This window comes from Novosphingobium decolorationis, assembly GCF_018417475.1.
In the GTDB taxonomy this organism is placed as follows: domain Bacteria; phylum Pseudomonadota; class Alphaproteobacteria; order Sphingomonadales; family Sphingomonadaceae; genus Novosphingobium; species Novosphingobium decolorationis.
This window is the reverse complement of the sequence record NZ_CP054856.1, coordinates 4351237-4466579: the sequence shown is the minus strand read 5'-3', so window position 1 is coordinate 4466579 and position 115343 is coordinate 4351237. Positions and strand designations below refer to the sequence as shown.

Here is a 115343-nt window from a genome sequence, read left to right as displayed (position 1 = left end):
GCCTCGCCCGGCAACTGCGAGCGGATACGGACCGTCACCGCAGCGAAGGCCCGGCCACAAAGCATTTTCCTACACCCCTTGCCCCAGGGTAGGACGGTAAGCATGCCCCTGCGCGTCCCGCACGGGACGGGAATGGCGGTCTCGGGGCATGGCCGGACGTGTGGCGCATGGGGGGCAGGTATGGAAGAATGCCTTCGGCAAGAGGGTCTGGCAGTGGCCCTCGCGGGGCGCGGGTTCCGCCTCCTTACGGCGAGGCCCTGGCCCACCCCCGCAGCCATGACCGTGCGATGCGCAAAAAGTACTGGGCGAATTGGCAAGACTTGATACTTTGATGATCTTCCATGACCATTCGACGATGCGGGGCATTTCATGTTGAGACGGCGGCTGGTGCCAATTCCGGCAATCGTGATGGCCGCGTTTTTCGTGAGCGCTGCGTCCGATGACGACCCGATCGTCGTCGAAAGATCTCGTGAAACGAATGTCGTTGCTGCCGGGGAGTGGGAAGTGCGGATCTCGCGTTCCTATCGCTTCGGCAAGAGCCTGGACGGAAGGAACGATACGCGAGCGCTCGGCCAGGAGCGCACGTTCAAGTTCTGTCTGCACGACACGCAGATTGAGCTGTTTGTTCGGCAACTGGTGGGCGATGGGCAGTCGGACGCCGCCTCGAGCACCACGTGCCGTCCCATGCGCATGGACATAAAGGACGGGCACGTTCATGCGTCCCAGGTCTGCAACGGGGGAAGCGTCAGCGTTGAAGACCCGGAGACCAATCGGACCTCGACGCAACCCTCCAGATTGCACCTGAATGTCGATGGGGCATTCGATGTCGCTTCGCTCAAGATCGATTTCGAGAGCCGGCGAGAGCTTTTGGCGCATGATGGTCTTGCTGCCCACCACCCCGATCTGATGCGCTGGTCCATCGCTGGCCGGAAAATGGGCGGGTGCTGAAACTCGCCTGGCATCGACGGCTTCATGCGCAAGGCCCAGCCGCACAGCAGTAAGGCGCAGACGGATAGGGGGACAGATGACACCTCTCCCCCTGGACCGTGTCAACTGTGTCAACCTGCGTGTCACCCGACGTGTCACATATGCCCCTGCGAATCTGCGAAGGCGACTTGCATTTGGCCCGCAATCGGCTAAAGGCGCCGCTTCCCACGCGTTCGCACACGGATTCGCGGGAAACATGAAGAAAGCCGGAGGGGCCCCGCAATGGTGCGGCAAGCCAGCGATCGGTTAGACAGATAAAGGAAGCTGCAGTGCCGCTTTACGAGCACGTGTTCCTGGCGCGCCAGGATCTGAGCCAGTCGCAGGTTGATGCGCTGGCCGCCGCCGCCACCGAGATCGTCGAGAGCCACGAGGGCAAGGTCACCAAGACCGAGACCTGGGGCCTCAAGAACCTCGCCTACAAGATCAAGCGTAACCGCAAGGCTCACTTCGTGATGCTGAACATCGAGTGCCCCGGCGACACCATCGCCGAGCTCGAGCGCCAGACGCAGATCAACGAAGACGTCATCCGCTACATGACCATCAAGGTCGAAGAGCACGAAGGTGGCCCTTCGGTCCAGATGCGCAAGAACGACCGCGACAACCGTCGCCGTCGCGACCGGGAGAACTGATCCATGGCACGTGCATTCTTCCGCCGCCGCAAGTCCTGCCCGTTCTCGGGCAAGAACGCGCCCAAGATCGACTACAAGGACGTGCGTCTCCTCCAGGGCTTCATGTCCGAGCGTGGCAAGATCGTTCCCAGCCGCATCACCGCGGTGTCCGCCAAGAAGCAGCGTGAGCTGAGCCAGGCCATCAAGCGCGCCCGGCACATCGGCCTGCTGCCCTTCATCGTCAAGTAAGGGAGGAATTACCTCATGGATATCATCCTCCTCGAACGCGTCGAGAAGCTCGGCAACATCGGCGACGTCGTCACCGTCAAGGACGGTTTCGCGCGCAACTTCCTGCTGCCGAACAAGAAGGCCCTTCGCGCCAACGAAGCCAACAAGAAGGTCTTCGAAGCGAACCGCGCCAAGATCGAAGCCGACAACGCTGAGAAGCGTTCGGCTGCCGAGAGCCACTCGAGCAACGTCGAAGGCAAGCAGGTCGTCCTGATCCGCGCCTCGTCGAACTCGGGCCAGCTCTACGGTTCGGTCACCGTGCGTGACATCGCAGAAGCCCTGAACGCCGAAGGCGCGCAGGTCACCAAGCAGATGATCGTGCTCGAGCACCCGATCAAGACCCTCGGCGTCTTCGACGTGCGCGTCTCGCTGCACCCCGAAGTCGCGGTCAACGTCCAGGTCAACGTCGCACGTTCGACCGACGAAGCCGAACTGCAGGCCCAGGGCGTCAACGTCATGGAAGCCATGTTCGAAGAAGACACCAGCGGCTTCACCGAAGCTTACGATCCCAACGCCGAGCCCGGCGAGATCGCAGTCGAGGAAGACGCTCCTGCCGAGGACGGCGAAGAGCAGGCCTGAGCCTCCTCTTCCTGACCTTCAGGACACGAAAGACCCCCGCGCCGGACCGGCTGCGGGGGTTTTTTCGTGGCGCCTCCACCTGTTGCACCCGCGCAACGCTTACCCCCCAGGCCGAACGCGATGCCTACGCCTGCCCTTGCACTGCAACATGAATTGCGTAACTACAGGCGATGCAAAACAGAATAGATCAGATCCACGCGGAATTGGTCCGCGTCTATGAAACCGCCGTCGCCACCCTCAAGGCCGACATCGCCGCCTTCGTCGAGCACGGCACCCTTCCCCCTCCCGAACGCCGCAGCCAGCGGGAGTGGACCTACCCCGAACTCACCGTGCGCTATGCCGGAAACGAGCGCGAAGCCGTCTACGGCCGCGCCTTCGGCCGCCTCGTCGAGACGGGCACGTACGCGACCACGATCACAAGGCCGCACCTTTTTGCCGATTACCTGAAGGAGCAGCTCACCCTCCTCGATGCCGAATACGAGATCGAGATCGAGGTCGGACGCTCGGACCAGGAAATCCCCTTCCCCTACGTTCTGGACGGCATTGGCGTGGGCACCGCCACCCCGCAGCAGCTTGCCGCCCACTTCCCGAGCACCGACCTTGCCATGATCGGCGATGAAATCGCCGATGGCCTGATGATCTTTGACGAGAACGATCCCAAGCCCCTGGCGCTCTTCGATGGGCTGCGCACCGACTTCAGCCTGGCCCGCCTCGCGCACTACACCGGCACCAGCCCCGACCACTGCCAGAAGTTCATCCTCTTCACGAACTACCACCGCTACGTCGACGAGTTCGTGGACTGGGCGGGCACGCAGATCGGCCAGGACGGCTTCACCGCGCTGGCCGGTGCGGGCGGGCTCTATCTCGACGAGCCGACCGACAACGCCCGCGCGCGCCTGTCCGACACCGCCTGGCGCCGCCACCAGATGCCCGCCTACCACCTCGTGCGCGAGGACAAGTCGGGCATCACGCTCGTCAACATCGGCGTTGGCCCCTCCAACGCCAAGACGATCACCGATCACCTCGCAGTCCTGCGCCCCGAAGCCTGGCTGATGATCGGCCACTGCGGGGGCCTGCGCGAAACGCAGCGCATCGGCGACTTCGTGCTCGCCCACGCGTACCTGCGCGACGACAAGGTCCTCGATCCCGTTCTGCCGCCCGAGATCCCCCTGCCCGCCATCGCCGAGGTCCAGCAGGCGCTTGCCGAGGCGGCCGAGATCGTCAGCGGCGATAGCGGTGCCAACCTCAAGAAGCGCATGCGCACCGGCACCGTCGTCACCACCGACGACCGCAACTGGGAGCTGCGCTACACCGCCTCGGCCCACCGCTTCAGCCTCTCACGCGCCATTGCCATCGAGATGGAGAGCGCGACCATCAGCGCCCAAGGGTACCGCTTCCGCGTCCCCTACGGCACCCTGCTGTGCGTCTCGGACAAGCCGCTCCACGGCGAACTGAAGCTGCCAGGCCAGGCCAACCGCTTCTACGAGGAAGCCATTGCCGGACACCTCAAGATCGGCCTCCACGCCTGCGCCCTGCTGCGCGCCGAGGGTGACAGCCTGCACAGCCGCAAGCTGCGCGCCTTCGACGAACCTCCGTTCCGGTAAGCCTCGCAGAAACAGCAACGAAAAAGGCCGGGACGCGTTGTTCGCGTCCCGGCCTTTTTTATGTCTGAAGTAAAGGCTTACCAGCCCGTCTTCTGCCCCTTGTTCTGCTTGTCGAGCCAGTCCTTGAGCGGCGCGAAGTAGTCGAGCATCGGCTTGGCGCTCATCTTCGAGGAGCCGGTGAACGCCTTGAGCGCTTCGGGCCAGGGTTTGGACATGCCCATGCTCAGCATCGCCTCGAGGTTCTTGCCCACTTCCTTGTTGCCGTAGAAGCTGCAACGGTGCAGCGGCCCGGTCCATCCGGCCTGCTTGCACGCGGCCTGGTAGAACTGGAACTGCAGGATCCGGGCAAGGAAATAGCGCGTGTAAGGCGTATTGCCGGGAATGTGGAACTTGGCGCCCGCATCGAAGCCGTCCGCAGGACGCTCCACCGGCGGCACGATACCCTGGTACTCCAGACGCATCTTGGTCCACGCCGAGTTGTACTGCGCAGGCGTGATCGAACCATCGAAGATACCCCAGCGGTAGCGGTCGATCATCAGGCCAAACGGCAGGAAGGCCACCTTGTCCATCGCCTGGCGCAGGAGCAGGCCGATATCCTTGTCCGCACTCGGCACCTTGGCGGCATCGAGCAGGCCGATCTGGACGAGATAACGCGGCGTGATCGAGAGCGCCACGAAGTCACCGATCGCCTCGTGGAAGCCATCGTTGGCCCCGTTGAGGTACAAGTAGGGCTGCGCGTTGTAGGCGCGCTGGTAGTAGTTGTGGCCCAGTTCATGGTGGATCGTAACGAAGTCCGTCGAATTCACCTTGGTGCACATCTTGATGCGGATGTCGTCCTTGTTGTCGACATCCCAGGCCGAAGCATGGCAGATCACCTCACGGTCGGCGGGCTTGGTGATCATCGAGCGCGTCCAGAATGTACCGGGAAGCGGATCAAAGCCGAGCGAGGAATAGAAGCCCTCGCCGGTCTTCACCATGTCGACAGGTGTCTGGCCCTTCGCCTTGAGCAGATCGCCGATATCATAGCCCAGATCGCCCGCACCTTCGGGCGCGACGAGCGGGTAGATGCTCCCCCATTCCTGCGCCCACATGTTGCCAAGCAGATCGGCACGGATCGGCCCGGTCTGCGGCTGCACGTCCGCACCGTACTTCGCGTTGAGCTTGTTGCGGACATAGGTATGCAGTGCGAGGTAGAGCGGCTTGACCTCCTGCCACAAGCGCTCGGTCTCGGCGGCGAAGGCTTCGGGCTCCATGTCGTAGCCCGAGCGCCACATCGCGCCGACGTCGGCGTAGCCAAGTTCACGAGCACCGGTGTTGCCGATCTCGACCATGCGCACATAGTCGTCCTTCATCGGCGCACCGACATTGTCGTGCCAGCTCGCCCACATCTCGGCAAATTCGGCCGGCGTGTGATCGAGGTTGCCCATCTCCTCCTCGATGTCCGAGCCGTTGATCTCCGCACCATTGAGCGTGCCGCGGCCCTTGCCATAGGTCGCGCTGAGATCAGTCATGATCGTGCCCAGCTCGTCCGCCGCGCCAGGGGTCGTCGGCGCGGGCATGACGATACCCTGGCTCAGGATCCCGAGCTTGCGCACAACGTCCGGATCAAGCCCCGGGATGTCCTTGTAGCGCGCGGCTTCGACCGCGTAGGACACCTGCTTCTCCGTCAGCTCAGCGTTCGAGCTGGACGCGAGCGCGTTGGTGTCATCGGTGATGTAGGTGCTGTTCACCCAGTTGACGCGCGCATTGTCGAGCGAGAAGTCGGACAGGTCCTGTTCGGCCGCAGCTACGAAATCCGCAGCCCCTTGCGCGGTGTGCGGATAGCTCGCCGCGGGTTCCTGGGCCCAGGCGGCGGGAGCTGCGGTAAAGGACAAGCCCGCCGCCAGCGCGGCAACAGCTATGGTCGCTCGTTTCATGGAAAGAAAATCACCCTGTTATGTGTCTGTCGGACCGGAAGACTAGCCAATGGTCCGACAAGATCAACATAAGAGACAGGGCAAACCGCAAGGGCGCGGGCCAGAATCAGTCGAGAAGGAACTCGGCCATCGCACGCCCCATCTCCTTGAACGTCACCGAGGACATGTGATTTCCCGGCGTTTCGGCGTAGTGACCATCGGGCAAGGCATCGGCCAGCTCCTGCGCTTTGCCGTTGTCCTCATCGTCCGCGCCACACACGCACAGTGTCGGCATGGTGATGCGCGCCAGCTCCGAAGGCGCGGTATCGTCGACAGACCCCAGCAGCAGCCGCGCGGCTTCGCGGTCAATCTTCATCGTCTTCATGAATGCCTGGGCTACGAACGCCGGATCCCCGCGCTCGATGGAACCGAAACGGTCGATGGCGTCGACGAAATGGGCCGAACGGCGCGCCCAGCCTGAAAGCCCGGACAGACCCATTCCCGCCAGGATCAGACGGCGCGGTGCCAGGCCTGCCAGTACACCGCGCGCAGAGGTGCGCGAGCCCAGCGAGAAACCGCCTAGGTCATAATCCTTCAGTTCGAGCTCGGCGATGATGCTCTTGAGGTCCTCGACCAGGACATCCTCGGGGTAGGCGCGCGGATCGTGCGGCGCCTCGCTTTCACCATGCGCGCGAAGATCGGGCATGTAGATCCGGAAGCCCGCATCAACGAGGATTTGCGCATTGCCGTACTTGATCCAGTTCACGTGCGCGCTGGAGAACAGGCCATGGAGCAGGACCAGCGGACGTCCGCTTGCCTCTCCCATGCAATGCACCACCAGCTTGGTATCGGCGAAACCCTCAACGATCCGGCTTTCGATCTCACTCACGCGCGCGCCCTTTCTCATAGCACAAGAGGCAGGCACCGGCCCTGTGGGACCGGCGTCCTACCTCTCACCGGCGGTCTTTGCGCGGCTCGGCGCGATCTTGCAACCTTAGCCGGAGGCTTTCTCGTCCCACTGGTCGAAGGCTTCAAGGGCCTGTGCGGCATACATCGCGGAAGGACCCGCCCCCATGTAGACCGCAAGCCCCATGGCCTCGGCGATTTCCTCACGCGTCGCGCCCGCCCTCTGCGCACCCGAGGAATGGTAGGTGATGCAGGGCGCGCAGCGCACCGCCACGCCGATAGCCAGCGCGATCAACTCCTTGGTCCTGGTGTCGAGGGCGCCGGGCGCGAGGGCTGCCTTACCCATCTCCGAAAAGGCCTGCATCGGCCCCGGCGAGCTCTTCTTGAGTTCGCCAATGGCCGGGTTCAGGTCCTTCGCCATCTGCGGCCAGTCGTGAAAGTTGCTCTTCGACATACCCTCTACCTCCTTGATGGGAGCACTGTGCGCCCCGCGATCCGCGTGTCGCCTTGCGCCAGATCAAGAGCCACCAAACGCAGGCCCACCTTCCATGGCAGCGCCACCCTTGCCGCACTATCGGGGTATGTCCCGAGGCTTGCTTGCTACATGGAGTGCGAAGCGAGAGGTTCACACAAAGAAGAACCCCCGCCAGGTCACCTGACGGGGGTTCTTCGAAATCCGTTTCGCGAAGGTGCGGAAATCAGCCCTTCTTGAGGTGGCGACGGCCGAGCAGTTCGGCGATCTGCACCGCGTTGAGCGCGGCACCCTTACGCAGGTTGTCCGAGACACACCACAGCGCGAGGCCGTTCTCGACCGTAGGGTCTTCGCGCACGCGGCTGATGTAGGTGGCGCTGTCGCCCACGCACTCGACGGGGGTGACGTAACCGCCGTCCTCACGCTTGTCGACGAGCATCACGCCCGGAGCTTCGCGCAGGATGTTCTGCGCTTCCTCGGCCGAGACTTCCTTCTCGAACTCGATGTTGAGCGATTCGGAGTGGCCCACGAAGACCGGCACGCGCACGCAGGTTGCGTGGAGCTTGATCTTGGGATCCATGATCTTCTTGGTCTCGACGACCATCTTCCACTCTTCCTTGGTGGAACCATCGTCGAGGAAGACGTCGATGTGCGGGATCACGTTGAAGGCGATCTGCTTGGTGAACTTCTTGGGCTCAACCTGGTCACCCACGAAGATCGCGCGGCTCTGTTCGAACAGCTCGTCCATGCCCTGCTTGCCCGCGCCGGAAACCGACTGATAGGTCGAGACGACGACGCGCTTGATGCCGAAAGCATCGTGGAGCGGCTTGAGCGCGACAACCATCTGCGCGGTCGAGCAGTTGGGGTTGGCGATGATGTTGCGCTGCGTGTAGCCATCAATCGCGTCCGGGTTCACTTCCGGCACGATGAGCGGCACGTCGGGCTCCATGCGGTAGAGCGACGAGTTGTCGATCACGACGCAGCCCTGCGCAGCCGCCTTGGGCGCGTAGATCTTCGTCGGGCCCGAGCCGGCCGCGAAAAGTGCGATGTCCCAGCCCGTGAAATCGAAGTGCTCGATGTTCTTGACCTTGAGTTTCTTGCCGGTCTCGCCGAAATCAATCTCCGTGCCGGTGGAACGCGATGAAGCAACCGCTGCGATCTCGTCGCAGGGGAACTCGCGCTCGGCAAGGATGCTCAGCATTTCGCGGCCGACATTTCCGGTCGCGCCGACGACGGCTACCCGGTAACCCATTTCAAGATCCTTCTTGGCTTAACACGCAAGGGCCCATGCCCGAGCGTGAAGGCGGGCCGTTACAGGGTCCTGCCCCCAATGACAAGCGCCCTTTGCCATTGATTGCGCAAAATGCGTCCGATTGAGGTAAAAGATTACGCAAACAACGGCAAGTACACGCAAAATCAGTCGACCATCAGGTCGTTCCGCCCCCGATACGACTGTGACAAAAGGAAAAGGGCGCCAACCGAAGCGACGCCCTTTTCCCTGTTCTCAATCCGATGATCGGCACGCTCAGTGCGCGGTCGCCCCGCTCACACCGCCGTGGGCCGGAGGCGCGGCCGCAAGTTCGTCCGCCTCGGTCCACTCGATGGGCTCGAGCGTTTCGGTCAGCGCGCGGGCCAGCACCTCGTCAACATGGCTGACGGGAATGATGTCGAGGCCCTGCTTCGCGTTCTCGGGGATCTCGGCGAGATCCTTGCGGTTCTCTTCGGGGATCAGCACCGTGGTGATGCCGCCGCGCAGCGCCGCCAGAAGCTTTTCCTTGAGACCACCGATGGGGAGCACGCGCCCACGCAGCGTCACTTCACCGGTCATCGCGACGTCCTTGCGCACCGGCACACCGCTGAGCGTCGAGACGATGGAAGTCACCATGCCGATACCCGCCGAGGGACCGTCCTTGGGCACGGCGCCTTCGGGAAGGTGAATGTGGATGTCGCGCTTGTTGAAGATGCTCGGCTTCACACCGTAGGCGGGCGAACGGGCCTTCACGAAGCTCCAGGCGGTCTGGATCGATTCGTTCATGACTTCGCCCAGCTTGCCGGTCGCCTTGATCTGGCCCTTGCCCGGAACGGTCACGCTTTCGATGGTCAGCAGTTCGCCGCCCACTTCGGTCCAGGCGAGGCCCGTCACCGCGCCAACCTGGTTCTCCTCTTCCGAGTTGCCGTGGCGGAACTTCTGCACACCCGCGTAGTCGGCAAGGTTCTCGGGCGTGATGGTCACGCTCTTGGTCTTGCCTTCGAGGATCTGGCGCAGCGACTTGCGCGCGAGGCGCGCGATCTCACGCTCCAGCGTACGCACGCCCGCCTCGCGGGTGTAGTACCGGATAAGGTCGCGAAGGCCCGCTTCGGTCAGCGTGAACTCGCCGTCCTTGAGGCCATGCGCCTCGACCTGCTTGGCCACGAGGTGGCGCTCGGCAATCTCGACCTTCTCGTCCTCGGTGTAGCCTTCGAGACGGATGATCTCCATGCGATCAAGCAGCGCCTGCGGCAGGTTGAGGCTGTTCGCGGTGCACACGAACATCACGTCGGACAGATCGATGTCGAGTTCGAGGTAATGGTCCTGGAACTTGGCGTTCTGTTCAGGATCGAGCACCTCGAGCAGCGCCGACGCCGGATCGCCACGGAAGTCCTGACCCAGCTTGTCGATCTCGTCGAGCAGGAAGAGCGGGTTCGACTTGCCCGCCTTGCGCAGGTTCGAAACGATCTTGCCGGGCAGCGAGCCGATGTAGGTGCGGCGGTGGCCACGAATCTCGGCCTCGTCACGCACGCCGCCCAGCGACTGGCGAATGAACTCACGGCCCGTCGCCTTGGCAATCGACTTGCCCAGCGAGGTCTTGCCCACGCCCGGAGGCCCGACGAGGCACAGGATGGGTCCCTTGAGCTTGTTGGTGCGCGCCTGCACCGCGAGATACTCGATGATGCGGTCCTTGACCTTGTCGAGCGCGTAATGGTCAGCGTCGAGCACGTCCTGCGCGGTCGAGATGTCGCGCTTGAGCTTGCTCTTCTTGCCCCACGGCAGGCCCAGGAGAATGTCGAGATAGTTGCGTACGACGGTCGCTTCCGCGCTCATCGGCTGCATCGACTTCAGCTTCTTGAGCTCCGCGTTCGCCTTTTCGCGCGCTTCCTTCGACAGCTTGGTCTTCTCGATCTTGACCTGCAGCTCCTGCAGTTCGTTGGCTTCCTCGCCTTCGCCGCCGCCGAGCTCGGACTGGATCGCCTTGAGCTGTTCGTTGAGGTAATATTCGCGCTGGGTCTTTTCCATCTGGCGCTTCACGCGCCCCCGGATCTTGCGCTCGACCTGCAGGACGCCGAGTTCGCCTTCCATGAAGGAATAGACCATTTCCAGACGCTTGAGCGGATCATCCTCGGAGAGGACAGCCTGCTTGTCGGAAACCTTGGCGGAAAGCTGTGCAGCAACCGTATCCGCGAGCTTGGCCGCGTCCTCGATATCGTCGAGCTGGTCGCCCGCGTCCTGGCTCAGCTTCTTGTTGAGCTTGGCGTATTCGTTAAACTGGTCGATGACCGAACGCATCATCGCCGAGACTTCGGTGCCTTCGGCTTCGACGCCCTCGAGCTTCTCCACTTCGGCCAGCAGCATCTCGCCATCGTCGGTCTGCTCGGCGCGCAGGCGCTCCAGCTTCGCACGCTCCTGTCCTTCGACGAGAACACGCACGGTGCCGTCAGGAAGCTTCAGCAGCTGGAGAACGCTGGCGATCACGCCGGTGTCGTAGAGATCATCGCGGTCGGGATCGTCGCAGCCCGGATCGAGCTGCGCGAGAAGGAAGATGTCCTTGTCGCCTGCCATCGCGGCTTCGAGGGCCGCTACCGATTTTTCACGGCCGACAAACAACGGCACGACCATGCCGGGAAAGACGACGATGTCACGGAGCGGAAGCAGGGGCAGCAGGTTCAAGGGCATTTCCATCTGGTCTTGTTCGTGGAGGGCCGTAACGGCCACCCACCTTAGAGTGTTCCACGATATGGGGGCGAATTATCAATCCGCAATGGAGTTAGCGCGCAAAGCCTTGTGGAAGTGCTTCACAGGCCCTGCGGCAGTTCCCCTTGGCCTGTTCAATCGCGGTACCGCCGGGTCGCCCAAGTGGCGGACAACCCGGCACAAATTCATCAGAACGGCATCTTGAAGCCCGGCGGCAGACCCATGCCCTGCTGCGCCTTGCCCATCTCTTCGTTGGCAACCGAATCGGCCTTGACGCGCGCGTCGTTGTAGGCCGCCGCGATCAGGTCCTCGAGCATACCCTTCTCGCTCGGCTGCATCAGGCTGTCGTCGATGGAAACACCGATGACACGGCCCTTGGCCGAGCAGCGAATCTTCACAAGGCCGCCACCCGAGAGTCCTTCGACTTCCATCGAGTCGAGCTTGCTCTGGGTTTCGGTCATCTGCTTCTGAATCGTCTCGGCGGCCTGCTGCGCCGCCTGGATCATTTCTTCCATGGACTTCATTGTATTATCTCCAGTTGCGGCCACCACCGCCGATGGCGGCGGGCCGTTCATCCTCGATCAGTTCGGCGTCCGGGAAGGCCGCCAGAGTCGCCTCGACAAGCGGGGCCCTGCGCAGGGCCTGCGAGGCTGCCGCCTGGTCGGCCTCGGCCCGCTCGACAATCGTCGGCATCCCGCCACTCTCGACGCGCATGACTTCCCAGCGCTGGCCCGTGGCCTTGGCAAGACCATCGCGCAGGTAGCCGCTGATATCCTCGCGAAAGCTGGGTGCAAGCTCGTATTTCAACGTGCCCGGTGCAAGATGCGCCACCCGCACCTGCATGCGCATGATGTTCGCGACCGTCGGACCGCCCGCGTGTTCGACTTCGTCGACCAGGCTGTCCCAGCGCGCGGCCAGGAACTCCGGTGCAATCGCCTCAGGCGTAGAAGCCGGTGGAGCTGCCGGGGCCGGAGCGGCGGCCTGCTCGGGCGCAGCGGCACCAGAAGCAGAACCGGCTGGCTCGGCGAGAGTTGGCGCCTCACCCGACGGGGCCGCGGATGCAGGTGGCGATGCAGGTGCAGGTGTAGGTACCTGGGTGGGAGCCGGTCCGCGCGCGACGAGATCCTCCAGCTTCTTCACCAGCGATCCCGGATCGGGCATGTCGCTGGCGTGCATGATCCGCAGCAGCGCCATCTGCGCGGCCACCAACGGATCAGGCGCGGACTTCACTTCCTCGAAGCCCTTGAGAAGGAGTTGCCACAGACGGTGCACCTGCCCGGCCGCCAGGGCCGTCGCCCAGCCTCCGATGGCTTCGCGTTCCTCGGCCGAATGCGCTTCCGGCTCGGAGCCGGAGACCTGCGCCAGGGCGATACGGTGCGCCAGATCCATCTGCCCGCGCATGAGCGCGATCGGCTCCACCCCGAGCGCGAACTGGCGCGCCACGACCTCGAGAACGCCCGCACCATTGCCTTCCAGCAGGTACGCGAAAAGCTGGCGCTGCACCGTCTTGTCGGACAGGCCCAGCATATCGCGCACCTTGTCCGCGCGGACCTGCCCTTCCCCGTCGAGATCGGCATGGGCAATCGCCTGGTCGAGAATCGAAAGGCCATCGCGCACCGAACCTTCGGCAGCCGAGGCGACCATCGCCAGCGCTTCCGGCTCGGCCTCGACACCTTCAAGACCACAGACCTTGGCGAAATGCTCGGCCAGCATCGGCGTGGGAATACGGCGCAGGTCGAAGCGCTGGCACCGCGAGAGGACGGTAACGGGCAACTTGTCGACTTCGGTCGTCGCGAAGAGGAACTTCACGTGCGCCGGGGGTTCCTCAAGCGTCTTGAGCAACGCGTTGAACGCGTTGCGCGACAGCATGTGGACCTCGTCGATGATGTAGATCTTGTAGCGCGCCGAAACGGCCGCATAGCGCACCGCCTCGATGATCTCGCGCACATCGTCGACGCCGGTGTGGCTCGCCGCGTCCATCTCGATCACGTCGATATGGCGCCCCTCGGCAATCGCGCGGCACGGCTCGCACTGGCCGCACGGATGGATCGTGGGGCCGCCCTCGCCATCGGGACCGATGCAGTTGAGCGCCTTGGCGATCAGGCGCGCGGTCGAGGTCTTGCCGACCCCGCGCACGCCGGTCATCAGGAAGGCGTGGGCCAGGCGGTCGCGCTTGATCGCGTTGGCCAGCGTGCGCACCATCGCCTCCTGCCCGATCAGCTCGTCGAAGGTCTGGGGACGATACTTGCGGGCGAGCACCCGGTAAGGCTGCTGCGCTTCGTCGGACGCGACAGCCGGGGCCGTCTTTGCCTGCGACGAAGGCGCGCCATCGGTGGCGGGCGCGGCCGGAGCCGGAAATGGTGCCAGTTCGATGTCTGGAGCGGCCTCCTCGGCAGGCGCCGCAGGCTCGCCACCGAACATGGAGGCTTGTCCCGCCGCTTCCAGTTCGGCCGCACTCAGCCCGTCGGCGGCCGTGTTCGCGTCATCCCCGCGGTCCTGCGCCGGCGCGTCCCCGAACATCGAGGCCTGTCCGGCATCCTCGAGCTCCTGCGAGGTGGGGCGCGGATCGTCCTGCCCGGCATCATCCCAGGGCGGGCGGTTCTCAGGGTTTTCGCGTGAATCGTCCATCGTGCCAGCAAGACTAGGCGCTTGCGCACGGAATGTCAGGTGCGTTGCGCGTTGCTCCACAGACTCGCGCGCCTGCGACCTCGTGCCGTCCACCGCACGCACCTTGCCAAGGACCGTGCCAACGCACATCACCAAGGCACCCCCATCAAGCAATTGGATTTGGTATGATTTCTGAAGTTCTTGCGCTGCTTGCGGCCTCCGCAGCTGCGCCCGCTACCGCTGCGACACCCCTGCCCGAGCTGCCCGTGTTCGCCACAGCGGACTGCGCCAGCGCCGACTCGCGCGCCCAGGTCCTGAGCAGCCCCTTCGCCGACGGAAGCTACGAGGAGCGCCTGGAGAATTATGTGAACGCGCGCGCGCAAGGCACGCTGGGGCGGCTCGACCATACGGACATTTCCGCGGAACAACGCCGCGCAATTCTGGATGCGACGCTCATGAGCCCCGAATTTGCATCGACAACCGACGAAAACGCCCGGCGTGACGCCGCGCTCGAACCGGATTTCAAGACGCTGGAAAGCAACCCCAGCGACGCGGAGGCCTGCCGCGCCATCGTCCACATCTCGGGCGAGATCCACGCAATGCTGCTTTCGGTCGCCGCCCAGTGGGACAGGCTTGCCCTCACGATCGACCGGGAAATCGCCAGGACCGAAGAGAACCATTGAGGCCCAAACAAAAACAGCGCCCAGTGGGCGCTGTTTTCAAAGGAGCCGAATGACCCGTCGCAATCCGTTGTGGCTGCTTCCTTCCGGACCTGACCAAGTTGGCGAACGCAAACGTCCATCCGACTCCCGGCGCGCCCTATGGCAATGCTTTGGCAGGAATGCAACCCGGGAATTGCCTGGAGCTCCTGAAGCCGGGCAATTCCTTTCAAATGCTTATCCCCTGAGGGAAAAGCTTAGCGAAAGTTGTCGGCGTAAGCCTGGATCTTGAGACGGCGCGGCGGAGTCGCGTGGATTTCGGCGTCGATGCCGTACCGCGTCGCGTAGGCCTTGGCTTCGTCGGCGCTGTTGAAGCGCAGCTGGAGCTGCTGCTTCATGTCGCCCGAACCGGCCCACCCCATGAGGGGATCGGGCTTCTTGGCCTCGGCGGGTTGGAATTCGAGGACCCACTGGTCCAGGAGGGCCTTGCCCGACTGCATGGCATTCTTCGGGCGCTGATAGATGCGTGCACTCATGGGGATGTGCATTGCCCCCAAATCGCGCCGGAAATCAAGTTCAAATCACGCCTTTCCGGAGCGTTCGAACGCGTTTTTGGTCTTCAGACTGGGGTTCTCGTTCCAGGGTTCATCCGGCCAGCGGTGCCGGGGATAGCGCCCTTTCATCTCGCGCTGAACGTCCTTCCAGCTCCCCCGCCAGAACCCGGGGAGATCGCGGGTGGTCTGGATCGGACGGCCAGCGGGCGAAGTCAGCTTCAAAAGCAACGGATTTTCGGGCTTCCCATAGCCCGGGTGCCGGTCGAGCCCGAACAGTGCCTGCACGCGCACCTCCACGCTCGGCCCGCCTTCATCTTCGTAATCGATGGCATGACTTGTGCCAGCCGGACTGCGAAATTCCGCAGGTGCCAGATGATCGATTCGCTGCTGGTCTTCCCAGGTTAGGCGGCCACGCAGCGCGCCATGCAGCGCCCCCTGGTCGATAGCGTCGAGTCGCCGCCCCAGGACTGGACCCAGCCAGTCTTCCAGGTCCTCGAGCAGCGCCGCCTCGCCCAGCGCCTCTACCCCGGCATGGCGCGCACGTCGCAAGAGCGCGAGCGAGGCCCTGCCCATCGGCACGATGTCGAGCCCACTGGCGCGCACCCGCTCCAGAAGAAAGGCGCGAATCGAATCCGGATCGGGCGCAGGATCGGGCCCGCTCGCCAACACGATCGCGCCAATCCGCCGCTCGAGGCGGGCCTCCACGCGCGCCTCGGCCTCGTTCCAGCGCAGGATCGAGCGACGCTCCATTCGATCACCGAGCCAGCCCTCGACCTCCGCCGCTTCGAGCGGGATGCCCGAGAGAATGCGCGCCCCACGCGCCTGTCCCTGCGCATCGCCGATCACCATCCACTCGCGCGCGGCGAGAGGTGAGGTCGGATCGAGAACATACCCACGCCCCCCCGCCGACAACCAATGCTCCCCACTCGGATCACGCCGCCGGGCCAGCATGGCGGGCTGCCCCATGGCAAGGAGGATCGCGGGCGGTACGTCCTGCGCCTCCTCGACAACTCCTTTCATCAGCGCCTGTGCCTTGCGCGCCCAGCCTGCCGCCAGTTTGCGCGCCGCCTCGGCGCGTGCGGAGCGATCCGCACCCCACCGCGCCAGGCGCTGCGCAAGATCGTCACCGCGCCCGCCAAGCCCTCTTTCCTGCAAGAGCAGCGCAAGCCGGGCAGCCGTGCGCGCGCAGCCATACGTGCAGGCCTGAAGGATCATGGTCGCGTGGCTCGGGCTCATCGGCAGGCGTGCGACCTTGTCTCCGAAAGGCGTAATCCGCCCCTCCTCGTCAAGCGCGCCCAGCCCGAGAAGCTGCGTCCTGGCCGCCGCCAGCGCAGCTTCGGGCGGCGGGTCGATCCAGGCCATCTGCGCCGGATCGCCCGTCCCCCACTGTGCGAGTGAGAGCGTGAGCGGTGCCAGATCGCTAACCTTGATCTCGGGAGCCTCGAAGGCGGGCCGCCCGGCGTGCGCCGCCTCTTCCCACAATCGATAGGCGACACCCGGCCCCTGACGGCCCGCGCGTCCGGCCCGCTGCGCCGCCGAGGCCTGACTGGCCGCGTGCGTAACGAGGCGGGTGACGCCCGCGGCCTTGTCGAACTCGGCGCGCCGCGCGAGCCCGGCATCGACCACGACGCGCACGCCATCAAGAGTAAGAGATGTCTCGGCGATCGCGGTTGCCAGAACGATCCGGCGGCGCCCTTCCGGATCGCGCCGGATTGCCGCACGCTGGGCCGCGGGATCGCATTGGCCGTGCAACGCATGGATCTGCGCAGATGGCAGGTGCTCACGAATACGTTCCGAGACGCGCTCGATCTCGCGCACGCCAGGCAGGAAGGCGAGGATATCCCCGTCCTCCTCGCGCCAGGCCTGCAGGACGGCCGAAGCCACCGATTCCTCGACACGCTTCTCCGCCGCGCGTCCGAGCCAACGTATTTCCAGTGGCCAGGCGCGTCCTTCACTCTCGATGACCTGCGTTCCGGGACCCAGCAGGCTGGCAAAGCGGGCGCCGTCGAGCGTCGCGGACATGACCAGGATGCGCAGGTCCTCGCGCAGCACGTCCTGGCATTCGCGTGCCAGGGCCAGGCCCAGATCGCTGTCGAGGTGGCGCTCGTGCGCTTCATCAAACAGCACGGCACTGACCCCGTCGAGCTCGGGATCGGCCAGGATCGTCGAGACGAAAATCGCCTCGGTCATCACCAGGATCCGCGTGCGTGCCGAGGTCCGGCTATCAAGCCGCGTGAGATAGCCAACCGTATCGCCCGCCTTTTCACCAAGCTGTTCGGCCATGCGCTCCGCCGCTGCACGGGCCGCGACACGGCGCGGCGAAAGCAGGATGATCTTGCCTGTACACCAGCGCTGGGTGAGCAGCGTTGGCGCCACTGCGGTGGTCTTGCCGGCCCCTGGAGGCGCGATGAGGACCGCCCCTGCATGAACATCCAGGGCCCTGCAAAGCTGGTGGAGAACCTCTTCTACGGGCAAGCGTGTCATCCCCGACCTCCCGACAGATGATCGCCTCGTTCACACGATCTGCGCAACAATTCGCAAGTCATATGGTTAAATGCATAAAACATCGTAGAAGGAAGGACCTGTCTCATTTTCCGGCACGTGTACATTTCGTCAATCATTGTCCGTTAGCCATGCCTGCGGAGACTTCGGATTTGCAGCAAGAGAATAGCCCTCGCCTGAACACCGCGAAAGCCGGTCAGCATCCGTTGGTTGTCGCGCAGTATCTAAGGCTGCGCCAGCAGATCCCGGCTCTCTACGGGCTTCTGTCCGCCAACACCACGATCCTGGCCTATACCCATCGTCACGTGGCTCCCGCGATCCTCGCGTACGCGATTCCGGCCGTGCTGATAGGTGTTTCGCTCATGCGCATGGTGATCTGGATCCGGCCGGTCAAGGCGGAATCCTTCGTCCCCAGCCTCGTTGCGGCCAAGCTCCGTGCGACGACGCGCCTGTCCTTCGTGTTCTCGCTCGCCTTCGTGTTCTGGGCCTTCACGCTCGATCTCTATGGCGGGCCCTACGAACACGGCCATGTCGCGATCTTCGTGGCCGTGACCCTGCTCGGCTGCGTCTACTGTCTCAGCTTCCTGCCCCAGGCCGCCGAGGCCGTCTGCGTGACCGGCACGTTCTCCTTCCTCGTCCACGCGCTCTACATCGGAACCGAAGTCTACATCGCAATCGCCATCAACCTCGCGCTGGTGGCCGTCGTGATCCTGAAGCTGACCCGCAATTCCTACAACGCCTTCGTGGAGCTCGAAGTCTCGCAGCGCGCGCTCAACAGCGAACGGCGCCAGGCCCAGTCGCTGGGCGAAGAGAACGCCTACCTTGCCCAGACCGATGCTCTCACCGGCCTTCCCAATCGCCGCTACTTCTTCACCGCCCTCGAAAAGCTCCTTGCCGGTTCGCCACGTGATCGCCCGTTTTGCGTCGGTCTGCTCGACCTCGACCGCTTCAAGCCGGTCAACGACACCTATGGCCATGCCAACGGCGATCGCCTGCTCTCCATTCTGGGCCAGAGAATGGTCGAGGCCGCGCCCGCCGACACCATCCTTGCGCGGCTCGGCGGTGACGAATTCGGGCTGATCGTCATGGGCGACCTCCAGCAAGCCGAAGCCGTCGCCCAGCGCCTCGCCGAGGAAATCGGCAAGCCCGGTCAACTGGGCGATGTGGTCGTGTCGGTCGGCTGCTCTGTCGGCCTTGCCTCCTATCCCGAAGCGGCAACGACGGCCAACCTGCTGTTCGACCGTGCCGACTTCGCGCTCTACCACGCCAAGAACCACAAGCGCGGGCAATGCGTGCGTTTTACCGAGGAACTTGAGGCCCTGATCCGCTCGGAGCAAACCCTCGATACCGCGCTCCAGGCCGCTGATCTGGATGCCGAACTCTCGCTCGCCTTCCAACCGATCGTCGATACGACGAACCTGCGCTTCATCGGCGTCGAGTGCCTGGCCCGCTGGACATCCCCCCTGATCGGCGAGGTCTCGCCCGAACAGCTCATCTCCACAGGGGAGCGCCTGGGACGCGCGCGCGACGTCACCCTGATCCTGTTCGACAAGGCGTTGCAGGCGATGGAAGCCTTGCCCGAAAACCTGCGCATGTCCTTCAACCTGTCCGGCCACGACCTGTCGGACCCGAGCACGATTGCCGGGCTCCTCGACCGGATCGCGGGAATGACCTGCTCACCCAAGCGCCTTCTCTTCGAGATCACCGAGACTTCGCTCATCACCGAACTCGAACGCGCCCGCAGCGCGCTTGGCCGTCTTCACGCGACCGGGGCGAAGATCGCGCTCGACGATTTCGGCACGGGCTATTCCAGCTTGTCCTCGCTCCACCAGTTGCCGCTCGATGTGCTCAAGATCGACCGCAGCTTTGCCTCACAGCTCGACGAAGCGGCCGGGCGACGGCTGATCACGGCGATCCGCAACCTTGCCCGCTCTCTCGACCTGGAATGCGTTATCGAAGGTATCGAGACCGACAATCAGCTCATCAGCGCGCGCCTGGCCGGTTTTCCGCTTGCGCAAGGCTATCTGATCGCACGGCCCATGCCGCTTGCGGCCCTGTTGCACCGGATGGACGTGGGCAACAGCGTGCACACGCAGCTCGCCCAATAGCGATATCTCTCAGGCCTAGAGCTTGCGGATACCGTAGTCGATGCGGATCCGCACCCAGGTGCCAAGTTGGGCTTTCCCGTTGATCTGAGGCGGTTTCACGCGGAACTGCCAGGCTGCGTTGAGGACCGCGAGCCCGAAGCCCGAGCCCCGCGGCGATTCGCCCAGAATCTGGCAGTTCTCGACCCTGTAGTCGGCGATGGTCTGGCATGCGATGAGACCGTATCCCTCATCGGGGCGCTGCGCAGGCAGATAGCTGGCCAGCTCGGCATTGGTCGGCCGTCGGTACCAATCGGCATTGTAAAGGACAGCGCCGCCCGGCCCCTCGCCGGGTCCGTAGGTCTTGCCCCCTCCCGCTTCGTTTCCGGTCGTCGGGGCTGGCGCGCGCATCTTGCCGATATCGGCCGCGGCCATATCCGTGCTCGACATCTTGAGCCAGGAATAGGCAGGCTTGGGCTGCGGTGCTGTCGGCGCCTTCTCCGGCGGCACCTCGACCGGCTCGACGAAGCGCTCGGGCACTTCGCGTTCGGCGGGCTTTTCCTCTTCTTGCACCTCTTCCTGCTTTTCCTCGGCGGCCTTGTCGCCCTTGTCCTGCTGCTCTCCCTCGACGTCGAAGCTCGTCACCGTGGGAGCGGCATCGTCAAGACGCGGCGCGATCTGGGTCTGGTAGATCGCCGCGAGCAGAACGAGCACGACGATACCCGCCGACAGCGAAGCCGAGAGGGCGCGCTGGCGCGCGGAACCGGAGCGGTAACCGGTATGGGAAAGTGCCGAGACGTCTCGCATCACGGCCTGCCTTAGCCGTCTGCCAAGAGCGCTGCAATTGCTGTGGCCGCGCAAATGGTGCGTTACGCCGCCCTTATCGGGGGCGTAACGCTATACATCTGATATCAGACGACGATCCGGCCCTCAGTAGCGGCGAGCGACCGCGAACTGGACAGCTTCGGCCATGGCGTCGCGCGCCGCGCCGGACGGGAAGATCGACAGCGCATCGATGGCGCGCTGCGCATACATGCGCGCCCGCTCGCGCGTCGCTTCGACACAGCCATGCTTGTTGATGAGCGTGATCGCGTGGGCGAGGTCCTCATCATCGCAGCGGAAGCCCGCGATGGCGTCTTCCCAGAACTTGCGCTCCTCGGCGTTGCCGCGCGCGTAGGCCAGGATCACCGGCAGGGTCATCTTGCCCTCGCGGAAATCGTCGCCCTTGTCCTTGCCCGATTCGGCGGCCTCGGAATCGTAATCGATGGCATCGTCCACCAGCTGGAACGCGATCCCGAGGTTGCGACCATAGGAATCGAGGGCCAGTTCCTCGGCCTCGCCCTTCTCGGCGATCACCGCCGAAATGCGCGTGGCCGCCGCGAACAGCGCCGCCGTCTTGGAGCCGATGATATCGAGGTAATGATCCTCGCTCGTCTCGATCCGGCGCTGGGCGGTCAGCTGGTCGACTTCGCCAGCAGCGATGATCGAACTCGCCGTCGAGAGGATCTTGAGAACCTTGAGACTGCCATCCTCGACCATCAGTTCGAACGAGCGGGTGAACAGGAAGTCACCCACCAGCACCGTCGCGGGATTGCCGAACACGATGTTGGCCGCCGCCTTGCCACGGCGCGTTTCCGACCCGTCGACGACGTCGTCGTGCAGGAGGGTGGCGGTGTGGATGAATTCCACGGCGGCCGCCAGCTTGTGGTGGCGCGTGCCCTGGTAACCGCACAGTTCGGCACCTGCGACCGTCAGCATCGGGCGCATGCGCTTGCCTCCCCCGGCAATCAGATGCCCGGCGAGCGCCGGAATCAGGGGGATCTCGCTCTGCATCCGGTCAAGGATGACAGCGTTGACGCTGTTCATGCCCGGCGCCGTCAGCGCCAGCATGGGAGCGAGGGAAGGCTGCGACCCGCGTTCCCGCAAGGATATGACTTCTGCACTCATCGGGGGCGCAATGGGGGCTCGCGCGCTCTGACGCAAGTGCAAAAAGGACGCCTTCGGCTCCATTGCGCGACTGGCCGAGGGGGAAAAGCCATGCTAGCGCGCCCAGACGATGACACAGGATACGCCCGCCTCCGATCCGGTTCTTGCCGGCTTTCGTTCCAGCATCGACAATATCGATGCCGCCCTCATTCACATGCTGGCCGAGCGTTTTCGGATCACGCAGGCGGTCGGCGCCTACAAGGCCGAGCACGACCTGCCCGCCTCCGACCCCGGCCGCGAGCAGATCCAGATCGACCGCCTGCGCAAGCTGGCCGAGGAGGCGAACCTGGACCCCGACTTCGGCGAGAAGTTCCTGCGCTTCATCATCCAGGAAGTGATCCGCCATCACGAGCGTGCCAAGAACGCCTGATCCCGCGCACACCCTGCCCGCATACGAAAAAAGCCGTCGCACTACGCGACGGCTTTTTTCGTATGCGAACGGCGCCGCGTCCCGCGGCGACCGAACAGCGCCGAAAGGCTTACTCCGGAACGTATTCCTGAAGCTTGGCCATGAGGGTCTGAATGCGAAGGGCCGCATCGTTGAAGGTCTTCACTTCCGAGCGATTGCCGGTCGATTCGGCTTCCTTGGAAGATTCGAGGTAACCTTCCAGGTCCACTTCCAGGGCGTCGACCAGCATGGCGACTTCGTCCGTGGTCAGCGTCAGGGTGATGTCTTCGTTCATGTCGGCTCCTCGCCTTGTCGCATGAGAAATGGGAATGTCGGTATGGGGGCCGACATAGACCTTCGCGCCCACGCTGCAACCGTTGCCGGGCCACCTTTCCCCCAAAGCGCATGGCCCCGCGAAAGGTTGCCATGCACACCGAGGCTTACACCGCCGCGCGCGGCAGCCGTAGCTTGACCAGCAGGCCGCCCAGGTCCTCGCTTTCGGCGAGTTCGACCGAGCCACCGTAGATTTCCACGACATCGCGCACGATGGCAAGGCCAAGGCCCGTGCCCGGCTTGCCGGTATCGAGACGTGCGCCGCGATCGAAGATGCGAGGACGCTCGGCCTCGGGGATGCCCATGCCATCGTCCTCGATCCAGATTTCGCACAGCCCCGGACGGGGATCGGCCCCGGGCGGATCGACCGTCACGAAGACACTGCCGCCCCCATACTTCGCCGCATTCTCGATGAGGTTACCGAGAAGTTCCTCCAGGTCCTGCTTTTCCAGCGCGACCGTGGCGCCCTTGTCGCCATCAAGGTCGAAGCGAGTCGTGTCGTAGAGCCGCTCGACCGCGCGGAACACCGCTTCTAGGCTGGGCCAGACCTCGGCGCGCGACATGCCCGCCGCGCGACGTCCGACCGCGCGGGCGCGGGCAAGATGGTGGTCGACATGGCGGCGCATGTTGGCGACCTCGCGGATCACCGTCTTGTCGAGATCGGGATCCTGCGCCGAGGCCGCGTTGGTGACCACCGTCAGCGGCGTCTTGAGGGCATGGGCGAGGTTCCCCGCATGGGTGCGCGCCTCCTCGGCCTGATTCTCGGTATGGGCGAGCAGCGCGTTGAGCTCTTCGACCAGCGGGGCGACTTCCTTGGGCAGCGGATCGTTCACCCGCGCCACGCCGGTCGTGCGCAGCTTCTGGATGGCCCGGCGCACATGACGCAAGGGGAACAGGCCGTACCACGTCTGAAGGCCCGCCATGAGCAGGAGGCCGACCCCCAGCACCGCGAAACTGTAGATGAGGATCGAGCGGAACGTCTTGATCTGCTCGTCCAGTTCCTCACGGCTCGCCGCCACGGTGAACATCCACTCGGCATCGCTGCCAGGCAGGATGATCGAGCGCTCCATCACCCGCAGCGGTTCGCCCTGGAACTGGTCGGAATTGTAGACGTGGGGCTGCGCGTCGTAGTGATCGGCCGGAACATCCAGCGTCAGATCCCACAAGGAGCGCGAGGAAAAGTCCTCATGTCCCTTGGCGCGAATCTGCCAGTACAGGCCCGAATTGGGTTCAAGAAAGCGCTGGTCGCCCAGCGGCCGGTTGAAATAGACCTCGCCATCGGGCGCGATCTCGGCCGAGCCGATCATGCCCAGCAGCATGTAGCTGAGCTGCTCGTCGAAATTGCGCGTGACGAGGCCCGCCAGCGCACTGTCGAGTGCGAAACCACCCAGCAGCAGCAGGATCGAGATCCAGCCTGCCGCGATCAGCATCATGCGCCGCGCGAGCGAGCCGGTATTGGCCGGCATGTCCTGTGCAGGCACCGGCCCGCGCGCGCTGGTCACCCTCGCCTCTCCCGACGACTCAGGCCCGGGTCGGCTCTGCGGGATCGTCGAGGCTGTAGCCAAGGCCACGGATCGTGGTGATGACGTCGGACCCGAGCTTCTTGCGGATGCGCGTCACGAAAACCTCGATCGTGTTCGAATCGCGGTCGAAATCCTGATCGTAGATGTGCTCGATCAGTTCGGTGCGGCTGACCACCTTGCCCTTGTGGTGCATCAGGTAGGACAGCAGCTTGTACTCCTGCGCGGTGAGCTTGACCGGCTCTCCGGCCAGCGTCACACGGCCCGAGCGCGTGTCGAGACGCACATCGCCTGCGGTCAGTTCGCTGGAGGTATTGCCCGAAGCACGGCGGATCAGCGCCCTCAGGCGCGCGATCAGCTCCTCGGTCTGGAACGGCTTGGCGAGATAGTCGTCCGCGCCCGCGTCGAGCCCGGCGACCTTGTCCGACCACGAATCGCGTGCCGTCAGCACCAGCACCGGGAAGTTGCGCCCTTCCTTGCGCCACATGCCCAGCACCGTCAGGCCATCGATCTCGGGCAAGCCGAGGTCGAGGATGACCGCGTCGTAGTCCTCGGTCGAGCCGAGGAAATGGCCATCTTCACCGTCGACCGAAAGATCGACGGCATAGCCGTTCTGCTCCAGCGTGGACTTGAGCTGGTTGCCGAGTGTGGGTTCATCCTCGACGATCAGGATGCGCAATTCTGGTCCTCCCTCTAGGGTCCCATGCGAGATGGGTGCAAAGCTGTGCAGCGTCAAGCGACGGGAACGCGGGAGGTTCCCGCGACGCGCGCCCAAAGGGCCGCGATCGCGACGCTGCCAGGCTCAGTTCGACTGGCCGATGATCCGCCCTGTACGCGCGTCCACATCGACATAGTAGACCTTGCCGTTCTCGATGAATTTCAGGCGGTAGGCCATGGCGGCAGGATCATACTCCGGCCCGATGTACTGCATCCCGCTCATGCGCGGCAGGACAATCTTCTCGATCTGCCGACTGGACAGGATGTTGCCCGCCCGGCGCTCCTTGCGCACCTGGCCCTGCTCACCGTTCTGGGCCTCGGCCCGAGCCGGAAGCGCAGCCGCGCCGCCGACCGAGAGAGCCAGAACCATCGCGGCGACCGCTGTGGAAGAAAAGCTACGATATTTCATTATGGTCTGGTTGCCTAAGGCAGAGGGATTGAACAAGCCCTGAATGCCCGATGCGCCATGCAACGGGGCAAGTGTTGTCCATTCGCGACAGGTCTTACTGCGGTGACCGGGCCTCCGCCGCCAAGGACGCTTGCCAGCCCCTGCCCTGCCCCTGTAGGGCGCTGGCATTATGGCAACTGCACCTATTCTCAGCTGGGAAGGCCTCGGCCTGATCCAGGGCACCGGCTGGCTCTTCCAGGATCTCGACATCAACATCGCCCAGCGCGACCGCCTCGCCCTGATCGGCCGCAACGGCGCAGGCAAGACGACGCTGCTCAAGCTGATCGCAGGGATCGTCGAGGCGGACGCGGGCAAGCGCTCGATCCAGCCCGGCACGCGCGTCGTCACGCTGGAGCAGGACCCCTTCTTCACCGGCTATGCCACGCTGCTCGACTTCGCCATCCACGGCGAGGACGGCCCGCAGCCCCACGAGGTGGAAGCGATTGCCGACCAGCTCGGCATCGACCTCTCCCGCGAGGCGAAGAGCGCATCGGGCGGTGAGCGCCGCCGCGCAGCGCTATGCCGCGCGCTCGCCTCCGAGCCCGACCTCCTGCTGCTCGACGAGCCGACCAACCACCTGGACCTCGCCGCCATCGAATGGCTCGAAGGCTGGCTCCAGCGCTATAAGGGCGCTTTCGTCGTCATCAGCCACGACCGCACGTTCCTCACCCGTCTGACCAAGGCGACGCTGTGGCTCGACCGCGGCTCGATCCGCCGCAAGGAAGTCGGCTTCGGCGGCTTCGAGGCGTGGGAAGAGGAAGTCCAGAAGGAAGAGACCCGCGCCGCCGAAAAGCTCGACGCGAAACTCAAGATCGAGGCGCACTGGCTGGAACGCGGCGTCACCGCACGGCGCAAGCGCAACCAGGGCCGCCTGGCCAAGCTGTGGGAAATGCGCGCCCAGCGGGCCGCGATGATGGGCCCGCAGGGCACCGCCAAGCTCGGTGTCTCGGGCGATGGCTCCAAGACCAAGTCGGTCATCGTCGCCGAACACGTCACCAAGCGCTTTGGCGAAGGCGAGAGTGAACGCACCGTCATCAAGGACTTTTCCCTGCGCATCCAGCGCGGCGACCGCATCGGCATCGTCGGCTCGAACGGGTCGGGCAAGTCAACCCTGCTCAAGATCCTGACTGGCGAACTTGCCCCCGATGAGGGCACAGTCACGCAGGCCCAGACGATGACCTCCATCGTCCTCGACCAGCAGCGCTCGTTCCTCAAACCCGAGATGCAGCTGCGCGACGTGATCGCCGAGGGCAGCGACTGGGTCGACGTGCGCGGCGTGCGCAAGCACGTGCAGGGCTACCTCAAGGACTTCCTGTTCGATCCCTCGCTGATCGACGCCAAGGTCGGCACCCTTTCGGGCGGCGAGCAATCGCGCCTCCTCATGGCGCGTGAGTTCGCCCGCCCCTCGAACCTCCTCGTGCTCGACGAGCCGACCAACGACCTCGACCTCGAGACCCTCGATCTCCTTCAGGAAGTGATCTCGGACTACGAGGGTACCGTGCTCATCGTCAGCCACGATCGTGACTTCCTCGACCGCACCGTCAACCTGACGCTGGGGCTCGACGGCAGCGGCCACATCGACGTGATCGCCGGCGGCTATGCCGACTGGGAAGCCAAGCGGCGCGAGAGGACCTCGGCCGGCAAGGCAAAGAGCGCCAGCGCCGAGACCGCGCCCCCTCCTCCGCCCAAGCCCAAGAGCACCAAGCTCTCCTACAAGGACCAGCGCGACTACGACCTGCTGCCGGGACGGATAGAGGAACTGGAAGCGGCAATCGAACGCGACGAGACGGCGCTTGCCGACCCGGACCTTTATACGAAGAACCCGGACAAGTTCGCGGCGCTGACCAAGGCCATCGAAAAGGCCCAGGCCGAAAAGGAAGCCGCCGAAGAGCGCTGGCTGGAACTCGCCGAACAGGTCGAAGGCTGACAGAACTTGCCAAATCGGTAATTTACGAGGAAGGTGGCAAGCCAATCCGGTTATCCGCAGGCCCCGCTTTCCATGCTTGATCGAATCCGCGCCATCCGCCAGCAGAAGGGCATGACCCTGGCGGATGTCGCTGCGGCCTGTTCGCCGCCCACCACTGCCCAGACCATCGGACGGCTCGAAACCGGCGCGCGCACGCTTTCGCTCGACTGGATGAACCGCATCGCCGCAGCCCTCGGAGTTGAGGCGGGAAGCCTCCTGCGCGCCGAAGCGGCAAGCCCCGCCCGCATGATCGCAAGCCATGGCCCAACCGGCCTGCGCCCACTGAGCGCCCCCCATGACGTCCTTCCCCACAGCGAGATCGACCCGCTTGCCCGCTGGGTGGTTCTGGGCATCGAAGTCGCCGCCAGTGACTACCGCGCGGGCGACCAGGTGTGGATGCGCCACCTCGATGCGGGCGCGCTGGCGGCCGCCACGTCGCATCTCATCAATCGTGAGGCCCTGGTCCCCTTGCCGGGGGGACGCGTTTCCTTCGGACGAATCGTAAGTATTTCAACGGATGAGGAACGAAGCCTCGTCACACTGCTTCCTTCCCTTGTCCGGCGCCCGCCTCTCCGCATCGAGGATCCGGAATGGATCGCGTTGGCCGAAACACTCGTGCGCGCCCTCTGAGCGAGCGCGCACCGCAAACGAGGCACTGACATGCGCGTTCTCTCGATAGCCACGCTGTTCCCCAATGCAGTGAAGCCCGGCTTCGGTATCTTTGTGGCCAACCAGATGCGCGCGGTCGCCGCGCGCGGCGATGTCGACCTCGTCATGGTCAGCCCCCTGGGCATCCCACCCTGGCCTCTATCCACGCGCGCACCCTACAGCGCCCTGAAGGACCTCCCCGAAGAGAGCGACGATGCGGGCATCCCGACCTACTACCCACGCTTCACCACCATCCCCAAGCTGGGCGGAGACAGCAATCCCGGCCGAATCGCCAAGGCCATCCTCCCCCTCGTCCGCCGCCTGCACGCAGAAGTCCCCTTCGACCTCGTCGATGCCCAGTTCTTCTTCCCCGACGGCCCGGCTGCGGCCCTTGTCGCGCGCGAACTGGGAATCCCGCTCACGATCAAGTCACGCGGCGCGGACATCCACTACTGGGGACGGCGCGATTCGCCGCGCGCGCAGATGCAGCAGGCGGCCGAGCAGGCCGCCGGGCTCCTTGCCGTCAGCCAGGCGCTGCGCGAGGACATGATTGCGCTTGGCATGCCCGAGGAGCGGATCGGGGTGCACTACACAGGGCTCGACCGCGAGCGCTTCCACCCCATCGAACGCAGCGCCGCGCGGACCCTGGTCTCGGCCATGCCCGGCCTTGAGATCTGGAACATCGGCCCTCTGATCGTAACCCCGGGGGCGCTCATCGCCCGCAAGGGCCAGCGGCTTGTCCTGGAAGCACTCATTCACTTCCCCGAAGCACGCCTCGCATTTGCCGGCACGGGCGAGGACGAGGCACGCCTGAAGGCCGAGGCGAAGATCCTGGGCGTCGCTGATCGCGTCCACTTCCTCGGCATGGTCAGCCACGACGTGCTTCCCCAGCTCCTTTGCGCGGCCGATGTGATGGTGCTGCCCTCGGCAAGCGAGGGGCTGGCCAACGTCTGGATCGAGGCGCTGGCCTCGGGCACACCCATTGTCATTCCCGACATTGGCGGCGCGCGCGAAGTCATGAAGGACCCCAGCGCAGGCCGCATTGCCGAGCGTACCCCCGATGCAATCGCCGAGGCCATCCGCGACATCCTCGCCGATCCGCCGTCGCAGGACGAAGTCGCCGCGAACGTCCATCGCTTCAGTTGGGGCAAGAACGCCGAGAACCTCGTCCAGTTCTGGAGCGATGTCCTGGAAGGACGGCCGGTGCACACAGGACGCTAGGCCCAGGCCCAGGCCCAGGCCCAGGCCCCGATCCGGCCCCCGCCCTCAGGACTGTCACGGCGTGTCCGGGGCCGCCTTCTTCACCCGGGCTTCGAGCGAGCCGAGCCGGCTCTGGTAGGCAATGGCCTGCATCATCGTCATCTCGGCGGGCGTGACCCTTTCCGGGTCCGCCAGACCAAGGGCTCCTGACCAGGGATTGGGCGCTCCGGGAAAGAAGACCACGACCTGTCCATCTTCCTGCCTTTTGGTCTCGAAGGCCAACTGCAAGAAATCGTCGAGCCGGACCCAGACCGGGATCAGGGTGGGATCAGCCTCGTGAGAAGGCCCGCCGCCAGCAAGCGATTTGAAGAACAGGTAGAGCGGGATCTTGTTGAGGAGCCCTTCCTCCAGCCACTGCACCAGGCGGACCGCGGCGCGCGTCCTGGCGACCAGCCCAGCAAGGTAGCACACCAGAACCAGCACGATGACGGAGAGAATATCGAGGAACAGGACGTCGTTGACCGAATCGATCTCGAAAAAACCGGAAAAGAGCATCGCGAGCTTGCGCATGAAGCCCAGAGCCTTTCCGATAATCACGGCGATCACCACGAGTGGAACGAGGAAGAATGCTCCTCCAATCACAGTAGACTTGAAGAACCTCATGCCAAGATACATGCAAATACCCCCAACTCGAGGCCCGCACGATGGTCGGTTCAACTGGCACTGTCAAAACAAACTGGGGGACAACACCAAATCGCGGCCATGAAACCGACGGATGCCAACTTCCTCCCCCCGGAACACACCTCGCATCCAGATACATAATCGAGTAGGGGGGCGCCTCACGGCGCCCCCCTCTCACACCACCGGACGTACGTACTGCGTATCACGGCGGTTTCCGGTACGGTTTAAGGCGGCATGTTGGAGAGCGAGGCTTGAGAGACCTGCCTGATCGAACCATGCGTTGGGCATGCCGTGGGCGGCCTGAGGGCTGCCCGACAGGCGCCACCAGCCCTTTCCCGAGAGCGCGAAGATCCAAGCCTGCCATTCTGGGACGCCGTTTTCCCTTAAGAAAGTGGCGATCGTCATGGTGCGCTTGCACTGTTTGAGCCGGACGCAGCGAAGCTTGCGCCGGAGCCAGCTGTCGATCTCGCGCAAAACCGTCTGAGCCCGGGCGTGTCGGTAGTAGGTGACCCACCCTGTAGTGAAGGCATTGGTCTGTGCGATCATCGCCGCGAGGCTGATGCCTCGGTTGCGGCGCGTAATCGCCCTGAGCCGCTCCTTCAGCCGCGTGAGACTTTTGTTCGCTATGCTCAAAAAGCCTCCCGCTGTCAGACGGTGGCCGAGGAAGGTACGTTCCCGGACGTGTGCAACCGCGCTCTTGGCCTGATTGACGCGGAGTCGGAGCTTGCCTTCCAGCAAGGCGGTAACCGAAGCCATGACGCGCTCCCCCGCTGCCTGTGACCGTACATAGATGTTACAGTCGTCGGCGTAGCGGCAGAACCGGTGGCCCCGGCGTTCGAGCTCCTTGTCGAGGTCATCCAGAATGAGGTTAGCGATCAGCGGCGAGAGGGCCGCCTTGCGGGGTCCCCTCCTGCCGTTCGACGTGCACACCACCCGACAGCATCCCGGCCTGTAGAAACCGGCGGATGATGACGAGCAGGCGTGGGTCGGCGATGTGCCGGGCCAGACGGGCCATGACGATGTCGTGGTTCACCCGATCAAAGAATTTCTCCAGGTCGAGGTCTACGACGATCGCATAGCCGTCCCGCACATAGTCTCGGGCCTGACGCAGCGCATCGTGTGCGCCGCGTCCGGGGCGGAACCCAAAACTCGATGCCGAGAATGTCGGATCAAGGACGGGATCCAGGACTTGCAGTATCGCCTGTTGTACCAGCCGGTCGACAGCCGTCGGAATGCCCAGCTGGCGCACTCCTTTCCCGCCGGGTTTGGGAATTTCAACTCCGCGCACCAGGCTTGGACGGTAAGTACCGTCGAGTAACGAGGCGATCAGCCTCTCACGGTTTCCTGCAATCCAGTCACGCAGGTCGGGGACGGTCATCCCGTCCACGCCCGGCGCCCCCTTGTTCGCTTTCACCCGCTTGTAGGCTTGGTTCAGGTTGGCCGAGCTGGCCACCTCCTCCATCACGTAACGCGTCAAGGCGAGGGGCTCGGCCCATGCCGTGGGTGATTGCCGCTCCTCGATCGTCCCAGCGCCAGTTCCGCCTTTGCCGGTGACGTCGTGGCCAAGCGATGCCTTCAGGGCTTCATCGAAGAAGTCCTGCTGCTTCCCGCTACCTTGCTGCCGCTCCACACCCATCGAATGTGCCCAGTCTTGCTCCTTGGGTACCGAATTTGGTCCTTCGCCGGCTTGCGCCCGCTACTATGACCGCTGCTGACTTCTCCGGGCCCATCCAGCAACATCACTGCCGCTGTTCTCCGGATCGTCCGGAGAGGCCAGGAGATCTCCCGGGGTAAGACGTTGATCCTTCACTCGGTCGCTGCCGGATTTACCAATGCGCGCGTCTGTCTGGCTATCGGACATCCCCATCCATTGCTGGGTTATCCCGCCGCACCGGCCTTCTATCCGATTCCTGTTCGTCAGCTCCGAGCTTTGCCTCCGGCTTCCTCCCCACCCCGCCTCGCGGCGACGCAGTTGCCTTCAGCTAGCAGTTCCCACCAGCAGGCCTGCAAAGGACTTACACCTCCTGCATCAACGCCGTGCCCGGCACACAAAAAAGGGGCGCCCGAAGACGCCCCTTCTTCGTATCTGTCGTGACCGCAGCCTTTACGGCTTGGCCGCACGCTCGCGCGCGAGGCGCTCCTGGCGGTCGATGTCCGATTCGTTGGGAATGAAGCTTTCGCCCGAGACACCCAGCCAGATCAGGATCGGCGCGGCCATGTAGATCGAGCTGTAGGTGCCCACGAAGATACCCACCGTGATCGCCGCAACGAGACCGAACAGGCTCTCCGGACCAAAGATCAGGAGCGGGATCAGAGCAACCAACAGCGTGGCCGAGGTCATCACCGTACGCGCCAGCGTCTCGTTGACCGACATGTCGAGCAGTTCGGGCAGCGGCATCTTGCGGTACTTCTTCAGGTCCTCGCGGATGCGGTCATAAACGACGATGGTATCGTTCAGCGAATAGCCGATGATCGCCAGGATCGCCGCGATGATCTGGAGCGAAAACTCCATCTGGAACAGCGCGAACATGCCCAGCGTCAGCGAGACGTCGTGGAACAGCGCAAAGAGCCCCCCCACGCCGAACTGCCACTCGAAACGCACCCAGATATAGAGCGAGATCGCCAGCATTGCCGCGCCCAGCGCCCAGATCGCCATTTCGCGGAACTCGCCCGAGACCTTGCCCGAAACGGTGCTCACACCATCGATGCGCACATCGGGATAGGCCGTCGAAATGGCGCTGGTGATCTGCTTGGAGATCTGCGCCGCCGCGCCCGGATTGCCTTCGGCTTCCTCGGGCAGCTTGGAGCGGATCGAGACTTCGTTCGCTTCGCCGAAGCGCTGGATCACGGGCTCGCCATAGCCAAGCCCGCCGATCAGCTCGCGAAGGCTCGCGATCGGGGCCTCCTCCTGCTTGGTGAAGGTGGCCTGGATTTCCTGACCGCCCGCAAAGTCGACGCCGTAGTTCAGGCCCTTGGTAAAGACCAACCCCCAGCTCGCCGCAATCAGCAGGCAGGAGATGATGTAGAACGGCACCCGCCAGCGCAGGAAGTGAATGTTCGTGTTGTCGGGGACAAGTTTGATGAGGCGCATGAGATCAGCCTTCAGATGGTCAGGTCTGCGGGACGCTTCGCGCGCAGCCAACCGGCCACCCACATGCGCGTCATGGCAACGCCGGTGAAGACGCTGGTGAACAGGCCGATGATGAGAACGACCGCGAAGCCGCGCACCGGACCCGAGCCGAACGCAAAGAGCAGAACACCGGCGATGAAGTTGGTGATGTTCGCGTCATAGATCGCGCGGCTGGCTTCCTTGTAGCCGTTCTCCACCGAGGTGAAGACACGCCGCCCACGCTTGCGCTCCTCGCGGATACGCTCGTAGATCAGAACGTTGGCATCGACCGCGGCGCCGATGGTGAGCACGAAACCGGCAATACCCGGCAAGGTCAGCGTGGTACCGATCTGCGCCATGATGCCCAGGATCATCAGTACGTTGATGATGAGCGCGAAGGTCGCGTAGATGCCGAAACGGCCATAGGAACCGACCATCAGCGCGATCACGAGCAGCGAGCCCACGCCCATGGCGATGAGGCCCTTCTTGATCGAGTCGGCACCAAGGTCGGGACCCACGGTGCGCTCCTCGACCACGGTGAGGTCGACCGGAAGCGCGCCCGAGCGCAGGGCGATGGCGAGCTGAGTCGCCGATTCGACGCTGAAGCTGCCCGCAATCTGCGCGCTGCCGCCCAGGATCGGCTCATTGATGCTGGGGGCCGACAGGACCTTGCCGTCCAGGATGATGGCGAAGCGCTTGCCCACGTTCTGCTGGGTCAGTTCGGCGAACTTCGCCCCGCCCTGCTGGTTGAACGTGATCGAGACGACCGGACGGTTGGTCTGCTGCTCGAAGGACTGCTGCGCGTTGGTCAGCTGGTCACCCTTGATGCCGCCCAGGCGCTTGACCGCGATGGCCGAGACGCCGCCCACTTCGCTGCCTTCGGCATAGGGCACGATCTCGTCGCCCGGAGGCGCGATGCCGTTCGCCACGTCGTTGGGGGCCGCATTCTCGTCGACCATCTTGAATTCGAGCTTGGCGGTCTGACCGATCAGCTGCTTGAGCGCATCGGGGTCATCGAGCCCGGGGACCTGCACGACGATGCGCGCATCACCCTGTCGAATGATCGTGGGCTCACGGGTACCGAGCGCGTCGATACGCTTGCGCACGACCTCGATGGCCGAATCCATGGCGTCCGAAGTCGCCTGGTCGAGCCCTTCCTGGGTCGGCGTGAGGATGAAGCGGTTGCCGTCCTCGACGCGGATATCCCAGTCACGCTGGCCGGTGAGCCCTGCACCCGTGGTGAGATTGACCAGTTCATCGCGCGCAGCGTCAACCTGGCTTGCATCCTTGAGCATGAACGAGAGGCGGCCATTGGTGCGCGAGATGTCGCCGATGGCGATACCCGGGCTGGCGGCGCGGAAGCGGGCGCGCACGCTCTCTTCCATGTTTTCGATGCGCTGCTGGGCGACCTGGCCCTTCTCGGCCTCGAGGAGGATGTGGCTGCCACCGGCAAGGTCGAGGCCCAGATTCACCTGCGCATTGGGAAGCGCAGAGGGCCACGGCGCGTTCGCCAGGGAAAACAGCGAAGGCAGGGCAAGGGCCGCGCAGATCAGCGCGACTCCCCAGAACCAGACCTTCTTCCATACGGGAAAATCGAGCATTGCCTTGTGCTTTACTCCAGGAGGACGAGGCTAGACAGACGTGGCCGGCCCTACGCAGGACCGGCTCATGCCTGAACAAATCAGTCGTTCGCGGGCGTCTTGCCGGCGGGCGGGATGACGTCGCTGATGGTGGACTTCACCGCCTTGACGACCATGCCCTTGGCGAGCTCGACCTCGACGTAGTTGTCATCGACCTTGACCACCTTGCCCACGAAGCCCCCGCCGGTGAGAACTTCGTCGCCGCGCTTGATCGATTCCAGCTTGGAGCGGTGCTCCTTCTGCTGCTTCATCTGCGGGCGCAGGATCAGGAACCAGAAGATGAGCGCCATCGCCACAAAGGGCAGGTACTGCAGCCAGGCGGGGGCGGCCCCACCCGATGCGGCGGCAAGCTGGTTGAGAATCGAGCTGTTCATGGAACCTAAGAAACCTTCTATGTCGTCGCCCCGATCGCCCGCGCGCTTCGCAAGCCGGTCTTGCAGGACCGACCCGGCGCACCGGGCATCGAGGCACTGCCCTTAAAGGGCTGTACCGGATGCGGGCGGTTAGCAACAAAGCGCCAAGCTGGCAACGAACCTGCCGACTCTCACCCCAACCCGCCGCGAAAGGTAGGCAGCCGACCACGCAGTTCCAAGGCCGTTTGAAGAGTTTGCGAAGAAACCTTGCCGATCATGTCGATAGAGGGTTGCGCTCCTGAAAAAGCCCGCCTATAGGGCGCCCTCCGGTCGGGACGTAGCGCAGCCTGGTAGCGCATCACACTGGGGGTGTGGGGGTCGGAGGTTCGAATCCTCTCGTCCCGACCAATTCTACAAGTCATCACAGGATGACACGAAACGGGTCGCGAAAGCGGCCCGTTTTCGTATGTGCGCGGCCCGTAAGTTGCCACCAGGGTTTCCGCCGCTTTCCGCCCGTTCCCGGGCCGCGACGACGGGCTCCAAGGGGCAGTCATGCGGCCACAGGCCCGGGCGCGAGGCCCTGCCTGGTGTTCGCGGACCGGCGTTCGGCGGTCCCAGCGGACGGTTGCAGATCGAATCACATTGACGACGCGGACGGGTTGCAGGCCGAATCCTCCCCATGGCTCGGGGCCCCCAGACCGGCGAGGTGCCTGATGACACCCGGAACAGCGATTCGCCCCTTCCCGCAGGCACCTGACCCAAGACCTGCCCCCTGCCCGGGACGAGAGGCCCAGCGCGCAATTGCGCGATGCCGACCTTGCCGCCTATGAGAGAGACCACGCGCCAACGCTGTCCACGGGCAAACGGTGCAAGTTCAAGGAAGTGCAGCCCACATGATCCCCAAGCTCATCTATGTCCTCAACGGCCCCAACCTCAACCGACTGGGCAAGCGCGAACCCGGGATCTACGGTTCGCAGACGCTGGAGGATATCGGCGCCAGCCTGCTGGAACGCGCCGAAGCGCTGGGCTGCACCATCGAGATGCGCCAGTCGAATCACGAGGGCCAGCTCGTCGACTGGCTGCACGAGGCCGAAGACAAAGGGGCGCACGCGGTCCTGCTGAACGCGGGTGCCTACACCCACACCTCGATTGCCCTTCTCGACGGCATCCGGGCTATTTCCGCGCCCGTCATCGAGGTGCACCTGTCCAATCCTCACACGCGCGAGGAATTCCGCCATGTCAGCAGGGTGGGACAGGCCGCGAAGGGAACCATCGCGGGATTTGGCGCGAACAGTTACCTGCTGGCGCTGGAAGCCGCCGCCGCGCTCTGAGGGCGTGGCACGCACGCCACGCGCGCACCATCGTCGGCGCGTACCGCCACGATATGGTGCACCGGAACGGCAGCCTCATCGCCCGTCAGGCTCTGATCGCCATCCTGCACGACCGCCACATTGCAGATCCCCGCACGAGCGAGCGCCAGCAACGTGCGCCGCATGTCATCGGGAGAGGCATTGGCCGCCATGGCTATGGCAAGAAAACGATCCGCATCGCCCGAGGTCGTGGATGATGGTGCAAGTGGTCGAATGCGTCCTGCGAGGTCGGACAGAGGCCCCCCACCCACGCGCCAGAGCGCGCCATCCAAGTCGTATCGAGGAAGGTCCTCGTCGTCGCGCAATGTGATGCGGGCCTGCCCCAGCGGAACACCCAGCTCGAAGTCCGCAACCGGCGCGGAATCCCCGCGGGTGAACCACCAGACATTCGCGCCGATCAAAAGCAGCGCCACACCGACCAGCGCGGCGCGGCGAACCTTGCGGGAATTGGGCATGCGAAAGGCTCAGACCTCGAGCGGAACGCCCGGAATGCTCTTCGATGTACGGATCGTGAGCGAGGTCTTGACGCTGTCCACGTTGGGCGCGGGCGTCAGCTTGCTGGTCAGGAATTCCTGGAAGCTCTGGAGGTCGCGGCTGACGATCTTCAGTATGAAGTCGATTTCACCGTTGAGCATGTGGCACTCACGCACTTCGGCAAGGCCCTTCATGTGGTCCTCGAACGCACGCAGCGCTTCCTCGGCCTGGCTCTTGAGGCTGACGAGCGCGAAGACCGTGATCGTGAAGCCGAGTTTCGAAGGGTCCAGATCGGCGTGGTAGCCCTGGATGATCCCGGCCTCCTCGAGGCTGCGCACGCGGCGCAGACACGGCGGCGCGGTCAGGCCGACGCGCTGGGCCAACTCGACGTTGGTGATCCGCCCCTCATCCTGCAACTCGGCCAGAAGCCGACGATCGATTTCATCCAGATTGATCATGTCCGAATCCCGAAATTCACCCCAGGCCTTCGCTTCAGGCCACATTGTCGACGAAAACGCACGCAAAACGACGCTTTCCTGAAATAATATTATCCCTTAGCGTAATCGTCCCGCTTTGCAACGCTTTCCCTTGGTCACTTTTGCGAAACGGTTGGTTTGCTAGGGGAAAACGATCCCGCAAATCGCCTTGCGACGTGCTACGGGATCCGCACTGGCCCGTAACGAGACCCGCTCCCGCCGGCTCTCCCTTGGATTTGAATGCACTTCGACGATCGCCTTTCCACGGTTTTGCGCCATTCCGCGACCAGCGGAACGCTTGCGCGCATCCAGTACAGACAGCTGATCGACATCCTGGCGCAGGCCCCTTCCGGTCTCGTCACGGACCTGACCGAGGCGGGTTACGCCCGCCTTGATTCGCTGGGGGCAACGATTCGCGACACCGATCAGGCCGAACTGATTCGCCAGTCCCTGGTGCGCCTTACCAATCCCCGCCTCCTTGCCCTGCTCGCCGAAGCTGGCCCCCAGGTCGCCAGCGCCGCACTTGCCAAGACGCGACTGAGCGAAGCGGCTTGGCTTGACCTGATCCCGGCCCTTCCCGTCCATGCCCGCGGCATCCTGCGCCACCGCCGCGACCTGCCCCCGCGCGTGAACGACATGCTGGAACGGCTGGGCATCGGCGACCGGGCGCTTCCTCCCATCGCGGCCGCATCAGCCGCGACCGAGACGCTCGCCCCCAGTGCAGAGCGATCTGCGGGCGAAGCCCTCGAACCGCCAGCCCCTCAGCAGACAGAGGAACGGCCTGGGCATATGGCAAACGCCGAAGTTCAGGCCCGGACACTCGGCGCTGGTCGAGTTCCCTCGAACGAAGCGGAAGTCGAGGAACTCGTGCTCACGCAATTACTGGGCGACGAACCACCCGCTGCCCCTCCATTCCCTGCACACCGCCCGGAAGCGGACCAAGGCCCGCCCGTGAGCACCTTTGCGCCGCCGCATGATCCCGCGCCTTGCGGGAGCACGCGCGCCGCGACACAGGCGCCCTCCACCATCCCCACATCGCTGCGGGAATGGGCGCGTCTGCGCGCGTCGGGCCCCCTCACCCCGCCGCCACCGCCGCCACTCGCACCGGACGGCCCCGGGGATCCGGGAATCGGCGCGATCGTACGCCGCATCGAGGAATTCCGTCGAAGCCGCCAGAAGCCCCAGCCCACGGAACCCCAGGGCGATTCGCCCCGGCTGCCTCTGGGCGATGCCATCAGTGAAGCCACGCAGGGCCCCACGACCCTCGATTTCGCCACCGATGCCCTTGGCCGGATTACCTGGGCCGACGGCCCCTTCGCCAGCGCGGTCACCGGCTTCCTTCTCCCTCTTCACGAGAGCGAACAGGAAACGATAGCGACCGCTGTTCGGCACGGGCAGCCGATCCGGGGAGCACGTATCCAGCTGTCGGGCCCGGCCGCGATCAGTGGCATATGGCAAGTCGATGCCGCCGCCTGCTTCGACCAAGGCACGGGACGCTTCACCGGCCATAGCGGCCGCTTGCGCCGCCCCCACCCTTCGGTGCGGGATACGGCGAACGCCAGCGCCAGCGCCGAGGCGGACCGGATGCGCCAGGTTCTTCATGAACTGCGCACTCCGGCAAACGCCATCCAGGTTGCTGCCGAGATCATCCAGCAGCAACTCTACGGCCCTGCCCCTCACGAGTACCGGGCGCTTGCGGCCTCCATCGCGGGCGATTGCGCGCATATCCTGGCCGGTTTCGAGGAACTCGACCGACTGGTCAAACTCGAAACAGGCGCCCTGTCACTCGACCCGGGGCTCTGCAACTTCGCGCTTGTCACCCATCGCACGATCCAGCGCCTGGGCAGTTGGACGGGCCCGCGCAACAGCGGTTTTCGGCCCTCCCCGGACCTCGCCGACGCGCAGCTGCCCATCGCCCTCGAACACGACGAAGCCGAACGCCTCGTCTGGCGCCTGCTTGCCGCGCTCGCCGGCGCGTCGGCCAGCGAGGAGCGTCTGGCGCTCCACTGGGCCGAAAATGGCAGCGACCTTCGCATCTGCCTGCAACTGCCCAAGACTCTCGCCGAGCGCGAAGGCGACGCGCTGTTTGCGATCGGCGACATCGGTCGCGGACAGGCCCTGACAGCAGGCGTGTTCGGGGTCGGCTTCACCTTGCGCCTTGCCTCAGCCGAAGCCCGCAGCGCCGGGGGCGGCCTGCAGCGCATTGCCAATGAACTCGTGCTTACGTTACCCTTGGCCCGGGTGAAAGACGCACGCCCTGACATGGCGAACCTCGCTTCCTGAAGGAGGCAGACAACCTGGCCGCGCGGCGCCGGAGACAAGGATAGAGGCGGTCGTGGCCGAACCCAACATGCTGCAGCGTCCAAGGCCAGAAAGCCGGGCCCGTTTCCACGACGACTTCGGGCAACGCTTTCTCGTGACGGTCGATACCGAGGAGGAGTTCGACTGGTCCCGCCCTCTGGACCGCGAAGGTCACACTCTCCTCAGCGTCCCAGCCTTGCGCAAATTTCAGGAATTCTGCGAGGGATACGGCGTAACTCCGGTCTACCTCGTCGACTTCCCGATCGTGAACACGCCCCTTGCCGTTCAGGCCATCGGAGAGGCCGTCCGCGAAGGACGCGCCGAGATCGGCGTCCAGTTGCACCCCTGGGTCAACCCTCCGTTCGAGGAAGCGATAACCGCCCACAACAGCTTCGCCGGCAACCTCCCGCGGGAACTCGAAGAGGCCAAGCTGCAGCGGCTGAAAGCGAAGATCGAGGAGGTTTTTGGCGCCACCCCCTTGATCTACCGCGCCGGTCGCTATGGCCTGGGCGCGGATACGGCCTCGATCCTGCGCGCCAACGGGATCGCCATCGACAGTTCGGTACGGGCCCGCTTCGACTACAGCGGCGAAGGTGGTCCCAACTATCGCCATCATCCCTGCCACCCCTACTGGGTCGGCACCGATGATCCGCGTATTCTCGAACTTCCGCTGACAAGCCTCTACTGGGGCCCACTGCGCCAGCTTGGTGACTGGATCTATCCCCGGCTCTGGCGCGCACCGCGCCTGCGCGGCATGCTGGCACGGCTGGGGCTTCTTGAACGCATCGCCCTCACCCCCGAAGGGATCACCGCGCACGAGGCCATGCGCGGCGTCGACATAGCCCTCGACGACGGTGTGCCCGTCCTTGTCTTTTCCTTCCACAGCCCCTCGCTCGCACCGGGCTATACCCCTTACGTGCGCGATGATGCCGAACTCGACGCCTTCTATGCCTGGTGGCGAACCCTCTTCGACTACCTTGCGACCCGCGGCATTTCCTCCACCAGCGTCAAGGACATCATGCGCTGCGTAGAGCTGCCCTGAGCACTTGCGGACAAAGCACGATTTTAAGCGCGCCAACGCTTGCCTAGCTGCGACAGCCAAGCTAACGCGTCTCTCGCCCGGCCACGCCGATAGCGCCGGGCGGCACGGTTGGGGCCTGTAGCTCAGCGGTTAGAGCTGGCCGCTCATAACGGCTAGGTCGCGGGTTCGAATCCTGCCGGGCCCACCACCCTCGCCTTCACGGGCGACAGCACGTGGCCCAACATCGGCACCCGATAGGTCGGGGAGTGGCGCAGTCCGGTAGCGCGCCTGCTTTGGGAGCAGGATGTCGCAGGTTCGAATCCTGTCTCCCCGACCAATCTCTCAAGCGCTCAGCAATGCCCTTTCCAAGCCGGTTTCCAACCGGCTTGCACAATCTCACTTTGCTCCACGGCCGCTTCGCTCGGCATTGTTGCGCAAATCGGCCACAGAGTAGCCATTGTCCCTTGAAGGCAACAATCGCGCAGTGCGCAGATCAGGGCCGCGGGCACAAGTCAACCGGTCAAAGCAGCTACATCTCGTCACACAAATTGGCCAGCAAGAGACGGACTTCCGCCATTTGCGCCATGTTCACGCTCTTTCCTGAAAGAGCGCTGACAAACAACACTTCGAACTTCTCTTGAACGTTCGTCAGTTTTGTTTTTAGTTCCGCGAGGTCGCCACCTTCTCCCGTCACCTGAATCTTCTCGGGCGAAAGCTTGATCTGCGCTTCGAGTTCGCGCCTAAGCAGGACCTGCTGTTTGAGTTCGTCCTCGAGATCCGCAATTTCCATGGAACGGCGGACCACGCGTTCATCAAGCACCGCATTCGTGCGCATCAGGTTGTGGGCGTTGCTGCGCTTGGACACGTGCGTTGCAATGCGGGCCTGCAGGACCTGGAAATCGATCGGCTTCGTGACGTAATCGTCCGCGCCCGCTTCCAGTGCTTCTATGGTAGCCTCACTTTCCGCACGTGCCGTCACCATGATGATAGGGAGCTCCCGTGTCGTCTGGTCCTGTCGCAGGATCCGCAAGACTTCGATGCCGTTCATGTGCGGCATCATGTAGTCCAGCAACACGATGTCGGGCAGACGTTCGGCAATCGCCTTCAGCGCCGCAGCACCGCTTTCAACGCATCGTATCCGGTAGCCATAGGGCTCCAGCCGTCGGCGAATGACGGCCTGGTTGGCCTCCATGTCATCGACAACCAGAATATCGCTTATGTTCGTGGTACCAGGCATAAACTACCATCCATCATGCGGCATTGCCGTGAGCTTCCAGATTTTGCACGTTCCGGCCCAACTTGCGCGGAGACAGGCCATTCTTCGGAATGAGCCTGACCACTTTGCCGGTCAGTGCCTTCCCGTCTTCCTCATTCAGGACCTTGCCGGTGACGACCATGATCTTCGGGCGCTGCTCTTCGGGCATTTCGGCGACCCTGTCGATCAGGGAAAAGCCATCACCGTCCGGCATTCGCAGATCGGTAATAATCAGGGCGAACGTGCCTTGCTGCAGAAGCCTCATGGCCTCGCCGCCACCCGACGCGACCTGGGTCGTATAGCCCATCTGGTTCAGCCCGCGGGCGTAAAGGTTGGCTGTGCCGGGATCGTCTTCGACAATCAGGATCGCACCATCGTGCTTCTGCGAATACTGAACGAAAATATCGTTCAGTTCGCCATGATCAATGGGCTTGACCAGGTGGTCTGCTGCGCCAGCTTCGATCGTCCGACTGCGATCATCGTCGACCGTGACAACCACGGTTGGAATGGATCGCAGTTCCGGATCCGCCTGAAGAGCTTCAAGCACTTGCCAGCCATTCACGCGCGGCAGGGTCAGATCCAGCAGGATCATGTCGGGCCGATGCTGGTAGGCCAACTGCAAGCCGGTTTCCCCCTCCTCGGCGCAGATCGTTTCAAAATTCGCGCGCTGTGCCAACCGGGTCATCAGTTGCAGGGCACTGGGCTGATCCTCAATGATCAGGGCAAGTGGCTTGGCCGTGGAGCGCAAGCGATTATCCAGGACAGCCTCGGTCTGGACGGCATTGGGGATATCGTCCTCGCCCGCGCCATATTCGCGAAGATTCGCCCTTATGCGAAGCGTGAACGTCGTACCGGCTCCCTCGACGCTGTCGACCTCGACAGTGCCGCCCAGCATATGCGCAAACCGCCAGGTGATGGTGAGGCCGAGGCCTGTCCCGCCATAGCGGCGTGTCGTACTCGCGTCCGCCTGTACGAAAGGCTGGAAGAGCCGGTTCATCTGGCTGGCGGTCATACCGATGCCTGTGTCCGACACAGAAAAGACAAGGTCTTCCCCGTCGGCCCGTGCCAGGATGAAGATCTGCCCGTTTTCGGTGAACTTGCAGGCATTTGCCCCGAGGTTCAGAAGGCATTGCCTGAGCTTCGTCGCGTCCGAGTAGGCCTCGCCGATGTCAGGATCCGTGACGATCTGAAGGGTGTTGTTGCGCTGCGCCGCGATGGGCGCCAGCATTCCTTCGATTTCCTGCATGACGCTCAAGGGGGAGAATTCATGCAGGTCGATCCCCATCCGACCGGCTTCGATCTTCGAGAGGTCGAGGATCGAGTTTATGAGCCCGAGCAGCTGGTGTGCCGAGGTGTGTATCCACTCGACATCCTCGAGCGAGCGCTTGAGTTCGAGGATGTCGAGTTCCTCGCGAAGAACTTCTGCATAGCCGATAATGGCATTGAGCGGCGTCCGCAGTTCGTGGCTCATGTTGGCAAGGAACTGGGACTTGGCGACATTGGCTTCCTCAGCCGCGTCGCGTGCCTCGCGAAGAGCCTGCGCGCTTTGCGAAAGAGCCACGTTGCCCTGCTCCAGCCGTTCGAGCATCGCGTTGAAACTGGTGATGATGGCAGCCAGGTCCGGATCGGGGCTCTACTCGAGCCGGACGCTTGAGTCTCCCGATGCGCTGATCTTCCTCATTGCCCGCATGAGCGTATCGATCGGCTTGTGGGCGATCCTGTCCATCCAGTGGCTGAGCAGGACCGCGATCGCGAAAGCGACCATGGTGATCAGCGCCGCGGCGCCCAGGTTGTCGAACAGGATGTCGGACAAAGACCGGTAGTGAACCCCCACGCGCAATGTGGCGATCTGACGTCCATCGACGCGGATGGGGCGCTCCACCACGGCTTCCCAGGCCAGCTGGTCCGCCCGCGCACCGGGCGCGGCATCATAGCTTGCAAAGACCTGGCCGCCGGGCAGCACGGCCTCGACCCAGCCAATGCCGTCGAGGCCCTGGATCGATTCCAGGTTCTCGCCCGCCACTGCCGGATCCTCGAACAGGATGGCCGGCGCAATGTTCGACGAGATGATCGAGGCCGCCTGGACGAAGCGCTGCTCCGCCTGCTCCCTGTCGGTCTTCCACTGCAGGCCGATCAGCCCCATGGCCGATACCGTCAGCGCCGAAGCGACAGCGAGGCCCGTCAGCAATTTCAGTTTCTTGCGAAAGGCGATGATCATGCGCGCAACTCGCATGGTCCTGACGTCAGAGCTGGCGTCATTGCTGCACCCGCGCGGCCAGGCGCAGGATCTTCGAACTGATCGTCACCCCGGCCTCGCGGGCCGCCTTGAGGTTGATCTCGAAACGGACCTGGTTCCCGGTACGCAACAGACCGATCGTAGCCCCTGTGTCCAGGATGCCCGCCCCTTCGCCGATGATGACCCTACCCTTCTGGCGATAGCGTTGGACCTCGCTGCGTCCGACCTCGCCGAGCATGACCACATCGCAGCCGGTCGCAGCTCCATCATCGATGGACCTGTAGGCGATGGTTCTCTTTTCCAGGCGCCGACCGTTCAATCTGGCCATCTGGGAAGCGGCGGAAAGATCACGCCGGACACAGAGCCTGATCGTGCCGTCGCCGCGCTCGTCCGGGATCTCGATGTAGCGGATCAGATTGAGCGTGATCGCCGCTTTCAGCGCGTTCGGATCCACCGGCGCCGCGCGCACCGGTCCGGCAGCTAGCAGAACCGAGCCCAGAACGTGCAGGAGAAGCAGTTTGCGCATGGCTACCCCTGTCAAAACCGGAAGCGCAGCTGCGCGGAAATCGTCCGCGCAACGTACATCATCGGCGCGGGATAGAACGGCTGCGTGAACTCGACGTGCCGCGCCTGCAGCAGGTCGTTGCCGATCAGCGAGAGCTCCGCCCCGTTGGGCAGGCGATAGGTCGCTTTCAAGTCAAGCGCGGTATAGGCTGGCACCGGCCCCTGCGCCAGGCGCGAGACATGGCGCAGCTGGCTGTCGACCGAGAAGAAGCTGCCGATGTCGACGCTGTTGGACAGCGAAACCTGATGGCGCGGTGAGCCCTCGAGCGGGAAAATCATCAGGTATGGGCTGCCGCTCTGCGGGTCCGTCGGCACGTGAAAGTCGAAGTGGGAATAGTTCAGGCGAACCTTCCACCATGGCATGATGCGCCCGGAAAGCGACGCCTCGCCTCCCCATGTCTTCGCACGGCCGATACCCTTGACGTCGAGCGCGAGGCCCAGCCCGAGGGGATAGGGTACAGGGTCCTGGAACAGGGGAAACGCCTCTCCCGGGACGGTAACGGTGATCTTGCGATAATCGTTGTAGTAGCCGGCAAGATCGAGCGACCAGCTCCCGCCGAGATCGAACCGCGCACCGGCCTCGTAGGCGAGGAGATGTTCGGATCCGCGGTCGGCATCACCGAGCAGCACCGGATAGACCGGCAAGGGAAAGGGATTGGTGGCGGAATTGGGCAGCTCGACGGTGAAGTTGAACTGCGCCGCGCGTTCCATGCGGGACGGTGTGCGAACCGCGCGCGTGACAGAGCTCCACAGCGAGACCTCGGGCACCGGCTTGTAGAAGATCCTTGCCGTGGGCTGGACTTCGACACCTGTGAAGTTGTTGTACTCCAGCTTGGTGCCCAGTGTCAGCCGCAGGGTATCGGGTATCAGCGAGATATCGTCCTGGATATAACCGCTCAGCCAGTAGTCGGTATCCGCCGAATCGGTGAACCTGACATTGTACGGTCCCTCGAGTTCATCGAGCAGGACACGCGCGCCGAGGCCAAAATTGACGTCATGGACATCGTTGGCCCGCCAGTGGAACCCGAGGTCAAGATCGGCAAGCTGCCAGTCGAAGCAGGCATTGCCCAGTTCGCAGCGATTGATGTCGTTGTACTGGGCCTGCAGGGACCAGTCGAAGTTCTCGCTCGTGCGCTGCGTCCAGCGTCCCAGAACGCTGAAGGACTCGAATTCGTCGCGCGAGCGAATAGTCGAATAGCCGGGATTGGTCAGGTCCGCGTTCACCTGGAGCAGCGGATTGTCGTAACTCCCCCTGGCATAGTCCAGTTGAACGGTGGCGGCGTTCTGCGAGTCGGGCTGCCAGTCGAGACGCGTTCCGGCAGCCCCGCCCTGCCATCGCCGCCCGACATCATCGCCGTTGACATCGACCAGACCGTTGTCGTGGCGCACCGTGCCATAGACACGATAGTTCAGTGCATCGGACATCCTCCCGCCATAGGACAGGCTGCCCTGCTGGAAGCGTGAGCCGGCGCGAGCATCGAACGACACGCCCCCGGTATCGGCGCTGTGCTTGGTGATGATGTTGATGACACCGTTCGAGGAATTGGCGCCCCACAGGCTGGCACCGGGACCACGCACGATCTCGATGCGTTCGATGTCGCCAATCGGCACCATCAATTGGTCCCAGAACACGCCCGAAAGCGTCGAGACGAACTGCGAGCGGCCATCGACCATGACCAGCAGCGCATTGGCCAGCCGGCTGTTGAACCCCCGGATCGTGACGGCATAGCCACCGTTGGTCTGCCTGCCGACTTCCACGCCGGGAACACCGCGCAGCAGTTCGGGGATCGTGCTCGCCGCCGAGCGCTGGATATCCTCTTGCGTGATCACGTAGACGGCGCTGGCGGAATCCACGACACGCTGCCGCTTCTTGGCCACCGAAGTCGATTCCAGCGTCAGCAGGTCTTCCAGCGAGACATCAAGCAGATCGTCAGACGGCGCGTCCTGCGGGCCGTTCAAGGGATCGGTGACGGACTGCGCGTAGCCCTTGCTCCCAAGAGGCAAGCTCACGGCGGCAAGGCTGATGGCCACGAGGGCGCTCGTTCGGGACAGGCTAGATTTCATGTGCTTGTTTTTACGCAGCCGTATTAAGAATGCCGAAGTCCGCATCCATGTAATCGCCCTGCTTCTGAAGCTTGCGAAACGCGCTGAGTTCGACGGGGCGTGAGAACAGGAAGCCCTGGACAACATCGCATCCCATCGCCGAGAGCAGTTCCAGCTGCGCCTTCGTTTCCACGCCTTCGGCGACGGAATGGAGACCCAGGCTGTTCGCCATGCTGATGATGGTCTGCACCAGGACCCGGGCATCGGGCCGGATGGTGATGTCCTTGAGGAGCGACTTGTCGATCTTGAGCTTGCTGATCGGCAGAGTGATCAGGCTCGCCAGGTTCGAGTAGCCGGTTCCGAAATCGTCGACAGCAAGGGTCACGCCGATGTCCGCCAGTTGCCGCAGGCGGTCGGCAGCAAGTTCCGGATCACGCAACGCGCTTTCCTCGGTCAGTTCGATCTGAAGCAGTTCGGGCCGGATTTTCCAGCGCGCGATCGCGGCCTTCACGGTGGCGATGAAATCCCCGCGCTCCAGGTGCGACGGGGAGATGTTGATCGAGATCTGCACAGGCGAGCCGGTGCGCTCGAACTCGGCGATGCGCTTGACGGATTCCTGAATGACCCACTCGCCAATCTGGATGTCGAGATTGGCGCGATTGGCGAGGTGCAGGAACTGTTGGGGCAGCATGAGGCCCTTGCGGGGATGCCGCCAGCGGATCAGCGCCTCGGCGCCCAGCAATCGGCGCGAATGCACATTGTAGAGAGGCTGGTAGAACAGCTCGAGATTTCCACGAACCAGTGCCTCACGCAGTTCCTGTTCCGCTTCGGCCTCTTCGCGCGCCTTGATGTCCATCACCGGATCGTAGAATTCGTAGCAGCCCCGGCCCGATCCCTTGGCACAGTACATGGCCGTATCAGCCGACCGGATCAGCGTGGCGTAATCCATCCCGTTATCGGGACGCAGGGCAACGCCCACACTGGCGCTCACGTTGATGGTGTGGGGACCAATTTCAAAGGGTTCGGACAGGACCTTCACGATACGCGAAGCGATCCGGCTGGCCTGCTGCGCACACCCGGGCTGCGCCGTGAAGCAGACGAACTCATCGCCCCCGAAACGCGCGATGCAGGTCAGCGGCTGCGCGGTATCAGGGGGCGAAGCATCGCTCTGCGCGTCCAGCTGGGTCGCCATGCGCAGGCGATCGGCCGCATTCTGCAGAAGCCTGTCACCGATGTGATGGCCAAGCGTATCGTTGACCGCCTTGAAGCCGTCCATGTCGATGAAGAAAAGTGCGCATTGCAGATCGTCGGAGGCCCCGCCGACGATGCGCTCCACCTTCTTCTGCATTTCGACCCGGTTGAGCAGACCGGTCAGGCCGTCACGGCAGGCAGCCTCGCGCAAGTCCTCGACATGGCGGTGCATCTGGCTGGCCAGAGCCTTCATCGCCCCTTCCATTTCAGGTGCTTGCGTACCGATCGACGGAGCATCGATGACGCCGGTCACATTCTCGTTGAGATAGCCGAGCATTTCGCGCAACCGGCCGACCAGGTCCTTCAGGCGCAGGATCCGGCCGGCCAGCACGACACCCAGGCCTCCGTGAAGAAGAACGAGAAGAGGTTCGAACGGAAACGAATGGCTGTGGGCAGCTTGCAAGAGAACATACGTAAGACCCGCGGAGATCAGTCCCGCGAGGATAGGCAATGTCGCGGAAGCCCCCCTTAACCTGAAATGTAAACGTTTTCGTCCCATGGCTACCCTATAAGCCATGAATCTTACCAAAATGTTCGATGCGCTGGCTCATCCCCTATCGTGGGAGGTGGCAGGCTGGCGCTTCAAAGGGTCAAGAGCGCTGGCCGTCCCGGAACGAGGCAGGCACCTTGGTCCCGACGATGGCCTGGCCGGCTATGCGCGGACCGCTTTGTTTCCCCATCCACGGATAAAGTTAGCGGCTCTACATGGCGGGTGTCCTGCCTTCATTGATGGCCCGAACTCACCATGTATTCACCCTCTTTTCAGGGGCGAGCCACATTGGATCACCTTCGCGAATGCCGAATGCGGCGTACCAGGCGTCAAAATGCTGCAAGGGCGCAACCGTGCGGTACAGGCTGGGAGGATGGTCTCCGCTCTCGGCGATGTTGATCAGGTACTCGGTGGTGGCGTTTTCCGCCCACATCTGGGTCCAGGCGATGAAACAACGCTGGGCTTGCGAGTAGCCGTCGATCTTGCGGTCCTCGTCGGGATGAGCCTTGAGGTAATCCATCAGCGCCGTGTAGGCGAGCTTGATTCCTCCGACATCGGCCATGTTCTCACCGACCCACAAGGTGCCGTCATTGGCATGTCCGGGAGCCAGCGGGGTGCTGGACGTCTGGTCGATCAGCTTTTGCGCCTCGGTTGTGAAGGCCGCTGCATCGGCCTTCGTCCACCAGTCGCGCAGGTTGCCCTTCGCATCGAATTGCCGTCCGATGCTGTCGAAGCCGTGGGTCGTCTCATGGCCGATGATGGCCCCGAAACGACAGAAACGCACCGCCGGGTCCGCGTTCGGCTCGAAGGCCGGCGCCTGCGAGATCGCAGCCGTGATCTGGAAGCCATTGTCGAAGAAGGCATAGGCCGCGTTCATCGCAATTGGCAGCGTGCTCTTCTGGTTGAAGTCATCGTTGCGGACGGGCCCGCCCAATTTGGAAAGCTCGCGTTCCAGGGCGAAGGCCATGATCGCCCTTGCATTGGCAACGGGATCATCGGGAACGATCGTCACTCCCGAATAGTCGATCCACTGCTCGGGATACCCGACCTTGTTTTCGAAGGCCTTGAGCTTGGCCATCGCTTCAGCCTTGGTCTCGGGCGAGAGCCAGGTACGCGTTGGAATGCGCCGTTCCATCGCAGCCATGATGTAGGATATCAGTTCCAGGGTTCGGCGACGCGTGTCCTCGTCATAATAGGTCTCGACATAGAGTTGGCTGAATGGCTGCCCCAGCGATCCTTGAATTTCAGCGATCGCGCGCTCGTCAATGGGACGCAAGGTCGCCACCCCGGTGAAAGCCTGATTCAGCGCCCGCTTGGGTTCATCGAATGCAGGGGAAAGAAGGCCGCTGAACTGCTCGATCACGCGAAACTTCGTATAGTCCTTGAAATCCCCCAACGGCCGGCTGTCGATGATCGCGGAAACGGCCCTGAAATAGGCCGGTTCGGTGACGATGATCTCCTCCGGCGCGGGAATACCCATAGCGGCCAGGTAGGCGGCGATGTCGACCCGGGGGATCAGAGCTTGCGCCTGTGCCAGCGTCATCCGATTATTGAGACGATTGAAGTCCCGGGCTTGCGCGCGCGTCAACTTGGCCTTGTCGAGTTCGGTTTCGAGATCGAGCACCAGCGCTGTCACCCGCGCGGCTTCGCTCTCCTCATATCCGGCAACCTGCAGCAGGTCATGGACATAGGCGCGGTAGGCAAGCCGCCGCGGAGCGCTGTCTTCGGCCCGGTAGACATCGCGCTCCTCCTTGAGCGCCGTCGACCCGGTGGCGCCGAAGATGGCGTAACGCGAACTGTCCGACAGGTCCGGCGATGGGCCGAAGCCGACGAGCAGGCTGAGACCGTTCGTTTTCGCTTCATCGACGAGGAATCCGGTCAGGTCCTCCTTGGAGGAGAGGCCATCGATCCTTGCAAACTCCTGTACAAGCGGCGCCATGCCCTGCGCGCGGCGATGCTCGAGGTTCATGTATGCCTTGTAGAAGTCCCCCACCAACTGGCGCGAACTGCCTCTCGGGGCACTCACTGCCGAATTTACCGCACTATCGACCAAGGTCTGCAGCTGGTCGTTTATGATCTTCCCTTGAATTACCGGAAAGCTGTAGGAAGCGCGATCCTCGGGGCGCGGCACACGGGTGAGCCAACCGCCCGCGGCAAAGCGATAGAAGTCTTCACGCGGACTTACGCCGGGATCCATATTCTCCACGGAGAAGGCGAGTTCGTCGGCTCCGGCGCTGGCGGGCGCATCCGCCCCCGCCTCAAGCCCCCCTGCGAGCGTTCCCAGAATGGTCAGAGCGCACAGCGCGGCTGCGGAACGGGGCCGGGAGAGCCGCGATCTCGCGGCCGATTTTTCCTGCGGAATGCTCATTTCTGTCCTCCCTCGCTCGAAACCGGGCGGCTGGAACAAGGCCCGTTCGCCTTCGTGTCAGCCGGTGAAACTCGCGCCCTCCTCCTCGCGATAGCTTGCGTCGCGCACCTTGCGCAGCAGCCACAGGGCCCACAGGAAATTGGGCAGCGCGATCATCAGTGGGAACACGACGGCCCCCAGACCGGAAACCGCGACCTCGGAGGCGGCTGCGTGCTCCTCGTCAAGTGCGCTCGCCACCCCCATCAGGAACAGCACGCCGTCCCAGAGCCAGTGATAGATAATGGCTGGCCAGATCGATCCGGTGCGCACGACGATGGCGATGAAGATCATGCCGCTCATCGCCGCCGCGACCGACTGCAGAAGGGCACCACTCCAATCGCCGGTATTGAACCCATTGAGGCTATGGACGGCGCCGAACAGGACGCTGGTAACGATGATCGCGGGCCAGATCCTCAGATTTTCGAGGAGTGCCCGGAAGAGGACCCCGCGAAACATGACTTCCTCCGAAAAGCCCACGAGGAACGTGTTGAACAGGACATAGGACGTGGTCGTGCGGTCCGGAAGCCCTGTCACCACGGTCAGGGATGCAATGACAAGCAGGAGCAACACGGGGACCGACATCACCTTGACGAGCGCGTGGGGCGCCCCGAATTTCAAGTCGCGCCAACCAAAGACCACGATGGCGCCGAGCAGAAGCGCGCTGGCGCCGACGAACTGCCATCCGATCCCGTTCTTCACCAGCTCTTCAAGCGCGGCTTCTTCGCCGCCAAGCAGCCATGTCGCTCCCAGCAAGGTAATGACGATCCACAGGACATAGACCCCAAGGCTCTGCACGAGACGCCCGTTCATGCCACTTCTCCTCTTCTTCCGACCTCCTCTTGTGCACGATCCGGTGGCGACGCGCGGGTCACCACAGGCACGGACTTAGCTTGGCGCGCGTGCGACCTCATCCACAGCAGCGGGCGTTTGCGTGCCGAACGGGCTGGCCCCGGGCGTCGCGTAGATGTCGTAGGGATTGCTTGCCGCGGTGTCGTCGCGGTCCGCCCGGGCGCCATCGCAGTAGGCCTGCTGGTCGTAGGCTGCGATTGCGAATTCCGCGCCTGTGGCCATGCCCAGCCCGGTGAGGAGCTGGTCGTGAATGAGCTTGCCGTCGGTATCCGACTTCTTCGCCGTGACGATTGGCGCCAGTGCGGCCGCGAATTTGCCGTTGTCCACCTCGAACCCGTCACACGATTCGGCCACGACCTTCTGGTGGGCCAGATTGACGAGAATACCGACCTGGTCGGGCGTGAAGGTGTCCTCCATCGCGCCCTGCAAGGCTTCGGCGGTGGACAGTTGCATCTGCGTCTTGACGTCGACCTCGTTGGTGCCGGCCGGTTGCGTCGGCGTACCTTCACCGGGCGCGCTATCTCCGCTGCAGGCGGCAACAAGGGTGAGAAGAGCGGCCACAGCGGTGGTCCGGACGGGCGAAATGTGGCGTTTCATGCGGCTTTCCTCCCTCAATACCCGAACGCGCGTGCGGTCCACTTCGACGAATAGCGCCGATCCTTGAAGCACTGCCGCGTCCGCTGGTAGCAGACCACGTCCTTGTGCGGGCTGAAGCTGCGGCCCCAGTCGTAGTTGTAGTAGGTGCGGCCATCGCGTTCGTACCGCTCCCATTCGCGCTCGCGGTCGCGCTTCTTCTTGGCCTTGCGGATGGCATTGGCGATGACGATCCCGGCGACGGCCGCCTTGAGGCGCGTTTCCTGTTCGCGGGTCAGTTCAGCCGAGGCTGGCAGGGACGCAGCCCCCATGGAAATCACGGCCAGAGCCAGTGTACTCCTGAAAACGGCTTTGAGAATCATCGTTGCCACTTTCGTTTCATGTCACTCGATATCGTCGCGCAGATGGTCCCGCGCTGCTTTGGAAACCGCGTTATTCGGCGATTGCCTCGAGTTCGTAGCTGCGGCTCGCACCGCCATCCCTGTCATTTCCCATGAGGTAGACGATTACGGTGTAGGTTCCGGTGGCCGGCGCGACGCCGGACCAGAAATTGGCCCGCTCGATGACGCGCGACCCCACGTAGATTGCATCGCCCGGCTGACCTCCGGGTGGCAGCACGTTGAAATACATCGAGCCCGAGCCCTTGAGCGTGACGTTGATCGTCTGGCCCTCGCGCGCTGAAAAGTCGTGCCGGGCGATGTCGTTTCCGGTCAGTCGGCCCTTGAATTGGGTTCCCGGTCGCACCGGTGCCGTACTTGGAGCGGCAACCGGGGTGGCGGGAACCGAGAACAGGCTGACGCCGTCAATATGCCCGACCGACTGGGCCGAACTCGCGGAGACGAGCGCTTGCGCGGCTCCCGAGCTGGCCTCTCCCGGACAACCGACAAGCATGGCGCTGTCGTCGAGATAATCGACCACGGCCGCGCTCTCGCCAAGGCGGCGGCAGGCATCACCTTCTTCCGGATAGCCTGTGCCCATGACCTTGAGCGAAGCTGGCCAGGCGAAGGCTGCTGGGGCGCCGTCGGCAAGCGGCTCCGTCTCAGGCGCAAGTGTGGGCTGTTCCACCGCGTCCTGCGTGGCCTCGTCCTGGACCGCATCCCCGGAACAGGCGGACAGGAACGCCAGCGCCAGAAGTCCGCCGGCCACCGTCATGGCGCGCGCTGTCCGTGTGCCGGTCCGCCCCGGCATCAGAACCGCCGCTTCCCGCTGTCGATGCTGTCGCACGTGCCGCTGAAGCTGTTCATGCCCTCGACCTTGATGTGGCCGGTCAGCCGATCGATCTCCAGCTTGGGCTTGTTGAGGCCGTTGAGGCGATAGCGGCCCTTGATCTTGTCGTGGGTGATCGCAACGTCGGTCAGTGTCCACCATCCGTTGGTGCCCCCCGAATGGATCGGTGGAACCAGTTTACCGGCAAGGCGGATGCGCCCGTCGGAGCCATGGAACTGCAAGGTGATCGCCTCGTCGAACTGCTGCTGGGTCAACTCCGAGCGGGTCGAGCGATGGTAGCGATGTTCCCTCCAGTCCCATTCGTAGCCCGTGCTGACGCGGTTGGAGAGGCGGCTGCCTTCGCCGTAGCAGATGAGATTGATGACCTCGTCGATCTGTGCGCTGGTCTCGTGATCGCCCCCCTGAGCGCGCTCGCAATCGACGGCTGGCGAATCCACGACCGAGGCGTAGCGCCCATCGTAGGTCTGGACCGTGATGCACAGCGCATCGGACTGGCGCCACCAGTAGCTCCACTTACGGTCGCTGCCGGTCTGGGTCGATATCCAGACAAAGCCACGATCTTCAAGCTGCCGCTCACCTCCTGCCGCCCGCGCGCCCACGAGATCGCGCAATTCGCGTGGCGTGTCCTGCGCAAGAGCGGCCGGAGCCACCAGCAGAAGGGGCAGCGCCCAGCACAAAGATGTATATGATTTTGCCGTCATCGATCCCTCCCAGGGCCGCTGCAACATGCGATGGCATTCAATCAAAACGATTGTTTCCCGTTCAAGTGACGTAACACAAACATGTCGAAGCGCACGACACAAATTGACAATCACCAGGCTCGGCTCTCAATATTTCACAAATTTAATGAATAACAAAAAATATATATCGAACAGATATTTCGCATATTATTTCGAAAAATTCCAATAAAGACAAACACTTTCCTCGTTTACATAAACCAACCAAGGAGTTCATTGCCGCCCCCAAGCCTTGGTGGCACAATGGATATTCCTGAATGCATTACGGGATCGACGTAAGGTGCGGCCCTTGCGAGCGCGAAACCGGGCACTGCTGTATCCATCCATGCCGGGGGTCTTCATGGCAGTGACCCTGATTCTCTTGCCGCCCCCTGCGGCCGCGCAGGACGGGGCATGCGATATCGAGGAAATCCAGCGGATGTTCGGCATGACCCCGCGTCCGCTGTCGAAGCTCCGAAAGTCCCTCCACACGTGCGAGGCCACGGGCGCAACCGACTACCGCGTCTCTCTTTTTCTGGGCGTCCTTGCCCGTGAGGACGGCGAACAGGATACAGCCATCGCCCATCTGCGCCGGGCAGTGCAGATGGCCCCGGCCGAAACCAATCCCGCGCTCGAACTTGGCGTTACGCTGGAAGCTGCACATCCCGACGAGGCGCGCGCTATCTACACGAACCTCCTCGCGCGTGAGCCGGCGCTGCGGCCCGCCCGCCTCGGACTGGCCCGGGTCGCCCGTCGGCAAAACCATCTGCACGAGGCCGAAACGCTTTACCGGCAGCTGCTGGAGCAGGACCCTGCCGACATCGACGCCCGCAACGGGCTGTCCTGGCTGGCTCTCGCCCGCCATCGCCCGCGCCGCGCGCAGCAAGGCTTCGAAGAGGTCCTGCGCACCGAGCCCGGCAACGCCGAGGCCCGGGCCGGTCTCGCCATGATCGGCGATGTCCATCACTATACACTGGAAATGGGCGGCATCATCGCCTCCACCCCCGAAACCTCATCGCACGGTGTGCAGCTGCACGGGACCGCGGCGCTGGGCGCCTTCGACACACTCGAACTGGGATGGAGCCATGCCAGCGCGGATATCGCGACCGTGTCGGCCAACGGCCTCACCATATTCCCGCGCGACGATGTCACGCTGGGCTACCAGCGCCTCGTCCCGCTCGGCTATGCGATTTCGGTGGTCTATGACTACCGCGGACACGGCGCGCTGCCGACCGAGCACTGGATCGATGGCAGCGTGACGATCTACCTCACCGACCGGGTGCGCTGGAGCGGGGGCTATCGCAAGTCGTTCGGCGATGCGCTCTACGACGGACGCCTGCTGCGCACGGGGCTGGGCGTGGACGTCGCACCGCGCTGGCAACTGACGGCAACGCTCTACAACTCGCAGCAGGCGGCCTTCGAGGATTACCGCAGCCTCTGGAGCGGCGCGCTCGACATCACCTATGCAGGGCCGCACGAGTTGGTGCTGAGCGCCGGCGTCGGCGTCTCTCCGGCCATCGACAACCGCGACCTGCACCTCAGTGCCCTGGTGGCCATTTCGGGCCACGTGGCGCTGCGTCTTGCCGCCAGCCACAATTCGTACAGTTCGGCGCAGAGCCTGAGAGCGGGCCTGCGCATGGCCTGGTGAAAAAAGGGCGCCTGGTGAAGAAGGGGAGAGCTACGCCAATGCAACAAGCCGCGCAAAATCGCCGTCTGGGTGTCGTTCAGCACGTCCCTGCAAGGCGCTTGCACATCCTTGTCGTCACGCCCTTCCCTGACACTGCCGAGGTGGTCCGACGCGCCTTCGAGCCCCTCCCCGACGTCGCGCTTGAGCTTGCCCGCGACAGTGATGCGGCGATGCATCTTGTCGCGACGCGCCCCTACGATCTCGTCGCGGCCGAACCGGACCGCACGCCCGGCGGGTTCGCCCTCCTCAAGTACATCAAGTACAACTACCGCTGGACGGCCACGCTGATCGTCATGCAGAGCGAGAAGCCCCGCCTCCTGCGCGAGGCGCTGAGGTGCCACGTCGATGGCCTCATCCTGCGCCCCTCCGGCCCCGAGGCCTTCGTCGAGGAAGTCATGCTCTTGGCGCGCGAGGCCAACGCCCGCCGCCAGCGCCAGCAAAAGCGTGTGCTCGCCATCGGGGCGCATCCCGATGACGTGGAGATCGGCTGCGGCGGCGCGCTCGCGCGTCATTTTGCCGACTACGACGTCATCCGCATCCTCACCCTTTCGCGCGGGGCGGCCGGAGGAGACACCAACCTGCGCCTGTCCGAAGCGCACGATGCCGCCGCCATGCTCGGCGCGCGGCTGCGCATCGAGAACCTGCCCGACACCGCGATCGAACCGGGCGGGGAGACCATCGCCATCATCCAGGATGCGATCGCCCAGATGGGCGCGACCCACGTCTACACCCACACGATCGAGGACACCCACCAGGACCACCGCGCCGTCCATACCGCCAGCCTCGTCGCCGCGCGCGCGGTACCCAATGTCTACTGCTACCAGAGCCCGTCCTCGACCACCAGGTTCGAGCCCCAGCGCTATGTCGACATCACCAGTTTCATCGAGAAGAAGATCGGGCTCATCGGCGCCTACAAGAGCCAGATCGACCGGATGGTCTCGATCCAGCCCGACGTGATTCTGTCTTCGGCGCACTACTGGGGACGTTTCGCGGGCTACGTCCTGGCCGAGCCGTTCCAGGTCGTGCGTGAGCGCGACATGGTCCAGGCGACCTACCCGCTGCGCGATGACGCACTGGCCGCCCAAAGCGATATCGAGGGGAACTGAGAGAACATGCGCATACTTGTCACCGGAGCCGGAGGCGCGGCCGCCGTCAGTATCTGGAAGAGCCTTGGGGGCGATCACGAACTCTACATGGCGGACATCGATCCGCTGGCCGCGGGGCTCTATCTGGTGCCGCCCGAGCGGCGCCTCATCATCGCGCGCGGCGATTCCCCCGCGCTGGTGCCGGACCTGCTCGAGGCGTGCCGTGCGCGCGCAATCGAGCTGCTCGTGCCCACCGTTGACGTCGAACTGGCTCCGCTCGCCGCCGAGCGTACCCGGTTCGCGCAGGTGGGCACGACGATGGCGATATCACCTGTGGAAACCTTGCGCCTGTGCCGCGACAAGCAGGCCCTGATGGACGCGGTCGAGGGCGAGGTCCCCTGCCCCTCAAGCGTCCCGCTGACACCCGAGATCGCGGCAGCTACCACACATTTTCCACGCTTTGCCAAACCGCGCGAGGGTGCCGGCTCGCGCGGGATCGCGCGGATCGATGGCACCGAGGATCTTGCCGCGCAGCCGCTGGACGGGACGGTCATGCTGCAGGAATATCTGCCCTGCGAGGAAGTCTCGGTCGATGTCTACGTACGCGCCGATGGCCGGGTGATCGCAGCGGTTGCGCGCGTGCGCATGAAGATCGATTCCGGTATCGCGGTCGCCTCGCGCACGATCCACGACGAGCCGCTGCTGGCGGCGGTCCGGCGCACGGCCGAAGTGATCGGCATTCGCGGCACGGCCAACATCCAGTTCAAGCGCGCGCAGGATGGCGTCTACAAGCTGCTCGAAGTGAACCCGCGCTATCCCGGGACCCTGCCGCTGACCGCTGCGGCGGGAGTTGACATGCCAAAGCTTATGGTCACCGGGCTGGAAGGCGGGAAGCTGCCGGAAGGGCCCATGCCGTTCCAGGACCTGATGGTCGTGCGCTACTGGACCGAAGAGTACTTCGACACCGCGCAGTGGGAAGCCTTGTGCCCCCGCAGCTGACCTGGCTCATCCGCCATGGCCAGAGCGCGTCCAATGCCGGACAGCCGGTCGAGGGGCACGCCGAGGTGCCGCTCACGCCTCTCGGCCATGCCCAGGCGCGCGAGCTTGCCATGCGGGTGGAGCGCGCTCCGGATCGCATCGTTGTCTCACCCTTCCGCCGGGCCGAGGAAACCGCCGCCCCGATCCGGGCGCGTTGGCCCGCTGTTCCTTGCGAAACCTGGCCGATCGGCGAACTGACCTACCTCAGCCCCGCCCGCTGTCACGGCACGACGGGCGAGACGCGCCGCCCCCTCGTGGCGGCCTATTGGGAGCGCTGCGATCCCGACTATCGCGACGGGCCGGATGCGGAAAGCTTCCGCGCCTTTCTGGAGCGGCTGAGGGACTTTCACGCCCGCCTCCTTGCCCTCGACGTCGGTTTCGCGCTCGTCGTCGGCCATGGCCAGTTCTTCCGCGGCTACCTCCATGCTCTCGCCTCCGATTTTACGGTCAGCCCGGACTGGATGCGCGCCTACCGCGAACATGAAACCACGCAGCCCCTTGCAAACTGTGCGGTCGTGCCGCTCACACGTGAAGCGATGCAAAGAAGTCGGTCATGAACCAGAGCGCGAGAATGTAACCTCCGACCAGCAGGGTGATGAAGGCCAGGATCGCGATCTCGCTGTAAAGGATGCGTCGCTCGTTGGCCTGATCCCCCCGGAGCAGTTCGCGGTACCGCGCGTCGCCCGTCACGTCCGTGGAAGCTTGACCTTGCCCGTCTTCACCGTCTTGTCCCATTTGGCATCCGCCTTCCTCAGTTCGGCCACGATGGAGGCAAAGGTGATCGCGCACAACAGCGGGCCATAGCCGAACAGCACCAGCAACAGGTTGCGCAGCCACTTGGGCGCGCCGGCCTTGTCCAATCGATAGATGCCCCAGGCCGCAAAGGTCGAGATCGCGGACCAGCCCAGGATCACATGCGCAAGGATGTTGCCCCAGAATGTCGGCTTCGCGCCGGAGAGCCAGCAGAGGTCGGCGAAAGGGGCGACCAGCGCGATGGCCATGATCCCAAGCGCAAGCAATCCGGGAAAGGCAAGCCCCTCGAACCAAGAACGCCGCGCCTCGGCCGGATCGATTGCGAAGGAGAACAGGGTCTGGAACAGGAACGAGACGAACGTGAGCAACCACACGCTCTCGAAGGCAATGAGGACCCAGCTCGGCCAGAGTTCGAACAGGCCGACCAGCCCCACCGACCCGGCCAGCATGAATACCGGCATCAGCGCCACGCTGAACCACAGCACTCCGAAGGCCCAATCGCCCAGCAGATGGTTGCGCCAGGGACGGAACCAGATATGCGCAAAGGCGCGCATGATCTGGAGGTTCCCCCGGCACCAGCGCAGGCGCTGCTTCCACAGCGCCGCCACGCTGTCGGGCTCCTCGGCCCAGACCACGGCGTTGGGATCAAGCAGCACGCGGCGTCCGGCCAGCACGGTACGGAAGGTGGTGAAGGTGTCCTCGGCCAGCGTCGAAGTGTCGATCGCCGCGCCGATGGCTTCCAGGTTCGCGCGGCTGTGAAGCTGCGCGCCTCCGGCCATGCAGGCCAGGCCGCCCATGACGTTTTGCGCGCGCCGGGCCGCGGCTTGGGCGGTCACGTATTCGAAGCCGATGAAGCGGGTGAGCAGGCCGCCGGGCTGGCTTCCCTCTTTCACGTAGGCGGTGACCCCGCCCACCTCGGGATCGGCAAGGTGGCGCACCATCCGCCGCAAGGTCTGCGCCTCGAACAGGACATCGGCGTCCATGATCATGACCGCCTCGGCCCAGTCGTCGGCGAGGACCTGCGCAATCCCGTGATTGAGCGTATGGGCCTTGCCCTGCCCCCCCTTCTCGCGGCGCAGATGGAACACCGCGCCGGGATATTGCGCCATCTTGCCCGCCATCACCTCGGGGGTATGGTCGGTGCTGGCATCATCGACGATGTAGAGGCGCCAGGCTCCGGCGGGATAATCGATCGCCATGAGTTGGTCGATGCTGGTTCCCAGGACATCGGCCTCATTCCAGGCTGGCAGCAGGAAGGCGACCCGCGGCGTAGCCGATCCCGCGCGCGCATAGTGGTTGCGGATGCCGTGCAAACCGACGAGCAGGTACTGCGCAAAGGACGCAGCTGTCGGAACCATGCCCAGCACGACGAGGCCAAAACACACAAGAGCCAGGATTGCATCCATTGGCCACAACACTCGCTCCCGATCTGGGGTACTGCAAGACCAAAAGCCACCAACGATCTGTTGCCTTCACAAAGCAGGGCGTGTCAGTTCTGCAGTCGTGCGCGCTTCCGGACGAGGCCGCGCACTTGCGCCGCCGGCAGTGCGCGGATCGTTCCGCGATGGCCGGCAACATCGTGCGCCGCGAACAGGGCGTTGTAGACGCTTTCCTCGCTGGCTTCGGCGACCGCCTGGAAAAGCGGGGTCATGCGATCGTTCGAGAGTTCGGAGTAGACCGCCTGCTCCTTTCGGCGCGGCGCGGTACGGCGCACGTCCATGGCCGTGGAGAACGCCACGGCATAATCGCCCGATCCGTTGGAGAAAGCCGAGCCTGTCCGCGCGACGCCCACGAAAGCGCGTTCCGCGAGGCGGCGCAAGTTGCGATCCGAGAGCGGTGCATCGGTTGCGATCACGATGACGACAGAGCCATCCGCGCTCTTCTCGGGCAGCTTGTCCTTGTAGAGATACTGGCCAAGTTCCTGGCCGACCGGGGTTCCGGCAACGCTCAGCACGCCGCCGTAGTTGACCTGGACCAGAACGCCGACCGTCCAGCCTCCCAAACTCAAGGGCAACTCGCGCGAGGCGGTGCCTATGCCGCCTTTCCAGCCAAAGGCCACCGTGCCCGTGCCGGCTCCGACCGCGCCTTCGGCAACTGGCCCCTCCCCCGCGGTCTCGATAGCACGGCGGGCATCGGCAATGGTGACATGGCGGCCACGAATATCATTGAGGAAACCATCGTTGGTCTCGCCCACGACCGCGTTGACGGTGCGAACCTCCTCATTGCCGGGCTGGTCCAGCGTCCATTCCACGCTGGCCGCCATGGCCTCAGGCACGGAGAGGGTATTGGTGAGGAGAATGGGCGTCTCGATCTCGCCCAGTTCCTCGATCTGGGTCGAGCCTGCAAACTTGCCAAAGCCATTGGCGACGAAGAAACCGGCGGGCACCTTGTCCTGCCACAGGTTACCACCGTGCGGGAGGATTGCCGTTACGCCGGTGTGAATGTCGCGCCCCTGCTCGAGGGTCACATGCCCCACGCACACGCCGGCGACATCAGTGATCGCATCGCGCGGCCCTGCGGGCAGGATACCAATCGGCACGCCCGCTCCGCGCACATCCTGCGCCCCCTCTCCGGCACGGCCCGGCGCCGAGATCGCAGCGCCAAGGGCTGCCCCAACGCTCGCCAAGGCGATGAGCGCACGTGCCGAATAGGAAATCAGGGCCGGATCCTTTCCTTTGCGTAGTCAACGCTATCGTAACCGGGCGTGTTGGTACGGATTGTCGTCCACTCCGCATCGGTCAGCGGGAGCCGCGGATAGACCTTCGCATAGTAGTCGGCAAGGTGCCCGCCAAAGGGGAAATCCGAGGCTGCGACAAAATGCTCAGGGCCGATACGTCGGATCAGGGCGGCGAGAGCCTCCAGATCTTCGGCTGCCGTGTCCTCGTCCCAGACCGCGGCGAGGTCGAATGTAACGTTGGCGAAGCGGTCCCGGTCGGCTTCGATGGCCTCGGCAAAGGCTCCGAGCGCAGAGAGCGTGGGCGCATCGATACCGCCCCACCCCGCCGCATGGGCGATCTGCACGGGCGTGTCGCCCGCATGGGGCAACACATCGCGCACGAACGTTTCCACATCGCGCGCGCCATAGTCCTCGGCGCGCGTGCGCATGTGGATCATCACGGCCAGCCCCGTCCGGTGAGCCATCTCGAAAACGCTCGTCAGCTTCGCCACATTCTGCGGATCGCGCAGGTTCGCGTCGGAATTGGTGATGTGGATCTTGATGCCGGTCACGCGTGAATCGCGCGCGAAGTGCGCCATTTCGGGAAGCGCGCTGGAAGAGACCGGGTTGATGCCGATGTAGATGCCAAAGCGCCCCGGATAGCGGGTCGCCAGGGCCGCCGACCACTCGTTCGCCGCGCGCAGGATCGCGGGCGCCTCGGGAAGCGGGGGCTGCATCATCGGGCTTTCGGCAAGGTAGCCGGTCGACATGATGAGACTGCGCGCAATCCCCGCCGCGTCCATCTCCGCGATGAGGTCCTCGGGCGAATAGGCCCGGGTAAAGACTTCGGGGCACGGTCCTATGCGCCCCTCGCTGCCGCAGTACTTGGGCAGGAAATCGAGGATCGCGGGCGAATGGACATGGGCATGGTGGTCCACCGTGACGGCAGCGTGCGGGGGAGCATCTGCCGTCACGGTGGAGGGGGTTCGGGTCTGTGCGCCCGCAGTCTCGGCGGCAGCTGTGCCTGCAGTCACGAAAAGCGAAGCAATCAGCAGCCCTGCGCGCGCGGAAGACCCGAGGATCATGGTCTTACTTGCCTTCTTCCAGAAGAGTCTGCTTCCAGAATTCGACCGAGGTCTGGAAGTAGTATTCCTCGTTCTCCTTCTTGTGGAAGCCGTGGCCTTCGTTGGTGGCGTTGAGGAACCAGGCGGGCTGGCCGCTCTTGTCCATGGCCTCGACGATCTGCTCACCCTCGGATGCGGGCACGCGCGGATCGTTGCCGCCCACCGCCACGAAGAGCGGGATCGAGATCTTGTCGAGGTGGTTCAGCGGCGAGATTTCCTCCAGCTTCTTGCGCTGGTCGGGGATCGTCTCGTTGCCGTACTCGGGACGGCGCAGGTCGCGGCGATAGTCCTGCGTGTTCTCGAGGAAGGTCACGAAGTTGGTGATGCCGACATAGCAGCTCGCGCTCTTCAGCTTGTCCGAATAGTGGACCGCCGAAGCGTAGCAGACATAGCCGCCGTAGCTCATGCCGTAGAGCGAGATGCGCGAGGCATCGATGGCCGCATCGTCTGCGAAGTGATCGAAGAAGGCACCGATATCCTTGACCGAGTCCTCACGCTTCCAGGGGCCGTTGTCGAGGTTGACGAAGCGCTTGCCGAAGCCGTCCGAGCCGCGCACGTTCGGGAAGAACAGCGCCATGCCCAGTTCGTTCACGTAATAGTTTTCCGAGCCCAGGAAGCCCGGGCGCGACTGGCCTTCGGGGCCGCCATGGACGTCGAACAGCAGCGGGCGCTTGCCGGGGAACTTGGCCGGATCGGGACGGTAGAGGAAGCCGGTGATCGGCTCGCCATCGAAGCTCTTGATAGTGACGAGCTCGGGCTCGACGTTCTGGCTGGCATCAAGTCCGCCGGTCTCGCTCTTGGTCCAGCGGGTGACGTCCAGAGTCTCGGGATTGATCGAGAAGGCATCGCCCGGCACCTTGGCCGAGGACAGCGAGAAGCCGATCTCACCCCAGGGCGCGATCTGGATGGCAGGACCAATCGCCCAGGGGATGACGCCCTGCGGAAGCTGGCTCACCTTGCGCACCTTGCCCGAGGGCAGGTCCATGACGTGCATGACGCTGACGCCCGCCTCATTGGTGGCGTAGGCGATGAAGTTGCCATCGGGTGCGATAGCGTAGTCGCTGACGTCCCAGTCCTCGGACGTCTTCGCGGTGAAGGCGCCGGTCTTCACATCGAGCGTGCCCAGTTGCAGGAAATCGCTGCCGCCCGCATCGCTCACCACCCAGACGGTGCCATCGGCGGCGACCTTGGGATCGACGAAGGAGGTCTTGGCCTTGGGATCGGTCAGCGCGGTCTTCTTGCCGGTCTTGAGGTCGACGGTGTAGACGATAGCCTCGTTGATCGAGAGGCGGTTCACCGCAATGCCCTTCGTGCCATCGGGTGTGAAGCCGACGAACTGCCAGCCGCCGCCCTTGACCTCGGCAACCAGGCGGCTGGTCGAAGGGTCGCGCGGGTCCACGATGTAGAGGTCCATGTCGGCGCCGTTGCGGCGCGAGGAGGTGTAGCCCAGCCACTTGCCATCCTGGCTCCAGCCACCGATCCAGTTGCGGCTCTTGCCATCGGTGACGAGTTCAAGCTGGCCGTCCTCAAGGCGGTAGAGCTGGTAGAATTCATCGCCGCCCGTGTCGCGCATGACAACCGTGAGGTTGTCGTCCGAGGGGGCGAGCGAGCCGGTGAGGACGGGCTCCTGGCCAAAGCTGACCTGTTCGCGGCTGGCACCGGCGGCGCGCACGGTGTGCAGCTGGTTGGTCGCGCCAAAGCGCGTCTTGATCAGCATCGAATGGTCGGCCGTGTTCCAGCCCAGGAAATCGGCGCGGCGCGCCTCGAGGTAGGGCTGGGTCGCCTTGACCACGGCATCGGGCACCGCAGGCACGTCCTTGGTGATGATCGCGGCCGGCTTGTCCGCCTCGGCGGCGAGCGGCGCAGCAAGACCTGCGCACGAGGCGAAGGCAATCGCCAGCGCGCGGCTGCTGACGGTGGAGGGAATGAGACGGCGCAGGAACCGGGTGGTCATGTTGGCTTCCTCGGGAAGTTTCGGGGGAGGATCGGGAGGGGGGATTTCGAACAGGTAGTAAGCTGTTTTACGGGGAAATTCACAAAGCGCGAACGCAGCAAAGCGGCCGCCCGGGCTCCGGCTCGCGCACAAGTGCGAGAGCCGGGCCGGACAGCCGCGATGCGACCCCGTGGGGGATTACAGCTTGACGCGTGCGCCGACCGAAACGAAGCGGCCGATCACGTCATAGTACGGGGAGTAGAGCGAGCCATACGGAGGCTTCTTGTTGAAGATGTTGCTCGCGTTGATGTACATTTCCATGTCCGGACCGCTGGCGTTCTTCACGTTGAAGCTCAGCTGACCGTCGAAGTACGTGTACGACCCGATGTGGTTGTTCGAGATGTTGAGCGAGCTGTTGTAGTCGCCCGGCGAAAGGTAACGTGCCCGGACGAGACCCGAGATACCTTCGCTTTCGTAACCCACGGTCGCGTTCACGCGCCACTTGGGAACGCCGTCACCGAAGGCGTAGCCCTGCGAGCGCACGTACTCGATGGTCGATTCGCCGTCGTCGATGGTCAGGCTGTTGACCCAGGTGCCCTTCACGTTGAAGTGCAGCTGGCCGTTGCCATCGAAACCGAGCTTGTAGATCGGCAGCTTGTAGTCGACCTGACCGTCGATGCCGTCGGTCTTGTAGTTCGCCAGGTTGACGTAGGTCGAGACCGTGCGCTGGATGCTGTTGTTCGCACCGAAGTCGATACGGTCACACAGCGCCTGGTTGCCGTTGAAGCAACGCGTCACGACATCCTGCGAGGCGATCGTGTCGATCACGTTGTCGATGTCGATGTGGTAGTAGTCGAGCGACAGGTTGAGGCCCGGAACTGCCGGCGGGGTGTAGGTCGCACCAACCGTCCAGGTGTTCGCCTTTTCGGGTGCCAGGTCCGGGTTGCCGCCACCGTTCGAGAGCACGTATTCGCTGAGCGGACGGCCCGTGTTGGGGTCCGTGCGGAACGGGTTCTGGATCGTGTTGTAGCCGGTCGTCTGCTGCGTGTAGAGCTCGGACAGGTTGGCCGAACGGATGTCACGCGAACGCGTCACGCGGCCCACGAAGCCCGGGAAGAACTCGTTGGTCGCACCGATCTTCCACGACCAGATTCCGCCCGTCGTGCTGTAGTGCGAGTAGCGCGCTGCCGCATTCAGGTTCAGCTGCTGGAGCAGCGGGGTGTTGTAGATCAGCGGAACCGCGACTTCGGCGAAGCCCTCGCTCACGGTGTAGCCACCCGACAGAGCCGAGAAGCTGAAGGTGGTGAAGGCGTTGGCCGCGTCGAGATCGCCCACCGTCTGGTTGATCGATTCGTGACGGATCTCGCCACCAACCGAGAACGAGACATCGCCTGCGGGAAGCGAGATCGGTTCACCGCGAAGGCTGACACCGCCCACGTCGAGCTTGGTCTTGGAGCGCATCGAAGGCGTCCCCGTGACGTAGTCGATCGCAGCGTCCGAGGGCGCGCCGTAGCCAAACAGGTTGACCGGCACGCAGCCCGGAGCGCCCGAGGCGCACACGATGTTGCCGTTGCCGTCCTGGACCGCATCAACCGCGTTCGCGAAGTTCTCGGTCAGCAGGAAGCCGGGGGTGTCGATGTTGTTCTGGTACTCGCCGTGGCTGTAGTATGCACTCCAGCGGAAACCGTTCGAGAAGGTGCCGTCGAAAGCGAGCGTCGCCTGCGTGGTCTTGCGCTCGAAATCGATCGACGAGTAGGACAGGTCGCGGTTCGCGCGGCCCATGTAGAAGCCGTCCTCGCCTGCGGCGACCAGCTGGTCGCGGATGCCCTGCGACAGGAACGCGTTGTCGACCGAGATGAACTGGCCGCGCTCTTCGCCCGGGTTCGGGTTCGCGCCCAGGACGTCGCCCTGGATGTTGTCGCCGAACCAGATGTAGTCGTTGTACATGCGCGAGTGGCGCACCTGCGCGGTGACCTGGATCGAGGGGGTGATCTCGTAGGTCAGCGAAGCCAGGGCCGAATAACGGCGCTGCGGAGTGACAAGCGGGCTCCAGTCGTCGTTCGAGGGGCCTTCGCCGCCCGCCGAGAAGTTGCCGCCCTGGGCATAGCCGTAATCGTAGGGACGCAGCGAACCGTCGGCGTTGAACGCCTGGCCTGCCAGGACGCCCGAAGTGATGAGACCGCCGTAGGCCATGTTGGCGTAGCCCACGTCAGGGGTGACGGCGCCGTTGAAGTTCGCCCAGCGGCCGATGCGCGGACGATCGACCTTGGGGATCACGCCGTCGCTGTCGTAGTATTCGCCGCCGATCACGAAGTGGCCGCGACCACCGTCAAACGAGGTGCCGAACTTGCCTTCGAAACGGTACTCGAAGTCATCGCCGTAGCTCGTCGAGAGACCCGCCGACCCGCCGAGGACGAGGCCCTCGAACTCGTTGTCGATCTGGATGTTGACGACACCGGCAACCGCGCCCGAACCCCAGGCTGCCGACGCACCGCCGGTCACGACGTCGAGGCCCTTGATCATGATCGAGGGAACGGTGTTGAGGTCGTTCTCGCTCGAGAAGCGGCGGCCGTCCATGAGGACGAGCGTGCGGTTGTTGCCAAGGCCGCGCAGATCGACCGGAGCCTGGCCCGCGCTGGTGTTGGTGCCGGTGGTCTGCGGCGAGGTGGTCGCGCGGAACTGCGGCAGGTCGTTGAGAGCGGCGGCCACATTGGGGCGGCCACCGACGCTCAGCGCACCCTGGTCGAGGTGCACGGTCGGGGTCGGGGCATCGAAGCCCTCGGCGTCGATGCGCGAGCTGGAGACGATGATGACGTTGCCCTGCTCGTCACCGGACTGCGCGTCCTGGGCGAAGGCGGGCACGGCCATCGAAACGGCAGCAGCGAAGAAACTGGCGGAGCCGGCGAGCCGGCCGCGAACTGAACTCATCTTGAGATCCCTCATGGTGGACCGCGCCCCTGGTGGCCGCGATCGCGGTACTGGAACCTCTCCCGGCGAGATGACGCCCCCACTCCAGACACAGATGCGCGACCACCCCGATCAGTTGACCGAGGCAAACAATGCATCCGTTTCGAAGGACTGCGACCCTGAAATTTTTTAATCTCTTGTTGCCACGGGCCTGTAACAATTGGTGCGAGGGACACCCAATCAGAAGACTTTGCCCGTCCATAAGCAACAGTTATGGAAAACCATAACCCCAGCGCAGCCCAACCGGCGCGTGCAACATTCCATCACGAAAGAGCGCTCCGCCATCGCGATCACGGGCAAGCCAGAGCGGACCGTCAAGGTCCACGAAGCGACTTTGCGCCGCGATGTGCCAGCCGGCCGCGACCGAGAGCGAGGAACACAGCATGCAACCCGTCATCACGCCCATCCCCACCCCGCGCGCCGCCTCGGCGAGGGCCAGCGCCTCGCTCAGCCCTCCCGACTTGTCGAGCTTGATGGTGACGTAGTCATAGCGACCGGCCAGGTGCGCCACATCGCCCGCGACGTGCGCGGATTCGTCGGCAGCCAAGGGGATGGCACATGCAAAGCCCTCCAGCGCTGCGTCGCCGCCTGCGGGCAGCGGCTGCTCCAGCAGCGCAATGCCCGCCTCGGCCAGTCCATCCATGACACGGCCAAGCAAAGCCATATCCCAGCTCTCGTTGGCATCGGCGATCAGCACCGCGCCCGGCGCGGCGGCGCGCACGGCCTTGACGCGCTCCACCACGTCCTCGCGGTCGAGCTTGATCTTGAGCAGCAGCGCGGGACCTGCCTCGCCACAGTCCGCAACAACGTCCCGTGCCCGCTGCGCCATCGCGGCGGGCGTGTCGATCCCCACGGTGACCGCGGTCACCAGCGCGTCCGGCACAGGCCCTGTCCGCGCCGCTACCGAAACCCCGCTGAGCTTGGCCTCCAGATCCCAGAGCGCGCAGTCGAGCGCGTTGCGCGCGGCTCCAGGCACCATGCTCGCGCGCAGTTCCTCACGCCCCATGCCATTCTCGATGGCTTCGCGCATGGGCGCGATCTGCGCGAGGACGCTCCTTGCACTTTCCCCGTAGCGGGCCGAAGGTGCACCCTCCCCGCGACCGATACGGCCCTCTTCCTCGATCTCGACCGTAACGAGATCGATGGCAACGCGGGTGCCGCGGGCAATGGCGAAGGGCCTTGCCAGCGGGAACCGGGCTTCCTCGGCGCGAAGGGCGCGCCGTGCACTCATGGCAGCTGGGCGATCCGCTCCACGATCGGCTCCATGCCGGTGATCACCGGGTCGACACAGGGCAGGCCCAGCTCATCCTCGATCCGCGCGCACAGGTTCGCCACATCGTCGGGCGCCATCTGCGAGCCGTTGATCGAGACGCCGACCGCCGCGACATCGGGGCTGGTCAGCCGGGCACAGCGCAGGTTTTCCTCCAGGCAAGCCTTGAGGTCGGGCACAGGAAAGTGCGGGAGCCCGCGCATGTGCGGGCGCGAGGGATCATGGCACAGCACCAGCGCACGCGGCTGCGCACCGTGCAGGAGACCCAGCGACACGCCGGCAAAGGACGGGTTGAAGAGCGAGCCCTGCCCTTCGATCACGTCCCAGACCTCGTCCTCGCGCGCGGGAGAAAGAGCCTCGGCGGCGCCGGAGATGAAGTCGGCGATGACACTGTCGATGACGACGCCCTCGCCTGCGATCATCACGCCGGTCTGGCCGGTCGCGCGAAATCGGGCGGACATGCCCTTCGCGTTCAGGGCCTGGGTGAGATGGAGCGAGGTGAACATCTTGCCCACCGCGCAGTCGGTACCGACGGTCAGGAGGCGATTGCCCGCGCGCGGCGTTCCGTTGCCCACGGCAAGGCCCTTCGCCGCGATGCGAATGTCGATCAGGCGGCCGCCGGTCGCCGCGGCCCGTTCGCGGATACGCGGATCGTCGGCGAGGTGCTGGTGGAGGCCAGAGGCCACATCGAGACCTGCATCAAGAGCGGCCAGGATCGGCGCAATCATGGTCTCCTCAAGCCGCCCGCCGCTGGTCGCAATGCCCAGGACCAGTGTGCGGGCCCCGGCCGCGACGGCCTGCGTCGGATCCATCTGCGGAAGGCCGAGCGAGAGGCCGCCCCCCAGGCTCAGTTCCCCCACGCATTCGCCGGGACGAAACAGCGCCAGTCCGCGCGAGGTCTTGATGTCGAGCGGATTGGTCTTGTCGCCAAGGTACAAGAGAAACGGGCCTGCAATTGCCTGCATGCCATCATCCTTTCGGCGCGCGGTCTGTTCTCGGGTCATCACGCCGGAATATCACAAACCGTGCCATTCCTGTCATTAGGAGACGTGCACCGCCTATAGCAGAAGCTTATAACAACCTAGCCGGTCGGGGTGGGCGAGCCGATCAGCCTCCGGCCCCAAGGCGCGCACGTACGTGATCGAGGAAATCGAGCGCAAGGCGCGAAGGTGGGCGCCCCTCCAAGTGCGCAGCCTGGATCATGTAGGGCTGGCGCGGCTCCAGTGGACGGATCGTCAGGCCGGGACGCAGTGCGCCCAGGGCCGTATGTTGGTCGACGATAGTCGCCCCCATTCCTGCCCGAACCATCGCGGCCGCCATGGCATAGGAGCGCGAGGACGCAACCGGCTCCAGCTCGATACCGCGCGCGGCCAATTCGTTTGCAACGAGGCGCGCCTGCGGCCCGCTGTCCGAAGTGGAGACATAGGAAAGTCCCTCCAGGGCCTCCAGCGGAAGGGGATCGGGCGCGTCGGGAAAATCCTCCTCGCGAAACAGCGCAACCATCTCGGCCTCGCCGAGCGGGACGCTCGCCACCGGGGTTCCGCGGGGAAGCGAATAGCAGATGACGAGATCGGTCTCGCGCTTGTAGAGCTTGGCCGCCATCTCATCGTGGTGCGAGGTGCTCAGATCAATGACGACGCCCGGATGCTCGCGCACGTACTCGGCGACGGCACGCGGCAGGAAGTCGACGCCGAGCGCGGGAAGCGTGGCAATTCGCAATACCTGGCCCCGCCCGCGCCGAAGGTTCTGGGCGATCTCGCGGAAATGATGGACCTGGGCCTGAATCTCGTCGGCCTGGGCGATCAGCTCATGCGCGTCCGCCGTGGGCACCAGCCGCCCGCGCACGCGGTCGAACAGGGGGAACCCCAGGAGATCCTCGGCGTGGCGCAGGAGATTGGTCGCCGCGGGCTGCGAGACGTTGAGCTGGCGCGCCGCCTTGCTGACCGAACCGGTCGTGTAGACGGCGTGAAAGACCTCGATGTGCCTGAGCTTCATGAACCGCGCCGCTAAGCCGTTTCGCGCCCGAGAGCAACCAGCCATCGCGCACGCGCCGTTGTCCGGGATGGCAGACCGGAGAGCCGGATCGCTCGCTCTCCGGTCCGCGCAAGTGCATCAGGGCTTGTGCACCTTCATCGTGTCGAGGACGTCGCCATTGGCGGTATAGGCAGTGTAGACAAGGTCTGCGCCGTCCACATCGATCACCTGATAAGCCTGCGTACGCGCGGCCGACTTGCGCGCCCAGTCGAGTTCGGCGACGTCGTACATCTTGGGGCCGGCGACGGAGACCACGTAGGTAGCCCCCTGCCCGTCCGGCACCGGGCCGGAGGCAGCGATGGCCCCGCGCGCATAGCCATGGTCATGGCCCTGCAGAACCAGGTCGACCCCGTATTTGTCGATGAGCGGCTTCAGCGCCGAACGCACCTTGGGATTGTCCCGGTCGGGATCGCTGGAGAACAGCGGGAAGTGAAGGAAGATCACGGTCCAGTGGTTCGGGTTCTTCGCCAGCAGGTCGTCCAGCCAGGCGATGGTCTGCGCCCGCGCCGCTTCGTTGCGATCAAGCTGCGGGGAATCGATCGAGATCAGCCGCAGCCCCTGGTAGTCGGTGTACCAATGTGTCTCGCGTGCCTCGGGAACGCCCTTGGGGCCATTCTCGGGGAGCGTGAACTGGTGGCGCCACTGACCCGTGACCGAAGACCCTGCACGGGCCGCCCCGTCCTTGCCATATTCGTGGTTGCCCGGCGTCGGCATCTGCGGGGTCTGGGCGTAGAGGAAGCCCCCGGCCGCAAACCACTCGCCCCACTCCCGGTCGGAATTGTGGTGGTTGATGAGATCGCCCGCATGGATCGTGAAGGCGACATCGCCCGCCGTGCGGAAGCCCATGCGCAGCGTACGCGAGGCCTGCGAAAGCACCTGGTTCTGCATGTCGCCCATGTACAGGAAGCGGAACGGCTTGGCCTCCTGCGCCGCCGTGCGGAACTGGAACCACTCCGACCAGAGCGTGCCATCCCCCACGCGGTAGGCATAAACGGTATCGGCCTTCAGGTCCTTCATCACGGCGGAATGGTAGGCGGCCCGGAAAGCCGGGTCCTCCTCGGTCGCGACGGTCGCCTCTTCGGTGATCGCCGTCAGGGACATCGGGGTCTTCACGAAGTCCGGCCCGGGCGTTGCCACCGCATATTCGACGCGACCGGGAAGGCCCGGCGCCGTGCGCCAGGTCACCGCCATCTCGTGCGCGGTGTCGGCGGTGAGGTTGAGAATGATCCGCTCGGGCGCCGCGGTTGCCGGAGCAAGCACGGCCACCTGCTCCTGCGCCGCCACGGGGGCGACACAGGAACCGGCAAGGAGAGCGGCCAGGAAGGTCTTGGCAAGCATCGTCATGGCAGGTCTCTTTTGCATCAGAAGATCATGTTGAAGCCGAGCGAGATCGAGCGCCCGTTCTTGATGTAGGCGCGGCTTGCCCCGTCGCCCGAGGAAACGGTCTGCCAGTAGGTGTGCGAATCGAAGAGGTTCTGCACCTGGAGCTGGACCGAGGACTTCTCGAGGAAGGTCTTGCGGAAGGTCAGGTCGACGAAGCTGTACGCCTGCTCGTAAGGGTCGTTGCCGAAGTCGTTGATCCCGGCCATGAACTTAGACTGGTAGTTCCATGCACCATAGACCTCCCAGCCGTCGCGCTCCCAGAAAAGCTGGAGGTTGGCGATGGTCTCGGGCGTCTCCATCAGCGGCAGGGTGTAGCCATCGGGATGCCAGGACAGGCCCGTTTCGGCCTTCGAGCGCTGCAATGTCAGGTTGCCACTCACGCCCAGCGAACCGAGCACGCCCGGCAGCCAGTGCAGGAGCTGCTGCGCGCTGATCTCCATGCCGTAGACGTCCGCCCACTTGCCGTTGTTGGGCATCGTCACCGCCACGCCTTCGGGATTGACGTTCACCCCGGCGGTGCCGTTGCGGATGTTCGAGGAGGACGAGCGGAACAGGAAGTTGTCGATCTGCTTGTAGAACAGGGCGACCGAGTAGGCCCCGGTGCGGCCTGCATAGTGTTCGAGCGACATGTCGAAGTTGGTCGAGCGCAGCGGCTTGAGGTCCGGGTTGCCCATCTCGATCCCGGTCAGGATCCAGTCCGAGGTCGGGTTGAGGACGCCATCGCCATCGGGATCGCGGTCGTAGGCGTATTCGCGCGCCGAGCTCATGCGGGCGATGTCGGGACGGGCAAAGCTGGTCCAGATTGCGCCGCGCAGCTTGGTCTTGTCGTCAAAGTCGTAGTTGACGTGGATCGAGGGCAGCCAGTTGGTGAAGCTGGTGCGGTCGCGCGTGTAGCGCTCGCCCAGAACCGGGTCCATGTTCCAGGCATCGATGGTGTTGCGCGTGTTTTCCATGCGCACGCCCGCGATGATCTTCGCCTTGCCGATCTGCGCGGTGCCCATGAGGTAGGCGGACAGGACGCGCTCCTCGAACTCGAAGCTGTCCTCGTCCGAGATCTCGGCCTGCGAGGGATCGACCGCGAAGCCATCGAAGTAGCTGCTCTCGCCCGCTTGTGCACGCTGCAGCTCAGACAGCATCGCCTCGTTGTCGAGAACGGTGCCCAGGCGATAGTCGCCGGAATAGGCGCCGCTGAACAGGCTGGTGATTTCCTTGCCGTAGAGCCCGGCAAAATCGGCCAGCGTGCCGTCGGAATTGAGATCGAGGAACGAGCCTTCATAGGTGCGGCGGCGCGAGTTGTAGAATTTGCCGCCCGTCTTGATCGACTTCAGGAACGGCCCATCCACGTCCCAACGCGCGTTGAACTGCGCCTGCCAGAGCTTCTCGCTCGAACCGCCCACTTCGCCCTCAAGACCGTTGAAGTCGTATTCATTGGGATCCTGCACTCCGGCAAGCCCTGCCGGGTTCAGCAGCCACTTGGGAAAGCGCGAGTCCTCGGCCGCCGAGAAGAGCACGCCGCGGTTGCCCAGCCAGCCGTACTTGTCGCTGCGGAACTCCAGCTCGTAGCCATCGTCGAGGTTGTCCTCGGACTGCGAATAGGAGACGTCATAATCGAGCGTCAGCGCCCCGAAGCGCGAGACACCGCCAAAGTTGGCCGAAGCCAGGTTGCCCGTCTCGGCCGAACCCTCCCAGAAGCGGCGCAGGCGGAAGCCCGCAGGGTCCCAGGCACCCGAGTTGCCGACCAGGCTGTAGGTCGAGCGCGCCGAACGGTCCGCATCGGTGATGATGCCGTCGCCATCGCGGTCGATGATTTCGCCGGGCGTATAGCCGTAGATGCGGCCCAGTTCCTCGTCGAAGCCGGTGATGGCGTCCTCAGGCTGGGCAAGATCGGCGCGCGAACGGTCGACCTGAGAAAGCCGGGTGGAATTGCGCGAGGTGTCGTTGCGGAAGTTCAGGCGGTTGAGGAATTCCTTCTTGCGGTACTTGTTGTACTGCCCGCGAAGGTGGAAGTCGTGGTTGTCCGAGCGGAAGTCGACGCTCGAATTGACGCCCCAGCGCTCCACTTCGGTCTCGCCAAAGCCCAGGTTCATGCCGCGAAGGACAAAGCGATTGGGGTCCCAGCCCAGCGTTTCGCTGTCCGCGTACCACGTGTCGGGCTGGTTATCGCCATCGACGCCGTTCTGCTCGAACTGCGACTTGCGGCGGCTCCAGCTGCCCGAGACGAAGACACCGAAGTTATCGGAGAACTGGCGCGAGGCGGCGGTGGAGACCTGCGCGGACTTCCTGTGGTCGAACTTGTCCAGCATCCCCCCCTCGGCGGAGAAGCGGAAGTAGGTCGGGTCCTGGTCGAAGGCGGTCGGGGTGGAGATATCGACCGAACCACCCAGCGCGTCGCCATCGCGGTCGGGCGTCAGCGTCTTGTAGACGGTGATTTCCTTGATGCCGTCGGGCGGCAGAACCGAGAGACGCACGCCGCGGTAGAAGACATCATCGCGCGAGCCCGCGCCGCCCAGGCGCACACCGTTGATCGAGTAGTTGTTGAGCTCGGTGGAGAGGCCGCGCACGGTAATACGATCGCCCTCACCCGTGGTCGCGCTGCGCACCGCATTGACGCCGGGCATGCGCGCGAGCGCTTCGGACACGTTGTTGGCGGGCAGCTTGCCCATGTCGTCGGCGCTCACCGTGTCCGAGACGACATCCGTGTTGCGCTTCTTGTCGAGCGATTCCTGCACCGCCTCGAAGTAGCCGGTGACCACGATCTCATCGTCAGCCGGGGCAGGAGCCAGGGCCACGCTGCTGGCCGCAGCCGATGTGCGCGCTGGCGCGGCCGCCACGGCCACCTTGGCGGCGGCCTTCGGGGCGGCCAGACGCACGATGATGGTGCGCCCCTGGCGGCGGGTCTCGACGCCCGCACCAGCCACCAGACGGGTCAGGGCGGCCTCGGACGAAAGCGAGCCTGAAACGGCCGAACTGCGTCGCCCGCGCACGACATCGGCCGAGGCTGCAACCTGCAGACCCGTCACGCGCGAATACTGGCGCAGCGCACTCCCCAGGTCCTGCGCAGGGATAGCAAAGGCAAAGCTCTGTACGCCTGCCGCATGGGCCGGTGCGAGTGTGGCGGTGAACGAAACGCAGGCAAGCGAAAGGGCCAGCGCCGAAACACCGGCGCGGCTGGATCCTGAGCGAAACATGAAATCCCCTGTATGGTAACCAAGTACGCGGGGAAGACGTTCTGGAAATTAAAAACCCGACAAAATAATTTTATGGCACTTTTATTAAATTACTATGCCAATTTAAAGACATAAATGTTCCCGCAGCTACGGACGGCCAATCCGGTAACGGCCCTCTTCGCGCGACCAGGACAGGTCGTGGATGGCCGCCAGCGTCTCGACGATTTCCTGGGGACTATCCATTTCGAAGCGCCCCGTGACGCGCAGCTCTCCCAGCTGCGGATCGTCAAGTACGACGGGAATGCGCGAAGTCCGGTTGAGCCGCTCGACGAGCCGGTCCAGCCGCGTGTCCTGCGCATCAAACCAGCCATCCAGCCAGCCCGGACGATCTCCGCCGATACCCTCAAGGCTGCGCACATGGGCGCCATCAAGAATGAGCCCGGTACCTGCGGGCAGGCGCCACGTGCCGCTCGCGCCGGCGACTTCCACCAGCCCGCGATAGACCCGCACCTCGCGGCGCCCGCCTGCGAGCACATCGATGTCGAAGGCCGTCCCCAGGACTTCGACGCGTGCGCCCTCGGCCTCGACCGCGAAACCGCGCAGCGCTTCGTGCGCCACGTCGAAGAAGGCCTCGCCCTTCTCCAGGTCCGCTTCGCGCGACCAGGGGGTCAGCCGAACCGAGAGACGCGAACCGCCACTCAGCTGAATGTGGGAACCGTCCGAAAGCGCGATCTCGCGCGTTGTCCCCCAGGGCGCTTCGTAGGTATGGGTCGGTGCGAACAGTCCCTGCGCGAGCGGCACGGCAGCCGCGAGTGACGCAAGCCCCGCCACCAGTCCGAACCAGCGGCGATATGCGCGCGCGCGCGGCCCGCCCTCGGCGTCTTCGTGCTCCCCACCATTGTCATTGCCTGCGCGGGTTGCACACGCAGCGAGCGCCAAGCCTTCGGACTGCCACAGCGAAGCCATTCGGGCGTAGCTCTCCACGTGACGCGGGTCTTCGGCGATCCAGGCATCGAAGCGCGCCGCAACGGCGCTGTCCTGAACGGGGCCGCGCATACGTTCGAGCCAGAGCGCCGCCGCGCTTTCGATCTCGGCGCGTTCGCTCGCCATCATTCGTGCCATCCCGCCGGATCGATCCCGGCCTTTTCCATCGCGCGGCGCAGGTCCACCAGGCCGCGGGTTATGTGCTTTTCGACCGCCTTGCCGCTGAGCGCGAGGTCCTCGCCAATGGCCCGGCAGCTCTCGTTGCGCAAGCGGCGGCGCACCAGCACTTCGCGGCGCAGCGCCGGCATGCGGTTGAGACAGCGCTGGAAGACTTCGATCGCGCGCCGGGAATCGAGCACCCTGTCCAGCGAGGGCGCCGTGGTCTGCCACTGGCCTTCCTCGCCTTCGCCCCCCTCCCCCGCATCGGCGTAGCGGCTCTCGGCGCGGTGCTGATCGACGAGGAGATTGTCGGCAATGCGAAACCCCAGCGCGAAGACGCTCCCGATTTCCTTTGTCCGACTGATCGCGATCAGACGCAGCACGGTTTCCTGCGCAATGTCCTCGGCCAAATCCGCGCGTGCCCCACGGGCGCGCAGATAGCCGATGAGCCGGGATTGGACCATGGTCCAGTCGGTCCCGGGACTATCGCCGTCACGGGCAATCTGGAGGGCATCGGGTCGAGGCACGTCGCGGTTTTTTCCGTGCAGAGATACGGTAGCCGTGCGCCCTAGCCGCGCTCCATGACGGTTTGGCGACGCTTGCGCTACACCTCGACCGCGCTGGCGACGCGGTCCTGCCCCCCGAAGACGCGCAGATAACGCGCAACTTCCTCTGGATCGCCGGTCGACTTGGCCGGATTGTCGGACAGCTTGACCGCCGGTCGCCCGTTGGCCTGCGTCACCTTGCAGACCAGCGAGATCGGCTCGAGCCCGGCCTGCCCTTCCGGGTCGCAATCGCGAAAGTCGTTGGTGAGGTTGGTGCCCCAGCCAAAGCTCATCCGCACCCGGCCGTGGAAGTGATGGTAGGTTTCCTCGATGGTGTCGATGTCCATGCCATCGGAAAAGATGATGAGCTTGGTGCGCGGATCGACGCCGCGTTCCTCCCACCAGCGGATGATCTGCTCGCCCCCCTCGATGGGCGGCGCGCTGTCCGGGCGAAAGCCTGTCCAGCGCGCCAGCCAGTCGGGCGCGTTGCGCAGGAACGCGGTCGAGCCGAAGGCGTCGGGCAGCGCGATCAGGAGATTGCCGTTGTAGTGCTGCTGCCAGTCTTCCAGCACCTGGTAGGGGGCGTGGGCGAGCGCGGCGTCACTCGTCGCCAGCGCACCGGCCACCATCGGCAACTCGTGCGCGTTGGTGCCGATCGCCTCGAGGTCGGCATCCATCGCAAGAAGCACGTTGGAAGTGCCGATGAAGCGGTCCCCCAGCCCCTCCTTCAGGGCCTCGACGCACCAGCGTTGCCACAAAAAGCCGTGCCGCCGCCGCGTGCCGAAGTCGGAGATGGCAAGGTCAGGCAATTGCCGCAGGCGCTCCACCTTGTCCCACAGCCGCGCCTTGGCGCGCGCGTAGACGACATCGAGCGCGAACTTGCCCCGCCCGGCAAGCGCCGCGCGCGAACGCAGTTCGTTGACGATGGCGAGCGCGGGGATCTCCCACATGGTGGTGTGCGTCCAGGGGCCTTCGAAGCGCAGTTCATACTGCCCGTCGACCTTGCGCAGATCATACTCGGGAAGCTGGAAGTCCGCGAGCCAGGCCAGGAAGTCCGGCTTGAACATCTGCTGCTTGCCGTAGAAGCTGTTGCCCGCGAGCCAGATCAGCTCCTTCTTGGCAAAGCGCACCGAGCGCGCATAGTCGAGCTGGGCGCGCAGTTCGTCCTCATCGATGATCTCGGCCAGCCGCACCGATTTCGTGCGGTTGATCAGCGAAAACGTCGCATCGACATCGCCGTGGATATGATGGATCATCTGCAGCATCAGCAACTTGTAGAAGTCGGTGTCGAGCAGGCTGCGCACGATGGGGTCGAGCCGGAAGCCGTGGTCGTAGCTGCGCCGTGCAATGTCGGTTACGGTCATGCCAGGCTCCTTAGCCGATTGCGGGAGGGAAGAAACACAATGCCGGCCCCGCGTGCGCGCAGGCATTGCAACATCAGGTGCGGCCAGCGCGCGCCCATCGCTCAGCTCAGCCCCCGGAAACGATAGAGCTCGGCGGGACGATGGGACGTACCGGTTTCGCGCGTGCCGGTCGGCGCAATCCAACCCTTGTCGATCATGCGCCGCCGGAATGCGGGCTTGTTGAGCGTGGTTCCCCGGATCGCCTCGTGCACGTCCTGAAGCTGGCGCAGGGTGAAGAACGAAGGCAGGAGATCGAAGCCGACGGCGGTATAATCGAGCTTGCCGCGCAGACGCTCCAGCGCAAGGGCCAGGATCTGCTCGTGATCGAACGCAAGAAGGAGCCGCGCTCCGGTAGGGTCCAGCACGGCGATGTCGTCCGAACCATCACCATCCGGCACGGCCAGCGTGGCGCAGAGCAGTTCAGGATTGGCCTCCAGTGCGGCTTCAAGAGCCGCGGGAGCCAGAAGCGCCAGCCAGGCCACAGTCACGATGCGCCGTCGCGGATCGCGCGCGACCTCGCCAAAAGTATAGAGCTGCTCGCACTGCACATCGAGGAGCCCGGCCTTGTTGCAAAGCACACGCCGGGCTGCGTCCTCGAGCGCCTCCTGCGCGCCCACAAAACCGCCCGGAAGAGCAGCGTGCCCTGCAAAGGGCGCTGCATCGCGCCGTAGCAGCAAGGCGCATGGGGCGCCCTTGCGCACGCCCATGAGCACGATATCCACGCAGACGGACAGGCGCGCGTAGGCGTCTGGATCCTCTCCCGCCAAAATGTCGTCATCCGCCAAAGCGCACCTTATATGCAAGTTGCGCTTTACTTATTTTCGAGACAAATATAAGTCAAGGCACAACACTCCAAGGAGACATGTCCGATGCCGTTCGTGATTGTCGTGGATACGCAGCGAGATTTCATGGCGCCCGATGGTGCGCTCAGCGTGGCGGGTGCGGACGAACTCGTCGCGCCGATGCAGGCCTGGCTCGAGGCGCTCGATCCTGAGACGACCGAGGGCGTTCTCTTCACCTTCGACACTCACGACCCGGCGATCTATCCTGGATCGCCCGAGGCCGAGGCTTTTCCCCTTCACTGCGTGCGCGAAAGCGCAGGCTGGGCAAACATGCTCGATCCCGACCGGATTCCTGCGCAAATCCCGGCCTGGAAACTGGAAAAAGGCGTCTTCGACATGTGGAACGAAGCTGGTCTCACGCTCACCAGCGCGCGCAGCGACGCCAGGCCCACACAGCCCATCGCACGCGATGCGTTCTTTGCAGACCTGGCCAGGCGCGGGGTTCGCGATGTGAACGTCATCGGCGTTGCGGCCGACTACTGCGTGCTATGGGCTGTCCAGGGGCTGCTCGAACGTGGTTTTACCGTCCATGTACCGCAAGCGCTGACCAAGGGCATAGACCGCCAGATCGACGAAGTGCTCGTCAGCGATCTTGCCGGAAAGCCCGTCCATCTTGAGAAGGCCTGAGACGCCCCGCCCCCGCTAGCGGCAGCAGAGCGGAACAAGGAACGGCACCCGCAGCGCCAGCGGGCGCAGCGCCGCCGCACCAAGCGCCAGCAGCAACATGCCCACGACCGAGGCCAGCACCGCCGAGGACGGCGAAGGCGGCAGCACCCACAAGGCCACCGGCTGCATCACGCTCATAGCCAGCATCATCGCCAGGAAGAAAAGGCCGGTGCGAAGCGCAAAGGCACTCCAGCGCCCGAGCCGTTCGCGCGGGCTGAACGCGGGACGCGAACCTTGCGCCGCGCGGCCCGGCCACTGGCAGGCAATCGCAACCAGGATCATCAGCGCGCTGGTGGCAGGCAGGATCCGCAGATGGACCGAGACGCTCGCCAGCAGGTTGAAGCCATCGCCCGAGCAGATCGACTGCATTGTATAGTAAGCTAGGCGTCCATCCGCCTTAGCGCCCAGGATCGTCCCGCCCGCGCACAGCATCATGTCGCGCAGCAGGCGCACAGCGGCACTGTCGCTGCCGACACCGCGAAGGTCGTGGGCGATGGAAACCTGTCCGGTCAGCGCGTTGCTCCTGGATGTCATGGCTCGCTCCTAGACGAGCGTCTGCACGGTAACTTTGACGCGGCGCAAACGCCAGCAAAAGCGTGCAAGGCCAGCGCAATATCCGGGCAATCGCCAGCATCGCAGGTGACCGGAGCAAATTCCCCCGCCCCTTGCCGCACTTTCGAAGCCGCTCCTCGGCAAGGCCCTGCGCAAAAATGCCGAGGTGCGCGGAACCTTTTACAACCACTTGCGTTTCCTCGCTCGATCTATTCCGTTTCCAGCAGGCGATCCGGCCCTCGCCCCTGCTTACCAGAAAGACACCATGGCTTTTGCGCGCGCCCTCGATTCCCGTCCTCTTCTCTACACGCTGCTGGCTGCCCTTCTGCTCCTCACCGCGATCGTCGACAGCACGTTTCCGCTCGGCATGGCGTTCTGGGTCATCTACCTCATTCCGACCACCCTGGCCTTCCTGTCGCCGCACCGGATCGTCCCGGCCGTGGTTGCGGTGCTGGCCTGCGTCCTGATCGTCGTCGGCTTCGTGCTGGCCCCCGAGAACAGCTCGGACGACTTTGCGCTGGTCAACCGCACGCTTGCCTGCATCACCAACCTGCTGATCGGCGGAATGGGCGTCGCCTTCATCGCGATGCGCAACGCCACCCGCTTCGAACAGCATTTGCGCCAGGCTGAGACCGACCTCGCCCGCGCGCTGCAGGGCAACCTCTCGCTGGAGGATCTGGGCACGCGGGTTCTCAACTTCCTGGGCAACACCTTCGGGGCCACAGCGGGCCTGCTCTACGTCAACGACGACGGCATCTACCGCCGTACGGCCAGCTATGCGGTACCCGAGAATGCGGCGGTCCCCGCCGTCATCGAACGCGGCGACGGCCTGCTAGGCGAGACGATCAACCACGGGAAAGCGCGCGCCATCACCCGTATCCCCGAGGGCTACATCGCGTTCGGTTCGGCGCTGGGCCAGGCCCGCCCGGATCGCCTCGTGATCGGTGCCTCGACCATCGATGGACGGGTCAACGGCCTTATCGAAGTCGCCTTCCTCGACGAACCCGGCACCCTGGCCCATGAAGTGCCCGACTTCCTCGAACGTATTTCCGGCATCTTGGGTGTGGCGCTGCGCGCCGCCAAGTACCGCGCCCGGCTAGAGCACCTGCTTTCCGAGACCCAGCAGCAGGCCGAGGAAATGCAGAACCAGAGCGAGGAGCTGCGCGCCACCAACGACGAACTGGAAGCGCAGACCAAGCTGCTCCAGTCCTCGCAGGAGCAGCTTGAAGCGCAGCAGGCGGACCTGGAACGCTCCAACGCCCAGCTTGAGGAACAGACTGCCTCGCTGGAAGCCCAGCGCGACGAACTGACCCGCGCCCAGACCCGCATGCGCGCCCAGGCCGAGGAACTGGAGCAGGCCAGCCGCTACAAGTCCGAATTCCTCGCCAACATGAGCCATGAGCTGCGCACGCCGCTCAATTCGCTGCTCATCATGGCGCGCCTCCTTGCCGACAATCGCGGCGGCAATCTCAACGAGGAACAGGTCCGCTACGCGCAGACGATCGAGACTTCGGGCAACGACCTGCTCACCCTCATCAACGACGTTCTCGACATCTCCAAGATCGAGGCCGGACGCATCGACCTCGAAGCGCGCGAACTGCCCGTCGAGGTTCTCCTCGCCAAGCTGCGCGACAGCTTCGCGAGCGCCGCGGCCGACAAGCGCCTTGCCCTGCGCATCACCCAGAGCGATGACGCCCCGCGCAATTTCGAGACCGATCCCCTGCGCTTCGAGCAGATCATCAAGAACTTCCTCTCGAACGCGATCAAGTTCACCGAGAAGGGCGAAGTCGCGCTCGAAGTCACCAAGGCGCCGGGTGATGCCCTGGCCTTCACCGTGCGCGACACCGGGCCCGGCATCCCCGAGGACCAGCGTGAGGCGATCTTCGAAGCGTTCCGCCAGGCGGATGGCGGGATTGCCCGCAAGTACGGCGGAACCGGCCTTGGCCTTTCGATCTCGCGCGAACTCGCCAGCCTGCTCGGCGGCGCGATCACGCTGGAAAGCACGCAGGGCGAAGGCAGCGCCTTCACTCTCACCGTGCCCCGGACTTTCCAGCCCAGCGAGACCGGCCCAGCGTCCAGGCCCGCTTCGAGCACGTCCGAAGAGCGCAGCGCGCGCAGTGGATCAATCGGGAGCGCACCCCACCTTCCTGCCGCGTCCACCACGCCATTCGTCCCCGACGACCGGGAGAACCTCACCGGCGATTCGCGCACGATCCTCATCGTCGAGGACGATCCCGCATTTGCCCGCATCCTCCTCGACATCGCGCACGAGACCGGCTTCCAGTGCCTGGTCGCAGGAACCGCCGACGAAGGCGCGCTGCTGGCGCGCCAGTACCTGCCCCAGGCGGTCATCCTCGACATGCATCTGCCCGACCACACCGGCCTCTCGGTGCTCGACCGTATCAAGCGCGATACCCGTACGCGCCATATCCCGGTGCATATCGTCTCAGCAGACCACGATGACCACGACGCCCTCGCGAGCGGGGCCGTCGGCTACCTCTTCAAGCCGGTCGCGCGCGAAACGCTGGTGACCATGCTCGAAGGTCTCGAAGCGCGCATGGCCCAGCGCCTGCGCCGCGTTCTGGTGGTGGAAGACGATTCCACCCAGGCCGACGCCATCCACCAGTTGCTTGCCAGCCGCGATGTCGAGACGGTCACTGTCCAGAGCGCGGCGGGATGCCTGGAGCGCCTCGCCAGCGACACCTTCGACTGCATGGTGCTTGACCTCAACCTGCCCGACATGACCGGCCTCGACCTGCTCGACCGCCTCTCCCACGACGAGAGCGTCTCGTTCCCGCCCGTCATTGTCTACACCGGCCGCGATCTCTCCTCCGAGGAGGAGATGCGCCTGCGCCGCTATTCCAAGTCGATCATCATCAAGGGGGCCAAGAGCCCGGAACGCCTGCTCGACGAGGTCACGCTCTTCCTCCACCAGGTCGTCTCCGACCTTCCGGATGAAAAGCAGCAGCTGCTTGCCCGCTCGCTGGGCCGCGATGCCGCACTGGAGGGCCGCCAGATCCTCGTCGTGGAGGATGACATCCGCAACGTCTACGCGCTGACCTCGGTGCTTGAACCGCATGGTGTCAACGTACGCATCGCGCGCAATGGCCTGGAAGCGCTCTCCGAGCTGGCCCGCGCGGCGGACAGCGACGGTGCGCCGGTCGACCTCGTCCTCATGGACATCATGATGCCCGAAATGGACGGCCTCACCTGCATGCGCGAAATCCGCAAGCAGGGCGAATGGACCAACCTGCCGATCATTGCTCTCACCGCCAAGGCGATGGAACGCGACCACCGCGAGTGCCTGGAAGCGGGCGCCAACGATTACCTGCCCAAACCGCTCGACATCGACAAGCTGCTCAGCCTCGTGCGCGTGTGGATGCCGCGCAGGTAATCGGGGCGATGATGAACATGCGCAGCGAGGACACCCTGGAGGACATCGAACTCGATCTCCTGATCGAGGCGATCTGGCGCCGCTACCAGTATGATTTCCGCGATTATTCGCGCACTTCGGTGCTGCGCCGCCTCCAGCGCGCGCAGGCCCATTTCGGCCATGCCAACCTCTCCGGCCTGCTCGACCAGATCCTGCACGAGCCTGAATGCCTGCCCGAACTCATCGGCTTCCTGACCATCCAGGTCAGCGACATGTTCCGCGACCCGGACTACTTCCGCACGATCCGCGAGAAGGTGGTGCCCCACCTGCGCACCTGGCCCTCGATCAAGGTGTGGATCGCAGGCTGCGCGAATGGTGAGGAGTTCTACTCGCTCGCGATCCTCTTTCGCGAAGAGGGGCTGGAAGACCGCACCTTGTTCTACTGCACCGACATCAACACCGCCGCGCTGGAACGGGCCAAGGCCGGGATCTTCGAGATCGACCGCCTGCCCGGCTTCTCGCGCAACTACCGCGAGGCGGGCGGCAAGGGCTCGCTCTCGGACTACTACACCGCCAACTACGGCGTTGCCCGCTTCGCCCCCACCTTGCGCAGCCGGGTGGTCTTTGCCGACCACAACCTGGCCAGTGACGCGGTCTTCTCGGAGGTCCATTTCGTGTCGAGCCGCAATGTCCTGATCTACTTCGACCGGGCTCTCCAGGACCGCGCGCTCGGCCTGTTCGCCCGCTCGCTCCCGCCTGGCGGCTTCCTCGGCCTGGGATCCAAGGAAACCGTACTTTTCTCCCCCGAGCGCGAGAATTTTGCCGACTTCGCACCCGATGAAAAGGTGTGGCGGCGCCGTGCCCATTCCAGTCAGGAGGCCGTTTATGCCGAATGAGCCGATCAAGATTCTGGCCGTGGACGACATCCAGGAAAACCTGGTGGCGCTGGAGGCTGCACTCGACCAGCCCGGAGTCGAGCTGGTCACGGCAAGCTCGGGGCTCGATGCTCTGGAGTACCTGCTCAAGGACGACTTCGCGCTGGCGCTCCTCGACGTGCAGATGCCCGGAATGGACGGCTTCGAACTCGCCGAGCTGATGCGCGGGACCGAGCGTACACGCGGCATCCCGATCATCTTCCTCACCGCCGTCGCCACCGACGAGCGCCGCAAGTTCCGCGGCTTCGAGGCGGGCGCGGTCGACTATCTGCTCAAGCCGCTCGATATCACGATCCTCAATTCCAAGGTCGCGGTCTTCGTCGAGCTGGCCCGCCAGCGCCGCGAGATCGCCAACCAGCGCGACGAACTGGGCGCCGCACTCGGGCGGCTGCGGGCCTATGGCGACAATTCACTGCTCGCCACGCTGGAAGTCGATGCGGACCTGCGCATCCTCAACTGGTTCAAGGGCGCCGAGCGCACCATCGGCTACCACGCCCAGGACATGATCGGCCTGCGCCTGCAGGATGCGCCCTTCTTCCTCGACGAGGAGCGTGCCTCGGTCCAGGACGCGATCCGCGAGCTTCTCGACAGCGAGGGTCGCCGCGCCGTCCAGGATCACCGTTTCCGGCGCGCCGATGGCGCCCGTCGCGAGGGCGAATGGTACGCCAGCGCCCTGCCGCGCAGCAGCGGCTCGCACGGCAGCATCATGCTCTCGATGATCGACGTCACCGAACGACGCCGGGCCGAACGCACCCAGCGCCTGCTCATCGGCGAGCTGAACCACCGGGTGAAGAACACCCTTGCAACCGTACAGGCCATCTCCTCACAGGGTTTTCGCCACGCCCGTTCGCCCCAGGACTTCCAGGAAGCCTTCACCGGACGCATCCAGGCGCTCTCGCGCGCGCATTCGCTGCTGAGCGCGACGACCTGGGACAGCGCCAGCCTGCGCCATCTCGTCGCGGACCAGGTCGCCATCGGCGCCATCGGCGAGGATCGCCTGCGCCTTTCCGGACCCGACATCGACCTGCCTCCCGAACTGGCGCTGCGCTTCTCGCTGATCCTGCACGAACTGGCGACCAACGCGCACAAGTACGGCGCCCTTTCCAACGAGACCGGCACCGTCAGCCTCAGCTGGACCCGCGAGGGCGAATGGATTTCGCTACGCTGGCAGGAAGCGGGTGGTCCGCCCGTGGTCAAGCCCGAACGACGCGGCTTCGGCTCCAGCCTGATCGAAGGCAGTCTCGCGTCGGACGGCGCGCGGATCCATGCCGACTATGCTCCCGAAGGCGTGCGCTGGGATCTCATGGTTCCGCTCGTCACCGGCTCGGAGTGCGCTGCGTGCGACGAACCCGAAACCGCGGCTCTTGCCGATCTGCCAGCATCCGACACCAAGGCGTGCGCGCCCGTGCAAGAGCTCGCCCCCGCGCCGCCAGAGCCGCTGCCTATTTCCGAACCGCAAAGCGAACCCGCCCAGGCCATTCCCCTGCCCTCGCTCGACAATCTGCGCATCCTCATCGTCGAGGACGAACCGCTCGTGGCCATGGAACTGGCCATGGAGATCGAGGACAACGGTGGCATCGCGATCGGCCCTGCCTCCTCGTGCGAGCAGGCCATCGGCATCATCGAACAGGCCCATCCCGATCTTGCGCTTCTCGACGGCAATCTCAACGGAGAGCGGATCGACCCGGTGGCCGATGCCCTCGCGGCACAGGACACGCCCTTCGCCTTCGTGAGCGGCTACGACCGGCAGCACCTTCCCGCGAACCACGGCCATCGCCCGATGCTCGCCAAGCCCTTCCTCGGGCGCGAGGTCCATGCCGTGATCGCCGAACTCGCGCACGAGATACGCAACACCGCGGGGTAGCGGGAGCGCCTCCAAAAAAGGGTTAACACGGGTTACCACGCCCCTCCGGCAAACCTGACGGAGAAGCGCAAGGAAAAGGGTTACCCGTCCTCCTTCACAGTGGCCACGCCGGGACCGACAGACCCGGCCTGCCGCCACTAGTCAGGATACGCCCATGCCCCGCTCCGCCCTTGAAACCTCGTCCCGCACCGCCACGCTCCGCGCGCCGCTCGACCCCATGCTCAGGCGCCAGATTCACGGGCCCATCCAGCCGATGGACGAGCCCGGCCTCATCACCGAACTGGGCGAGCGCCTCCTGCGTTTCCTACGCGCGCTTTAACGCCGTGCAGGGCGCGGGCCGGGGGGTGACGCAGACCACGAGCTGGCCTAGATCGGCATGATGACCTCCTCGTGCCGGCCCGCACCTGCCGCATCGGTGCTCTTCGTGTGCCTTGGCAACATCTGCCGTTCGCCGCTGGCCGAAGCCGCCCTGCGCGAAGCCGCGACGAAGGCGGGCCTCGCGCTTGAAATCGATTCGGCCGGAACCGGCTCCTGGCACATCGGCAAGGCGCCCGATCCGCGCTCGCGCGCCGAGGCCCGGCGCCACGGCATCGACATCGGGCACTACCGCGCCCGGCAGGTTTCCCCGGCCGACTTCGCGCGCTTCGACCGGATCATCGCCATGGACGCGCAGAACCTCGCAGACCTGGAGGCCCTGGCACCCACCGATGCACATGGGCAGCTCTCGCTCCTGCTCGATCATGTGCCCGGGCGTGAAGGCGAGGACGTCGAGGATCCCTACTTCGGGGGCGAGGAAGGCTTTGCCATCACCTGGGATCAAGTCCGCCGCGCCGCCGACACCCTCGTGCGCGAGCTTGCCGGACAGGACTGAGCCTTCAGAAGCGGCGCAGCCAGTACTGCATGGGCTTGGCGCTTTCCTGCGCCTCGCGGTGGTCCTTCCAGGCAAGTTCGGTGACCAGCCCTTCGACCGGCGCATAGCCGCGCGCGCGCCAGAAAGGGTCGAGCGGGCGGTAGTCGGAAGGACGATCCGGGTGATCCTCGGATCGCACCACGGCTGCAAAGGTCGCCGCGTGCGCCCCGTATTCGCGGGCAGCCGCCTCACGGGCGTCGAAGAAGGCATGGCCGATGCCCTGCCCGCGGTAGTCCGAGAGGAGAACCGACTCGCCGAAATAGAAGAGCTCCGGCGTCGCGATCCCCCGCGCCTCGAAGGGCGCGCGAAATTCCGCCTTCTGCGCGTGCATCGGCGAGGCCGTCGCCGCGCCGACCAGCCGATCCCCGGCAAGGGCCGCGATGAGGACACTGCCCTTTGCCTCGATGAACTCGCGCAGATAGGCTTCCTCGTAGGCGGCATCGCCATCATAGAGATAGGGCCAGGCCGCGAAGACCTCCATGCGCAGCTGCGCCAGCTGCCCGGCCATGGCCCGCACCTCGGCGCCTTCCAGTGCCCGTATCGCCACGTCCATTCCGGCCTCTTTCTTCCTCACGCCCAAACCCTTGCCGCGAGCCTGGCGCATCCCGCTCCCCCCGCGCAAGTCCCCGTCCCAATCGCGCCGTTTGATTTTGGCCCCGGTTGCTTTATATGCGGCGCTGAACGACCCCGGGCCCACAGGTCGCCAAAGCGACGCCGCAGCCGGGGTTTGCTCTTTTTCAGTTGCTCAATTTCACGTTGCAAGGATCACCCGAATGACCCGTCGCCGCCAGATCTACGAAGGCAAGGCCAAGATCCTCTACGAGGGCCCCGAGCCCGGTACCCTGATCCAGTACTTCAAGGACGATGCGACCGCCTTCAACGCCCAGAAGAAGGGCACGATCCAGGGCAAGGGCGTCATCAACAACCGCATCAGCGAGTACGTCTTCTCGCGCCTCAACCACATCGGTGTGCCCAACCACTTCATTCGCCGCCTCAACATGCGCGAACAGCTGGTCCGCCAGGTCGAGATCATCCCCATCGAAGTCGTCGTGCGCAACGTCGCGGCCGGCTCCATCTCCAAGCGCCTGGGCATTCCCGAGGGCGAGATGCTGCCGCACACGCTGATCGAGTACTGCTACAAGGACGATGCGCTGGGCGACCCCCTCGTCGCTGAAGAGCACATCGCGTGCTTTGGCTGGGCCAACAACGAGGAGATGCAGGACATCGCCGCGATGGCGATCCGCGTCAACGACTTCATGGCCGGCATGTTCGCGGCCATCAACATCCGCCTTGTCGACTTCAAGCTCGAGTTCGGCCGCATCTGGGACGGCGACTTCAGCCGCGTGATCCTCGCCGACGAGATCAGCCCCGACGGCTGCCGCCTGTGGGACATGGTCTCGGGCGAAAAGCTCGACAAGGACCGCTTCCGCCGCGACCTCGGCGGTGAGGAAGAAGCCTACCAGGAAGTCGCCCGCCGTCTCGGCCTGCTCCAGGACGACAGCGGCCCGAGCGAAGTCCTCGACCTCTCGCAGCACCGCAAGCTGCGCGGCAAGTAAGCTTCACAGCCGCCCGGCTGATACGAATTTAGAGGCCCCCGGTCATCCACGCATGACCGGGGGCCTTTTGCATGGGCCCGCCTTGGCAAGCCCGGTCCGCTCGGGCACTAGAGGGCAATGCGTTATCCCAAGCTGCTGGTCTGCCTCCTTTTCGCCCTCCCCCTGCCTGTCCTCGCGCAGGCTCCGGAACCCGGCAATGCAGGCCAAGAGGCAACCGCGGACGACTCCGGCCCCGCCTGGGCCTTCGCGACAAGCGACATCCCGGTCGATCCGGACTTCCGCTTCGGCCGCCTCGCCAATGGCATGCGCTACATCCTGCGTCACAACGCAACCCCAGCCGGAACCGGCGTCGTGCGGCTCGACATCGAAGCGGGATCGCTGGATGAAGCGCCCGAAGAACGCGGCCTGGCGCATTTCCTCGAACACATGGCCTTCAACGGCTCGCGCCGGGTCCCCGAAGGGCAGATGGTCCCCCTGCTCGAACGGAGCGGCCTCGCCTTCGGCGCCGATACCAATGCCTCGACCAGTTTCGAGCGCACGACCTACAAGCTTGACCTTCCCCGCAATGACATGACGCTGCTCGACACCGCGCTCATGCTCATGCGCGAGACCGCGAGCGAGCTCACCATCGCGCCCGCCGCCGTCGAACGCGAGCGCGGCGTGATCCTGTCGGAAATGCGTGACCGCAACACCTATGAGTTCCGCAACACGCTGGACAGTCTCGATTTCCTCTACCCCGAGGCGCGCTTCACGCAGCGCTTTGCCATCGGCACGCGCGAGACCATCGAGGCGGCCACCGCACAGCGCCTGCGTGGCCTTTATGAACGCACTTATGTGCCTGCCAACACGACCCTGGTCATCGTCGGCGACTTCGACATCGAGGCGCTTGAAGCCGCGGTAATCCGGCATTTCAACAACTGGTCAGGTCCCGCGCCCGTCCCGCAGCCCGACGCGGGACCGGTCGCGCCCGAAGACAGTGGCCGCACCGACATCCACCTCGATCCCTCGCTGTCCGAGCGCGTGACCGTGGCCCGCAATCGGCCCTGGCACGAGGAGCCCGATTCCATCGCCCAGCGCCAGGCCAATCTCCTGCGCCTTGTCGGCTACAACATCGTCAACCGCCGCCTTCAGCGTCTTGCCCGTCAGGCCGAGCCGCCCTTTCGCGGCGCAGGCTTCGGCACAGGCGATGCCTTCAAGGCGGCCCGAACCACGCGTCTGATCGTCGACACCGTCGATGGAGGCTGGCGCACGGGACTCGCCGCCGCCGTCGCCGAGTACCGGCGCGCGCTCGAACAGGGCTTCAGCGCGGCCGAAGTGGCCGAACAGGTGGCCGACATCCGCGCCGCGCTGACCCAGGGCGCGCGCAGCGCCGGGACACGCAGCAACAAGGCCCTTGCCTCTGCCGCGCTCAACCTGGTGACCGAAGAAACGGTCCCCTCCACCCCGCAATCCGCACTTGAACGCTTTGCCGCCTTCGAACCGCGCATCACGCCCGAAGCCGCGCTGGCCGCGATCCGGCACGAGGCCGCGCCCCTGGTCGATCCCCTGATCCGCTTCGAAGGCCGAAAGGCCCCCGAAGGCGGCGAGAGCGCCCTGCGCGATGCCTTCGAAGCGGCCCTCAGCGCCCCCATTGCGGACGCCCGCAACGCAAAGACCGAGCGCTTTGCCTATACCGATTTCGGGACGCCGGGCCGCGTGGCGGAGGACCGGCGCGAAGCGCAGCTGGGCATCCGCGAGCTGCGCTTTGCCAACGGCGTGATGCTCAACCTGCACCGCTCTGACCTTGAAAAGGACAAGGTACGGGTCCAGGTTTCCATCGATGGCGGCACCCGCCTCGACACGCGGGACGATCCGCTTGCCACCGAGCTCGTCTCCTACGTGCCCTGGGGTGGTCTGGGCGCGCACAGCCGCGATGACCTCGACACGATCCTCGCGGGCAAGACCTTGAGCTTCGAGCTGCGCAATACCGGCAATGCCTTCGTCTCGCGTGCGCAGACGACCCCGGCCGATCTCGAAGTCCAGCTCGAACTGATCGCCGCGCTCGTGACCGATCCCGGGTATCGTCCCGAAGGCGAAGTGCAGTACCGTCAGGCGATTGCCACCTATTTCGCGCAGCTGCGCGCGACCCCGGCCTCTGCGCTACAGGCGGACCTGGGCCGTATTCTCTCGGGCGGCGACCCGCGTTTCAGCCTGCAGCCCCCTGCCCGCTACAGCCAGCTCTCCTACGCCAGGCTCAAGACCGCGATTGAAGACCGGCTCGCGCACGGAGCCATCGAGATCGCGCTGGTCGGTGACTTCGACGAAGACACAGCCATCGCGCTCGTCGCGCGCACGTTTGGCGCGTTGCCGGCGCGGGAAGAGGCGTTCGGGACGTATGCCGGCAAACCCCTGCGCCCCTTCACGGCGGACCGAACCCCACGCGTCATCCACCACGACGGCCCTGCCGACCAGGCGCTGCTGCGCCTGACCTGGCCGACACGCGATGATAGTGACCCGGTTGACGTCCAGCGCATGGAACTGCTGGAAAAGGTCGTGCGCGTCGAGCTGACCGACACCCTGCGCGAGGAACTGGGCAAGACCTATTCCCCCGGCGCCTCGAGCACGCTTTCGCGCTACTGGAAGGGCTATGGCACCTTCGCGATCAGCGCCTCGGTCGATGTAAAGGATGTCGCGGCGACGCGCGCGGCCATCCGCAAGGTGCTTGAGAAGCTGCGTGCCAAACCCGTGCGCGCGGATATCATCCAGCGCGCGCGCCAGCCGATGCTCGAAGGGCTCGACAACGCGCTCAAGACCAACACGGGATGGATGGCGCTGGTCGACCACGCGCAGAGCGAGGCCGAACGGATCGAGCGCTACCTCAAGGCCCGAGACCGCCTCGCCGCGCTCACCGGTGCCGATGTCCAGGAAATGGCGCAGCGCTATCTGGCCCCTGCGGACGCGGTCGACATAACGGTACTTCCGAAGGACGACGCGCCGGTAGGCTGAGCCTTTGTCGCTGTATCAGGCGCCCAGGCGCTCCAGCGTCGGGATCAGCTCGTCGAAATGGTCGATCACCGCGCTGCCGCCCAGCGTCTCGGGCTCCGCATCGTTGAAACCGAAGCTGACGACCACGCACGGCAGACCTGCCGCCGCCGCCCCGCCGGTGTCGTAGCTCGTATCCCCGACATAGGCCGCCCGGCCCCCACCGGCCCGCTCCAGCATCAGGTGAAGAAGATCCGGCTTGGGCTTGGCACGGCCCGGTCCCAGCGTATCGCCGCCGATGACCGTCACGAAGCGCTTGGCAAGGCCCAGTTCCTCGAACAGGCGCACGGCCAGATGTTCCAGCTTGTTGGTCACCACCGCGATCTTGACCCCGCGCGCGGCCAGTCCGTCGAGCATGGTCTCGCCGCCCGGAAACAGGTGCGTGTCGCACGCAATGTTCGCCGTGTAGTAGGCCATGAGCTGCGCGTGAAGCTCCTCGAAGCGGTCCTCCGCAACAGGGCCTCCCGTAACCTCGAGTGCTCGGGCAAGCATCTTGCGTGCGCCCCCTCCGACAAGCGTGCGCACCGTCTCCTTGCCCACGGGCTCGCGCCCTGCCAGCGCCAGTGCGTGGTTCACCGCATGACCGAGGTCTCCATGGGTATCGAGAAGGGTGCCGTCGAGGTCGAAGCCGACAATGTCGTAGGGAAAATCCGTCATCGCCCACTACGTGGCGAGTTCAGGTGGAAACTGCAATGAATTGCTGGCAGATGGTTCGAACCATGACCGACACCGCACCACCGCCCGCCGCATCTGCGCTCGCCATCATCGTCCTTGCCGCAGGCAAGGGCACCCGCATGAAGAGTGCGCGCCACAAGGTGCTGCACCCGGTTGCCGGGCAACCCATGCTGGAACACCTGCTGGCGAGCGCGGCGCAGCTCGCGCCCGAGCGCAGCGTTGTCGTCGCCGGACACGGGCGCGACCAGCTCGAAGCCCAGCTCGGCTCGCGCGCGGCCATTGCGGTGCAGGAACCCCAGCTCGGCACCGGCCACGCCGTCCAGCAGGCCGAGGAAGCCCTTGCCGGGTTCGAAGGCGACGTGCTGATCCTTTACGGCGATGTTCCCTTCGTGCGCCCCGAGACCATGCGCGCCATGATCGCACGCCTGCACGGCGAGGACACGCCCGCAGTCGTCGTCCTGGGCTTCGAGCCGGAGGACCCGCTGCGCTATGGCCGCATCCTCGCGCACGATGACGGGCGCATCGCAATGATGGTCGAATACAAGGACGCGACCGAGGAGCAGCGGGCCTGCACCTTGTGCAACTCCGGCCTCATGGCGGTAAAATCGCAGGATCTCTTCGCCCTCCTCGCCAAGGTCGAGAACGACAACGCGGCGGGCGAATATTACCTGACCGACATCGTCAACGTGGCTTCGCTGGAAGAGCGCCCCTGCGCGGTCATCGTCACCGACGATCCCGACGAGGTCGGCGGCATCAACAGCCGCGCCGAACTCGCCGCCGCCGAAGCGCGCTGGCAGTCCCGCCGCCGCGAACGCGCCATGGCCGACGGCGCCACGCTGGTCGCGCCCGAGACCGTCTTCTTTGCCTGGGACACGGTGATAGGGCAGGACGTGACGATCGAGCCCAACGTCGTCTTCGGACCCGGCGTGACAGTGGCGGACGATGTCACCATCCACGCCTTCTCGCACCTGGAAGGCGCGACCCTGGAAAGCGGGGTCGCCATCGGCCCTTATGCACGCCTGCGCCCCGGCGCCGTGCTCAAGGCCAATTCCAAGGTCGGCAACTTCGTCGAGATGAAGAAGGCGGTCCTGGGCGAAGGCGCCAAGGCCAACCACCTCTCCTACCTTGGCGATGCCGAGATCGGGGCCGGCGCCAACATCGGCGCAGGCACGATAACCTGCAATTACGATGGCTATTTCAAGCACAAGACGGTGATCGGCGCACGTGCCTTCATCGGCTCAAACTCGGCCCTGGTGGCGCCGGTCAGGATCGGGGCGGACGCCATCGTGGCCGCCGGAAGCGCGGTGACGCGCGATGTGGGGGATGGGGAACTGCGCCTCGTGCGCGGCGAACAGCTGATCAAGCCCGGCTGGGCCGACCGCTTCCACGACACCATGAAGCAGAAGAAGAAAGCCCAGAAGGGGGGCTGATCCGCCCTCCTCCTGGGTTCGAGGGTCTCTAGAGGCTCACGAGCCGATCGTGCGCATCCGCTCCACATGGGCAAGCTGGACCTTCCCGGCCTCGCTGTCGGGCTCGAACTCGAGCGACCGCGAGATGAGGGCGTGCGCCTCATTCAGGTCTCCCAGCTTTTCCTTGGCATAGCCCATGCCGCGCAAGGCCCGCGCGGCAAGATCCGCATCGGGACCTCCCATGGCCTTGTCAGCCATTTCCCAGGCGCGCTCGAATTCGACGAACGCGGTCTGCCATTCGCGACGCGACTTGAAGAGTTCGGCGTACTCGTTGGCAAAATGCGCATTTTCCGGAGCCATCCGGGTTGCCGCGCGCAGGTCCGCTTCGGCCAGATCGCCGCGGCCCATGTCGATCAGCGCATAGCCGCGCCCGAAGTGCGCATCGCACAGCGCATCGTCGATCGGCGCGTGGCCCGCAGAGGGCGTGGACGAGACTTTCGCATCGATGCACAAGCGCGGACGCGAATCACCCGCCAGCCAACTGTCGGCGGCCGCGATCACCCGGTCGAAATAGGATACCGCCTTCTCATCCTCGCCCTTGCGCAGCATGGCAAAGCCCTTCTTGAGGTCGGTCTTGAGGTCGGGCGCGGCCAGCGGTGCCACCACGAGCGCCGTCGGTCCGGACCTGTGCAGCCCTTCCACGAAACCCGCTTCCTCGGCCCCGGCGCTGGATGACAGGCCCGCAACGCCAAGAGCCAGGGCGAACCCTGCTGCGGCGATACGACGGCGGGTCGCATTGGCGGACAAACGGCCTGAAAACGGATTCGTGGCGTGCAAGGCGGCAATCCTTCTCCCGGAACAGTCCCTTCCCGGCGCTCTTTTCGTGCGCCTGTATTTTTCGAGTAAGGAACCGTTCGTTTAAGTGGCCAGAATATCCGATGAACGCGGTTTGACAAGAGAGCAGTCGAAACTCACATCTTAGGCACACGCAAGTCGCCGGTTTGCCACCACTTAAATCTGGAGTTTCACATGGCCAACAGCCCCTGGAGCCACACCCGCTCGTCCACCGTGTCGGACGACATCGACTTCGAGATCAAGGGCCAGGAACTCCAGTTTGTCGAGATTGAACTCGACCCCGGGGAAAGCGCCGTCGCGGAAGCGGGCGCGATGGTCTGGAAGGACGCCCCGATCGAGATGTCGACCGTCTTCGGCGACGGCTCGGGCGGCCAAGGCAGCGGCTTCATGGACAAGCTGCTGGGCGCAGGCAAACGCCTCGTCACCGGCGAAAGCCTTTTCACGACCGTCTTTACCCACCACGGGCGAGGCAAGGCCCGCGTGGCCTTTGCCGCCCCGGTCCCGGGCGCCATCCTCCCGATCAAGCTCGACGAAGTGGGCGGGCGCCTGATCTGCCAGAAAGACGCCTTCCTCTGTGCGGCCCGCGGGGTCGAGATCGGCATTCATTTCCAGCGCAAGATCATGACCGGCCTGTTCGGCGGCGAAGGCTTCATCATGCAGCGCCTCGACGGCGATGGCTGGGTCTTTGTCCAGATGGGGGGCACCGTGGTCGAGCGCGAGCTTCACCCCGGCGAGGAACTGCACATCGATACCGGTTGTATCGCCGCCTTCACCCAGAGCGTCGATTTCGACCTTGTGCGCGCCGGTTCGGTCAAGTCCATGTTCTTTGGCGGCGAAGGCATCTTCTTCGCCCGCCTGCGCGGGCCCGGCAAAGTCTGGATCCAGTCGCTGCCCTTCTCGCGCCTCGCCGGGCGCATGCTGGCGGCCGCGGGTTCACGCGGCGGCCAGAACCGGGGCGAAGGTTCCCTGCTGGGCGGTCTCGGCGACCTGATCGACGGCGACTGATGCACCAGCGGATTGAAATGTATCCATTTCAAGTTCTTAATTTCAATTTAAGATTTTCCAATCATCTGCGTGCGATGTTTTGGAGACAAGGCCTTGGCCACATTCTCGGGCTAGCATCCTGGTCGGGCTTTGGCGCAAGCCTGACACTTGGAGCCGCGCTCCCGTGGCTATACGGCGAGCCGTGCTCGAGTGCGTCCACCTCCTATGCACAAGCCAAGCTGAAGATGTGCACTAGCCAGGAACTCGCCAGCGTCTTCGACGCCATCATGCTGGCCGGATCTGCCTTTCTCATCCTTGCCCTGCTCTGCAGGCTTGCGCGCAGCGCGGAACGTCGCCGCGAGGAAGCCGTCCGCCTGCGTGAAATTCGTGGCCGAGAAAACCATACCGAGCGCCTGCGGGTGCATACCAATCGACGCTGGCCCGACGACACCTGAATCTTTGGACTGGAAGCCTGCGGCCACGCGCTTTAACGCTGGGCAGATCGGATCCCCGGCAACGACCGGCAAAGAGGTGACAGGCGCGCAATGTGTGGAATTATCGGCATCGTCGGCAAGGAAGAGGTGGCGGACCGTCTGGTCGATGGCCTGCGCCGGATGGAATACCGCGGCTATGACAGCGCCGGGATCTGCACGGTCGACGCTGGCCAGTTGGTAAGGCGCCGCGCCGAAGGCAAGCTGGCCAACCTCGTGCACGAACTGGCCGGTAATCCGGCCCCGGGCCTCATCGGTATCGCCCACACCCGCTGGGCCACTCATGGCGCCCCCACCGCGGCCAACGCCCACCCCCACGCAACCGATACGCTGGCACTGGTCCACAACGGGATCATCGAGAACTTCCGTCCTTTGCGCGAATCACTCGAATCGCGCGGACGCACCTTCGAAAGCCAGACCGACACCGAAGTCGTCGCCCATCTGGTATCCGAACAGGTCGAGGCCGGTCTCTCGCCGCAGGACGCGGTCAAGGCCGCCCTGCCCCAGCTGCGCGGTGCCTTCGCGCTGGCCATCGCCTTTCGCGAACATCCCGACATGCTGATCGGTGCGCGGCTCGGCTCACCGCTTGTCGTCGGATACGGCGAGGGCGAAACCTACCTCGGCTCCGACGCGCTCGCCCTTGCTCCGCTGACCCAACGCATCACCTACCTCGAAGAAGGCGACTGGGTCGTCATCACCCGTGACGGCGCGCAGATCTTCGATGCGCAGAACCATCCTGTCGAGCGCGCGGTGGTCACCTCGGGCGCCTCGGCCGTGGCGATCGAGAAGGGCAACTACCGCCACTTCATGCAGAAGGAGATCTTCGAGCAGCCCACCGTCGTCGCCCAGACGCTGTCGAGCTACATCCGCCAGGTCTCCCAGTCGGTCACCCTGCCGCAGATGGACTTTGACCTCGGCGGCATCAACCGCATCACCATCGTCGCCTGCGGCACGAGCTACTACGCAGGCATGGTCGCCAAGTACTGGATCGAGACCTTCGCGCGCATTCCCGTCGACATCGATGTCGCCTCCGAATTCCGCTACCGTGACCCGGTGCTCGAACCCGGCGGCCTTTCGCTGTTCATCTCGCAATCGGGCGAGACGGCCGACACGCTGGCCGCGCTGCGCCATTGCAAGGCCGAGGGGCAGACCATCGCGGTCGTCGTCAACGTGCCCACCAGCACCATGGCGCGCGAGGCGGACCTGCTCCTGCCGACCTATGCCGGGCCCGAGATCGGCGTGGCCTCGACCAAGGCCTTCACCTGCCAGCTCTCCGTCCTCGCCGCGCTGGCCGCACGTCTCGCGGTCCTGCGCGGACGCATGGACAGGGACGAGGAAGCGCAGGTTGTCACCCACCTCGTCGAAGCGCCTGCCCGCCTCAACGCCGCGCTCGACCACGACGATGAGATCGCGCAGATGGCCCATCTCATCGCCCCTGCCCGCGATGTCCTCTACCTCGGCCGTGGCCCGGATTTTCCCCTGGCGCTCGAAGGCGCCCTGAAATTGAAGGAGATCAGCTACATTCACGCCGAAGGTTATGCATCGGGTGAAATGAAGCACGGCCCCATCGCGCTGATCGACGAGGCCGTTCCGGTCATTGTCCTTGCCCCGTCCGGACCGCTCTTCGAAAAGACGGTCAGCAACATGCAGGAAGTGCGCGCGCGCGGAGGCAAGGTCGTCCTGATCTCGGATGCCGAGGGCATTGCCGAGGCTGGCGAAGGCTGCATCGCCACGATCGAGATGCCCCGCGTTCACCCCCTGATTGCGCCGATCGTCTATGCGGTGCCGGTGCAGTTGCTCGCCTACCATGTGGCCTGCGCAAAGGGCACCGATGTCGACCAGCCCCGCAACCTCGCCAAGAGCGTCACGGTCGAATAACCAGGTCCCGCAAGCACCTCGGACAATCTGCCCAAGGCAATGGTTTGCAATCTTTTACCGCCTGCTAACCGGTTGTCCCTAGGGACACCTTCGTGACGAAGAAAAATTCCCATCAGACCCGCGCCCTTCCCAGCCGTCTGCCCACCCTCGCCATCCTTGGTCTGATCGACCCCAAGGACGACGAGGGCGACTGGGAGCGGCTGCGCGGCCTCCAGTTCCAGGGGCTGCAGCAGGCCTCGACGATCCGGCGCGTCACCCAGATCACCGCAATGCTGGCCATCGTTGTGATCTGCTTCGGCAAGGTCCCACTCCTCCCCCTCGCAGGATGGTTCGCCGTCTCCGGATTCTCGCTGTGGCATAGCTACACCATGTTCAAGCGCCTCATCGGATCGGATCGGCGCGGCATTTCGCGCAGTGAGATCAACCGCCTGCTTCATGGCGTGGGCCTAAACGCGCTTGCCTGGACCGTGCCGCTGACCACGTTCGGAGGCCTTGGCGACCTCTCCCTGCGCTTCCAGATATGGGCGATCCTCGCCGTCATGCTCACCGCTTCGGCCCTGCTCATGCCGGCCGTGCCGATGGCGGCGCTCTTTTTCGGCGTTCTGATCGGCGGCTCCTCGGCGGTGTTCTTTCTCATCACCGGCTCCTTCGAGATGGCGCTCATCAGCCTTGCCATGGCGGCGATCACGATCTGGGGCGCTATCGAGAGCGCGACCCGCTATCTCAATGCCAAGGTGGCCGAGGCTGGCATCTCCGAGAAGGACGAAGTGGTCTCGATGCTCCTGCGCGAATACGAGGAGAACGAGGCCGACTGGCTGTGGCAGACCGACACCAAGCGCCGGGTCCGGGCGGTCTCGCCGCGCTTCGCCTTCGCGCTCGGCCGCGAGGCCAGCGAGATCGAGGGCATGCCCTTCGTCGAACTGATCGCAGGTGCCAGCTGGCAGGACGATGAGGTTCACCCCAGCCTTCGCGAACTGGCCGAGCGGATCAAGCGCCGGGAAAGCTTCTCCAACCTGCTTGTCCGTGTGACCGTCCAGGGCCGCCCGCGCTGGTGGGAACTGTCCGGCACGCCCAAGCTCGATTCGAATGGGATCTTCACCGGATTTCGCGGCGTCGGCTCGGACGAGACCGAAGCGCGCGAAAGTTCGGACAAGATTGCCTACCTCGCCCGCTACGACGCCCTCACCGGCCTCCCCAACCGGATGATGCTGACCGAAGCGCTGGACGAGGCCCTCGCCTACTCGTCCACGTGGCGTACACGCTGTGCCTTCCTGATGATCGACCTCGATCGCTTCAAGGCGGTCAACGATACGCTGGGGCATCTCGTGGGCGACCAGCTCCTGGCCCGGGTCTCGGATCGCATCCGCGAGCAGATGGGTGAGAGCGAGATGTGCGGACGCCTGGGCGGTGACGAATTCGCCATCGTGATGCGCGATGTGTCCGATGCCGGCCGGGTCTCCATCCTCGCGCGCCGCGTGATCGACCGGCTTGCCCAGCCCTACGAGATCGACAACCACACCCTCTACGTCGGAGCCTCGATCGGATCGGCCTGTGGCCCCCAGGACGGCGCGGATGTCGAGACGCTGATGCGCAACGCCGACCTTGCACTTTACCGCGCCAAGGACCTGGGCGGCAACGTGCACCACCGCTACGAACCCGCGCTCCACGCCCATGCCGAGGAGCGCCGCAAGCTCGAATCCGCCTTGCGTCATGCGCTTGAACGCAACGAATTCGTGCTGAACTTCCAGCCCGTCGTCGACGCCACCGACGAAAGCGTCGTGAGCTTCGAGGCCCTCGTGCGCTGGCACAGCCGCGAACACGGTTTCGTCAGCCCGGCCAAGTTCATTCCGCTTGCCGAAGACACCCGCCTCATCGTCCCCATCGGCGAATGGGTGCTGCGCGAGGCCTGTCGCCAGGCCGTGAACTGGCCCGAGAACGTACGCGTCGCCGTCAATGTCTCGGGCGAACAGCTGCTCGATTCGAACTTCGCGACAAGCGTGGTCAACGCGCTGGCCGAAAGCGGCCTCGCCCCGAACCGGCTCGAGATCGAGGTCACCGAAAGCATCTTCCTTCGCGACGGCACGACCGCAAACCACGTCCTCGAACGCATCATGGCGCTGGGCTGCGGGGTCGCGCTCGACGACTTCGGGACCGGCTATTCCTCGCTCGGATACCTTCGCAAGCTGCGCTTCTCGACGATCAAGGTCGACCGCTCCTTCGTACAGAGCGCGGCCACCGGCAACGCCGAGAGCATCGCCATCATCCGCGCCGTGGTTGCCATGGCCGAGAGCCTCGACATGTCGACGACCGCCGAAGGTGCCGAGACCGAGCACGAGGTGCAGCTGATCCGCGAGCTGGGCTGCCGCAAGATCCAGGGCTACTTCTTCGGCCGCCCGATGAGCACCGAGGATGCGCGCGCGCTCTTCCAGAACCCCCACTACCTCGAACGCCAGAGCGTCGCCTGACCAGGGGCGGCCCTGGCCACAACGAAAAGCCGCCCGGAAAGCAGAGCTTTCCGGGCGGCTTTTCGTGTCGTTGAAGAAATCGCGGTCAGGCGCCGATGAGGCTCTTGATCGCGCTTTCGAACAGCGCGCGACCGTCGCTGCCGCCGTGGGTATCCTCGATCGCGCGCTCAGGGTGCGGCATCATGCCAAGGACGTTGCCCTTGGCGTTCAGGACACCCGCAATCGCGCGGGCCGAGCCGTTGATGTCCTCGGCGTAGCGGAAGGCCACCTGGCCCTCGCCCTCGAGACGGTCGAGGGTTGCATCGTCGGCGAAGTAGTTGCCGTCATGGTGCGCAACAGGGATCGAGATCTCCTGGCCTGCGCTGTAGCCCGAGGTGAACAGCGAGGTCGCGTTCTCGACCTTGAGCGTGACGTCACGGCACACGAAGCGGATCACCGAGTTGCGCAGCAGTGCGCCGGGCAGGAGACCGCTTTCGGTCAGCACCTGGAAGCCGTTGCACACGCCCAGCACCGGCACGCCCTTGTCGGCAGCCGCAATGACCGCCTGCATGATCGGTGAACGCGAGGCGATCGCGCCGCAGCGCAGGTAATCGCCGTAAGAGAAGCCACCGGGAAGCGCGATGAAATCGAGCCCTTCCGGCAGATCGGAATCCCCGTGCCACACGCGGGTGCACGCTTCTCCCGAGACCTTCTCCAGAGCCACCGCCATGTCGCGGTCGCAGTTGGAGCCCGGGAACGTGATGACGGCCGAGCGGAACGCCATCAGGCGGCCACCTTCTCGATGCGGTAGTTCTCGATCACCATGTTGGCGAGGAGCTTCTTGCACATGTCGTCGAGCGCTTCGTCGGAGACGCCCTCCTCGACATCGAGCTCGATCAGGCGACCGGCCCGCACGTCGTTGACGCCCGAGAAGCCGAGCCCTTCGAGCGAGTGGTGGATCGCGCGGCCCTGCGGATCGAGGACACCGGGCTTGAGGCTGACGTGGACGCGGACTTTCATCACGGGGGCCTTTCGCTGAATGCGGCAGATTCGGTAAAATGGGCCTATGGCCTCGCTTGCCCCCCGGGGCAAGGGCGCTTGCGCGCTTTTGATCGTTGAATGCGCGCGCGGTTGGTGCCATCCGGACCGGGCCCGTGCCATGCGGGTCCCTTGTGGAGGCCTTCGCGATGCCCATTTCCTTTGCCGACCAGGTTGCCATCGTCACTGGCGCCGGAACCGGCCTTGGTCGCGCCTACGCGCTGGAACTGGCGCGGCGCGGCGCGAAGGTGCTCGTGAACGACCTCGGCTCCTCGCCCGATGGTCGCGGCGGCTCGGACAGTGCGGCCCGCGTGGTCGAGGAGATCCGCGCGAGCGGCGGCGAGGCGCTGGCCGATTCGGGCGATGTCTCCGACTTTGCCCAGATGGAAGCCATGGCCGCACGCGCGCAGGAAGCCTGGGGCGCGATCCATATCCTCATCAACAATGCGGGCACCTTGCGCGACCGCACCTTCCACAAGATGGACATGGCCGACTTCGAGGCGGTGGTTCGCGTGAACCTGCTGGGCAGCGCCTATGCCACCAAGGCGGTCTGGGCGACCATGCGCGAGCAGGCCTATGGCCGGGTGCTGATGACAACCTCCTCGACCGGCCTTGGCGGCAATTTCGGCCAGGCCAACTACGGCGCGGCCAAGGCCGGTGTGCTGGGTCTTGCCCGCACCTTGCGCCTTGAGGGTGCCAAGTACGACATCCGCGTCAATTCGATTGCGCCCACGGCCGGAACCCGCCTGACCGCCGATATCTTCCCGGATGAGGCTTATGACGCCTTCAGCCCCGAGACCGTGGTTCCGGCGGCCCTTTTCCTCGTCTCGCGCGATGCCCCGAGCGACGCGGTCATCGGCGCGAGCGGCGGCGTGTTCCAGGGCGCCTATGTGACCATGAACGAAGGCGTGCTGCTGTCACCCGAGGACTGCACGCCCGAAGCCATCGCCGCGGCCTGGGACGAGATCGACACGCACCGGGGCCTGCGGGTGCTGGAAAACGGCATGGAGCAATCGCACCGCGCGCTCTCACGCCTCAGCCGTAAAGGTTAGTCGACGACCTTGAGCAGCTTGCGTTCCAGTGGGCTGAGGACGCCGGACAGTTCGTGCCCGCGCTTCAGTACCTGGCCCGATTCGCCAAAAAGCGTCCACATGCCCTGCTTGCCTCGCAGCGCAGGCCGCTTCTCGATCCGCGCCTGGGGCCGTTCGGCCGCGCGGCGAAACGCGGAGAAGTGCGCCGCATCCTTCTCGAAGTTCATCGCGTAGTCACGCCAGAACCCGGCCGCGACCATGCGGCCATAGAGGTTCAGGATCTTCTGCAGTTCGAAGCGGTCGAACGCGATCTGGAGAGGCCTGCGCCCGGGGAACGCGACGATACTGGCATCTGGAGTGTTCGAATTTCCAACAGGTCCCGACACGCGCGCGCTCAAACTCCCTTGCAGGCCGGTTCACTGGGCGTCTGGGCCGCACGCTCGAGCGCTTCGTGCGCCGCGCCCAGGGCCTGGGTCATCATCGCCACTTCCTTGCGCAGCGCCTCGATCTGCTCTTCCAGTTCATCCACGCGCTGGTTGGGCGCCGGCTCACACGGCTCGCGGCAGGGCGTGCCATAGGGCATGAACTTCTTGGAATACGTCTCGGCCGTCACCAGCGTGGAGCGGGCCTTGACGCCGATCATGGTCGCGCCTTCGGGCACGCTCTCGGTCACCACCGCGCTCGCACCGATGCGCGCGCGCTTGCCGATGGTGACAGGCCCGATGATCTGCGCGCCCGAACCGACGATGACATTGTCTTCCAGGGTCGGGTGGCGCTTGCCCCCCACACCGTTGGTCGGGTTCGAGCCGCCCAGCGTCACGCACTGGTAGATCGTGACGTTGTCGCCGATATGCGCGGTCTCCCCGATCACGGTAAAGCCGTGGTCGATGAAGAAGTTCTTGCCGATGGTCGCACCCGGATGGATGTCGATTGCGGTCATGAAGCGCGAAAAGTGGTTCACCGCGCGCGCGAGGAAAAAGAGCCGCGCGTTGAAAAGCCGGTGCGAGATCTTGTGGAAGAACAGCGCCCAGACGCCCGGATAGAGCAGGACTTCCCAACGCGACCGCGGCGCAGGATCGCGCGCGACTACGGAATCGAGGTAACGGACGAGTTTTCCCAACATGGCCCGAATCTCCCATCAATCGGTGTGCGATGCAAGTTCCGGCCACGAAAGCCCCTGCACGCGGGTCTCAGGATCAGGTCTGAGCGCTCTTGCCGAACTCGGCCAGTGCCTCGCGCCAGATCGCCAGAGTGGGCGGTTGCTTGCGCTCGAGACTGAGCCGGTCGATGGCTGCGACCAGACGTTCGGCCCCCAGATGGCTACGCACGGCCCTGGGTACAAGATAGGCACTTGCCGAAGGGTCGAGAACGAGGTGGCGCATCTGCGCGTGAACGTCGATCAGCTCGGCGAGCATCTCGTCGTCCGGCTCCTCGATTTCCAGCTGGAGCGCCGCGCCCAGGCGCGAGGCGAGATCGGGCAGGCCCACGTGCCACAGCCCGTCGTTCTTCTTTGCCCGGGACCTTGCAGGCGCCCTGGGCTTGGCCGCAGCCTTGGCTTTCCCCTTCTTCTGGGGCGCACGCTTGCGGTTGGTAATGAGGAGCAGCGCCTGGCCGGTTTCCTGCGCGCGGTTCCAGGCGTGGAACAGCACGTCCTCGTCCACTGTCTCGGCATTGTCGATCACAACGCCGCCCCCGCCATCGGCAAACCAGTTGCCCAGCAGCGATTTGCCCGAACGTGGCGGGCCATAGAGAATCGCAGTGTGGAAGGGCCAGCGGCCCGGATCGGTCAGCGCGTCGATGGCGGCCGCGTTGGCCTCGCCCACCACGATACGCGGCGGGCTGTCGCTCGAGGCGGACAGCGGAAGGGCAATCTGCTTGGGCATATGGTGGACCTACCGCGAAATCCGGATGGTCGCGCCCGAACCGGACACCTGCCAACCCTGCGCCCGCAAAGCGCTGGCGAGGCGTTCCGAACCGCCCCGCACCGAGACCCGCATGACCGAGGTCCCCCCGATCGCGAGACTGACCGTGGCCGCGCCCTCGACGCCGGGCACACCGCGCACGGCGGCAAGGCCTGCATCGACCGCGGCGGCATCGGGCGTCACGAACTGGACATTGACCGTTTCCACCGGCGCTCCTGCAGGCTCCTCGGTCACGAGAGTCGGGGCCTGCGGCACGGCGGGCTCGGCGACGGGCATTTCGGGAACAGCACCGCCGGGCAGAAGCTTCTCGCGCAACTGTGCGAACGCGCGTTCCAGCGGCGCGTTGCCGCCCGTCAGGGTCGAATCGGGCTTGAGCTCGCCGCGGGCCAGCGCCTCGCGGTAGAGACCGTCCATACGCTCGACCGCCTGGTCCATCATGTCGGGCAGAGCCTGCTCGGACGGCGCTTCAAGGCTGAAACTGCCAAGATAGGTGTTGTCCGGGCCATAGCGCGCGGTGAAGGTGCCCTTGACCGGGCCACCCGGCCACTGCCGTTCCAGGCGCGCCATGGGCATCAGTACGTCCGAAGCGTCGAACTGTCCCAGGATCGTGCGCCACCACAGGCGGCTGCGCCGACCGGGCTGCCCGGCCGTCAGGATGAGCGATTCGCCCCCTGCGCCCGAAGGACGGACATAGTCGACCGGAGTCGCGGCGGCCTGGAACTCGGCCCAGGCCCGCTGCCAGGGGCCGCGCACCTCGAAGACCTGCTGCACGCCGCCCGAATAGAGCACGGGAATCACCAGCAAGGGCGCGGAACGGGCGACGCTGCCTGCGCCGCCGACGTACTGGCTGGATTTCGCCTTGTCGAAGATCACGCCCAGCGTCGCAATGTAGCGGTGCGGGCCGACCTGCTCCTTCTCGATCACGACCGAAGAGACCATCGCGTCAATCGATTCGGTGGGCATGTCGGGGCCGCCCAGCTTCTTCCAGGCGAGATTTTGCGCTTCCTTCCAGCCCTTCAGGCGCGCTTCCGCGCCGGTTTTGCCGGTCACGTCCACGGTGATTCCATCGACCTGGATATCCGCGGAGTTGGCGAGAGGCGGGATACCGCGATCGCCTTCGACCTGCGCGACAAGGCTGGAAACGCCCAGTCCGCCAAGCCCCAGCACGGCCGTGCCAGCCAGCACATAACCTAGCGTTTTGCGCGAGATAAAGCCCGCGCCCGTGCGGTCGGGCCGCGGTGAGAAGGAGGAAATCGATCGTGTCATTTTCAAAACCGTGGGCCTTTTGCCCAAACGGGAATGGAAATCCAAGTCACAAAGCATTATGCGGCCGCAATGTCCGACGATAACTCTCAGAAGAGCTACTCCTACGAGCAGGCCGGTGTGTCGATCGCCGCCGGCAATGCGCTCGTCAAAGCCATCGCACCGATGGCGCGTGCCACCGCCCGTCCGGGCGCCGATGCCGACCTGGGCGGCTTCGGAGGCTTCTTCGACCCCAAGGCAGCCGGGTACAAGGACCCGCTGCTGGTCGCCGCGAACGACGGCGTGGGTACGAAGGTCAAGCTGGCCATCGACCATGACCGCCACGACCACATCGGCATCGACCTCGTCGCCATGTGCGTGAACGACCTTATCGTCCAGGGCGCCGAGCCCCTCTTCTTCCTTGATTACTTCGCCACCGGAAAACTCGAGAACGGCGTTGCCGAGCGCGTCGTCGCGGGCATTGCCGAGGGCTGCAAGATTTCGGGCTGCGCGCTCATCGGTGGCGAAACCGCCGAGATGCCGGGCATGTACGCGGCCGGTGACTACGATCTCGCCGGCTTCTGCGTCGGTGCCGTCGAGCGTGGCGAACAGCTGACCGGCGAGAAGGTCCAGGAAGGCGACGTCCTCCTCGGCCTGGCGTCCTCGGGCGTCCATTCGAACGGCTATTCGCTCGTGCGCCGCCTCGCCGAAGACAAGGGCTGGAAGCTCGACCGTCCGGCCCTGTTCGACCAGGAAACCCTGCTGATCGACGCGCTGATCGCGCCCACGCGCATCTACGTGAAGAGCCTGCTGCCGTTCATCCGTTCGGGCCGCATCCACGCGCTGGCGCACATCACCGGCGGTGGCCTCCTTGAAAACATCCCGCGCGTCCTGCCCAAGGGCCTTCATGCCCGCATCGATGCCGACGCCTGGACGCAGCCGCGCCTGATGGCCTTCCTCCAGGCCCAGGGCAACATCGAGCCCGCCGAGATGGCCCGCACCTTCAACTGCGGCATCGGCATGGTCCTGGCCGTCAGCGCCGACGAAGCCGCCTCGCTCAAGAGCGACCTCGAAGCCGCGGGCGAGACCGTCCACGTGATCGGCGCCATCGAGGCTGGCGAAAAGGGCTGCACCGTGCAAGGGTCGGCCGAAGCCTGGTCCGCGCGCGAGCCCTGGCAGGCCGTACACCTTGGCTGACACCCCCGGCATTTCCGGCGCGCAGGCAGGCATCGAGAAGGCAAAGGTCGCTGTCCTCATCTCGGGCAGCGGCACCAACATGGCGGCCCTTCTCTACGCCAGCCGCGCGGCGGACTGCCCTTACGAGATCGTGCTGGTCGCCTCGAACGATCCGGAGGCCAAGGGCCTTGCCTTGGCCGCCGCCGAGGGCGTGGCGACCTTTGCCCATTCGCACAAGGGCATGAAGCGCGCCGAGCACGACGCGGTGATGGACAAGGCCATCCGCGACAGCGGGGCCGAATGGGTTGCCCTTGCAGGCTACATGCGGATCCTGACACCCGGCTTCGTGTCGGGCTGGGCGGACCGGATGGTCAACATCCACCCCTCGCTCCTGCCCAAGTACACGGGCCTTCACACCCATGAACGCGCGATCGAAGCGGGCGACAGCCATGGCGGCGTCACCGTCCACCTCGTCACCGCCGAACTCGACGACGGTCCGATCCTGGGCCAGACGCCGGTGGCCATCGTGCCCGGCGACACACCCGACACACTGGGCGCCCGCGTCCTCATCGCCGAGCACCAGCTCTATTCACGCTGCCTGGCGAGGCTCGTCAGCCGCGAGCGCGATCCTGCCTGGCTGCTCGAACGGGTCCGCGAACTGGCGCTCACGCTGCCCGAGGCGGAAGAACGCGAATCGCACGGCAGCCCGGGATGGCGCGTAGGCGGCAAGTACTTCGCCCACTTCAACGACCAGCACCACGGCACTGCGCACATCGCCCTCCTCGCGCGCACCAGCGGCGTGGACGAGATCGAGACACTGACAGAGCGCAACCCCGAAGCCTATTTCAAGCCCGCCTATTACGGCGCGTCGGGCTGGGTCGGGGTCATCCTCAATCGTCCGGGCGTGGACTGGGACAGCGTGCGCGAATGGCTCGAACGCAGCTGGCGCAGCGCCGCTCCCAAGCGGCTGACGCGCCTGCAGGACGCCGCCGAGGAATTCTAGGCACGGGCATTGCGGGGAGCGCTGTACGCGTTGCCCCGCGCCCACTCACGGCAGGATCGCGTGGTCCTGGCGGCTTCTTGCGGCCAGTTGCCGCTCTTGTACGGTCGCCCTCTGACCCGCCTCTTCGTCGCCCTTGGCGCCAGCCTGCGCCAGGTGCGAAAAGGCGAACGAGGCCAGGAACGACAGCAAACCTACACTCACGAACGTCTTTACGTGCATCGATGCCCCATCCGGCCCGCACTCACAGGCCACCTGCTTGTCTCCCCCTTTTGCATCTCAGCCCGCGCGCAGGACGCGAAGTGAAAACTTGTTCACCCGCCCGCGCGACCCACGCCCACGAAAAAGGGGCCACCCTTGCGGGCAGCCCCCTTTGCAGCCGTCATCAGACGGGTCGGAACGCTGGCTGAAAGCCTGCGTCCCTGACCAATCAGCCGACGATTTCTTCGGGCTTGAAGAAGTAGGCGATCTCGATCGCCGCGTTCTCGTCCGAGTCCGAACCGTGGGCCGAGTTGGCTTCGATCGATTCGGCGAAGGTCTTGCGGATGGTGCCTTCGGCAGCGTCGGCCGGGTTGGTGGCGCCCATCACGTCGCGGTTGGCCTTGACGGCGTCTTCGCCCTCGAGAACCTGCACGACCACGGGACCCGAGATCATGAACGAGACGAGGTCGTTGAAGAACGGACGCTCAGCGTGGACCGCGTAGAAGCCCTCGGCCTGTTCCTTGGTCATCTGGATGCGCTTCGAAGCAACGACGCGCAGGCCGGCATCTTCAAGCATCTTGGTGATCGCGCCGGTGAGGTTGCGGCGGGTAGCGTCGGGCTTGATGATCGAGAACGTGCGGGTAACCGCCATGGGATCTGTCCTTGAAAAGTGAACGGGGGAACTGTTGCGCGCGCCACTAGCCCGCTTCGCGGCGCTTCGCAAGAACAGGTTCACGCACGCGCCCTATTCACGAGCGATCTACTTGGGCAGCACAGCTGCCATTGCAGAGCTCAGTCGGCGTCCAGCCCACCGTCCTCGCGCCGCCCGGACCCCGCTGCCCGCGCCTGCCCGGAGAGGAGATTGGAGGGAAAATCGGGCGAGAGGCTGCGCTCCAGCTTGCGGCACAGCACTGCATGTTCCAGCAGCGCGCTGGATACCCCGCGCAACCAGCCTTCGTGCAGCGCCATCTCTCCGGTGAGCAGACGGCCCACGCTGCGCTCCGAGCAGCCCAGAATCTGCGCCACGGCACGCACGCCGCCGAGCGCCTCGACCGCGCGGGTAAAAAGGGTAAGCTGTTCCTGGGAAGTCATGAAATTCAGGCCCTTGTCGCCGTGCTGGGATGTCCGCCGCGCTGGGACGTTCACCGCGCGGGGAGTTGGACCCGAAGGCCAGCCAAGCGCAGGGGAGCCTGTGGGCACCGGCTGCGCCAATGTCAATCGGCGGGCGTGCCGCTATCCTGATCGGCGTCGCCTTCCCCCGCCTTGCCAAGCTTCGCGCCGCCCGCACCGAGCATCAGCCCGAGAAGAAGGCCCAGCGCGATATTGTCGAAGATCACGCCGACGACGAGACCGCCCACGACGCCCAGCGAGAAACGGGTCGATGCTTTCCTGATCATGGCGATTGCCCCCTGCCCATCCAGTCGGGGTCAACAGAGCGGACACGTGCGCCTGCGTCAAGACAGGCGCGCGCCTGGCCGGCCTATTCGGACGCCTTCTTCGCCCAGCGTCCGTCTTCCTGCGCCCAGTATTCCTTGGTCACGCCGTCGCGGCCCCGCAGGTCCTTCCAGACCTGCCGGGCCTCCTGAAGCGTGTCATTGTCGAACAGATAGAAGACGCGCTCGAAAGGAGCCTCCCCTTCGCCTTCGCGCCAGTGCCCGTCGGCCAGGAACAGGAAGCGTGCGCCGTTGGCAGGGGCAACCTCGCCCGACAGGAGAATGGGCTGGCGCTCGGCGTGCGGATCGCTCGCCTCTCCGTTGGCGAGGAAGCTTTGCGGGGAGAGCGTCCATAGGCCGCGCGAGATTTCCGCGCGCTGGCGTTCCTCGCCCGAGACGACGAGAACGCGCGCCCCCGCCTCCAGCGACTTCTTCGCCAGAAGCGGGACCACGGCGTGGGCGGGGTCACGGCTGAGCTGGTAGAACATCACGCGCATCGGCCGTGCCCTTCGCCCTTCGCTCAGCCTTCCGCGGTGTCGCGGATGAGGCGGTCGAGCAGGCGCACGCCGTAGCCGGTCGCACCCTTGCCCCAGGTGGCGCCGGGCTTGTCGGCCCAGGCCATCCCTGCGATGTCGAGGTGCGCCCAGGGACGACCCTTGTCGATGAAGCGCAGCAGGTACTGCGCGGCGGCGATCGAACCGCCAAAGCGCGTGCCCACGTTCTTCATGTCGGCAATCGCGCTGTCGAGCTGCTTGTCGTAAGCCGCGCCCATCGGCATGCGCCACACCTTGTCGCCCGATGCGTTGCCCGCCGCATCAAGATCGGCGGCGAGATCATCGTCATTGGTGAACAGGCCCGCGTATTCGTGCGCCAGCGAGATCAGGATCGCGCCGGTCAGCGTGGCGACGTCGAGAATACGAACCGGATCGTAGGTCTGCTGCGCGTAGGTCAGGACATCGCACATGACGAGGCGGCCCTCGGCGTCGGTGTTGATGACCTCGACGGTCTGGCCCGACATCGTGGTGACCACGTCACCGGGACGCTGCGCGTTGCCGTCGGGCATGTTCTCGACCAGGCCGCACAGACCGACCACGTTGGCCTTGGCCTTGCGCTTGGCGAGCGCGAGCATGGCACCCGCGACCGCACCCGCGCCGCCCATGTCCCACTTCATGTCTTCCATGCCGCCGGGCTGCTTGAGGCTGATGCCGCCCGTATCGAAGGTCACGCCCTTGCCCACGAAGGCCACCGGCTTGTCGCCCTCGGCGCCGCCATTCCACTCCATGATGAGCAGACGCGCGGGACGTACCGAGCCCTGCGCGACGCCCAGAAGCGCGCCCATGCCCAGCACGGCCATTTCAGCATCGTCCAAAACGCGGATGACGAGGCCACTGCCCTCCATGCGCGCCTGGCAACGCTCGACAAAGCTTTCGGGGTAGATCGTGTTGGCCGGTTCGGTCACCAGTTCGCGGGTAAAGGCGACGCCCTCGGCCACGCCCTTTTCCACGGCCCAGAGCGCTTCAGTACCCTCAGGCGCGCCGACGAGGTCGAGCGAGGTGAGGCTGACCTTCTGCTCGTCCTTGAGAGTGGTGCGGTACTTGGTCCAGGTCCACGAACGCAGCTCGGCACCCGTCAGGGCCGCCACGGCATCCTCAGCCGAGAAACCGGCGCCGGTCAGATCAAAGGCGATGGCTTCCTCGCCCGAAGTCAGGAACCTGGCCGTCACGGCCGCCGCGGCACGCTCGATCGCAGCGCTGCGGTCGGCCGCATCGGGACCACCGATCCCGGCCAGGACCGCGCGCACGGTTGCCCCGCCCCGCTCCACGAACCCGTCGAAGACCTGGCCCGTCTTGCCTGCGAAGCGCGAAAGCTTCGCACCTTCGGCCAGCACCGGCTCGAGATCGGCGGGCACTGCGTCCTGGTTTACGAAGCGGACGACGAGACGCGCGCTGGAGGGGGACGCCGCGTCAAGAAACTGGATCTTCATGAATTCTCCTGAACTCTCACCTTTTTGCAGGTGTACCGCACCGCCCGGGCGCCGGATGAGCGGCAGGGCTGTGCGCTTCACCGCAAGCATGGATTGCAGTTAGGCACAGGCGGTGCGATAGGCAAGCCATGCTCCCAGCCGCATCGTCTCCCCTGCAAGCCATTTTTTCCCGCTTGCGACCTGTTTCGCTGAGCGCTCTCACGCTTGCCCTCGCCACGGGGGGAGCCGCTGCGCTTCTGCCTGCAAGCGCCGCAGCGCAGGACTTGACCCGCACACCGGGAACGGCCCCGATCACCGAGGCGCCTCCCGAACCCGCGCCCGCGACCGAAGAGGCCGTCCCGGTCGCCTTCGAAGCCGATGTTGTGGAATACGACGAGAACGGCGAGAGCGTGACCGCCAGCGGCAACGTCGTGCTGCGCCGCGACGGACAATCGGTCCGCGCCGATTCGGTCACCTGGAACCGCTCCAGCGGCAAGATCCTGGCGAACGGCAACGTGCGCCTCGTCGACGAACGCGGCAACCAGGTCTTCAGCGACGAGGTCGAGCTCACCGACGAATTGAAGACCGGCATGCTGGAAAACCTGCTGCTGGTCCTGCGCGAAGGTGGACGCCTCGCGGCAAAGGACGGCCAGCGCCTGGGCAACGGCGACGTCATTCTGAACCATGCCGCCTACACCGGCTGCTCGGTCGTGGGCCGCGGCGATTGTCCCAAGGAGCCGACCTGGAAGGTCGTCGCCAAGAGCGTGACCTATTCCGAGGCCGAGCAGCGCGTGCGCTTCAGCGACGCGCGCCTTGAACTGTTCGGAGCCCTGCAACTGCCCCTGCTGGGTCTGACCATCAGCACCGACGGCGATGCGGTCTCGGGCTTCCTCATCCCGGACCTGCGCTCCTCGCCCTCGAACGGCATCGAAGTCGGCATCCCTTACTATTGGAAGATCGACAAGAACCGCGACATCACGGGCACGCTGCACCTCTTCACCGAATCCGCCCCGATGGGCTCGGTCGAATACCGCGCGCTGACCGACAAGGGCGCCTACCAGATCACCGGCTACGCGACCTCGAGCGAACGCATCCCGATCTATGGGGCCAACGGCAGCCCGACCGGCAGCAGCGCCTTTCGCGGCTACGTCGAGGCCAACGGCAAGTTCCAGCTGAGCGAGCACTGGAGCGTGACCGGGTTCCTGCGCCGCGCAACCGACCGCACGTTCCTGCGCCGCTACGACATCAGCCGCGATGACCGCTTGCGCTCGCTCGTCGAGCTCGAACGGATCGACGCGAAGAGCTACCTCTCGATTGCGGGCTATGCCACGCAGACCATGCAGTCGACCCGCGACCAGGGCCAGATCCCCGTTGCCCTGCCCGCCATCGACTACCGCCGCCGCTTCAAGGACCCGGTGGCAGGCGGGCGCATCGAGACCCAGCTCAACGCCCTCGCGCTCACCCGCACCGATGGCCAGGACACCCAGCGCGCCTTTGCCAGCGCACAGTGGTCGCGCCGCGAAGTCACCGGAATGGGCCAGATCGTCACCGCAACCGCCCTCGTGCGCGGCGACATCTACCATTCGGACGAGAACTACGGGACGAACACCTTCCTCTACCGCGGCCAGCCGGGATGGCAGACGCGCGGCGTGGCCCTTGCCGCGCTCGATGTCGAATGGCCGATGGTGGGCGAAGTCTTCGGCGGTCAACAGGTCCTGACCCCGCGCGTCCAGTTCGTCGCCGCGCCCGATACGCCCAATCTCTCGATCCCCAACGAGGATGCGCGCGCGATCGAGCTGGAGACGAGTAACCTCTTCGCGCTCAACCGCTTCCCCGGCTACGACCGGATCGAGGACGGCACGCGCATGACCTATGGCCTGGACTGGCGCTTCGAGCGTTCGCGCTGGCGCATCACCTCGCAGATTGGCCAGAGCATCCGCATGTCGGGCGATGACAACATCGCCCCCGACGGCACCGGCTTTACCGGCACGTTTTCGGACATCGTGGGCCGTACCGAACTGCGCTATCGCAACTTCGTACGCCTGATCCACCGCTTCCGCCTCGACAAGTCCAGCCTGGCGGTGCGCCGCAACGAGATCGACGCGGTGATCGGCAATTCCAAGACCTACATCGAAGTCGGCTACACCGACCTCAACCGCAACATCTACACCGTCGACCTGCCCGACGATTCCGAACTGGGCCGCGTGGAAGACCTTCGCGACCGGCAGGAGCTTCGCGCTGCGGGCCGCGTGGCCTTCGCCCGTCACTGGTCGGTATTCGGCTCGGCCGTCATCAACCTGACCGATGCCAGTGAGGATCCGGTTACGAGGTCGGACGGTTTTCAGCCGCTGCGCACCCGCTTCGGCGCTTCCTACGAGGACGACTGCCTGCGCGTCGGCTTCACCTGGCGGCGCGATTATATCTCGAACGGCGACGCACGCAGCGGCAACTCGTTCCTGATCAGCTTCAGCCTCAAGAACATTGGTCTGCATTGAGGGGCCTGCATTGAAGGACCCCGCATTCAACGGCCCTGCACGGACTGCCTGCCACGCCCGGCGTTGGCAGCGGTCCACAAAGCCGCTATCGGGTGAGCGCATTTTCCGATAAGCCCCGCCGCGACAGCTTGCGTTAAGCCGTTCTGCGGCAGGTTGGCGCATCCATGTCCGCACTCAGCAGGCGGACGACACATTTTTCCGCCTCGGGCGGAGCCACCCTTCGGGGGTGGCCGAATACGGGATTGAAATCACGGTGGTAGCAGTCAATCGCAACAGGTTCCTGAAGCGCACTCTGGCCGGCGTTGCCTCGCTCGCCGTCCTTGCGGGCGTGCTGGGCACGGGCGCTGCGAGCGCGCAGTCCGCCCCCCAGGGCGCGATCGTCATCCCCGACGACGTCAAGATCTTCGGCAACGACAACCCCAACGTGCGCAAGGCAACCGCAGTGGTGAACGGTGACGTCATCACTGGCACCGACGTCGACCAGCGCCTCGCGCTGATCCTCGCGGCCAACCAGAACGAGCTGAGCGAAGAAGACCAGAAGCGCCTGCGCCTCCAGGTCCTGCGCAACCTCATCGACGAAACGCTCCAGATCCAGGAAGCGGAGGCCAACGAGGTCGAGGTCGCCCAGGCCGAGATCGACCAGTCCTATGCCCGCGTCGCAGCCCAGAACTTCGACCAGGACACCTCGGCGATGGACGCCTACCTCAAGCGCATCGGCTCCTCGGCCGAATCGCTCAAGCGCCAGATCCGCGGCGAGATGTCCTGGCAGCGCCTGCTCCAGCGCAACATCGCCCCCTTCATCAACGTCTCCGAGGACGAGGTGAACGAGACGATCCAGCGCCTCGAAGCCTCCAAGGGCACCGAGGAATACCGCATCGGCGAGATCTACCTTGCCGCCCCCGCCGAAGCGCGCGAGCAGGTCTACAACAACGCCTCGCAGATCGTGCAGCAGATCCGCGAAGGCGGCAGCTTCGTCGCCTATGCGCGCCAGTACTCGCAGGCCTCGACCGCCGCGGTCGGCGGCGATCTTGGCTGGATTCGCCTCGCACAGCTTCCCACCGAGCTTGCCACGGTCGCGCGCGAGATGCAGCCCGGCCAGCTCGTTGGCCCGGTCGAGGTCCCCGGCGGCTTCGACATCCTGTACCTCATCGACAAGCGCCAGGTCCTGACCGCCGATCCGCGCGATGCGATCCTTTCGCTCAAGCAGATCTCGATCACCTTCCCCAAGGGCACGACCGAGGC

Annotated in this window: 101 protein-coding genes, 3 tRNA genes, 1 other RNA gene and 3 pseudogenes (1 of these 108 running past the window's edge); 41 read left to right on the top strand and 67 right to left on the bottom strand. The window is 64.8% G+C overall.

Annotated elements, in window-relative coordinates:
* The first annotated feature begins 408 nt into the window (after nt 1-408).
* The 5 genes from HT578_RS20685 (at nt 409) to HT578_RS20665 (ending at nt 4066) form a co-directional block, all read left to right on the top strand.
* Complete coding sequence (locus HT578_RS20685; protein WP_213501281.1) at nt 409-948, top strand: hypothetical protein; 540 nt, start codon at nt 409-411, stop codon at nt 946-948.
* A 308-nt stretch (nt 949-1256) separates the two neighbouring features.
* Nucleotides 1257-1616, top strand: a complete 360-nt coding sequence (gene rpsF, locus HT578_RS20680; RefSeq protein WP_039394560.1) for a 30S ribosomal protein S6 — start codon at nt 1257-1259, stop codon at nt 1614-1616.
* Between the two features lie 3 nt (nt 1617-1619).
* Nucleotides 1620-1844, top strand: coding sequence for a 30S ribosomal protein S18 (gene rpsR / locus HT578_RS20675; RefSeq protein WP_039284546.1), 225 nt, complete (start codon nt 1620-1622; stop codon nt 1842-1844).
* Nucleotides 1845-1859: 15 nt separating this feature from the next.
* Nucleotides 1860-2462 carry a 50S ribosomal protein L9 gene (rplI, locus tag HT578_RS20670; RefSeq protein ID WP_039394563.1) on the top strand — a complete coding sequence of 201 codons (603 nt, stop codon included), beginning with the start codon at nt 1860-1862 and terminating at the stop codon, nt 2460-2462.
* 170 nt (nt 2463-2632) lie between these two features.
* Complete coding sequence (locus tag HT578_RS20665) at nt 2633-4066, top strand: AMP nucleosidase (protein ID WP_039394566.1); 1434 nt, start codon at nt 2633-2635, stop codon at nt 4064-4066.
* A gap of 77 nt (nt 4067-4143) precedes the next feature.
* Here the strand turns inward: HT578_RS20665 and HT578_RS20660 are convergent, their stop codons facing one another.
* The 7 genes from HT578_RS20660 to HT578_RS20630 all read right to left on the bottom strand — a co-directional run bounded on the left by HT578_RS20660 (nt 4144) and on the right by HT578_RS20630 (nt 13916).
* Nucleotides 4144-5982: a M2 family metallopeptidase gene (locus HT578_RS20660; RefSeq protein WP_213501280.1), complete on the bottom strand. Its 1839-nt coding sequence runs from the start codon at nt 5980-5982 to the stop codon at nt 4144-4146.
* Between the two features lie 106 nt (nt 5983-6088).
* Nucleotides 6089-6787 (bottom strand): alpha/beta fold hydrolase, encoded by a 699-nt coding sequence (locus HT578_RS20655; protein WP_422394401.1) that lies wholly within the window; start codon nt 6785-6787, stop codon nt 6089-6091.
* A 168-nt stretch (nt 6788-6955) separates the two neighbouring features.
* Nucleotides 6956-7321, bottom strand: a complete 366-nt coding sequence (locus HT578_RS20650) for a carboxymuconolactone decarboxylase family protein (protein WP_239026390.1) — start codon at nt 7319-7321, stop codon at nt 6956-6958.
* A gap of 244 nt (nt 7322-7565) precedes the next feature.
* The gene (locus tag HT578_RS20645; RefSeq protein WP_039394569.1) at nt 7566-8591 is read right to left on the bottom strand and encodes an aspartate-semialdehyde dehydrogenase; all 1026 of its coding nucleotides are present in this window, start codon (nt 8589-8591) and stop codon (nt 7566-7568) included.
* A gap of 273 nt (nt 8592-8864) precedes the next feature.
* Nucleotides 8865-11270 carry an endopeptidase La gene (lon, locus tag HT578_RS20640; protein ID WP_239026647.1) on the bottom strand — a complete coding sequence of 802 codons (2406 nt, stop codon included), beginning with the start codon at nt 11268-11270 and terminating at the stop codon, nt 8865-8867.
* 206 nt (nt 11271-11476) lie between these two features.
* Entirely contained in the window at nt 11477-11812 is a 336-nt protein-coding gene (locus HT578_RS20635; protein WP_039394576.1) for a YbaB/EbfC family nucleoid-associated protein, read from the bottom strand.
* A 4-nt stretch (nt 11813-11816) separates the two neighbouring features.
* The gene (locus tag HT578_RS20630) at nt 11817-13916 is read right to left on the bottom strand and encodes a DNA polymerase III subunit gamma/tau (RefSeq protein ID WP_213501278.1); all 2100 of its coding nucleotides are present in this window, start codon (nt 13914-13916) and stop codon (nt 11817-11819) included.
* Nucleotides 13917-14080: 164 nt separating this feature from the next.
* Between HT578_RS20630 and HT578_RS20625 the strand changes: the two genes are divergently transcribed.
* On the top strand, nt 14081-14578 hold the full coding sequence (locus tag HT578_RS20625; protein WP_213501277.1) for a hypothetical protein: 498 nt from the start codon (nt 14081-14083) through the stop codon (nt 14576-14578).
* Nucleotides 14579-14613: 35 nt separating this feature from the next.
* Here HT578_RS20625 and ffs read toward each other — a convergent pair.
* From ffs to hrpB, 3 genes are all read right to left on the bottom strand, one after another.
* Nucleotides 14614-14708, bottom strand: an RNA gene (gene ffs, locus HT578_RS20620) — signal recognition particle sRNA small type.
* Between the two features lie 103 nt (nt 14709-14811).
* Nucleotides 14812-15090 (bottom strand): ETC complex I subunit, encoded by a 279-nt coding sequence (locus tag HT578_RS20615; RefSeq protein ID WP_213501276.1) that lies wholly within the window; start codon nt 15088-15090, stop codon nt 14812-14814.
* A gap of 45 nt (nt 15091-15135) precedes the next feature.
* Nucleotides 15136-17592: an ATP-dependent helicase HrpB gene (hrpB, locus tag HT578_RS20610; RefSeq protein ID WP_213501275.1), complete on the bottom strand. Its 2457-nt coding sequence runs from the start codon at nt 17590-17592 to the stop codon at nt 15136-15138.
* A gap of 170 nt (nt 17593-17762) precedes the next feature.
* Between hrpB and HT578_RS20605 the strand changes: the two genes are divergently transcribed.
* Nucleotides 17763-19718, top strand: a complete 1956-nt coding sequence (locus tag HT578_RS20605) for a putative bifunctional diguanylate cyclase/phosphodiesterase (RefSeq protein ID WP_239026389.1) — start codon at nt 17763-17765, stop codon at nt 19716-19718.
* Nucleotides 19719-19733: 15 nt separating this feature from the next.
* Here the strand turns inward: HT578_RS20605 and HT578_RS20600 are convergent, their stop codons facing one another.
* Nucleotides 19734-20501, bottom strand: a complete 768-nt coding sequence (locus tag HT578_RS20600) for an energy transducer TonB family protein (protein ID WP_213501273.1) — start codon at nt 20499-20501, stop codon at nt 19734-19736.
* Between the two features lie 123 nt (nt 20502-20624).
* Nucleotides 20625-21641, bottom strand: coding sequence for a polyprenyl synthetase family protein (locus HT578_RS20595; protein ID WP_039394592.1), 1017 nt, complete (start codon nt 21639-21641; stop codon nt 20625-20627).
* Nucleotides 21642-21750: 109 nt separating this feature from the next.
* Here HT578_RS20595 and HT578_RS20590 point away from each other — a divergent pair, with 109 nt between their 5' ends.
* Nucleotides 21751-22050, top strand: coding sequence for a chorismate mutase (locus HT578_RS20590; RefSeq protein ID WP_039394595.1), 300 nt, complete (start codon nt 21751-21753; stop codon nt 22048-22050).
* A 109-nt stretch (nt 22051-22159) separates the two neighbouring features.
* On the opposite strand, the gene HT578_RS20585 is transcribed toward HT578_RS20590, so the two are convergent.
* From HT578_RS20585 to HT578_RS20570, 4 genes are all read right to left on the bottom strand, one after another.
* The gene (locus HT578_RS20585) at nt 22160-22363 is read right to left on the bottom strand and encodes a hypothetical protein (RefSeq protein WP_039394598.1); all 204 of its coding nucleotides are present in this window, start codon (nt 22361-22363) and stop codon (nt 22160-22162) included.
* Nucleotides 22364-22508: 145 nt separating this feature from the next.
* A complete protein-coding gene (locus HT578_RS20580) occupies nt 22509-23867 on the bottom strand; it encodes a sensor histidine kinase (RefSeq protein ID WP_144401048.1) in 1359 nt (452 codons plus the stop codon).
* A gap of 55 nt (nt 23868-23922) precedes the next feature.
* The gene (locus HT578_RS20575) at nt 23923-24600 is read right to left on the bottom strand and encodes a response regulator transcription factor (RefSeq protein ID WP_039394601.1); all 678 of its coding nucleotides are present in this window, start codon (nt 24598-24600) and stop codon (nt 23923-23925) included.
* Nucleotides 24601-24723: 123 nt separating this feature from the next.
* Nucleotides 24724-25047, bottom strand: a complete 324-nt coding sequence (locus HT578_RS20570; RefSeq protein ID WP_213501272.1) for a PepSY domain-containing protein — start codon at nt 25045-25047, stop codon at nt 24724-24726.
* A 169-nt stretch (nt 25048-25216) separates the two neighbouring features.
* Between HT578_RS20570 and HT578_RS22635 the strand changes: the two are divergent.
* From HT578_RS22635 to HT578_RS20555, 5 genes and pseudogenes are all read left to right on the top strand, one after another.
* Nucleotides 25217-25600, top strand: a pseudogene (locus tag HT578_RS22635) (ATP-binding cassette domain-containing protein); the annotation flags it as partial.
* A gap of 540 nt (nt 25601-26140) precedes the next feature.
* Nucleotides 26141-26464: pseudogene (locus tag HT578_RS22630) on the top strand (ATP-binding cassette domain-containing protein); the annotation flags it as partial.
* A 3-nt stretch (nt 26465-26467) separates the two neighbouring features.
* A complete protein-coding gene (locus tag HT578_RS22625) occupies nt 26468-27013 on the top strand; it encodes an ATP-binding cassette domain-containing protein (protein WP_422394400.1) in 546 nt (181 codons plus the stop codon).
* A gap of 72 nt (nt 27014-27085) precedes the next feature.
* Nucleotides 27086-27682, top strand: a complete 597-nt coding sequence (locus HT578_RS20560; RefSeq protein ID WP_213501270.1) for a helix-turn-helix domain-containing protein — start codon at nt 27086-27088, stop codon at nt 27680-27682.
* Nucleotides 27683-27712: 30 nt separating this feature from the next.
* A complete protein-coding gene (locus HT578_RS20555; protein WP_213501269.1) occupies nt 27713-28921 on the top strand; it encodes a glycosyltransferase in 1209 nt (402 codons plus the stop codon).
* Between the two features lie 54 nt (nt 28922-28975).
* Here the strand turns inward: HT578_RS20555 and HT578_RS20550 are convergent, their stop codons facing one another.
* From HT578_RS20550 to yajC, 6 genes and pseudogenes are all read right to left on the bottom strand, one after another.
* The gene (locus HT578_RS20550) at nt 28976-29497 is read right to left on the bottom strand and encodes a DUF502 domain-containing protein (protein ID WP_213501268.1); all 522 of its coding nucleotides are present in this window, start codon (nt 29495-29497) and stop codon (nt 28976-28978) included.
* Between the two features lie 258 nt (nt 29498-29755).
* On the bottom strand, nt 29756-30214 hold the full coding sequence (locus HT578_RS22620) for a group II intron maturase-specific domain-containing protein (protein WP_213501431.1): 459 nt from the start codon (nt 30212-30214) through the stop codon (nt 29756-29758).
* 75 nt (nt 30215-30289) lie between these two features.
* A pseudogene (locus HT578_RS20540) lies at nt 30290-30959 on the bottom strand (reverse transcriptase domain-containing protein); the annotation flags it as partial.
* 726 nt (nt 30960-31685) lie between these two features.
* A complete protein-coding gene (gene secF / locus HT578_RS20535) occupies nt 31686-32672 on the bottom strand; it encodes a protein translocase subunit SecF (RefSeq protein WP_039394615.1) in 987 nt (328 codons plus the stop codon).
* An 11-nt stretch (nt 32673-32683) separates the two neighbouring features.
* Nucleotides 32684-34291, bottom strand: coding sequence for a protein translocase subunit SecD (secD, locus tag HT578_RS20530; protein ID WP_213501265.1), 1608 nt, complete (start codon nt 34289-34291; stop codon nt 32684-32686).
* Nucleotides 34292-34371: 80 nt separating this feature from the next.
* A complete protein-coding gene (gene yajC / locus HT578_RS20525; RefSeq protein WP_039394620.1) occupies nt 34372-34704 on the bottom strand; it encodes a preprotein translocase subunit YajC in 333 nt (110 codons plus the stop codon).
* Nucleotides 34705-35014: 310 nt separating this feature from the next.
* Between yajC and HT578_RS20520 the strand changes: the two genes are divergently transcribed.
* Both HT578_RS20520 and aroQ read left to right on the top strand, forming a co-directional pair.
* Nucleotides 35015-35091 (top strand) — tRNA-Pro (locus HT578_RS20520).
* A 485-nt stretch (nt 35092-35576) separates the two neighbouring features.
* Nucleotides 35577-36014: a type II 3-dehydroquinate dehydratase gene (aroQ, locus tag HT578_RS20515; RefSeq protein ID WP_213501264.1), complete on the top strand. Its 438-nt coding sequence runs from the start codon at nt 35577-35579 to the stop codon at nt 36012-36014.
* Here aroQ and HT578_RS20510 read toward each other — a convergent pair.
* Nucleotides 35978-36508: a hypothetical protein gene (locus HT578_RS20510; protein WP_213501263.1), complete on the bottom strand. Its 531-nt coding sequence runs from the start codon at nt 36506-36508 to the stop codon at nt 35978-35980. The two genes, aroQ and HT578_RS20510, sit on opposite strands and share 37 nt — an antisense overlap.
* A 9-nt stretch (nt 36509-36517) precedes the next feature.
* A complete protein-coding gene (locus tag HT578_RS20505; protein WP_148625892.1) occupies nt 36518-36985 on the bottom strand; it encodes an Lrp/AsnC family transcriptional regulator in 468 nt (155 codons plus the stop codon).
* Nucleotides 36986-37243: 258 nt separating this feature from the next.
* Here HT578_RS20505 and HT578_RS20500 point away from each other — a divergent pair, with 258 nt between their 5' ends.
* The 4 genes from HT578_RS20500 to HT578_RS20485 all read left to right on the top strand — a co-directional run bounded on the left by HT578_RS20500 (nt 37244) and on the right by HT578_RS20485 (nt 40662).
* Complete coding sequence (locus HT578_RS20500; RefSeq protein ID WP_213501262.1) at nt 37244-39286, top strand: sensor histidine kinase; 2043 nt, start codon at nt 37244-37246, stop codon at nt 39284-39286.
* A 52-nt stretch (nt 39287-39338) separates the two neighbouring features.
* The gene (locus HT578_RS20495; protein ID WP_213501261.1) at nt 39339-40346 is read left to right on the top strand and encodes a polysaccharide deacetylase family protein; all 1008 of its coding nucleotides are present in this window, start codon (nt 39339-39341) and stop codon (nt 40344-40346) included.
* A 111-nt stretch (nt 40347-40457) separates the two neighbouring features.
* Nucleotides 40458-40533: transfer RNA gene (locus tag HT578_RS20490), tRNA-Ile, on the top strand.
* A gap of 52 nt (nt 40534-40585) precedes the next feature.
* Nucleotides 40586-40662, top strand: a tRNA-Pro gene (locus HT578_RS20485).
* Nucleotides 40663-40854: 192 nt separating this feature from the next.
* On the opposite strand, the gene HT578_RS20480 is transcribed toward HT578_RS20485, so the two are convergent.
* From HT578_RS20480 to HT578_RS20425, 12 genes are all read right to left on the bottom strand, one after another.
* Nucleotides 40855-41562: a response regulator gene (locus HT578_RS20480; protein WP_213501260.1), complete on the bottom strand. Its 708-nt coding sequence runs from the start codon at nt 41560-41562 to the stop codon at nt 40855-40857.
* A gap of 13 nt (nt 41563-41575) precedes the next feature.
* Nucleotides 41576-43168: a hybrid sensor histidine kinase/response regulator gene (locus HT578_RS20475; RefSeq protein WP_213501259.1), complete on the bottom strand. Its 1593-nt coding sequence runs from the start codon at nt 43166-43168 to the stop codon at nt 41576-41578.
* Between the two features lie 45 nt (nt 43169-43213).
* Nucleotides 43214-43813: a CHASE sensor domain-containing protein gene (locus HT578_RS20470; protein ID WP_213501258.1), complete on the bottom strand. Its 600-nt coding sequence runs from the start codon at nt 43811-43813 to the stop codon at nt 43214-43216.
* A gap of 22 nt (nt 43814-43835) precedes the next feature.
* A complete protein-coding gene (locus HT578_RS20465) occupies nt 43836-44342 on the bottom strand; it encodes a YfiR family protein (protein ID WP_213501257.1) in 507 nt (168 codons plus the stop codon).
* Between the two features lie 11 nt (nt 44343-44353).
* On the bottom strand, nt 44354-46411 hold the full coding sequence (locus HT578_RS20460; RefSeq protein ID WP_213501256.1) for a TonB-dependent receptor plug domain-containing protein: 2058 nt from the start codon (nt 46409-46411) through the stop codon (nt 44354-44356).
* A 43-nt stretch (nt 46412-46454) separates the two neighbouring features.
* Nucleotides 46455-48005, bottom strand: coding sequence for a putative bifunctional diguanylate cyclase/phosphodiesterase (locus HT578_RS20455; RefSeq protein ID WP_213501255.1), 1551 nt, complete (start codon nt 48003-48005; stop codon nt 46455-46457).
* A gap of 409 nt (nt 48006-48414) precedes the next feature.
* Nucleotides 48415-50532 carry a M13 family metallopeptidase gene (locus HT578_RS20450; RefSeq protein WP_213501254.1) on the bottom strand — a complete coding sequence of 706 codons (2118 nt, stop codon included), beginning with the start codon at nt 50530-50532 and terminating at the stop codon, nt 48415-48417.
* A 57-nt stretch (nt 50533-50589) separates the two neighbouring features.
* Complete coding sequence (locus HT578_RS20445) at nt 50590-51381, bottom strand: CPBP family intramembrane glutamic endopeptidase (protein WP_213501253.1); 792 nt, start codon at nt 51379-51381, stop codon at nt 50590-50592.
* A gap of 75 nt (nt 51382-51456) precedes the next feature.
* Entirely contained in the window at nt 51457-52017 is a 561-nt protein-coding gene (locus HT578_RS20440) for a hypothetical protein (protein WP_213501252.1), read from the bottom strand.
* A gap of 14 nt (nt 52018-52031) precedes the next feature.
* The gene (locus HT578_RS20435; protein ID WP_213501251.1) at nt 52032-52325 is read right to left on the bottom strand and encodes a hypothetical protein; all 294 of its coding nucleotides are present in this window, start codon (nt 52323-52325) and stop codon (nt 52032-52034) included.
* A gap of 121 nt (nt 52326-52446) precedes the next feature.
* Nucleotides 52447-53166, bottom strand: coding sequence for a hypothetical protein (locus HT578_RS20430; protein ID WP_213501250.1), 720 nt, complete (start codon nt 53164-53166; stop codon nt 52447-52449).
* Nucleotides 53167-53201: 35 nt separating this feature from the next.
* Nucleotides 53202-53942: a hypothetical protein gene (locus HT578_RS20425; protein WP_213501249.1), complete on the bottom strand. Its 741-nt coding sequence runs from the start codon at nt 53940-53942 to the stop codon at nt 53202-53204.
* Nucleotides 53943-54318: 376 nt separating this feature from the next.
* On the opposite strand from HT578_RS20425, the gene HT578_RS20420 reads away from it, so the two are divergent.
* The 4 genes from HT578_RS20420 to HT578_RS20405 all read left to right on the top strand — a co-directional run bounded on the left by HT578_RS20420 (nt 54319) and on the right by HT578_RS20405 (nt 58324).
* Entirely contained in the window at nt 54319-55605 is a 1287-nt protein-coding gene (locus HT578_RS20420) for a tetratricopeptide repeat protein (RefSeq protein WP_213501248.1), read from the top strand.
* A gap of 98 nt (nt 55606-55703) precedes the next feature.
* Complete coding sequence (locus HT578_RS20415) at nt 55704-56750, top strand: PIG-L family deacetylase (protein WP_213501247.1); 1047 nt, start codon at nt 55704-55706, stop codon at nt 56748-56750.
* A gap of 6 nt (nt 56751-56756) precedes the next feature.
* Nucleotides 56757-57728 (top strand): ATP-grasp domain-containing protein, encoded by a 972-nt coding sequence (locus HT578_RS20410; RefSeq protein WP_213501246.1) that lies wholly within the window; start codon nt 56757-56759, stop codon nt 57726-57728.
* Nucleotides 57713-58324 (top strand): histidine phosphatase family protein, encoded by a 612-nt coding sequence (locus tag HT578_RS20405; RefSeq protein WP_213501245.1) that lies wholly within the window; start codon nt 57713-57715, stop codon nt 58322-58324. Before HT578_RS20410 ends, HT578_RS20405 begins: the two co-directional genes overlap by 16 nt.
* Here the strand turns inward: HT578_RS20405 and HT578_RS20400 are convergent.
* From HT578_RS20400 to HT578_RS20330, 15 genes are all read right to left on the bottom strand, one after another.
* Entirely contained in the window at nt 58290-58457 is a 168-nt protein-coding gene (locus HT578_RS20400; RefSeq protein ID WP_213501244.1) for a hypothetical protein, read from the bottom strand. The genes HT578_RS20405 and HT578_RS20400 overlap by 35 nt on opposite strands.
* A complete protein-coding gene (locus HT578_RS20395; protein WP_213501243.1) occupies nt 58454-59926 on the bottom strand; it encodes a glycosyltransferase family 2 protein in 1473 nt (490 codons plus the stop codon). The genes HT578_RS20400 and HT578_RS20395 overlap by 4 nt, the downstream gene beginning before the upstream one ends.
* Nucleotides 59927-60009: 83 nt before the next feature.
* A complete protein-coding gene (locus HT578_RS20390; protein ID WP_213501242.1) occupies nt 60010-61146 on the bottom strand; it encodes a DmpA family aminopeptidase in 1137 nt (378 codons plus the stop codon).
* A gap of 29 nt (nt 61147-61175) precedes the next feature.
* Nucleotides 61176-62261: an amidohydrolase family protein gene (locus HT578_RS20385; protein ID WP_239026388.1), complete on the bottom strand. Its 1086-nt coding sequence runs from the start codon at nt 62259-62261 to the stop codon at nt 61176-61178.
* A gap of 4 nt (nt 62262-62265) precedes the next feature.
* Nucleotides 62266-64254 (bottom strand): S9 family peptidase, encoded by a 1989-nt coding sequence (locus tag HT578_RS20380; protein ID WP_213501241.1) that lies wholly within the window; start codon nt 64252-64254, stop codon nt 62266-62268.
* A 177-nt stretch (nt 64255-64431) separates the two neighbouring features.
* Nucleotides 64432-67161 carry a TonB-dependent receptor domain-containing protein gene (locus HT578_RS20375; protein WP_213501240.1) on the bottom strand — a complete coding sequence of 910 codons (2730 nt, stop codon included), beginning with the start codon at nt 67159-67161 and terminating at the stop codon, nt 64432-64434.
* Between the two features lie 250 nt (nt 67162-67411).
* On the bottom strand, nt 67412-68431 hold the full coding sequence (locus tag HT578_RS20370; protein ID WP_213501239.1) for an enolase C-terminal domain-like protein: 1020 nt from the start codon (nt 68429-68431) through the stop codon (nt 67412-67414).
* Nucleotides 68428-69435 carry an N-acetyltransferase DgcN family protein gene (locus tag HT578_RS20365; protein WP_213501238.1) on the bottom strand — a complete coding sequence of 336 codons (1008 nt, stop codon included), beginning with the start codon at nt 69433-69435 and terminating at the stop codon, nt 68428-68430. Before HT578_RS20365 ends, HT578_RS20370 begins: the two co-directional genes overlap by 4 nt.
* A 142-nt stretch (nt 69436-69577) precedes the next feature.
* The gene (locus HT578_RS20360) at nt 69578-70465 is read right to left on the bottom strand and encodes a LysR family transcriptional regulator (protein WP_213501237.1); all 888 of its coding nucleotides are present in this window, start codon (nt 70463-70465) and stop codon (nt 69578-69580) included.
* A gap of 117 nt (nt 70466-70582) precedes the next feature.
* Entirely contained in the window at nt 70583-71848 is a 1266-nt protein-coding gene (locus HT578_RS20355; RefSeq protein WP_213501236.1) for a purple acid phosphatase family protein, read from the bottom strand.
* A 17-nt stretch (nt 71849-71865) separates the two neighbouring features.
* On the bottom strand, nt 71866-75075 hold the full coding sequence (locus HT578_RS20350; RefSeq protein WP_213501235.1) for a TonB-dependent receptor: 3210 nt from the start codon (nt 75073-75075) through the stop codon (nt 71866-71868).
* 126 nt (nt 75076-75201) lie between these two features.
* The gene (locus HT578_RS20345; RefSeq protein WP_213501234.1) at nt 75202-76176 is read right to left on the bottom strand and encodes a FecR family protein; all 975 of its coding nucleotides are present in this window, start codon (nt 76174-76176) and stop codon (nt 75202-75204) included.
* Complete coding sequence (locus HT578_RS20340) at nt 76164-76724, bottom strand: RNA polymerase sigma factor (RefSeq protein ID WP_213501233.1); 561 nt, start codon at nt 76722-76724, stop codon at nt 76164-76166. Before HT578_RS20340 ends, HT578_RS20345 begins: the two co-directional genes overlap by 13 nt.
* A gap of 77 nt (nt 76725-76801) precedes the next feature.
* Nucleotides 76802-78106 (bottom strand): nicotinate phosphoribosyltransferase, encoded by a 1305-nt coding sequence (gene pncB, locus HT578_RS20335; protein ID WP_039394634.1) that lies wholly within the window; start codon nt 78104-78106, stop codon nt 76802-76804.
* A gap of 101 nt (nt 78107-78207) precedes the next feature.
* Entirely contained in the window at nt 78208-78912 is a 705-nt protein-coding gene (locus HT578_RS20330; protein WP_239026387.1) for an NUDIX hydrolase, read from the bottom strand.
* A 102-nt stretch (nt 78913-79014) separates the two neighbouring features.
* Between HT578_RS20330 and HT578_RS20325 the strand changes: the two genes are divergently transcribed.
* A complete protein-coding gene (locus tag HT578_RS20325) occupies nt 79015-79614 on the top strand; it encodes a cysteine hydrolase family protein (protein WP_213501232.1) in 600 nt (199 codons plus the stop codon).
* 15 nt (nt 79615-79629) lie between these two features.
* Here HT578_RS20325 and HT578_RS20320 read toward each other — a convergent pair whose 3' ends face one another.
* Entirely contained in the window at nt 79630-80187 is a 558-nt protein-coding gene (locus HT578_RS20320; RefSeq protein ID WP_213501231.1) for a hypothetical protein, read from the bottom strand.
* 283 nt (nt 80188-80470) lie between these two features.
* On the opposite strand from HT578_RS20320, the gene HT578_RS20315 reads away from it, so the two are divergent.
* The 5 genes from HT578_RS20315 (at nt 80471) to HT578_RS20295 (ending at nt 87248) form a co-directional block, all read left to right on the top strand.
* Nucleotides 80471-83599 (top strand): response regulator, encoded by a 3129-nt coding sequence (locus tag HT578_RS20315; protein WP_213501230.1) that lies wholly within the window; start codon nt 80471-80473, stop codon nt 83597-83599.
* Between the two features lie 8 nt (nt 83600-83607).
* The gene (locus HT578_RS20310) at nt 83608-84474 is read left to right on the top strand and encodes a CheR family methyltransferase (protein WP_213501229.1); all 867 of its coding nucleotides are present in this window, start codon (nt 83608-83610) and stop codon (nt 84472-84474) included.
* A complete protein-coding gene (locus HT578_RS20305) occupies nt 84464-86377 on the top strand; it encodes a response regulator (RefSeq protein WP_213501228.1) in 1914 nt (637 codons plus the stop codon). Before HT578_RS20310 ends, HT578_RS20305 begins: the two co-directional genes overlap by 11 nt.
* 154 nt (nt 86378-86531) lie before the next feature.
* Complete coding sequence (locus HT578_RS20300; RefSeq protein WP_213501227.1) at nt 86532-86696, top strand: hypothetical protein; 165 nt, start codon at nt 86532-86534, stop codon at nt 86694-86696.
* Nucleotides 86697-86753: 57 nt separating this feature from the next.
* Nucleotides 86754-87248: a low molecular weight protein-tyrosine-phosphatase gene (locus HT578_RS20295; protein WP_239026386.1), complete on the top strand. Its 495-nt coding sequence runs from the start codon at nt 86754-86756 to the stop codon at nt 87246-87248.
* A gap of 4 nt (nt 87249-87252) precedes the next feature.
* Here the strand turns inward: HT578_RS20295 and HT578_RS20290 are convergent, their stop codons facing one another.
* On the bottom strand, nt 87253-87840 hold the full coding sequence (locus HT578_RS20290; RefSeq protein WP_213504527.1) for a GNAT family N-acetyltransferase: 588 nt from the start codon (nt 87838-87840) through the stop codon (nt 87253-87255).
* Nucleotides 87841-88060: 220 nt separating this feature from the next.
* Here HT578_RS20290 and purC point away from each other — a divergent pair, with 220 nt between their 5' ends.
* Nucleotides 88061-88843 carry a phosphoribosylaminoimidazolesuccinocarboxamide synthase gene (gene purC / locus HT578_RS20285; RefSeq protein WP_039394652.1) on the top strand — a complete coding sequence of 261 codons (783 nt, stop codon included), beginning with the start codon at nt 88061-88063 and terminating at the stop codon, nt 88841-88843.
* A 117-nt stretch (nt 88844-88960) separates the two neighbouring features.
* Complete coding sequence (locus tag HT578_RS20280) at nt 88961-91828, top strand: M16 family metallopeptidase (RefSeq protein ID WP_213501226.1); 2868 nt, start codon at nt 88961-88963, stop codon at nt 91826-91828.
* 15 nt (nt 91829-91843) lie between these two features.
* Here the strand turns inward: HT578_RS20280 and HT578_RS20275 are convergent, their stop codons facing one another.
* Entirely contained in the window at nt 91844-92521 is a 678-nt protein-coding gene (locus HT578_RS20275; protein ID WP_213501225.1) for an HAD-IA family hydrolase, read from the bottom strand.
* Nucleotides 92522-92583: 62 nt separating this feature from the next.
* Between HT578_RS20275 and glmU the strand changes: the two genes are divergently transcribed.
* Nucleotides 92584-93969, top strand: a complete 1386-nt coding sequence (gene glmU / locus HT578_RS20270) for a bifunctional UDP-N-acetylglucosamine diphosphorylase/glucosamine-1-phosphate N-acetyltransferase GlmU (RefSeq protein WP_213501224.1) — start codon at nt 92584-92586, stop codon at nt 93967-93969.
* A 36-nt stretch (nt 93970-94005) separates the two neighbouring features.
* Here the strand turns inward: glmU and HT578_RS20265 are convergent, their stop codons facing one another.
* Entirely contained in the window at nt 94006-94785 is a 780-nt protein-coding gene (locus HT578_RS20265) for a diguanylate cyclase (RefSeq protein WP_239026385.1), read from the bottom strand.
* 192 nt (nt 94786-94977) lie between these two features.
* Here HT578_RS20265 and HT578_RS20260 point away from each other — a divergent pair, with 192 nt between their 5' ends.
* From HT578_RS20260 to HT578_RS20245, 4 genes are all read left to right on the top strand, one after another.
* On the top strand, nt 94978-95808 hold the full coding sequence (locus HT578_RS20260; RefSeq protein WP_039394665.1) for a TIGR00266 family protein: 831 nt from the start codon (nt 94978-94980) through the stop codon (nt 95806-95808).
* The gene (locus HT578_RS20255) at nt 95808-96242 is read left to right on the top strand and encodes a hypothetical protein (protein ID WP_213501223.1); all 435 of its coding nucleotides are present in this window, start codon (nt 95808-95810) and stop codon (nt 96240-96242) included. Before HT578_RS20260 ends, HT578_RS20255 begins: the two co-directional genes overlap by 1 nt.
* Before the next feature lie 90 nt (nt 96243-96332).
* Nucleotides 96333-98156: a glutamine--fructose-6-phosphate transaminase (isomerizing) gene (gene glmS, locus HT578_RS20250; protein ID WP_039394671.1), complete on the top strand. Its 1824-nt coding sequence runs from the start codon at nt 96333-96335 to the stop codon at nt 98154-98156.
* Between the two features lie 92 nt (nt 98157-98248).
* On the top strand, nt 98249-100621 hold the full coding sequence (locus HT578_RS20245; RefSeq protein ID WP_239026384.1) for a putative bifunctional diguanylate cyclase/phosphodiesterase: 2373 nt from the start codon (nt 98249-98251) through the stop codon (nt 100619-100621).
* 85 nt (nt 100622-100706) lie between these two features.
* Here the strand turns inward: HT578_RS20245 and purQ are convergent, their stop codons facing one another.
* The gene (gene purQ, locus HT578_RS20240) at nt 100707-101384 is read right to left on the bottom strand and encodes a phosphoribosylformylglycinamidine synthase subunit PurQ (RefSeq protein ID WP_039394678.1); all 678 of its coding nucleotides are present in this window, start codon (nt 101382-101384) and stop codon (nt 100707-100709) included.
* Nucleotides 101384-101620 carry a phosphoribosylformylglycinamidine synthase subunit PurS gene (gene purS, locus HT578_RS20235; RefSeq protein WP_039394680.1) on the bottom strand — a complete coding sequence of 79 codons (237 nt, stop codon included), beginning with the start codon at nt 101618-101620 and terminating at the stop codon, nt 101384-101386. Before purS ends, purQ begins: the two co-directional genes overlap by 1 nt.
* Nucleotides 101621-101787: 167 nt before the next feature.
* Here purS and HT578_RS20230 point away from each other — a divergent pair, with 167 nt between their 5' ends.
* Nucleotides 101788-102690, top strand: a complete 903-nt coding sequence (locus tag HT578_RS20230) for an SDR family NAD(P)-dependent oxidoreductase (protein ID WP_213501222.1) — start codon at nt 101788-101790, stop codon at nt 102688-102690.
* On the opposite strand, the gene HT578_RS20225 is transcribed toward HT578_RS20230, so the two are convergent.
* The 4 genes from HT578_RS20225 to HT578_RS20210 form a co-directional block, all read right to left on the bottom strand.
* Nucleotides 102687-103055: a DUF2794 domain-containing protein gene (locus tag HT578_RS20225; RefSeq protein WP_239026383.1), complete on the bottom strand. Its 369-nt coding sequence runs from the start codon at nt 103053-103055 to the stop codon at nt 102687-102689. The genes HT578_RS20230 and HT578_RS20225 overlap by 4 nt on opposite strands.
* 8 nt (nt 103056-103063) lie before the next feature.
* Nucleotides 103064-103792 (bottom strand): serine O-acetyltransferase EpsC, encoded by a 729-nt coding sequence (gene epsC, locus HT578_RS20220; protein ID WP_039394683.1) that lies wholly within the window; start codon nt 103790-103792, stop codon nt 103064-103066.
* Between the two features lie 73 nt (nt 103793-103865).
* Complete coding sequence (locus tag HT578_RS20215; RefSeq protein WP_213501220.1) at nt 103866-104552, bottom strand: P-loop NTPase family protein; 687 nt, start codon at nt 104550-104552, stop codon at nt 103866-103868.
* 9 nt (nt 104553-104561) lie between these two features.
* The gene (locus HT578_RS20210; RefSeq protein ID WP_239026382.1) at nt 104562-105857 is read right to left on the bottom strand and encodes a heavy-metal-associated domain-containing protein; all 1296 of its coding nucleotides are present in this window, start codon (nt 105855-105857) and stop codon (nt 104562-104564) included.
* 69 nt (nt 105858-105926) lie between these two features.
* Between HT578_RS20210 and purM the strand changes: the two genes are divergently transcribed.
* Nucleotides 105927-107030 (top strand): phosphoribosylformylglycinamidine cyclo-ligase, encoded by a 1104-nt coding sequence (gene purM, locus HT578_RS20205; protein WP_039394689.1) that lies wholly within the window; start codon nt 105927-105929, stop codon nt 107028-107030.
* Nucleotides 107023-108012, top strand: a complete 990-nt coding sequence (purN, locus tag HT578_RS20200) for a phosphoribosylglycinamide formyltransferase (protein WP_277884178.1) — start codon at nt 107023-107025, stop codon at nt 108010-108012. Before purM ends, purN begins: the two co-directional genes overlap by 8 nt.
* A 45-nt stretch (nt 108013-108057) precedes the next feature.
* Here purN and HT578_RS20195 read toward each other — a convergent pair whose 3' ends face one another.
* The 6 genes from HT578_RS20195 to HT578_RS20170 all read right to left on the bottom strand — a co-directional run bounded on the left by HT578_RS20195 (nt 108058) and on the right by HT578_RS20170 (nt 111627).
* Nucleotides 108058-108231: a hypothetical protein gene (locus HT578_RS20195; RefSeq protein WP_213501219.1), complete on the bottom strand. Its 174-nt coding sequence runs from the start codon at nt 108229-108231 to the stop codon at nt 108058-108060.
* 208 nt (nt 108232-108439) lie between these two features.
* Nucleotides 108440-108862 carry a nucleoside-diphosphate kinase gene (ndk, locus tag HT578_RS20190; RefSeq protein WP_039394692.1) on the bottom strand — a complete coding sequence of 141 codons (423 nt, stop codon included), beginning with the start codon at nt 108860-108862 and terminating at the stop codon, nt 108440-108442.
* Between the two features lie 140 nt (nt 108863-109002).
* The gene (locus HT578_RS20185) at nt 109003-109302 is read right to left on the bottom strand and encodes a hypothetical protein (protein ID WP_213501218.1); all 300 of its coding nucleotides are present in this window, start codon (nt 109300-109302) and stop codon (nt 109003-109005) included.
* A 122-nt stretch (nt 109303-109424) separates the two neighbouring features.
* Nucleotides 109425-109607, bottom strand: coding sequence for a glycine zipper domain-containing protein (locus tag HT578_RS20180; RefSeq protein ID WP_039394695.1), 183 nt, complete (start codon nt 109605-109607; stop codon nt 109425-109427).
* 83 nt (nt 109608-109690) lie between these two features.
* A complete protein-coding gene (locus HT578_RS20175; protein ID WP_039394698.1) occupies nt 109691-110140 on the bottom strand; it encodes a DNA polymerase III subunit chi in 450 nt (149 codons plus the stop codon).
* A gap of 23 nt (nt 110141-110163) precedes the next feature.
* On the bottom strand, nt 110164-111627 hold the full coding sequence (locus HT578_RS20170; protein WP_213501217.1) for a leucyl aminopeptidase: 1464 nt from the start codon (nt 111625-111627) through the stop codon (nt 110164-110166).
* Between the two features lie 128 nt (nt 111628-111755).
* On the opposite strand from HT578_RS20170, the gene HT578_RS20165 reads away from it, so the two are divergent.
* A complete protein-coding gene (locus tag HT578_RS20165) occupies nt 111756-114101 on the top strand; it encodes an LPS-assembly protein LptD (RefSeq protein ID WP_213501216.1) in 2346 nt (781 codons plus the stop codon).
* A 253-nt stretch (nt 114102-114354) separates the two neighbouring features.
* Nucleotides 114355-115343: the 5' portion of a peptidylprolyl isomerase gene (locus HT578_RS20160; protein ID WP_039395850.1), read on the top strand. It continues 370 nt past the right edge of the window; only the first 989 of its 1359 coding nucleotides appear in the window; it begins with the start codon at nt 114355-114357; its stop codon lies beyond the right edge, outside the window.

Bases quoted from the DNA above. Each gene is read 5' to 3' on its own strand.
- HT578_RS20685 (WP_213501281.1), top strand. From the start codon at position 409: ATGGCCGCGTTTTTCGTGAGCGCTGCGTCCGATGACGACCCGATCGTC.
- rpsR (WP_039284546.1), top strand. From the start codon at position 1,620: ATGGCACGTGCATTCTTCCGCCGCCGCAAGTCCTGCCCGTTCTCGGGC.
- rplI (WP_039394563.1), top strand. From the start codon at position 1,860: ATGGATATCATCCTCCTCGAACGCGTCGAGAAGCTCGGCAACATCGGC.
- HT578_RS20665 (WP_039394566.1), top strand. From the start codon at position 2,633: ATGCAAAACAGAATAGATCAGATCCACGCGGAATTGGTCCGCGTCTAT.
- HT578_RS20660 (WP_213501280.1), bottom strand. From the start codon at position 5,982: ATGAAACGAGCGACCATAGCTGTTGCCGCGCTGGCGGCGGGCTTGTCC.
- HT578_RS20655 (WP_422394401.1), bottom strand. From the start codon at position 6,787: ATGGGAGAGGCAAGCGGACGTCCGCTGGTCCTGCTCCATGGCCTGTTC.
- HT578_RS20650 (WP_239026390.1), bottom strand. From the start codon at position 7,321: ATGTCGAAGAGCAACTTTCACGACTGGCCGCAGATGGCGAAGGACCTG.
- HT578_RS20645 (WP_039394569.1), bottom strand. From the start codon at position 8,591: ATGGGTTACCGGGTAGCCGTCGTCGGCGCGACCGGAAATGTCGGCCGC.
- lon (WP_239026647.1), bottom strand. From the start codon at position 11,270: ATGCCCTTGAACCTGCTGCCCCTGCTTCCGCTCCGTGACATCGTCGTC.
- HT578_RS20635 (WP_039394576.1), bottom strand. From the start codon at position 11,812: ATGAAGTCCATGGAAGAAATGATCCAGGCGGCGCAGCAGGCCGCCGAG.
- HT578_RS20630 (WP_213501278.1), bottom strand. From the start codon at position 13,916: ATGGACGATTCACGCGAAAACCCTGAGAACCGCCCGCCCTGGGATGAT.
- HT578_RS20625 (WP_213501277.1), top strand. From the start codon at position 14,081: ATGATTTCTGAAGTTCTTGCGCTGCTTGCGGCCTCCGCAGCTGCGCCC.
- HT578_RS20615 (WP_213501276.1), bottom strand. From the start codon at position 15,090: ATGAGTGCACGCATCTATCAGCGCCCGAAGAATGCCATGCAGTCGGGC.
- hrpB (WP_213501275.1), bottom strand. From the start codon at position 17,592: ATGACACGCTTGCCCGTAGAAGAGGTTCTCCACCAGCTTTGCAGGGCC.
- HT578_RS20600 (WP_213501273.1), bottom strand. From the start codon at position 20,501: ATGCGAGACGTCTCGGCACTTTCCCATACCGGTTACCGCTCCGGTTCC.
- HT578_RS20595 (WP_039394592.1), bottom strand. From the start codon at position 21,641: ATGAGTGCAGAAGTCATATCCTTGCGGGAACGCGGGTCGCAGCCTTCC.
- HT578_RS20590 (WP_039394595.1), top strand. From the start codon at position 21,751: ATGACACAGGATACGCCCGCCTCCGATCCGGTTCTTGCCGGCTTTCGT.
- HT578_RS20585 (WP_039394598.1), bottom strand. From the start codon at position 22,363: ATGAACGAAGACATCACCCTGACGCTGACCACGGACGAAGTCGCCATG.
- HT578_RS20580 (WP_144401048.1), bottom strand. From the start codon at position 23,867: ATGCCGGCCAATACCGGCTCGCTCGCGCGGCGCATGATGCTGATCGCG.
- HT578_RS20570 (WP_213501272.1), bottom strand. From the start codon at position 25,047: ATGAAATATCGTAGCTTTTCTTCCACAGCGGTCGCCGCGATGGTTCTG.
- HT578_RS22625 (WP_422394400.1), top strand. From the start codon at position 26,468: ATGGCGCGTGAGTTCGCCCGCCCCTCGAACCTCCTCGTGCTCGACGAG.
- HT578_RS20560 (WP_213501270.1), top strand. From the start codon at position 27,086: ATGCTTGATCGAATCCGCGCCATCCGCCAGCAGAAGGGCATGACCCTG.
- HT578_RS20555 (WP_213501269.1), top strand. From the start codon at position 27,713: ATGCGCGTTCTCTCGATAGCCACGCTGTTCCCCAATGCAGTGAAGCCC.
- secF (WP_039394615.1), bottom strand. From the start codon at position 32,672: ATGCGCCTCATCAAACTTGTCCCCGACAACACGAACATTCACTTCCTG.
- secD (WP_213501265.1), bottom strand. From the start codon at position 34,291: ATGCTCGATTTTCCCGTATGGAAGAAGGTCTGGTTCTGGGGAGTCGCG.
- yajC (WP_039394620.1), bottom strand. From the start codon at position 34,704: ATGAACAGCTCGATTCTCAACCAGCTTGCCGCCGCATCGGGTGGGGCC.
- aroQ (WP_213501264.1), top strand. From the start codon at position 35,577: ATGATCCCCAAGCTCATCTATGTCCTCAACGGCCCCAACCTCAACCGA.
- HT578_RS20510 (WP_213501263.1), bottom strand. From the start codon at position 36,508: ATGCCCAATTCCCGCAAGGTTCGCCGCGCCGCGCTGGTCGGTGTGGCG.
- HT578_RS20505 (WP_148625892.1), bottom strand. From the start codon at position 36,985: ATGATCAATCTGGATGAAATCGATCGTCGGCTTCTGGCCGAGTTGCAG.
- HT578_RS20500 (WP_213501262.1), top strand. From the start codon at position 37,244: ATGCACTTCGACGATCGCCTTTCCACGGTTTTGCGCCATTCCGCGACC.
- HT578_RS20480 (WP_213501260.1), bottom strand. From the start codon at position 41,562: ATGCCTGGTACCACGAACATAAGCGATATTCTGGTTGTCGATGACATG.
- HT578_RS20475 (WP_213501259.1), bottom strand. From the start codon at position 43,168: ATGCTCGAACGGCTGGAGCAGGGCAACGTGGCTCTTTCGCAAAGCGCG.
- HT578_RS20470 (WP_213501258.1), bottom strand. From the start codon at position 43,813: ATGCGAGTTGCGCGCATGATCATCGCCTTTCGCAAGAAACTGAAATTG.
- HT578_RS20465 (WP_213501257.1), bottom strand. From the start codon at position 44,342: ATGCGCAAACTGCTTCTCCTGCACGTTCTGGGCTCGGTTCTGCTAGCT.
- HT578_RS20450 (WP_213501254.1), bottom strand. From the start codon at position 50,532: ATGAGCATTCCGCAGGAAAAATCGGCCGCGAGATCGCGGCTCTCCCGG.
- HT578_RS20445 (WP_213501253.1), bottom strand. From the start codon at position 51,381: ATGAACGGGCGTCTCGTGCAGAGCCTTGGGGTCTATGTCCTGTGGATC.
- HT578_RS20440 (WP_213501252.1), bottom strand. From the start codon at position 52,017: ATGAAACGCCACATTTCGCCCGTCCGGACCACCGCTGTGGCCGCTCTT.
- HT578_RS20435 (WP_213501251.1), bottom strand. From the start codon at position 52,325: ATGGGGGCTGCGTCCCTGCCAGCCTCGGCTGAACTGACCCGCGAACAG.
- HT578_RS20430 (WP_213501250.1), bottom strand. From the start codon at position 53,166: ATGACGGTGGCCGGCGGACTTCTGGCGCTGGCGTTCCTGTCCGCCTGT.
- HT578_RS20425 (WP_213501249.1), bottom strand. From the start codon at position 53,942: ATGACGGCAAAATCATATACATCTTTGTGCTGGGCGCTGCCCCTTCTG.
- HT578_RS20420 (WP_213501248.1), top strand. From the start codon at position 54,319: ATGGCAGTGACCCTGATTCTCTTGCCGCCCCCTGCGGCCGCGCAGGAC.
- HT578_RS20410 (WP_213501246.1), top strand. From the start codon at position 56,757: ATGCGCATACTTGTCACCGGAGCCGGAGGCGCGGCCGCCGTCAGTATC.
- HT578_RS20395 (WP_213501243.1), bottom strand. From the start codon at position 59,926: ATGGATGCAATCCTGGCTCTTGTGTGTTTTGGCCTCGTCGTGCTGGGC.
- HT578_RS20385 (WP_239026388.1), bottom strand. From the start codon at position 62,261: ATGATCCTCGGGTCTTCCGCGCGCGCAGGGCTGCTGATTGCTTCGCTT.
- HT578_RS20380 (WP_213501241.1), bottom strand. From the start codon at position 64,254: ATGACCACCCGGTTCCTGCGCCGTCTCATTCCCTCCACCGTCAGCAGC.
- HT578_RS20375 (WP_213501240.1), bottom strand. From the start codon at position 67,161: ATGAGTTCAGTTCGCGGCCGGCTCGCCGGCTCCGCCAGTTTCTTCGCT.
- HT578_RS20370 (WP_213501239.1), bottom strand. From the start codon at position 68,431: ATGAGTGCACGGCGCGCCCTTCGCGCCGAGGAAGCCCGGTTCCCGCTG.
- HT578_RS20365 (WP_213501238.1), bottom strand. From the start codon at position 69,435: ATGCAGGCAATTGCAGGCCCGTTTCTCTTGTACCTTGGCGACAAGACC.
- HT578_RS20360 (WP_213501237.1), bottom strand. From the start codon at position 70,465: ATGAAGCTCAGGCACATCGAGGTCTTTCACGCCGTCTACACGACCGGT.
- HT578_RS20355 (WP_213501236.1), bottom strand. From the start codon at position 71,848: ATGACGATGCTTGCCAAGACCTTCCTGGCCGCTCTCCTTGCCGGTTCC.
- HT578_RS20350 (WP_213501235.1), bottom strand. From the start codon at position 75,075: ATGTTTCGCTCAGGATCCAGCCGCGCCGGTGTTTCGGCGCTGGCCCTT.
- HT578_RS20345 (WP_213501234.1), bottom strand. From the start codon at position 76,176: ATGGCACGAATGATGGCGAGCGAACGCGCCGAGATCGAAAGCGCGGCG.
- pncB (WP_039394634.1), bottom strand. From the start codon at position 78,106: ATGACCGTAACCGACATTGCACGGCGCAGCTACGACCACGGCTTCCGG.
- HT578_RS20325 (WP_213501232.1), top strand. From the start codon at position 79,015: ATGCCGTTCGTGATTGTCGTGGATACGCAGCGAGATTTCATGGCGCCC.
- HT578_RS20320 (WP_213501231.1), bottom strand. From the start codon at position 80,187: ATGACATCCAGGAGCAACGCGCTGACCGGACAGGTTTCCATCGCCCAC.
- HT578_RS20315 (WP_213501230.1), top strand. From the start codon at position 80,471: ATGGCTTTTGCGCGCGCCCTCGATTCCCGTCCTCTTCTCTACACGCTG.
- HT578_RS20310 (WP_213501229.1), top strand. From the start codon at position 83,608: ATGATGAACATGCGCAGCGAGGACACCCTGGAGGACATCGAACTCGAT.
- HT578_RS20305 (WP_213501228.1), top strand. From the start codon at position 84,464: ATGCCGAATGAGCCGATCAAGATTCTGGCCGTGGACGACATCCAGGAA.
- HT578_RS20300 (WP_213501227.1), top strand. From the start codon at position 86,532: ATGCCCCGCTCCGCCCTTGAAACCTCGTCCCGCACCGCCACGCTCCGC.
- HT578_RS20295 (WP_239026386.1), top strand. From the start codon at position 86,754: ATGATGACCTCCTCGTGCCGGCCCGCACCTGCCGCATCGGTGCTCTTC.
- HT578_RS20290 (WP_213504527.1), bottom strand. From the start codon at position 87,840: ATGGACGTGGCGATACGGGCACTGGAAGGCGCCGAGGTGCGGGCCATG.
- purC (WP_039394652.1), top strand. From the start codon at position 88,061: ATGACCCGTCGCCGCCAGATCTACGAAGGCAAGGCCAAGATCCTCTAC.
- HT578_RS20280 (WP_213501226.1), top strand. From the start codon at position 88,961: ATGCGTTATCCCAAGCTGCTGGTCTGCCTCCTTTTCGCCCTCCCCCTG.
- HT578_RS20275 (WP_213501225.1), bottom strand. From the start codon at position 92,521: ATGACGGATTTTCCCTACGACATTGTCGGCTTCGACCTCGACGGCACC.
- glmU (WP_213501224.1), top strand. From the start codon at position 92,584: ATGACCGACACCGCACCACCGCCCGCCGCATCTGCGCTCGCCATCATC.
- HT578_RS20260 (WP_039394665.1), top strand. From the start codon at position 94,978: ATGGCCAACAGCCCCTGGAGCCACACCCGCTCGTCCACCGTGTCGGAC.
- HT578_RS20255 (WP_213501223.1), top strand. From the start codon at position 95,808: ATGCACCAGCGGATTGAAATGTATCCATTTCAAGTTCTTAATTTCAAT.
- glmS (WP_039394671.1), top strand. From the start codon at position 96,333: ATGTGTGGAATTATCGGCATCGTCGGCAAGGAAGAGGTGGCGGACCGT.
- purQ (WP_039394678.1), bottom strand. From the start codon at position 101,384: ATGGCGTTCCGCTCGGCCGTCATCACGTTCCCGGGCTCCAACTGCGAC.
- purS (WP_039394680.1), bottom strand. From the start codon at position 101,620: ATGAAAGTCCGCGTCCACGTCAGCCTCAAGCCCGGTGTCCTCGATCCG.
- HT578_RS20230 (WP_213501222.1), top strand. From the start codon at position 101,788: ATGCCCATTTCCTTTGCCGACCAGGTTGCCATCGTCACTGGCGCCGGA.
- epsC (WP_039394683.1), bottom strand. From the start codon at position 103,792: ATGTTGGGAAAACTCGTCCGTTACCTCGATTCCGTAGTCGCGCGCGAT.
- HT578_RS20215 (WP_213501220.1), bottom strand. From the start codon at position 104,552: ATGCCCAAGCAGATTGCCCTTCCGCTGTCCGCCTCGAGCGACAGCCCG.
- HT578_RS20210 (WP_239026382.1), bottom strand. From the start codon at position 105,857: ATGACACGATCGATTTCCTCCTTCTCACCGCGGCCCGACCGCACGGGC.
- purM (WP_039394689.1), top strand. From the start codon at position 105,927: ATGTCCGACGATAACTCTCAGAAGAGCTACTCCTACGAGCAGGCCGGT.
- HT578_RS20195 (WP_213501219.1), bottom strand. From the start codon at position 108,231: ATGCACGTAAAGACGTTCGTGAGTGTAGGTTTGCTGTCGTTCCTGGCC.
- ndk (WP_039394692.1), bottom strand. From the start codon at position 108,862: ATGGCGGTTACCCGCACGTTCTCGATCATCAAGCCCGACGCTACCCGC.
- HT578_RS20185 (WP_213501218.1), bottom strand. From the start codon at position 109,302: ATGACTTCCCAGGAACAGCTTACCCTTTTTACCCGCGCGGTCGAGGCG.
- HT578_RS20180 (WP_039394695.1), bottom strand. From the start codon at position 109,607: ATGATCAGGAAAGCATCGACCCGTTTCTCGCTGGGCGTCGTGGGCGGT.
- HT578_RS20175 (WP_039394698.1), bottom strand. From the start codon at position 110,140: ATGCGCGTGATGTTCTACCAGCTCAGCCGTGACCCCGCCCACGCCGTG.
- HT578_RS20170 (WP_213501217.1), bottom strand. From the start codon at position 111,627: ATGAAGATCCAGTTTCTTGACGCGGCGTCCCCCTCCAGCGCGCGTCTC.
- HT578_RS20165 (WP_213501216.1), top strand. From the start codon at position 111,756: ATGCTCCCAGCCGCATCGTCTCCCCTGCAAGCCATTTTTTCCCGCTTG.